Consider the following 115,343-nt stretch of genomic DNA (forward strand, 5'->3'; position numbering starts at 1 on the left):
ATCCTTTCTCATTAAAGTTAGAAAATTTATAAATCCATCGGTAAATACTAACACAAGGTATGTTGTGCAACATCGATAGTTGGCTAGCACTATACTTACCGGATTCAAAATCTTCGACGATCTGACGCTTAAAACTCTCAGAATAAACACGCCTCTTTTGGATGATTTGTACGTTGGATTTCATTGTTAATCACGTTTAAGTGGTCAACCTATATCAGGGACGTACAGAGTACGATTTGTTCATTGTAGATAGCCCTTAAATTTGAAATGAATTCATTCCACTGCTCAAAATCTGAGGTTTCAATTTTGGCATTCTTGATATTAAAGGATTTTTTATACACGATGCTATTTTCAAGTTTTTCAAAAGAAACCTGCACATCAAAGTTTTGTGATGAAACACTTAAATCCTGAGGAATATGTTCAACTAGATATTCAGACGGGATTTCGAGGATTGTCGTAGATTCTAAATTCTTTTTGTAGTCAAAGAGATAATCTGTTTTTCTTTCTTCCAGCAAAAAGTCTTTCAACTCTTTATTAATGTCCAAATCAATATATACCGAATTATCAAAGGAGGAGACCGCATTTTTGACATTGATCTTGTAGGCGATATTTAAGGTTGTTTCACGGTCAGAGAGGTCATTTGTTACGATATCATCCACAACAATATTATTGTCCCCATTCATTAAGTAATAACCTAGAAACTCATCTTTATTTTCCTTTTTAAAGGAATCAAAAAAATTAAGTAAACTGGTTCTACTTTCACCGTTAAAGACTTTGGTGGCGTCTCCAATTAGTTTATCATCTACGATTGTAAACGTATAATTTTGAATTTCTTTATTAAATGTTGAATTGATTGCAGGTACTTCCTTAAGAATGAAGTCTTCGTCATTTTCGATCAATGCCTGCTTACCCTGAATTCTAAATGCGTATTCTCCCAGGGGATTGAATTTTTCTGTACCGTCTAAAAAGATCATTTCACCATCTTTAAACAGTGTACAAATCATATGATTATCTACGCCTAAACTTGGGATAGAATAATCGTAAGCAATCCTATTTGTCCCTATCCAGGTAAGTCGTGCATCATAGCCCGCTTCAATTAACATTTGCTTAATCAAATTTGCCATTCCCTTACAATCGCCATATCTTTTTTCAAAAACATTTGAAGCCTCATCGGGTTTAAAACCTGCGATGCCATCTTCAAAAGCTATGTAGCGAATGTTGTCCTGTACCCAATAATAGATGTTTTTTATTTTTTCTTCATCAGTTACAGCAGCCTGAGTTAATTCGGCAACTTTTTCCTTTATTGAGGTGTTGTCGTTTTTAAGATCTTCGACAAGAATTTTGTACCACGCGTACAGGTCTTTTGTAGATTCAAACAATACTTGCTTTTGATTATCTCCATCCTGAAAAGATTTAGCAAGTACTAATATATGCGGGTAAATATGCGTCGGCCCCGGTGTACCTGATTCCCTATAAAAAGCAGGTACGTTTTCTAAGGTATAGATATAGGTAGTAGTTTTATTTTTTTCTCCCTGAATAACCTCTTTGGTAATTGAAAGATTATCAAAATTCATCTCTCTCAACTCTAATTCTAACCAGGAAGGCACCTCAAACCTTATTACCTTTTTTAAAATGGGATAATCATCATTAAAAAATACCTTAGTCAGGTATTTAATATCCTTATATTCTTTTTTGATATAACTGGTTGCCCTTGAGCCGATAACGGGAAAGTTAATATTGGCATATTTTACCCTGGCATCATTGTAAAACAGTTCATTACTTTTATAAGCTTCCTCTTTTACAGGAGTGTCGATGCGTCTACCTTTCAAATCCTTAATATCAAACCGATCAACGGAAGACTGGGAGTCATAAAAGCTATATTTTTGAATATCTGAACGTGGATCAATATTTATTAAAGATTCCTGAATTTCCTGAATAACCTCTACTTTATGAGTATTCCTATTTACGCCAAAAGCGAAAAAATCTTCACTTTGATCTAACACAACGGAAGCTTCGGGATATTGTTCTTTTAGGGATTTGGCGAAAATTACATCTTCGGTTGTGGGCTCGATATCAATTTGAGAATACGAATAAAGAGAGCTGAATACGGAAAGGAATAAGCAAGTAACTGGTTTAAACATAGCAGCTTTAAAAGCTACTAATATATATCATCAAATTATTTTAATAAATTTTTAAGTAAAAAAAAGAGTGTTTGTTTAGCTATTTAGAATGAAACTACTAAAAGCTTAGTTGCAATCTGCTTTGCATTTCAAAATGTTCAATCTTATTTCAATTCTGGTTGAAACCTGTATTGCAACCTTATAATTGGTTACTCAAAAGTCTTCAACAAAATCTCTAAAATCGAAATCGCGGCCTCACTGATTTTTGAACCGGGTCCAAAAACCGCCACTGCGCCGGCGTCAAACAGAAATTGATAATCCTTACGCGGAATCACGCCACCCACGATTACCATAATGTCTTCACGATCGAGTTTTTTGAGTTCTTCAATAACCTGTGGGACTAAAGTCTTATGGCCTGCCGCGAGGGAGGAAACGCCCAGGATGTGCACATCATTTTCTACCGCCTGGCGGGCGACTTCTTTTGGGGTTTGAAACAGCGGACCAATATCAACGTCAAAGCCTACATCAGCATAGCCGGTTGCGACTACTTTGGCTCCGCGGTCGTGGCCATCCTGGCCCATTTTGGCGATCATAATACGGGGCCGACGCCCCTCGAGTTTTGCAAAATGATCTGCCAGTTCCCGGGCTTTCACGAAAGCGGGATCTTTTTTAATTTCTTTACTGTACACGCCGCTAAAAGATTTGGTTTGTGCTTTATGTCTGCCGTAAACCTCCTCCAGTGCAGACGAAATTTCACCTAAAGAAGCACGTTTACGGGCTGCCGCTACTGCTAAAGTTAGCAAATTACCCTCGCCGGTCTCGGCACAGGTTGTTAAATCGGCCAGGGCTTTTTCAACAGCTTTAGAATCCCGGGTTGCTTTTAGGGTTTTAAGACGCTCTATTTGAGATTTGCGCACGGCATCGTTGTCAACCTCAAGGGTAACGATATCATCCTCGCTGTCCAGGCGGTATTTGTTGACGCCCACAATGATATCCTGACCACTATCTATACGGGCTTGTTTACGCGCAGCGGCTTCCTCAATACGCAGTTTGGGAATTCCCTTTTCAATGGCTTTGGTCATCCCGCCAAGCGCTTCAATCTCCTGAATGTGAGCCCAGGCTTTTTCGGCGATTTCGTGCGTCAGGTTTTCTACATAATAGCTTCCCGCCCAGGGATCTACCGTTCGGGTGATTTCGGTTTCTTTTTGTAAATAGATTTGCGTATTGCGGGCAATACGTGCCGAAAAGTCGGTAGGCAGGGCGATCGCCTCATCGAGCGCATTGGTGTGCAGGCTTTGTGTTCCGCCAAAAGCTGCAGCAGCCGCTTCTATGGTCGTTCGCGCCACGTTGTTAAACGGATCCTGCTCCGTAAGGCTCCAGCCACTGGTCTGGCAATGGGTGCGCAGGGAAAGCGACTTTTTATTTTTAGGATTGAATTGCTGCACGATTTTCGACCAGAGCATACGCGCCGCACGCATTTTGGCAATTTCCATAAAATGGTTCATCCCAATCGCCCAAAAGAACGACAGCCGGGGCGCAAAGTCGTCTACACTCATTCCGGCGGCAATACCGGTGCGTAGGTATTCGAGTCCGTCTGCTAGCGTATAAGCGAGTTCGATATCACAGGTTGCACCGGCTTCCTGCATATGGTAACCCGAAATGGAGATCGAATTGAATTTTGGCATCTCTTTGGCCGTAAATTCAAAAATGTCTGAAATGATGCGCATCGACGGGGCAGGAGGGTAGATGTAGGTGTTGCGCACCATAAACTCTTTTAAAATATCATTTTGTATGGTTCCCTGTAATTCTTCGGGTTTTACGCCCTGTTCTTCGGCAGCAACAATATAAAACGCCATAATGGGAAGCACTGCGCCGTTCATGGTCATCGAGACGCTCATCTCATCTAACGGAATCTGGTCAAAAAGGATTTTCATATCCTCAACGCTATCAATGGCAACACCGGCTTTACCCACATCACCTTCCACGCGTTCATGATCGCTGTCATAACCACGATGGGTGGCGAGGTCAAAAGCAACTGAAAGTCCTTTTTGCCCGGCTTTTAAATTGCGGCGGTAAAACGCATTGCTTTCTTCGGCGGTAGAAAAACCGGCATACTGACGTATCGTCCAGGGTCTACTCACATACATCGTGCTATACGGACCGCGCAAATAGGGCGGAATACCTGCTGCGAAATCCAGATGTTGCAGGTTCTCCAGATCCCGAGCGGTGTACTGTTTTTTAACCGTGATTTCTTCGGCAGTAAGCTGAGAATCGCTCGAAATGCTATCCGCTTGAAACGCTTTAATTTTAAGATGTTGCAGGTTTTTGCGCATAGTTTAAATTTTCATTCGGCGAATAAACGGATCAAAATCAGCTTCAAAAGGCGTGTTGAAAATAAACTGAAAGGTTTGATTATTCCGGGTACTTATAAGGTAAATATGCCTGTAATTAATTAGCGTTTCATCAAAATTGGAAAGTTTAAAAACAGCTTTAAAGATCTTTACATCATCTGTGGCACTGTACTTTGCGGTTTGCTTTTCGAAGAACAGATCAGGGCCCGACGCATCCTGTTGGTTTTTCCTGATCATCGCAAGCATATACTTGGCATCCTGCCTTTTAAAATCGAAGTAGGAAAGGCTATTGACTGCGCAAAACGAGTAATTTTCCTTATCGTAGAGCAGGTAGAAATTACCTTTTACATGATCTCGTAAATTGGTAAATAAAGTTATGAAAGGATCAGTAATACTATCATTAAGCTGCTTTGCTTCGTACTCATACTGACTAATCGTATATTTTTCAAAAGTATTGGGCAGGTAGATTGATACCGCGTCTTTATCGAGGCTAAAATAGCTGCCCTGATCAGCTATAAGCTCGGGTTGTTCAGGTGCTTTTGATAAGCTGGTCGCGGTTTGAACGACTTCTTTGCACGAAACAAGAAGTACGATTAACACAAAAAATAACAGTCTATTCATCGTTCAGGCGTTTTTGCTCCATCGCTTCCGAAAGACGTCTCACGATAATGGGTTGTATGAGCGTCTTGCGGGGTTTGACTTTAAGGAAAGGATATAACTCCAGCTCGTTTTTCATAAGATCATCTGTATTTTGGTATTTGTTTGTCCCTACCAGAATTTTTTCGCTCGTATCAAAAAGCGCCTGTTCCTTTTCAGCAGCTTCCTTTATTTTATTCTGAATTTTTCCTTCAATGAGTTGAGTCACGAGTCCGCCACCTGCTTCAATTTCTTTGAACAGGGTCAGCGCCTGCTCTGCCAGCTGTGTGGTCAATGCCTCAATATAATAAACGCCTTCTGCGGGATTTGTTACCTGATCAAAATAGCTTTCGTGCTTTAGAATGAGCAATTGATTGCGGGCTATTCGTTGGCCAAATTCGTTGGTCTTGTGGTAAATGGCATCATAAGCCAGACTACAAATCGCATTTGCCCCGCCCAAAACCGCACTCATGACTTCAGTCGTGGTGCGCAGTAAATTGGTATTGTAATCGTAAAGCGTTTTGTTGCGCAGGGCAGGAGTTGCAAGTACGTGACATGTTTCCGGTAGCTTGTATTCTGATGCCAGACTTGCGTAAAGCAGGCGCAGGGCACGAATTTTTGCAATTTCGAAAAAGTAATTAGAGCCCACGGCTACTTTAAACGTGAGTGTTTGATTTTTGAGTTGGTCGCCAAAATGATTGAGGTATTCATTGGCGTGAGCAAGAGTATAGGCCAATTGCTGAACAGCCGTGGCTCCCGAATTTTGATATCCCGTCGCATCAATACCTATAACGTTATCGTGCGCACTATTTAAAAAAAGGCGTTCCAGGCCTTTAAAATCGGTTTTTTGATCAGAAAACCAGTTTCCGGTAAAGGCCAGATTGCCCACCGGATCTATGTTGAGAAAAGATTTAAAGGGTTTTGACTTTAAATTTTCGCAAAGCGAAAGCATAAATTCAGGGTCGAAAAAACTCAGGTTAAAATACAGACTGAAGGATTCCGCCGGAAGCGCATTTAGTAATTTTTTACTGTCAAAAGGTTTATCTGCTTTTAGAACTAAACTTTCGGCACCCTTCTGAAGCACCTCACGTACAGTTCTGGTTGTTTGTTTTTCGTCAAGAACATAAATTTCTTCAGCGATCTGCCAGGATTGCGGCTGTCCGGGAATTGAAGTGACCGTTGTACTTTCCCGATGATAAAAAGGCTTTACGTGAATGCCTTCCGGGCTTTTCCAAACCAAGGAGTCGTTATAATCTTCGCCTTTAAGATCGTATTGAATCCGTTGCTTAAATCCTTTTTCGCTTACGGGATCAAATTCGGCAAACAGTCCGGTTCGTTTGTCTGGCACTTCCTGACTGGCTTCAAAAACCGCGTCAATGGCAGATTTAGTTTTTTTACTCGAATTTTCGTCCGGCTGGTTATTCATCTTCTTTGAGTTTAAGGCTGTCTTCATACTCGATGATGAAAATTTCTTCGCCTTCTTTTTTCATATGGTATTCTTCGCGGGCAAATCGCTCCAGTTCCTGACTGTCTTTAAGCTTATTGATTTGATTGCGATCCTGCTGAATTTGCTCTTTAAAATAAGCCCGGTTTCCCTCAAGCTTGTCTATCTCATCGTCCAGTTCGTCATGAATAAACCAGGAATTGGTGTCAAAAAAGACCATCCAAACGGTAAAAATCACTAGAAACAGCACGTACTTATTCCCTAAAATACGAAACCATTTTTTTTGACGAAGTTTTTTAAGGATTGACACAGTGTTCGTATTTAGTTTAGACCAGACGCTCGTTGATAATACTGCGAACGATATCTATTGCCACGGTATTGTAACGGTTATAAGGTATGATAATATCTGCATACTCTTTGGTAGGCTCTATAAACTGCTGGTGCATCGGTTTTAAAGTGGTCTGGTAGCGCGTAAGCACTTCTTCTAAATCCCGACCGCGTTCTGCAATATCCCGCTTCAGGCGACGTATAAGGCGCTCATCTGAATCTGCGTGAACGTAGATTTTTACATCAAAAAGATCCCGTATTTCAGGATGGGTCAAAATTAAAATACCCTCTACAATTACGACTTTTCGCGGATGCGTGATTACCTTATCGCTGGTGCGGTTGTGCTTTACAAACGAATAAACAGGTTGTTCTATGGTTTCACCCCTGCGCAATTGTTCGAGATGCTCACAAAGCAATTCAAAATCGATGCTTTTAGGATGATCAAAATTGATTTTTACGCGCTCGTCATAGCTCAAATGCGACGTGTCCCGGTAATACGAATCCTGCGAGATAACGGTCACCTCACCTTCGGGAAGTTCCTGTACAATTTGATTGACTACCGTTGTTTTACCGCTGCCGGTTCCCCCGGCGATACCAATAATGAGCATTTTTGTGACTTTAGGGGTAAAAATAGGAAACTTCGTGCATTAAAAAAGCCCCCGTTAAGGAGGCTTTATCAACATTAATACAAAATCAGAAAGGCTAGGGACCAATCTTAATTATCAATGCGGAAGCTTATTTCGTAACAAACCGTAAATAAAGGTACCCAGTAAGGCACCAAAAATTACAATAAGGATAGAAACGTAGCCTGCACCTGCAAGTACATACATAGGTCCGGGGCAGGCACCTGCCAATGCCCAGCCCAAACCAAAAAGAGTTCCGCCAATCGCATACCGGTAGAAGCTTTTATTTTTAGGCTTCAAATGCATGTCCTGACCTTTTAGTGTTTTTATGTCAAAACGTTTGATGAGTTGTATACCCAAAATACCTAAAATCAAAGCGGAGCCAATGATCCCATACATATGGAAGGAGCCAAATTCAAACATTTCGTAAATGCGAAACCACGAGGCGGCTTCAGACTTATACATCAGGATTCCGAAAAAAGTTCCTACAACTAAATAAAATAAAGTTTTCATTATAAGAATAGTAAGGGATAAATTAAATGAATCATCACCATGCCACCGGCAAAAAAACCAATCACGGCGATGAGGGAGGGGAGCTGTAAATTACTTAAACCTGAAATGGCGTGGCCCGAAGTACAACCGCCCGCATAACGTGCGCCAAAACCTACCAGAAAGCCACCAATGATAAGGATAAGGATGTTAGCCGGATCGCTCAGTGCTTCCAGGCTAAATATCTCGGTAGGCATATAGGCTTCATTAGCCGAATAAATACCGTAAGTCTCCAGTTTTTGAGCGACATCAGGATTGATTTCAACCGTATTGTTTGAAAGGTATTGCGAGGCAATAAAACCTCCCAAAGCAGCACCTACCATAACCAGTAGATTCCAGCGTTCTTTTTTCCAGTCAAATTTGAAAAAATCTGCGGCTTTACCGCCACCCGAAGCCGCACAGAGGTTTCGAAGATTAGACGACATGCCAAACTGTCTGCCGGCAAAAAGTAAAATAAACATGGTAAGCGCAATCAGGGGGCCTGACACATACCAGGGCCAGGGATCATAAATCCAATTCATGTACAGGGGGTTTTAAGGGGTTTCTTTTTCAATGCTTCATCTTAGTCTGGCAAAGAACCAAAAACTTGCATGAAGGTTACGTAACACGTGTTACACTTAGCGAAAAATACCTGCATCTGCTTTAAAAGGAATTGATTATCAAAGCCTTTTGGTATGAATTGTTTTTATAATCAGTTTAAACTTCTAAACTAGAAGAGTTTATAACCTAACATAAGACTCATTACTTTATAGTCGCTAGAGATACTCATAAGATTGGTTGTTAGATCACGAGTAGTGTTATATCTGAATTCTAATGAATAGCGTCCCCGGTATTTAAGACCGGCACCAAGGAAGAAACTTTGACTTGCCCTTATTTCAAGTGTGCCTTGTGTGGTATTACCTCGTGAGTTAATGATTTCATCATTTGAATCAAAATGATATTGCCAACCGATGTTATAAAAAGCTGCAAAATTTGAATTTAAAAATGAGTAATATCTAATACCAATTGGTACACTCAAGGATTGATAATCAATAGTGCTGAAAAAGTCACTTGAAGGCCCTGAATTTCCTTCTCTAAAATAATCTCCTTTATAGGATTCGTAATAGGGTTCTAATGTAATACCCCATTTGTTTTTATTGAATGGTAATAGCCACTCAGCTTCAAGCCCGAAACGAGCGTTTGTACTAGTTCCAAATTCAATATTTCGACTACTAGATACCGGATTTAAAACTACAAGGTCTGTGAAGTTAATACCCGCTCGTACAGATAGGTTAAAATCTGACTTTGTTCCTTTGATTTCATAATTTACAAATGGCACGTTCGAACATATGTTTTGTTCAAGAAAGTAGTCTGTTAAGTCGCTATTTGTGTAATCAAGATTTATCAATTGCTTTATGGTTTTTCCCTTGCAATTAACTTCATTAAATAATTGTTGCTGAAAAGTTTTGTTTTCCAGGGTTTTTCGGTTTTCAAAAAGATAAGTTTTATAAATCAGTTGTGATATTTCAGAATCCTTAACCCTAAAAAAATAGCGCGTTAATTGACCATCTTTATATTTATAGAGAGTGGCGCTTCCCTCGACCAATACTTCCAGAAAGAGTGTTTCTTTCTGAAATGCCGGATTTCTGTCCATGCTCATATTGGCAATATCATTGGCAGACCTATCGATGTCAACGGTAGCACGTATATATTTTGATACATTGTCAACACCAAATTCCTTTACTGTATTAATGTCCTTTGTTTGGGCTTTTGCAGAAGCATCTGTTTTGAATTCGAAGGCAGACGGATTATTTCCCCAATCATCGTTTTGAATGAGACCATTTACTTTTTGCCCCTGATCTGTAATATAATAACCCGGTTCGAAGGTTATCTGGGCACGTACCGTAAAAGAAAATGTAAAAAGTAGTGTTAAAAGCTTACATATCTGGTTATTCATAATGGCTTTGATATAGAGAATAGATTTAAAAATGGCGTCATTATTTCAGACTTTAATCCTGTTTTAATTAATGCTATTGGGATTTCATTAATTTTTTAATTTTCCGAGAAGGCTTAATACTATTCTCAGGCTTTGCGCAATAGGAAATGAGCAATTCTTCTGAACGGTCATAAATTTCCTTATTAGTTAAGACTATGTCAGGATTATCAAGAACTACCTTGGTCATAGCAGCCATATAAAGGCTTAGTAAATCAGAATTTCCTTTTGCTAAATCTGTTGCTTCACTGCTGATTTCAAATGTGTAATCTGGGGTACCCTGCATCCAGTTTATAATGTATCTTATGGCATTGACTCTTTTAAGTTCAGCTATATTTGAGGGGTTTTCGAATAAATAGTTTGCGGCTTCTAAAACCTTCGGTTCAGCAGTCTTGTAGGATTCTAGAGTTTCAAATTTAAAGTTTCCTAAATCGTTGTAGTCTTGAGTAAAGCCTTTTAAAGAATAGCAAAAAATAAATGCAATGATGAGCAGTTTTTTCATAATAAAACACTTTTGTGTTATCGGTTTGTTAAAAATACATCTAAGAATGGAAAGTTTATTACGGAAATCCATAAAAATGAAAATCATTTTTACTTAACCACCTGTTCTAAAATGTTTTCACTAAAATAGCAGACTCGTTTAAGACAATCCCAATAAATTGAAACGAGAACTTGAAGAAGCCAGAATTCTTTCTTAGATAGATGCTACTGGCAGGTAATGCACTAAAATGAAAAGGAATTTAGAGGTTGTGTCTCTAATTAAGTTCTATATCGGTTATGACCAGCGTGTACTGCGCATCGTAAGTCTCCAGTTCTTCAAATGTCCAAACCTCATTTTCTATGGGTTGCTGTTGATAGACTAAAACCAGTTCGCCGGCACTATCTTCAACGTATAATTGAATCTCATCAACAACAGAACCGGGAGCAACAAAGGTGTCAGAATTGGTATTCACAGCAATAAATTGGCTTTGACCTACAGGGATTACCACTTCACCGGCAGTTTCAGAAGTGTATACCAATTCTACTGATGAGCTGTTTTGAATGAAATATTCGGTTCTAAACAAGGGATCTTCATCATCGCATTGGGTTGCCATAAGAAGGGGAGCCATAAAAAGGAGAAGTAATTTTTTCACGATTATAGTGTTATTTATTGAATAACAAGATACTAAAACCTTGAAAAGGTTGCGTGAATCCTTTTTTTGGTTTACCAAAGGAGAATACCCACAAAAAGTTGCAGCGTTTACGAATTCCAGAAAAAACAATTTAAATAAACTTAATTCATAGTGCCTGAAGCAGCAGTAATTTCATAAATCAGTCATTTAATTTTAACGGGATTTTAGAGACGCTGTTAAAAATAAACCCCGAAGCTACTTACATCGGGGTTTAAATACCGGTTATTTAGTTAATACGGTTGATTTTTTTATCGATTACCAAGAGAACGTCTCACATCAGGCATCAAATCTTTGCCTTTAGCCATCACCAAACCGTTGTCTTTTGATGAATCGAGAACATAAAGAAAGCCGAGATCTTCTGCGATTTTAGTAACCAGTTCGCGGGCCTTAATGCGAATAGGACCGTAGAGGAGTTCTTTCTTTTCGGCGATTTGCTTTTCAATATTCTGTTGTGATTGTGCCAAATTGCGTTCCATCAGTTCCAATTCGCTTTTACGTTTAGCGTCTTCTTCAGGAGACAGGGTAGGGGCTTCATCCTCATACTTTACAAATCGAGCCTGATATTCGCGATAAGAGGTTTCAAAATTTTGTTGATACGCCTGTCGCAGACGGCTAAGCTCGAGTTCTGCCTGATCGTTTTCGGGCATTAGGGTATATAATTGTTCCATATCGATATGGGCAACGGTACCTTGCGCGTTTACAGAGAACTGACTCAAAAGCCCAACAAAAAGGGCAATAATAAACTGTTTCATATTGAGGTTTTAATCAGAGATCAAACTAATACCCGTAAAAATACAGCTATTAGTTTGATCTCTTTAATAGACTGTTTTAAATCTACAAGGTTTCATAAACTGTACCATTTAACAAAGTTTTCTTAAAAAGAACGACTTCGCATATGCATTTCGCAATTTTACAATCTAAACCCGGACATTATGAAATTAAGATTACATCTCTTAGGCTTTTTTGCTCTAATGGCAAGCTCGCTAACAGCACAGAAGCTGGAATCTAAAGGTTTTAAGGATTACTTTCCTATAGCCGAAAGACCCTTCCTCGCCGGAGGAAGTGGTAACAATGCGTATGAACGTATTTTGCTGGAAGCCAAGCCTGTCGTGTATTACAGTATTTATAATGACATTCGTAGTGCGCTTAACAGGGATACCATTACTAATGGTGATGCGGTTTACCTGAGCATACAGCCGCATTTGCGTATTTATGATGAAAATTCAAAACCGGTTAAGACACCCTCTTATAAGTTTTTCATCGGCTGGCAATCGATCATAAAGACCGAAAATGACAATTTTCTTACGGCTGCAATAGAATCAGGTCATTATTCTAATGGACAGAGTAAATCGGCCTTCAGTACACAGTTTGCAGATAATAGTCCGGAAAGCAGCGCATTGTATGACGATATTACCGATGATACCGATCTGTCGGCCCTGCTGAATCGCGAGTCCGGTAATTTTTCAACCAATCTTACCCGCCTGTCGCTCAATTACCGCATCAATACTTTTGACGCACGTAACTATATGCAAAAGTCCAGTTCGTTTACGCTTACTTATCAGCTCTATCACAATAGATTCTTAGGAGCTTTTAATTTCGGAGGATACAATCCTGAAGACATTGCTATTTATGGCAGGCATCAGGTTGAAGCAGGTTATGAATACACCGCACACTTTAATCAATGGAGGTATAGTGTAACCCAAAGACTTTACTGGCATCCTGATGTACATCCTTCTGCAGATCCATTTCGTTCAGAAACCAGCGTTTCGTTATATCCCTGGGATTCTGATTTTGGTTTGATGGCACGCTTTGCATTTGGTTATGATGATTATAACTACCGTTTTGTAGACAGTTATCCGCGATTTTCAGTAGGTCTCACCTGGGATTGGTTTACACCTTTTGTTATCAAACCAACAAAATTACAGGTTGAAGAAAAGTAAAATGCCTAAAATAAGAAAGCCCGCACTTGCGCGTGACAGGCTTACTTGACCAACTTAAAACTAAATAATTATGATTTGGGGTATCGTTTTATTCGTTTGAAGCTATAGAAGCTTTGGTTTCAAAAGTGCTGTTGTTAAAAGCGTAACCGTCAGTATCTTTTTCAAAATTATTGTCGGCTAAGGCAATGGTAGCTAAATTGGCCATAGCATCAAGACCTTGTGGAATAGCCCCGTACATTTCGTTATTAGATAAATTCAACTCTTTAAGATTTTGAAGTTTTAAAACTTCTACAGGAAGCTGACCACCAATGTTATTATCAAAAAGATTTAAAACCTGAAGGCTGGCAAGGTTTGAAAGTTTATCACTTAAAGCACCGCTCAGATTATTACTGGTAAGCATTAACTGCTCTAATTTATTCAATTGGTAAATAGACTCTGGTAACTCACCTTCTAAATGATTGCCATTTAAAACTAAAACTTTAAGGTTTTTAAGATTGCCTATTGAAGAAGGAATAGTACCCTGTAATTTATTGAAGAACATTTCAAGTGTTACAAGAGACTCCAGATTACCAAGAGACTCAGGTAGTTTTCCGTTAAGATTGTTCATACTAAGGTTAAGTCCTACAACAGTGTTATTTACAACACGCACACCATACCAGGTAGAAACATCTGCATTCAAATCCCAGGTTTTATTCCACTCGGCGCCATTTGTAGCATTGTATAAATCAATCAAAGCTTGCTTTTGAGAGCTATTAACCTCAGCAACAGCGTTTAAACTTAGAAAAGCAACTGCGATAAAAGTAATAATTGATTTCATATTGGACTTGTTTAATTGTTCTATGGCGTAAATATAATACCGTTTAACCTTTAAATGCAAATATATTCGTTGAAATACACAATCTGAGAACGATTTTTTCAATATAGTTAATTAGTACAAGTATAAAGATATTATTTTTTAGGTTTTTTTAGAAGTTCAGCTTTTCTAATAGCCGACGTACGACAACTATAAATAGATTAACGCGCTTTTTATTTAGGAAAAAACTTACAAAATATTTAAATTTTCTACTTAAAATAAGAATATTCTTACAATTTAAATTAAGCTAATCTATAAACGTACCTCTTGTGGATTGTTATTCGCAAAAAAAAAAGAGTCCGGCAACCACCCCGGACTCTTCAACCAACTAAAAACTAACACGAAACAAAAAAACTAATCTAGTACGAGGCCATTATAATCGCGTGAGATTTTTGCGGACGCTCATTAAGGAGTTTTTGAAATTCGCTTTGATTTTGAAAATTGTTATCAAAAAGAATAAGTGATTTTAAGTATGATGCTTCAGCCAGATCACCGGGTAAGCTTCCGGTAAAGTTATTGGCTGCTATATTCAGTTCCTGAAGTTCTTTTAAACGAAGCAGGGCAGCAGGAAAACTTCCGCTAAGGCAATTATCAAATACATTGAACACTCTGAGCTTTCTTAACTTAAGTATGTTGTTGCTTACCGTACCCGTAAAATGGTTACTGGCCAGTAATAAAACTTCAAGATTTGTCAGATCATATATATATGACGGAATTTTTCCGTCAAAATGATTTGCATTTAAAACAAGACGTCTCAAATTTTGAAGTCGATACAATGATTGAGGCAATGCGCCTTCAAGCTTGTTAAAATACAATTCGAGAAAAAACAGGTTTGACAGGTTACCCATGCTTTCCGGTAAGCTGCCTGTGAGGTTATTGCGGCTAAGATTGAGTCCGGTAACGTGATTATTTACAATACTAACTCCGTGCCATTGAGCAGGAGGTAAGGAAGTATCCCAGGTTATAAACCAGTTAGGGCCGTCAGTTGCATGGTAAAGATCTAGAAGTGCTGCGTGCTCAGATTTGGGAATTTGAGCAATCAGCTTTACAGACATAAAAAATGCCGTAAGCATAAGTAGGTATCGGTTCATTCAAGTTGGGTGGGTTTGTTATGTTCCTCTAAGATACGTGGATATATCTTTTATCTGCAAATAAAATCGACGAAACGCACAAACATTTAACTAAATCCCTGAATTCTAACTATTAGGGTATCTCTGAGTTAGTACCAATTTAAAAAGGAAACCGAATTATTTTTCAGCCCTGCCTGTTTCTTCAGCCAGTCTCTTAAGACTGTTTTCGTCAACCTCATGACCGCCGTCATAACGAATCACCCTGGGTTCTCGGCCAAAAATTTCACGTGCATACTCCATTTCCGATTTCAATCGATCTTCGGTAATGAGCGGATCTTTTGCTCCATATACCAGTACGGGAGTAGAAGTAACTAATTCTTTAAATGAATTTATATCAAAGGATCTGGGAATGCTGCCCGAATGTAAAATGATTTGATCACAATTCAGATTTCTGGAATGCAGACAGCGCATGGCCACGGAAACACCCTGAGAAAAACCCATAATAATCAGACGCCTGTTAACCTTAAGTTTAGGCTTTAACTCTTCTTCGTACAAAGCCTCAAGGTAGGCGTGGTTGTTGTTTATACCCTGCTCCAGATTTTCACGGGTAAGCCAGCAGGCGCCCACATATTTATAGCGTTTATCCTGGTAATATAGGGAGGTTGCCTGTGGTGCAATGATATAGTTTTCGGCAGGATTGAGCATTTCAAAATGCTTAATGAAGTAGCGGCTTAAATGTCCCAGACCGTGAAAAACCAACCAGATATTCTGTGTATCTGCTGTAAACGTGTTGCATGTCTCATAACTGTTGGTCGTCCTGTAGCTAACGGTTTTTTCTTCGCTCATCCTGTATGATTAAGTATCTTTACCTGCCTGCGCAAGTTACTAAAAACTGATTTTTGAGCGCCGCTTGTGTATAACCCCATAACTTTAAATTATTTATCTGCTTTATGAATAAGGATACCAAAGAATTGCTTTTAGAGAAGGCCAATGCCATTTGCCGAAATACGCTTATGGAAACCCTTGAAATTACTTTCGTAGATGCAGCTGAAGATTTTTTAGTTGCCCGAATGCCCGTAAATGCGCGTGTGCATCAGCCTGATGGGGTGTTGCACGGTGGTGCTTCGGTAGCTTTGGCAGAAAGTGTAGGCAGTGCTGCCAGTTTTATGTTTCTCGACGCCGAAAACTTTATGATAAGAGGTCTTGAGATTTCGGCTAATCACGTAAAAAGTATCAAAACAGGTTTTGTTTATGCTAAAGCTTCAATACTGCATAAGGGCCGTACGACACAACTCTGGCAAATACGTATTACCAATGAAGAAGATCAATTGATTTCTCTGGTAAAACTTACCACAATTGCTTTACCCAAATCCTGATATGAACATCACAGTGCTCTTCAGTCAATTGCAGGAAAACATTCTTGAGCAAAAGCCGTTTGTGGCATATCGCAAACCTTCAGATTCAAGTATCAAATACCTGTCTCAGGAAGGTGATCAGGTTCATTATACAGAAGATTTCACCGAAAGCGGTTTTGTCTTTGCTCCCTTTAATTCAAATGACAAGGCGGTATTGATTGCAGGGAATCCTGCTGCAATTGCTTTAGAAGATTTTGAAGAAAGCCTGCCGGAAATACCATTACCATTAAACTTTTCGCTTAAAGAACAGCAGCAGCATATAGGTATTGTGGAAGAAGCGGTGAAAAAAATACGTGAAACCGGTCTGCAAAAAGTAGTGTTGTCACGCAGGCAGAAGGCAACTGTTGCAGATACATCTCCGGTAACTTTGTTTAAAAGATTGCTTCAAAAATATCCCAATGCCTTTGTGTATTTATGGAGTCATCCCCAGGTAGGTACATGGCTTGGGGCTACGCCCGAAACTTTGGTATCTCTTAGCGGCTATCATTTTGAAACCATGGCGCTTGCCGGTACCCAGAAGTACGAGGGCGATCTTGATGTAAACTGGGGTTTTAAGGAGCAGGAAGAGCAGGAGCTGGTAACTCAGGATTTGGTTTCAAGACTGAACACATTTGATCTTAAGAAGATAGAAATCCGGGAGCGGGAAACCTATAGAGCCGGTAATCTTCTGCATTTAAGAACCTGCATATCCGGAAGCTTTAATCGTGCTGATTTCGATTTATCAAAACTCATAAAGGCTTTGCATCCCACCCCTGCAGTGTGCGGATTGCCCCGCGCTGATGCGCAAACTTTTATAGAGCACTATGAAGGTTACAACCGTTTATTTTACACGGGTTTTTTAGGGGAGTTAAATATCCTGAAAGACAAATCGAAGCCTCGTAACCGCCGTAATGTAGAAAATCTGGCTTATAAAACACTTACTCCCGAAACCCGACTTTTTGTGAATTTACGCTGTATGCAATATCAGGCTCCAGATAGCCTAATCTATGTGGGTGGAGGGATCACCAAAGATTCTGTAGCCGGGGATGAATGGCAGGAAACGGTAAATAAAGCACAAACCATTGCCAGTATTCTCTAGAGCTTTTGCTTTGTTGTAAATTTGTTACTGGTTTTCTGATTTTTTAAGAACGATCAGAAAATTCCTGTTGCCTTAAATTTTACCGGCAGATTAATCTGTTTATATGAATTACTCAAGTATACCTATCGCCCAGTCTGTAGTTTTGTTATGCCTTGAAAAAGGCGTAGACCATGTTGTGATCTCACCGGGTTCACGTAACGCGCCCCTAACCATTGGTTTCACGCAGCATCCCGACATTAAAACCTATAGTATCGTAGATGAGCGGGCTGCAGGCTTTTTTGCTTTGGGTCTGGCTCAGCAGTTACAAAAACCGGTAGCTGTGGTTTGTACTTCAGGAAGTGCGGTACTCAATTACTATCCTGCGGTTTCTGAAGCCTTTTACAGTGATATTCCGCTGGTGGTTATATCTGCAGACCGGCCTATTGAACGTATTGATATTGGCGATGGGCAAACCATACGCCAGCGCAATGTGTTTGAAAACCACATTTTATACTCAGCTAATTTGTATTCTGAATTTGTTGCCGAATTTACCATTGAGGACAGTAAATTCAATCAGAAGCAGCGCGAGGCGACCAAGCATAACCAGCAGGAAATCAATAAGGCACTTAATGAAGCTATTGTAAATCAGGGTCCTGTGCATATTAATGTTCCGTTTTATGAGCCTCTTTACAACACCACGACCAAACGTCTGGTAGATCCCATAATCGTTGATAAGGAAGTTAAGATCCAGGAGCTTACTACAGAGCAGTTAACTCCATTTGCCGAAAAATGGAATGCTGCAAAGCGAAAAATTGTTTTGGTTGGCGTTTTGCAACCCGATACTATTGAACAGCATTTTTTAGACCAACTAGGGTCTGATCCCAGCGTATTGGTATTCACCGAAACCACTTCAAATCTCGATCATCTCAACTTCTTTACCCGTATAGACAACATTATTGGTTCTCTGGATGCAACCGGTTTTAAGGCTTTACAACCCGATATTCTCGTAACCCTTGGAGGAATGGTGATTTCCAAAAAAGTAAAGGCTTTCCTGAGAAACTATCAGCCTAAAGAGCATTGGCACGTAGATCCTAAAAAAGCTTATGATACCTATTTTTGTTTGAATAAGCATTTTAAAGTGCCGGTAAATCATTTCTGGAAGCAGTTTTTGGCAAATACCCGGGTACAGACAGAAAATGAATACCAGCATTATTGGCTTAACATACGGGAGCGTCGGGATCTGATGCATAAAAAGTATATTAACGAGATGCCCTGGTGCGACTTTAAAGCCTTTGATCTTATATTATCGCGTTTGCGTCCTAAAAGTATGCTTCAGCTGGGAAATAGTTCTACAGTGCGTTATGTTCAGCTTTTTGATATTGATAAAAGCCTCAAGGTCTATTGTAACCGGGGTACCAGTGGTATTGACGGCAGTACTTCTACAGCCGTAGGAGCCGCCGTGGCAAGCTCATTACCTGCAACACTTATTACCGGCGATCTCAGTTTCTTTTACGATAGCAATGGCCTGTGGAATCAATATATCCCCAGAGATTTTAAAATAATACTCATCAACAACAGCGGGGGAGGAATTTTCAGGATTTTACCGGGAGACAAATCGTCTAATGCCTTTGAGACCTATTTTGAGACTACTCATGACCTTAATGCTTCGCATCTTTGCGCTATGTTTGGCTTTGAATATTTCCACGCAGACTCTGAGGTTTCTTTGGCTCAGGCTCAGGAGGCTTTTTACAGGGAGACTAATAAACCGGCTTTACTGGAGATAAAAACTCCGCGTACGGTAAATGATGAAGTGCTGTTAGGATATTTTGATTACATCAGATAAGTTTTGGATTAAGTTTCGATTTTTCTGTATATTTAAAATCTTTAAACTTAAATAATTAAAAACTTCACATTAGTATGAGCAAAAGAGATGAAATGATCGCAAAATATGCGGCTGATTTAAAAGAAAAACTAAATCACGATGCCGATATGGATTTGTTGACCAAAGTTACCATTGGTTGTGGTCCTTCAATTTACAATAAAGACTCTTCGACGATTTCAGCAGGTAGCGAAAGCGAGCTTGAAACAGTAAAGAATAACTTCCTCATTAAAAAGTTAGGATTGAGCGATGGTCCAAAATTGATGGAAGGTATTCATAAAGTTTTAGAGGACTACGGCAAATCAAACCGCAACAAATACCGCGCGGTAGTTTACTATCTTTTGACCAAGCATTTCGGTAAAGAAAGCGTTTATAACTAAGCCGCATTTCAACATATATAGGAAGCCGCCCTTTTTGGGCGGTTTTTTTATGACGGCTTCTCAGCATCATAATGCAGGGTGCCGGTCGTTAATCCTTCATTTTTTCCTAATTTTGACAACCTAAATAAAGAGTATGCTGGCACTGGGAGAATACCACACTATGATTATTGACCGCGATGTAAGTCCCGGATTATATTTACGCGATGCAGAAGGAAATGAGGTGCTGTTACCCGGTAAATATGCCCCCGAAGGTTTTGAACTTGAAGACGAGATCAATGTTTTTGTATATCTGGATAATGAAGAACGTCCTGTTGCAACAACCCTGCAGCCTTATATTCTAAAAAACGGATTTGCCTATCTGGAGTGTACTTCAGTAACTAAAATTGGCGCGTTTGTAGACTGGGGTCTTGACAAAGAACTTTTTGTACCCTTTTCCAATCAGGTAACTGAAATGCGGGAAGGCAGCTGGTACGTTATTTATATGTATCTCGATGAGCGAACAAACCGCCTGGTAGGTTCATCAAAATTCAATACGTATCTTAAGAATGAAGCTGTTGATGTGGCCAAATTTGATAAGGTAGATCTGATGGTTTCTCACTTTTCAGAATTTGGAGCCCACGTCATCATCAATGAAAAATACCAGGGTCTCGTTCATAAAAACACCATTTTCGAAGACATCAGGGTGGGAGACCGCCTGCCCGGTTATATAAAACGGGTTAGGGAAGATAATAAGATTGATGTTTTGCTTCAGCCCGAAGGCTACAAAAGCGTTGAGCCTAATGCACAGTTTATTTATGATGAACTTAAGCGCAACGGCGGGAGTCTGCCGGTTCACGACAAAAGCTCGCCAGAAGACATCAACGCCTACTTCGGTATCAGTAAAAAGCTATTTAAAAAAGCCATCGGCGCTTTGTATAAAGACAAGCAGATAGAACTTACCCCAACCGGAATCAAACTTACCGGAAACTCTCAAAACGATTAATTTTTTCGCTTTTGCGAAAACTAAAGCGCTATACGATCATGCAGCAACCCGATTGGAAAACCGTTAAAGAATACAGTGACATCACCTTTAAAAAGGCTGATGGTGTCGCCCGAATTGCATTTAACCGTCCGGAAGTGCGTAATGCATTTAGACCCAAAACCACTTCAGAACTGCTGGATGCTTTTCACATCGCACAGGAAGACATTTCTGTGGGGGTGATTCTGCTTTCTGCTGAAGGCCCTTCGCCCAAAGACGGCGTCTATAGTTTTTGCAGTGGAGGTGACCAGAAAGCACGTGGGGATCAGGGTTATGTAGGCGAAGATGGGTATCATCGTCTCAATATTCTTGATGTGCAACGTCTTATTCGTTTTATGCCCAAAGCGGTAATCGCAGTTGTTCCGGGTTGGGCAGTAGGAGGTGGGCACAGCCTGCACGTGGTTTGCGATTTAACCCTGGCCAGCAAAGAACACGCTATTTTTAAACAAACCGATGCCGATGTAACCAGTTTTGACGGGGGTTACGGATCTGCATATTTAGCCAAAATGGTAGGGCAGAAGCGGGCCCGGGAGATTTTCTTTTTAGGCCGCAATTATTCCGCTCAGGAAGCCTATGAAATGGGGATGGTCAATGCCGTGATACCTCACGACGAGCTGGAAGCTACCGCATACGAGTGGGCTCAGGAAATTTTGGCTAAATCGCCTACTTCCATCAAAATGCTCAAGTTTGCCATGAACCTTACCGATGACGGCATGGTTGGCCAACAGGTATTTGCCGGTGAAGCTACCCGACTTGCCTATATGACAGAGGAAGCTAAAGAAGGTCGCAATGCATTTCTTGAAAAAAGGAAGCCTAATTTTGATAAAAAATGGATTCCATAGGTAAGAAATTGGTTTGATTCGGGTATTTTTAAGAGATTAAATTCACTTTTACCCGATTACCGGGATTTCTAAAGTGTTTTCTTGTATCTAAAACTTGCTGTCAAATTGGTTTGGCAGCGGTTTGTCCTAAGACCATTTAACCTATGAATACCACCTTTACCAATACTCAAATTGATCTTGATAGCCTGCCTGATTATCAGGAGATACATTATACAGGAGTTTCTGTAAAGCGCTTTTACAAAGTACTTTGTATTCAACTTATTTTTTTTATTGCGGTGACGGTGGGCTTATTTTTCCTGCGTGAAGTGACCGATGTTCCTTATCTCATTCCGGGTCTGGGAGCAGGTATTATTTTGTTTTTTTTGTCTGCCGCCGGGTATCAATATAAATTACAGCAAACTTTAGGTTATGCAATACGCGAGCGGGATATTGCGTATCGCAGGGGGTTTATTTTTGAGAAAACAACGGTTATTCCTTTTAACCGTATTCAGCATATTTCAACATCTGCGAGTGCATTAGACCGAATTTTTAAAATTTCAAGCCTCAATATTTTTACCGCAGGAGGCTCGGGTAGCGATATTGACATCCCCGGGCTAACGCCGGAGCTTGCTGCCCGTCTAAAAGTTAAGGTCGCCAATCATATTATTGATGAAGATGATGCATAAGCCTTTTTCACAGCCGCAAACACAGTCAAAACTGGGTATTATTTTCATATTTCTGGGGCAGTCTGTAAAATTTGTACGCATTTTTGGTGCAGCGGTAATCTATTTCTTCTTAAAAGGTTTTGAAGCAAATTCAGAGCTTGTAAGCATTGCTTTAAGCGTTTTGATAGGTGTTCTGCTCCTGTTGTTGGGCTTTAGTTATTTGTCGTTTCAGCGATTCCGCTTTTATATAGATTATGATAACCGTGAGTTTATTCTGCAAAAAGGAGTTTTTAATACTGAAGTAATAAGTCTTCCCTTTTCAAAAATTCAACAGGTTTATTTTAGACGATCGCTTCTACAACGTTTGATAGGAGTGTACAGTGTTATTCTCGATACTGCCGGAAGCAGTGCACAGGAAATCAATATCAAAGCGCTCTCCGAATCTGAGGCTAAGGATTTACAACAAATTCTGATGGAAGAAGTAACTGCCCAAAAACAGCAGGAAACTAATGATGTTGAAACCACGGCAGATCAGGAATCAGGGGAGGATTCGGTTGCTGTTCATAAGCTTTCGGTACTCGCGTTACTCAAATTAGGTCTTACCAGCAACTACTTCAGAGGTGTCTGGCTCATCCTCATTTTTCTGGGATCACTTTATCAGCAGTTTGGGGAATTTGAGCTTATTGAAGAATCGCAGTATCGCGAGGGCATACGAGGATATTTTGAAGCCTACAGTAAACCCGTAGAACTACTGGTGCTTACCGCTCTTGTCTTTGTAGCCATGTTCATTTTGGGGATTTTTATATCGAGCATCGAGATCTTTATAAAGTATTTTGACCTGGCATTGAAGCAAACCAAAGATTCTCTGGAGCTTGAGATGGGTCTTAAGACCAATACCAAAGTAAGCTTAAAACCCAGAAGGGTGCAATTGATGCGCATAGTGACTAATCCCATGCAAAAGCGTCTCAACCTTAATGAGGCTCAGATTGCAATTGCAAGCAGTCGTGATGACCTTCAAAAATCTCAAATTAGTATTCCGGGAATGGAACGGATGCAACTGGAACGGGTTAAAAAGTTTCTGTTTACCTATCGCATGCGTCCCGGCCGGGTGTTTAAACCGGCTTATATTCTCTATTTACGACTTATAATTATAGCCGGTCTTCCACTGGTGCTTACGGCTATTGTAGGCTCTGTTGTAGTGCCTAATTATATGGTAGAAATAGGTCTGGTGCTTCTTGTGATTTATGCAGGACTCGTTTTACCCTATCAATTTTTTTGGTACAAAGCGCTTTCATTAGAAATCACACCTGAATTTGTAATTAAACGCAAAGGGGTATGGACGCAAAAAACCGAAATTCTGGAGTTGTATAAGTTGCAATCTGTAAGCGTAACCCAGCCCTTTTGGTACAAACGCAGAGGTTTGTATAACTATACCTTTCATACTGCCGGTGGCGATATTTCGTTTCCGGTTACCACTTCAAAAATGCAGCGCTATATCAATTATGCCTTATACAGGGTAGAAATTGATAAAAAGGCCTGGATGTAATTATCGAATTGCAGGATATTGCTGCGGATTTACCTCGCGCATAATCTCATAAACCTTTTCAAATATATCTTCTGTGGAAGGTTTAGAGAAATAATCTCCATCTGTTCCATAAGCCGGTCTGTGGGGTTTGGCGCTCAGCGTTTGCGGGGCACTATCCAGATATCGGAAGGCTTTTTGCTCATCAAGAATATGCTGCAACAGGTAAGCTGAAGCACCACCCGGCATATCTTCATCAACAACAAGAATACGATTGGTTTTAGCTATACTCTTAACGGTATCGTGATTGAGATCAAAGGGCAGGAGGGATTGTGCATCAATTACCTCACAGCTAATTCCCGAAGCCTGAAGCTCCTTCGCAGCCTGTTCTACCAAACGCAGGGTGCTTCCGTAAGAGAGAATGGTAATATCATTTCCTTCGCGTACTACTTCAACCTCACCTATAGGCGTAGTAAACTCTCCTACATTACTGGGCAATTTTTCCTTTAAACGATATCCGTTAAGGCACTCTATGATTACCGCAGGTTCGTCGCTTTTCATCAGCGCATTGTAAAATCCGGCTGCCTTAGTCATATTTCTGGGCGTTAGAATATAAACCCCTCTGAGCAGTCCTAACAAAGCACCCATTTGTGAGCCACTGTGCCAGATACCTTCCAGACGATGGCCGCGCGTACGCACGATAAGAGGAGCAGTCTGTTTACCATGGGTACGGTATCTTAAAGTTGCCAGATCGTCACTTAATGTGGCAATAGCATATAAAATATAGTCCAGATATTGTATTTCGGCAATTGGACGCAGTCCGCGAAGCGCCATACCTATTCCCTGTCCTACAATCGTAGTTTCGCGAATCCCGGCATCAGCTACCCGCAGGCTGCCAAATTTATTTTGTAAACCTTCTAATCCCTGATTAACATCTCCAATAGTACCGGTATCCTCTCCAAAGACCAGGCTCTCCGGATATTTGGTGAATAAGGCGTCAAAGTTGTCTCTGAGTATGATACGCGCATCAACAGTTTTGGCTTCGGCATCATAATGTGGTGCTACCGCTTCAATTTGCGTGGCTTTGTGCTCATATTCATTGTAGAGATGACTGCTGTAATTTTTTTGCTCTTTTGCAATGTAATTATTTACCCAGTCTTTGAGTGCGGTGATACTTTCGCTTTGCTCATGTGCTACAAAGCGCAGTGCTTTGCGCGCTGCGACCAGTACATCTGTTTTAAGAGCGTCTTTCTCGTCTACTAAAGTCTTTTTGATTGGATTTATAAACTGACCATTTGAGCTTTCTTCGATAAGATTGTCAAGGAGTTTAACTACTTTTTTCTTTTCGTCTTTCACCGGGTTAAGAAAAGCATCCCAGGCTTTGCGCTTGCCTTCACGCACGTTACGCTTAATTTGCTTTTCCAGTTCCTGTAACTCATCGTCTGTGGCGATCTGGTTATCAATCATCCATTCGCGCATCTTCACATTACAATCATGCTCGCGTTCCCATTGCAAACGGTCTTTGCTCTTATAGCGCTCGTGAGATCCTGAGGTGGAGTGTCCCTGAGGCTGGGTTAGTTCGGTAACGTGCAGGAGAACAGGTACGTGCTCTTCGCGAGCGATTTTACCGGCCTGTTCAAAAGCATCAACCAGTGCCGGATAATCCCAGCCTTTTACGCGAATGATTTCAAAACCGGCTTCATTTTCTGTTCGCTGAAAACCACTCAGGATTTCAGATATATTTTCTTTGGTAGTCTGGTGTTTTGCGTGTACCGAAATACCATAATCGTCATCCCAGATACTAATTACCATAGGGACCTGTAAAACTCCGGCTGCGTTTATGGTTTCAAAAAACATACCTTCAGAAGTACTGGCGTTACCTATGGTTCCCCAGGCAACTTCGTTTCCGCCTTGCGATAAGCCTTCCTGATTTATGCCTTCCACATTTCTAAAAATCTTGGAGGCCTGTGCTAACCCAAGCAATCTGGGCATTTGACCTGCAGTAGGAGAGATGTCCGCACTGCTGTTGTATTGCTCTAAGAGGTTTTTAAGTTTTCCGTTGTCGTCAAGGCTATGTGTTCCAAAATGACCACCCATTTGCTTACCTGCACTCATAGGATCGCAATTGATATCAGTATGAGCATAAAGACCTGCGAAGAAATTCTCTATGGTAAACTCATCTATCGCCATCATAAAGGTCTGGTCGCGGTAATAGCCCGAACGCCAGTCTCCTTTTTTAAAAGCCTTTGCCATGGCTAGCTGGGGCACTTCTTTACCATCGCCAAAGATCCCGAATTTAGCCTTACCCGTGAGTACTTCGCGACGTCCCAATAAACTACATTCCCTGCTGGTGACAGCAATCTTATAATCGTTTATTACAGTAGCTTTAAAGTCTTCAAAAGAAAGTTCTGAAATAGGCTCTGGCGTTGTTTGCATATGGATGATGTCGTTTTTGTAAAAGTACAGAAAAATCCCACTACATACAATTCAATAATTTTTTAATAAAATGATAATTTTTCAATAAAAACCAATTAAAATGATTTTTAATCAATATTAACAGGTTTGGGTAAGTTTTTAATGCGATAATGCAAATTAAGCGTCTGTCGCTAAACGGGGTAACAGGGGATTTAGAGCAGCTTCTAAAATAAGTGTATTAATACCACTTTCTGGTGAAAAGCTTTAGCATCGTGCGCAGATCGAGCGTTACAATAAAACGAATCTTTTGATCGTAGTCGGGCTGCGCGATTTCCCAACCCTTAGAAGAATAAACGGGAAAGAATAATTCAAAGTAATCTTCCACCAAAACTGTACGTATACCGCTATCGTATAAGAAACGGGCAGGATCACCCTCATTTTTAACCAAACCGAAGTCTACATAGCCGTGTATGAAATTCCAAAGGGTAGTACTGGCATTTACAGAAGTAATCCATTGGTTTCCAAACGGGGTATCGAGTTTTGATTTAAAACCACCTTCGGCGATAATAAGTTGCTGACTATAAATACCGGTATCCTCAGAGCGTCCGTAGTAATTGTAATTAAAGAGATAATCGGTAGGACGGTCCAAAGCAAAGCTGAAATAATCTCCCTGAGAGCGGGTATCATTGTAAAGAAAGGTTCCACCGAAAAATCGCAGATCCAGTTGGCGGTTGTTTAAAAATACCCTTCGGTATTTAGCCGTAACCGAGAATTTGCTAAACTTTTGAGACAGCTCAAAATCTGCATTGTAACTCAAAGAATTAATGATTCCCGGACTGCTGTTTGTATATTGAAAATTAAATACACTGTAGTTGGGATCGTCGTTCTGTATTACATTAGATTCGTCGCGATACACATTTATATTCCTTATCGTAAGGTATTGCCTGCGATCTGATCTGAAATCGGACTCCCGAAACGCAAAGGTCAAAAACGGACTTAAAGTCTTGTACAAGGCATCAGGAGCATAGGACGAAAGGGAGCCTCCCGCACCAAAACGAATGGCAAACAGATTACCTTCGTCCAGATTCTGAGTATAGCTGAAACCGGCACTACCGGTTAGCTGATTGGATTTAAGGCCATACTGGGGTTCTATTTTATAACTAAAAGGCTTCTGCAGGATGGTTTTGTTATACATCTTGGCTCCCAGCTTTATTCCGTCATAAAAGTTGTATTCTGCAACCGGCATAAAGAATACCTGGTTTTTAGCCGGGTCTTCAAGATCCTGAAAGAGCTTAAATTGAAAAGGCTTATTTATTCCTAAAAAGGGATTGACTTTTTTATAGTTATTCCGTCTGTTAAATTCAGGTATAAAACCTTCCTCATTTAAAACCACCCGATCTGCTCCTGGAGCATAGATCACAGTGTCTTTTTCTCCAACAAAAGGCTCAACCCAGGTCTTTGAGATGATACTGTCTTTATACATTGCATAAACCGGTACAGGAACTTTAGCCTTGGTTTTATTGCGCACCTCAATTGCGATGGAATCGCCCTGAGGTTTTACTTCGTTAAATTTAAAATCTATGGTTTTGCGTGTGCTTACAAAATCGTCGAAAAACCAATCCAGATTCTTTGGTGCTTTTTCACGCAGGATGGCTTCAAATGCTTTTGAAGAGGTAAGCCTGAGTTTATTTTGACTGTAAAACGCATCGATACTCTCTTCAACGATTTCATCAGACAGGTATTCTGATAGATAATTGAAGCCGCTTCCGGCCTTATAGGCGTTAGCAATATTCTTATTAAACTTGATGAGCGAGTCACTAGGGGTTGTCAAGGGCTGATCGAGATTCATACGTGCCATATGCAAATACAACAGGTTGAACTGCTCATTAAATTCCATCTCAGAAAGATGAAATTGTCTGGCGACCCAATACCGGTTTAAGGTACCCACTACTTTAAGATTGGGGTAGAAATGATCCATATACTGCATCATCGTGTACATCTTGATGGCATCGGAGATCCAGCGGTCTTTACGCGGATTGATGTAGAGCGTACGATCTATATAATTATCTACGGTCGTCTTTAAAATTTTGAGTTCGTACTTGAAATCTTCAGGAAACGGACTCAGAAAATCGGGAAGCTGATTGAGACCGTAAACCGGATTATCGCGATAGTCAATAACCGAAATTACCAGTTTGTCGAACGGATAGTCGCCCAGCTTTTCGGTCAAAAAGCCCGTAATCTTATCGATGATGATGGCTTCACGTTCCGGGATGACTTTTTTGTCTTTGATATTGGTAATTACCATAAACGCGTCGGTCTCGGTGATATCAAATTCTGATTTTTTCCGAAGGTAAATGGTGGTATTGTTGCGGTTGTCACCTTCCAGATGTACGGTTTTAAACTGGGTATTAGCCGAAAGCTCTTCGGGCTGGGTATCGAGTTCGTTGATTAATTGAAAGTCGCTCTGAAAGGAGAAGTCAATCGAAAAATCGGTAGGAGCCATATACAGGTCATCCAGGTTTTTATTGCTGTAGTACTGCCATTCCCCGTCGTAAACTGCAGGAGCTATAAACCAGTATTTTAAATTGTAATCTCCGTTGTTCAATGCACCATAACCTGTAAACCTGCTGTCCGGTACACGTATGTTATAGTGCATTTTGATTTTCTGAGACTCGCCGGGCAACAGCGGCTTATTCAGGTTTACTACCAGTATATCTTCAGCTTTAGGGAGTCTTTTGAATTCCAGATTTCTGAAATTTTCATCAATGATGTTGTTGATCTTTGATGAACCGCGGTCTTCCTCAGGGGCCAAATGAAATCTTCGGTCGTAATTCTCCTCAAAACGCACCCCAAGTTCGGAGCGCTTGGAAGCAAAACTGTTTGCCCAGTCATTAAAATAAATAACATCAAGGGTATCTGAAGAAGTATTGACAAAGCTTACATCTTGTTGGATGGTTAAAAGCCGATTCTCTTCATCAAGGCGCACCGCGATATTCAGTTTGTTCTGAGCTATCCCAAATTCGGGCAGCACAAGCAACACCAGTAATAACGTCAAAGAAAACGCATTAAAGGATTTTTGCATAGAACAGAAGTTTGGGGTTATCAGAATAACAATAGAGTTTCAGATTATGTATCAATTAGTATACCTAACGCAAAACGGGAGTCTTTGGTTTTAATTTTAAAAATTTGGACTCAATTTATACTCCTTGTAGAAATTATTGAGCACTTCAAGAACTTCGTCTTCCGTATCTACTAAATATAAAAGATCAACATCTCCCGGGCTTATGGTTTGAAAGGTATCAAGCAGTGTGTTTTTGATCCAGTCAAAAAGGCCCTGCCAGTATTCGGTGCCTACAAGAATGATTGGGAACCGGTCAATTTTGTGAGTTTGGATAAGTGTGATCGATTCAAACAATTCGTCAAGCGTACCAAAACCTCCCGGAAGCACCACAAATCCCTGTGAATACTTTACAAACATCACTTTACGCACAAAAAAGTAATCAAAATCGATACTCTTGTCGCTGTCGATATATGGGTTGTCGTGCTGCTCAAAAGGCAGATCTATGTTTAGTCCCACCGAAGTTCCTCCGGCTAAATGAGCTCCTTTATTACCGGCTTCCATAATACCGGGACCGCCGCCGGTGATTACGCCATAACCGTTTTCGACGATTTTTTCGGCGATAGCCACAGCCAGCTTATAATATTTTTCATCAGGTTTGGTACGTGCGCTACCAAAAATGGAAACACAAGGCCCTATACGGCTTAGTTTTTCAAATCCGCTTACAAACTCGCCCATAATTTTAAAAATGGCCCACGAGTCGTTTGTTTTTATTTCATTCCAGCCTTTTGGCTTACTTTCATTTCTCATAATACGATAATCTCAATTTTAAAGCGGCTCAATTTAATTCATTTCGAAGGAATTTTGCCGTGTAGCTCTTCTTATCTTTTGCGACTTCTTCAGGAGTACCGCTGGCGACGAGCTGTCCGCCGTTTTTTCCGCCCTCGTAACCAATATCGATGATGTGGTCTGCCATTTTTATCACATCCATATTGTGCTCGATGATAAGCATGGTATTGCCCTTATCGGTCAGTTTATTTAAAACATCCATCAGGATGCGTACATCTTCAAAATGCAGACCGGTTGTGGGTTCGTCGAGAATGTAAAAGGTATTTCCCGTATCGCGTTTAGACAATTCAGTTGCCAGTTTGATGCGCTGTGCCTCGCCACCCGAAAGCGTCGTAGACTGCTGTCCCAGCGAAATATATCCCAATCCCACATCCTGAATGGTTTTCAGTTTCCGGAAGATTTTCGGGATGTGTTCAAAAAACGGTACCGCCTCGTCAATGGTCATCTCCAGCACATCGGCAATACTTTTGCCTTTATACCGAATCTCTAGCGTCTCGCGATTGAAGCGTTTCCCCTGGCAGGTCTCACATTCCACATACACATCGGGCAAAAAGTTCATTTCAATTACGCGGAGTCCGCCACCTTTACAGGTTTCACAGCGTCCTCCAGCCACATTAAAGCTGAAACGTCCCGGTTTGTAACCACGTATTAGGGATTCCGGGATTTTAGCGAACAAATTGCGTATTTCACTAAATACACCGGTATAGGTCGCCGGGTTGGAACGCGGGGTTCTACCTATGGGTGACTGGTTGATGTCTATCACTTTGTCACACTCGTCAAGGCCTTTGATGCTTTTGTAGGGCTCCGGTTTTTTGACGCCGTTAAAGTAATGCGCATTCATAATAGGATAGAGGGTCTCATTGATGAGCGTAGACTTACCACTGCCCGAAACACCGGTTACCACGGTCATTTTGCCAAGCGGAAATTCAACATCTACCTTTTTAAGGTTGTTACCTGTAGCGCCTTTGAGTAAAATTTTCTTACCGTTACCTTTTCGTCTTTTTTCAGGAACGGCGATTTCTTTTTCGCCGTTTAAGTACTGTGCGGTAAGCGTATGCTGTTGTAAAAGTTGCTTTGGAGTGCCCTCGCTGATGATTTCCCCACCGTGTTTCCCCGCAAAAGGGCCAATGTCAATCACATAATCGGCACGCTCAATCATATCTTTATCGTGTTCTACTACGATAATGGAGTTACCTATGTCCCGAAGTGAAATCAACGAATTGATCAGCTTTTCATTATCGCGCTGATGCAAACCTATACTGGGCTCATCTAAAATATACAGCACCCCTACGAGCTGCGAACCAATTTGCGTCGCCAGGCGTATACGCTGCGCCTCACCGCCCGAAAGGGATTTGGAGCTTCGGTTTAGAGAAAGATACGTAAGGCCCACATCTACCAAAAACTGAATACGAGTATTGATTTCCTTTAAAATTTCAGTAGCGATTGCGGTTTGCTTTTCGCTTAAATGTTTGGGAAGTTCCAGAAACCAGTCTTTGAGCTCCAGAATATCCATATTTGCAAGCTCGGCTATATTTTTTTCGCGTACGCGGAAGTATAACGACTCTTTACGCAGTCGCGATCCTTCACACTCGGGGCAAACCACTTTTTCCATGTATTCTTTTGCCCAGCGTTTGAGGGATGCCGAATCATTCTTGTGATAGGTGCTTTCTATAAAATTTGCAACCCCTTCAAAATCAATTTTATAATTGCGGGTGACCCCCAGAGTTTTTGATTCTACGGTAAACTTTTCGTTTCCGCCATACAGAATCATATCCATCGCCTCTTTTGGGATGTCTTTTATGGGATCAGTCAATTTAAAGTTGAAGCGTTGTGCGATGATTTCCAGCTGTTTGAAAATCCAGTTGCTTTTTTGATTTCCGTGGGGTGCAAGACCGCCTCCTTTGATTGAAAGTTTAGGGTCCGGAATAATCTTATCTACATTTACCACGCGCAACGTACCTATGCCATTACATTTAGGGCAGGCACCTTTGGGTGAATTGAAGGAAAAATTATTCGGCTCGGGGTTGGGATAGGATATTCCGGAAGTAGGACACATCAGGCTACGGCTGAAATAGCGTGCTTCATTGGTATCGTGATCAAGCACCATCATCACATCTTCCCCGTGATACATCGCGGTATTGATGGTTTCCAGGATGCGCTTGTCAATATCCTGATTGTCTTCGATTTTTAAACGGTCAATTACAATCTCGATATCGTGCGTTTTGTAACGGTCAATTTTCATGCCCTTTACAATATCACGCACTTCACCGTCTACACGAACTTTCACAAAGCCCTGTTTGGCGATTTGCTCAAAAAGTTCGCGATAATGACCTTTACGACTGCGAATAACCGGTGCCAGCACATTGATGCGTTTGCCCTGATATTCGGTTTTGATAAGATCTTTTATTTGCTCATCGCTGTAGCTTACCATTTTTTCACCGGTCTCGTAACTGTACGCGTCACTGGCGCGCGAGTAGAGCAGGCGTAAAAAGTCGTAAATCTCTGTTATGGTACCTACGGTAGAGCGCGGACTTTTACTGGTTGTTTTTTGCTCAATCGCAATAACGGGGGAGAGCCCCTGAATTTTATCAACATCAGGTCGCTCGAGTCCACCCAAAAACTGGCGGGCGTATGCTGAGAATGTTTCGATATAGCGGCGTTGCCCTTCGGCATAGATGGTATCAAAAGCGAGCGAACTCTTTCCGCTGCCCGATAAACCGGTTATCACCACTAGTTTTTCCCGCGGAATCTGTACATCGATATTTTTAAGATTATGGGCGCGGGCACCATAAACCTCAATATATTCTTGTGTTTCTGCCATTTTCTTTTTCAAGTGTGCAAAGGTACTGTAATTGCGTGAAATTTAGTAGTCAACCCCAAACGGACTTAGTAGAAATCCGTGTTACGAATAGGTTAAAAATGTAGTTTAAATAGAAACCTCATAGTTGCTGAGCATTTCTGCAATAACCTGTTCGGTTTTGGAGAAATTCTTCCGGTTTCTGAGGGATTTGTCTTTGAGTTTGTCAAAATATTTGGTGATGCTTCCGTCCTGATAAGCTTCCGGAATTACCGGATGTACATAGTAGTCACGGCACACACTGCGGGTATTGCCTAATCCCTCTGCTGTGGCATCGTAAGCTGTGATCAGGTTTTTAGCGTTTTGCTTTTCATCCTCAACATAACCCAGATCCCTGAGCGATTCAAAAAAGATCTTGGTCGCTGCCCAGGTTCTGAAGTCTTTTGCTGAAAACAGGTCGCCGCTCAGCTCGTGAATGTACTCATTAACCATCCCGCTGTCGATGTGATCTTTGTTTCCGTTTTCGTCATAAAACTGAAACAAATCCCAGCCGGGTATATCCTCACATTGATTGACCAGCTCGATAAGCTGTTCGTCGGTAATGGCGATGTCGTGCTCTTTTCCTTTTTTGCCTACAAACTTAAAGCGCATACCGCTTTCGGTTGTTTTTACGTGCCGGGTGCGCAGGGTTGAAAGTCCGTAGGTCTCATTATGCTTGGCATAGTAGGCGTTTCCCACGCGTATATGTGTTTCTTCCATAAGCCGAATGACCAGTGCCAGAACTTTACGCCGTGTCATTTCAGGAGCATCAAGGTCTGCATCAACCTGTTTACGCAATTGGGGTAAAACATTGGCAAAAGCAGCGAGTTTTAAGAATTTGGTTTCGTTGCGCAACTTATTCCAGCTCTCATGATAGAGGTAGACTTTACGGTCTTTTTCGTCACGACCTACCGCCTGTAAATGTCCGTTTTCAGGTTCTGATATCAGCACATCCTGCCAGGCCGGCGGAATCACCAACTTTTTTATACGCTGCAATAGCGGCTTTGATTTTATAGTAATATCATTTTTGCAATAGCGAAAACCCTTGCCGTGCTTTTTACGGCAAATGGTAAGGTGCTCATCGGTCACGTAAATGAGATTGGCGAGTTTAGCAGCCTCTTGCGGGCTGTCGAGAATATCCTTAAGGGTATCTTGGGTAATGGTCATAATCCAAATATAGCATCAATTAGCACCTCGCGTTACTAACGAAATGATAATAAAACTGGCTCTTCTGCCAAGAAACTGTGAAATAACTTTCAGTAAAATTGAAAGTTGAGGCCCGGTCATTTTGGCTAAAAATGAAAATACCCAAAGCACGAGTTGTGACTTCGGGTATTAGCATTGATGGTTAGCGTAAGCCTAATTTAGTCAAAATAACTAAAACTCTGACCGTCTTTAATTTTAAGTACGCTTTCGTAAATCATTTTAATCACATTTTCCACATCATCGCGATGCACCATTTCTACAGTGGTATGCATATAACGAAGCGGTAAACTAATCAAAGCCGAAGGCACACCACCGTTGCTGTACGCAAAAGCATCGGTGTCTGTACCGGTGGCACGGCTACACGCAGCGCGTTGAAACGGAATATTTTTTTCCTCGGCTGTCTCAATAATTAAATCGCGCAGCTTCTGCTGAATTGCCGGTGCATAAGAAATAACAGGACCATCGCCTATAGCAGCGTGACCGTTAGTTTTCTTCTCGATCATTGGGGTAGTGGTATCGTGGGTCACATCGGTTACAATGGCTACGTTGGGTTTAATGGTCTGGGTAATCATTTCCGCTCCGCGAAGCCCAATTTCTTCCTGTACCGAGTTTACCACGTAGAGTCCGAAATCTAATTTCTTGCCGTTTTCTTTAATTAAACGGGCTACTTCAGCAATCATAAAGCCACCCATACGGTTATCAAGCGCGCGGCAAACAAATTTATTTTTATTGAGGATGGTGAAGGTATCCGGGTAGGTGATCACACAACCTACGTGAACGCCCAGTTCTTCTACTTCCTTTTTGGTTTTGCATCCGGTGTCGATGAAGATATTGTCCTGTTTTGGAGCTTTCTCATCACTTTTGTCGCGGGTGTGAATTGCCGGCCAGCCAAAAACGCCTTTTACGATTCCGTTTTTAGTGTGAATGTTAACCAGCTTTGATGGGGCAATCTGATGATCGCTACCGCCGTTACGTATTACGTAGATCAAACCATCATCTGTAATGTAGTTTACATACCAGGAGATTTCATCAGCATGACCTTCAATCACCACTTTGTATTTTGCGTCCGGGTTGATAACACCTACCGCAGTACCATAGTTATCGGTGATAAAAGTATCTACATACGGCTTAAGATAGTTCATCCATATTTTCTGGCCTTCCCACTCGTAACCTGTGGGGGCGGCGTTATTGAGATAGGATTCTAAAAAGTCGAGGGACTTATCGTTTAAAATGCTTTTTGACATAATTTCAATTTTGTACGAAAGTAAGAATATTCATGCCAAAAGCATAAAGCAATCTGAGCGATTGTGTACTTTTGGAATGGTTTTCGATCTAATTAGAGAAAAGGAAAATTTGAAGAATTCTGTATACATACTCTTTCTGCTTTTAGGCTTTGTGACACGAGCTCAGACCACTCCTCCCGAAGTTGAAACAGATACTGTAGAACCACTCTACTATTATGTGGAAGGTGACAGTATTGCACGCTCAGCGATCTTTCTGGATGATGTGGTGGTGCTGGCGCGTTTAAAATTCAATGATGATGATGCCCGCCGCAGGTATTTGATTCTGAGACGTAAAACCCGAAAAGTATGGCCCTATGCAAAACTGGCAGGTGAACGTCTGGTGGAGCTCAATGCCCGTCTTGATGCTATGAAATCCAAGCGCGACAAAAAGCGTTATACCAAGATTATTCAGCGGTATGTGGAAGATGAATTTAAGGAAGAACTCAAAAAACTTACCCGAACCGAAGGTCAGATTTTAGTGAAACTGATGTATCGTCAAACCGGTCAGACTACCTTTGAGCTGATCAAAAACTACAGAAGTGGTTTAAAAGCGTTTCTGCTAAATACCACGGCCAGTTTTTTTGATATTTCCCTGAAGGAAATTTACGATCCGGTTAATGTGGAAGAAGATTATCTGATAGAAGATATTTTACAGCGTAGTTTTCAGCAGAAAATACTGGAGCCTCAGGATCCTGCGATTGAATTGAATTTTCTGGAGTTAACTAATAAATGGTATAAATCGAAGCCGAAGCAAGGTATTGACTGATGATGCGTATCTTTAAAGAGAACTGGCTTTACATTGTTGCAGCACTCATCACCTTGATTGGCCTTGTAACCGGTAAGTATTTCTTCCTGTTTTTGGTAATTCCATTTGGGTTTAATTTCTTTAGAAGCGATAAAAAAGACGAAGATGTCTGAATTTAAAGTCTGAGCGCCATTTCTCACATTCCTTCTTTAAACTCGCCTAAGCGGTAAAATTTCAATAAAAAAATAAATACCTTTGCGCTTCCAAACACCGTTGACCGTACTATGAGCCAGAAAACGCTGCTTAACGCAAAAGATATCAATATCATTCTCAATCGTCTGGCCTGTCAACTCATTGAAAATCACAAAGATTTTAAACAAACCGTTCTTATTGGGATTCAACCCCGGGGAATTTATGTGGCTGAGCGCATCAAAAAGCTTTTGGAGGCCGAGTATAAGATCGAAAGCATCAAGCTGGGTTATCTGGATATTACTTTCTTTAGAGACGACTTTAGAAGAGGGGATAAACCTCTTGAAGCTAATAAAACCCGTATCGATTTTGTGGTTGAAGATAAAAACGTGGTCTTTATTGATGACGTTTTATACACCGGCCGAAGCATCAATGCTGCCTTAACAGCAGTACAAAGCTTTGGTAGACCCAAAAATGTAGAACTGCTTACCCTTATAGACCGGCGTTTTAGCAGGCACCTGCCCATTCAGCCTACTTACAGGGGGCGACAGGTTGACGCGATTAATGAGGAAAAGGTCCTGGTAAAATGGGTTGAAAATGGTGGCGAAGATGCGGTTTACCTGGTTAATAAATAATTTAAGCCTAAAGAGATAATTAAAAATGAGCGAGCTTAGTGTCAATCACTTACTGGGAATAAAGTACATCACAAAAGCAGATATTGATCTCATTTTTGAAACCGCAGATCATTTTAAAGAGGTGATAAATCGTCCTATTAAGAAAGTGCCTTCGCTTCGGGACATCACGATTGCCAACCTCTTTTTCGAAAACAGTACCCGTACCAAACTTTCTTTTGAACTTGCCGAAAAACGCCTTAGTGCAGATGTGATTAACTTTTCTGCAGGAGCTTCATCTGTGAAGAAGGGAGAAACACTTATAGATACCGTAAACAATATTTTGTCTATGAAAGTAGATATGGTTGTGATGCGGCATCCCAATCCCGGAGCTGGAGTGTTTCTGTCTAAAAATATTAAGGCCAGTATCGTAAACGCCGGCGATGGTGCACACGAGCATCCTACTCAGGCATTGCTTGATGCCTATTCCATAACTAAAAAACTGGGCGGGATTGCCGGTAAAAAAATCGTCATTGTAGGCGATATTTTACACAGTAGGGTTGCGCTTTCCAATATTTTTGCCTTGAAACATCTAGGAGCAGAAGTGAAGGTGTGCGGTCCTAAAACGCTAATGCCTAAATACATTGAGTCTCTTGGGGTTAAAGTAGAATTAAACCTGATAAAGGCCTTAGAGTGGTGTGACGTGGCCAATATGCTTCGTGTTCAGAATGAACGAATGGATATCAGCTACTTTCCGTCAACCCGCGAATATACCCAGCAGTACGGTTTAGATAAAGAATTGCTTGACTCACTCAACAAGGAGATCGTAGTAATGCACCCGGGACCCATTAACCGTGGTGTTGAGATTACCAGTGATGTGGCAGACAGCAGCCAGTCTATTATTCTCAATCAGGTTGAAAATGGTGTGGCGATACGTATGGCCGTTATCTACCTGTTGGCTTCAAAAATTAAACAACAATGATTGTAACCAAAAAAGACACATATACCATTCTGGGCGATGAGGAAGACGGGATCAAAAGCTTCGCTTCCTTCCTGAAATTTATTATACCTAAAGCCTACGCTTCAGAAAATCTGGTGATTGACTTACTCAAGTATGAAAAACTAAGTCTGGAAGATTTATTATTGTTTTTACCTGTTTCTAATCAACAGCGTGCTGATAATAAGTCTTTTGTGATTGTAAATAAGGCAGTACATATTGACCGGGTTCCCGAAGAAATTATGGTTGTGCCTACTTTGGGCGAAGCCAAAGACGTTATTGAGCTTGAAGAAATACAGCGCGATCTGGGATTCTAAGCCACAAGAGGAAATACGATTTTTTTGTAAGAGAACTCGTGATGCCTTAACTTACCTAAAAACAAGTGCTAATTTTAAATGAAGCTTACCATTCTAGGTTGCTATGCAGCCACTCCACGTACGTTTACTAATCCTACTTCTCAGGTCCTGCAAATACGCAATCATCTTTTTTTGATTGATTGTGGTGAAGGCACTCAGGTAGAACTGCGTCGGAATAAGGTGAAGTTTTCTAAAATCAAACATATTTTTATTTCCCACTTACACGGCGACCATTTCTTTGGTTTAGTGGGCCTGATCAGTACTTTCAGACTGTTGAATCGTGAAAACGAATTGCATGTTTACGGCCCAAAAGGCATCAAAGAAGCTATAACGCTTCAGTTAAAGTTGGCCAATTCCTGGACCAATTATCCACTTTATTTTCACGAACTCGATAGCAAGGAGCCTCAATTGTTGTTTGAGGACGAGAAAGTTTCGGTAGAAACCATTCCTTTAAAACACCGAATCTATGCTAATGGATTTCTGTTTAAAGAAAAGCCGGGAGAACGTAAATTGAATATGAGTGCCGTCTTGAAGCGTAAAATAGATGTGGTGTATTACAAAAAGCTCAAACGCGGAATGGATATGACCCTCGAAGACGGAACGGTTATACCTAATGAAGAACTTACTTTTGATCCCGAACCGCCACGCAGCTACGCTTTTTGCAGCGACACGATTTATAAGCCAGATAATCTGCCTCAACTACAAGGGGTAACCGTGCTGTATCACGAGTCAACTTTTCTGGAAGCTCACGCCAAACTGGCTTTGCCTACCGGTCATTCTACAGCTATTGAAGCCGGAAAAATGGCCCGCGATGCCGGAGCTCAATATCTTATTTTAGGTCATTACAGTACCCGCTATCCTGATTTAACCTTGTTTGCCAATGAGGCTAAAACGGTATTTGATAACGTGCTTACGGCAGATGACGGGAAGGTTTTTGATTTTGACGAAGACTAAAAATTCTTTGCTTTTATACTTTACAGGTGCATTTTTGATTAGTTTTTTAATCACTTTTAGGAATACTTGTAATTTTCACGTAAAAGATTCCGTTCTGCTTTATAACTTTAGTGCATTCATGTAAATTGCTGGAAAATCCTGATATGGCCGAAGATTTAAGCGACTATAGAAAATCGTATGAATATAGCGAGTTAACGCGCGAACAGAGCGAATCAAATCCGTTTGATCAATTTAAAAAGTGGTTTGAAGAAGTAGAGCAGCGGGAGGGCGTTGATGAGGTCAATGCTATGACCATTTCCACAATTGGTCTCGATGGCTTTCCTAAGAACCGGGTGGTACTCCTGAAGAGTTATGACAAGGACGGCTTTATTTTTTACACCAATTACGACAGTGAAAAGGGCAGGGCACTAGCCGCAAATCCTAACATTTGTTTGTCTTTTTTCTGGCCCAATCTGGAGCGTCAGGTTATAATAAAAGGTACTGCCACACGTGTTGATGAAGAGACGTCAACACAGTATTTTCATAGCAGACCAAAAGGCAGCCAGCTGGGCGCCTGGGTTTCTCCTCAGAGTGCAATAATACCCAATAGGACCTTTCTGGAGGAGCGTCAGGAAAAATATGAAGAAGAGTTTAAAAATCAGGAGATACCCAGGCCTCCGCATTGGGGTGGGTATCGGGTAGCTCCCCAGTCTTTTGAATTTTGGCAGGGTAGGCCAAACCGCCTTCACGACCGGTTGCTGTACACGCGCCGGGACTCAGATTGGGACTGCAATCGCCTGGCTCCTTAAATTGACTAATTATGAAAACCATCTATCTGGTACGTCATGCCAAATCATCGTGGGAATATGAACTTGAGGATCATCAACGTCCTTTAAATGACAGAGGATTGCACGATGCTCCGCTTATGGGAGCTTATATACGGGAACGGATTGAGCTTCCTCAGCTCGTTCTAAGCAGTGATGCGGTACGTGCAAAAACAACGGCTATGTTGTATTTAAAGGAACTGGGTATTCCCGAAGAAGAGCTGAAGTTAGATAACCGTTTGTATGATTTTGGAGGTACAAGGCTGGACAAAGTGATTAAATCCTGTGATGATGGTGTAGATCGTTTGATGGTTTTTGGTCATAATAATGCCTTAACCTACTGGGTAAACCGATATGGGGATCTGGAAATCGAAAACGTTTCAACCGCCGCCTTTACCGCAATTCAATTCAAAGCAAAAAGCTGGTCTGATATAAGTAATGGTAAAACCATTTTGTATGTCAAACCCAAGCAACTTAAATAATGGATAACCGAATCAATATGTCAAGTCTTGAAGCAGATGAATCCCGATATATCAACCGTGAAATCAGCTGGCTACAGTTTAATGCCCGCGTTTTACAAGAAGCTGCAGACGAGACTGTACCGCTCATTGAGCGCTTACGTTTTGTAGGGATTTTCTCTAATAATCTGGATGAGTTTTTTAAAGTACGATATGCAACCGTAAAACGCATTGTTGAAGCCGGAAAAAAGGGGCGAAGAGCCCTGGGCGTTTATGCGGCAGATGAGTTGCTGGAGAAAATCACTAAAATAGTTATTAAACAGCAGGAAGAAAGCCTTAATATACTAGATGATATCCACCAGCGACTGAAGGATGAAGGCATCTATGTTATTAAAGAAAACGAAGTGCATTTTCCCGAACACTCTGAATACATCAAAAACTTTTTTACCGAAAAAGTAAGCCCTGCTCTGGTGACGATTGTGCTTCGCGACGATCTGGAGTTACCGCGTATTCAGGATCTTGAAGCCTATCTTACCATCAAAATGCGTAAAAAGGGTATGCGAAAACCCATCTATGCTCTGGTAGAAATACCCAGTGAATTAGACCGTTTTGTGGTGCTTCCACAGGTAGATGGTACAGATTATATTATGCTGCTTGATGATTTAATTCGGTATAATCTGGATTCGGTTTTCAGCATATTTGAGTACGACGACATTTCGGCTCATATGATTAAAATCACGCGTGATGCGGAGCTCGATTTAGAGTCTGATTTGGGTAAAAGTTTTATCGAGAAACTTTCAAAAAGTGTAAAAGGCAGGGAAGATGCAGAGCCGGTACGCTTTGTTTACGATCAGACCATAGACGATGCAACCCTTCAGTTTTTGTTGACCAAACTGGGAATCGAACAGTCAGACAGTATCATTCCCGGGGGACGCTACCACAACCGCAAGGATTATATGGATTTTCCCAGTCTGGGCAGAACCGATTTGCTTTATGCCAAACAAAAACCCCTGCTCATAAACGGAATCAGTCTTAACGACAGCATGTTTAAACGGGTTGCCGAAAAGGACTTTTTACAGTACACGCCTTATCATACCTTTGCCTACGTTATTAAATTTCTTCGGGAAGCTGCGCTTGACCCCAAGGTAAAAACCATTAAAATAACCATTTACCGTTTGGCAAAACTGAGCCATGTAGCCAGTGCGCTTATCAATGCAGCCAAGAACGGAAAAGAAGTAACGGTACAAATAGAATTGCGTGCGCGTTTTGACGAGGAGTCCAATATGCGCTACGCGAAACAAATGCAGGATGAAGGTGTGAAACTCATTTTTGGGGTTCCCGGACTCAAAGTTCACAGTAAGGTTTGTGTGATTGAGCGTCTTGAAGGTGCCCGACTCAAGCGCTACGGCTTCATCAGTACCGGAAACTTTAATGGGATGACCGCGCGTATTTACACAGATTACACCTTGTTTACAGCCAATAAGCAAATACTTAAAGACCTGTCTAAACTCTTCAATTTCTTCGATACCAATTATATCGTAAACACCTATCAACATCTTATTATCTCTCCGCATTACGCCCGCAACAGCTTTTATAAACTAATTGATAATGAGATTAGAAAAGTTAAAAGCGGCGGCAAAGGTTATATTAGGCTGAAGCTTAACAGCATGTCTAATTATGCAATCATAGATCGTTTGTACGCTGCCAGCCAGGCGGGTGTAAAGATCGATCTTATCGTGCGTGGCGTTTGTTGTTTGATTCCCGGCGTAAAGGGGATGAGCGAAAATATAGAGCTCATCAGTATCGTTGATAAATTTTTGGAACATCCACGCGTGATGATTTTTGGAGAAGAAGGCGATGAGAAGGTTTTTATTTCATCTTCCGACTGGATGACGCGTAACCTCGATAACCGTGTAGAAGTAACCTGCCCCATTTATGATGAGGATATTAAACAGGAAACTATTGAGACCTACACCATTTGCTGGAATGATAATGTGAAGGCAAGACAAATAACCGCGGCTCAGGATAATGCCTACCGTAAGAATGATGAAGTGCCGCTTCGGTCACAGTTTGCTACTTATGATTACTACCTAAATAAACTTAATTAGTACATGCTCCAATTAAAAAAATACGGCGCCATTGACATTGGTTCAAACGCAATTCGCCTGCTGGTGGCAAATGTTGTAGAATCTGATGGCAATGACCCTGTCTTTCGTAAAAACTCCTTGGTACGGGTGCCCATACGTCTGGGAGCTGATGTTTTTAAAGAAAAACGTATTTCCGAAGAAAACATCACGAGAATGATAGACACTATGGAAGCTTTTAAGCTTTTGATGCGATCACACCGTGTAAGTGAATACAGAGCTTGCGCTACCAGTGCAATGCGGGAAGCTGAAAATGGAGATGAAGTAGTCAAAATCATTAAAAAGAAAACCGGTGTAACCATCAAGATCATTAACGGTAACGATGAGGCAGCTATCATAGCCAATACTGACCTGCAATCGCTGATAACCTCAGACCGGTCGTATCTCTATGTGGATGTAGGAGGAGGAAGTACCGAATTTACGCTGTACAGCGGAGGAGAGGTAACCGCTTCGCGCTCCTTTAAACTTGGAACTGTGCGTATTTTAGAAGGTCTTGTAGGTCATACCATTTGGGAAGAGGTGGAGAACTGGATCAAGGAAGTGACCAAAGGACATACTAAAATTGACCTTATAGGCTCTGGTGGAAACATCAATAAAATCTTTAAGTTAAGCGGTAAGAAAGAGGGCAAGCCACTTACGTATTTTTATATGGTAAGCTTCTATGAATTCCTACAATCGTACACCTACGAAGAGCGTGTAATCGAGTTGGGGCTAAATCTCGACCGGGCTGACGTAATCGTCCCGGCTACAAGGATTTACCTATCGGCTATGAAATGGAGCAGGGCCAAAAATATTCACGTTCCAAAGATAGGATTGTCAGATGGCATTATAAAATCGCTCTACAACGATAAAAGACAGGTTGTTTAGTAAGAAACTAAAAATTATACTAATATTGTTTCGCCCAACTTATTGAATTTCAATAAACTTAAAACTTTAATTATGAAAAGACTTTTACTTGGGATTGCACTCCTTTTTGCCGTAGGTTCGTTTGCACAGAGCGTAAGATACGGGGTGAAAGCGGGAATTAATTTTTCTACCTTACAAGGTGATGATTTTGATAACGCCTCCGGAAGGTATGGTTTTGCTGCCGGTTTCTTTGCTCAAATACCATTAAGTGAGTCGCTTAAATTTCAGCCTGAACTTTTGTATTCAGGTCAGGGAATCAAGCCAAACTCCTTACCAGGTAGTGTGTATGCAGAGCGCGCAGAGCTAGATTATTTACAATTGCCATTACTGCTTAGCTTTAACGCAGGAAAAGTTTATTTTCAGGTAGGTCCACAGGTTGGATTGGGAATCTGGAATTCTTTCAATAATGAAACCTATAAGAACTACGACATTTCAGGACTGGGAGGTATTGGTTACCAAATAATGGATGGCTTATCAATTGAAGCGCGTTACAGTATGGGCTTTATGGATGTGGTTAACGGGCCTGCTGAAGGAAAGAACAGCTACTTTGCAATTATGGCTGCTTACCGTCTGTAAAAACAGAATTTATCTTTATAAAACAAAAAGGAGCTATTTAATAGCTCCTTTTTGTTTTATGAGATTTACCCGTGTATGGTTTGATCCTTACCAAGATCTTTCATAATCTCGGCTTCATAAGAGAGTAAGTCGTGCCACTTGGCGTTGACTTCTTCTTCGTCACCGTATTTACGCGCAAATTTTAAAAACATGGTATAGTGATTGGCTTCGCTTACCATTAAATTATGATAAAACGTACGCAGCTCAGGATCTTCCAGTTCTTTAGATAAAAGTCTGAAACGTTCGCAGCTGCGGGCTTCGATGAGGGCAGCATACAATAAACGATTTACCAGTTGGGTTGTTCTGCTTCCGCCTTTGGGAAAAAACTGAAGCAACTTATTTACATATAAATCTTTACGATCATAACCCAAAGTGTTGCCACGAGATATAATCTTATCGTGCACCAATTTAAAGTGGCTTATTTCTTCTTTTACCAAAGCGATCATTTCCTGCACAAGCTCTGTATATTCGGGAAACGAAACGATAAGTGAAATAGCGGTAGAGGCTGCCTTTTGCTCACAAAAAGCGTGGTCTGAGAGAATATCATCGATATTCATTTCGACAATATTGACCCATCTGGGGTCTGTGGGTAGTTTTAGTCCTAACATCAGATATCTAGATCAAAAGTTTTACGTAACAATTCAAGGTCGGGGTTTTTACCTTTCAGCTTCTCATATTTTTCGCGGGTGGTGTAGGCATATTTGCGTTCTGCAGTTTCATTGACCGTTATTTCAATAACGATATCATAATTGCGAAGTCTTCTTTTTAAAAACTCAAGTAAACCACCTTGTGCCCGTTCCAGTTCAATTTTCATCGTCTCATTTGGAAATTCCAGATGAATGGTGGTTCCTTCAAGTGTTGGAGTGTCTGTTTCCAGATTGGAGGCGAGTATTTTTTCGCCTTTCTTTTGCAAGCGGGCCACATAGTCTTTCCAGGCTGCCTGCATGGCAATTTCGGTAAAAGGTTCCCGGGGCAATTTACTTATATCAACTTCTTCAGCCGTTTGCTTCTCAAGTATTTCTTTCTTGCGTTTTAAACCTTTAAGCGAAAGGCCCGATACGGGTTTCTTTGCTAAAATGGGTGCAGAAGCCGTATTAACGGGTTCAGTTGGCTGCGTTTGTTCAGCACTGCTTGCAACCTTTTCTTCTATTGGTGCTGAAGCAGCTACGGTTTCTTGAGCTTGTTTTTCAGGTCTGGTTGCGGCTTCGGCCTTCTGTGTGTTTGCCGGACGCACCGGAACGGCGTTCTTAAAATAACTCGCAGGAATTATGAAATCAGAGGCTTTTTTTTTTCTCCATCAAAAGTGATAGAGGCCATTTGCATCAAACATAACTCAACCAGCAGGCGGGGATTGCGGCTGGTTCGATATTTTAAGTCGCAGTCATTTGCTTTATCGAGTGCCTGCATAAGAAAGCCTGAACTGGTTTTTTCGGCTTGTTCTTTGTACTTTTTTTTAGTTCCTTCACCTACCTCAAGCAAGGCAATCGTATCAGGATTTTTACAAACCATCAGATCCCTGAAGTGAGAAGCCAGACCGGCTATGAAATGATGCCCATCAAAGCCGCGGGATAAAATTTCATTAAAGTTTAAAAGCAGCTGCGGGATATTATTTTCTACCAATAAATCGGTAATCTCAAAATAGGTGTCATAATCCAGAACATTGAGATTTTCGGTAACTGCTGCTCGTGTAAGATTATCTCCGCAAAAACTCACAACACGGTCAAAGGTTGATAGCGCATCTCGCAAAGCCCCGTCTGCTTTTTGAGCAATAATGTGTAAGGCTTCTTCTTCGGCGGTGATACCTTCCTGTTTTGCGATATCCACAAGATGCTCCCGAATATCTTTAACGGTTATTCGTTTGAAATCAAATATTTGACAACGCGATAAAATCGTTGGAATTATCTTGTGTTTTTCGGTAGTTGCCAGGATAAAAATGGCGTGTTTCGGAGGTTCTTCCAGCGTTTTTAAGAAAGCATTAAAAGCTGCCGATGACAGCATATGAACCTCATCTATGATATAAACCTTGTAGTTACCTACCTGAGGAGCGATACGTACCTGGTCTATAAGGTTACGTATATCATCAACCGAGTTGTTTGAAGCAGCATCGAGCTCAAAAATATTGAAGGCATAGTCTTCGTGCTCGTCAACCTCCTCATCAGCTTCCTGATTTATTTTTTTTGCTAAAATACGTGCGCAGGTGGTTTTGCCTACTCCTCGCGGACCTGTAAAAAGCAATGCCTGAGCGAGGTGATTATTTTTTATGGCATTCTCCAGCGTATTTGTAATAGCCTGTTGTCCTACCACGTCTTTAAACGTCGCAGGTCTGTATTTTCGGGCTGATACGATAAATTGTTCCACAAATGCTTTTTTAGAGAATGAAGACCTTTTTTAGGTCTGTAAGCAAAGATAAAGATACCAATACCAAAATGCATAGGTACACGGTATTTTTGCGAACGTCTTATCAACAATTCAATTTAAAACTACAGCGATAAGCAGCAGGGTATTCTATAGAAAGCGTACTTTTACCGCAAGCAGACCGCCTTATCGCTTTAGATCTGTAAACAGCTCTAAGGAGGAAAGTCCGGACACCACAGGGAGGCATAGCGGCTAACGGCCGTCGGGCTTAGTTTAAGTCAAGGACCAGTGCAACAGAAAGGATGTACAGGTAATGCTGTAGTGAAATCAGGTAAACTCTATGCGGTGCAATGTCATGTAAACCGGCAATTAAGTGCGTCCCGTGCGATGCCGGAGGGTAGACAGATAGAGCTTTTGAGCAATCAAAAGTCCAGATAAATGATAAGGTATTACTTCGGTAAGAACAGAATCCGGCTTACAGGTCTGCTTTTTATTTATGCTACTGTTTTTTCGGCCCAGTCGATAGCTTCCTTCAGCGTTGCAAAAATCTGAACATTTTTGGTCATAAAGTTTTTCTCAAACTGTGCAGTTTTCAATTTTGATTCAGTCTCAGTTACCAACGCCACCGCAATCATATTGTCATTACTGATGCAGTTTAAATAGTCTATGGGATTAACGTTGTAGTCTGTCTTACGATTGGAGATGTAGACAAATTTTTGGTTTGAACCGTAGTGTTCTTCTATTAGAACGAGAGCTTCCATAAAAAGTTCCCGAGTTACATAGCTTCCTTCCTTAACTTCAGAAATGACATACTTGTCAAAGAAACTGAGTATACAAAAACTTAAATCGTATTTCTTTGCTTCGGTATTCATAAATAGTAAGACTTAAAAAACGGGATTTAGTGTTGAAAGAAGCTAAATGCACTACCTCCATACTTACGGAGTTCTTTAAAGTTACGAATATTCTGTAGATCAGTGTGTTTACTGTGTTCTAAAATTAAGGAACCTTCAGCCTTCAGCAAATTATGGTCAAAAACCAATTCTACAATTTTTATGAATTGAGCGTCCTCAAAATCATAAGGAGGATCAGCAAAAATAAGATCGTAGGCTGCTGTCTCACGACCTAAAAAATCATATACATCAGACTTAAGCGTCTCAATGGGCATTTCTAAAGTTGATGCAGTCTCATTTATATATTTTACACAGCCGGAATGTGCATCTACAGCTGTAATGGCTTCTGCACCTCTGGAGGCAAATTCATAACTGATATTGCCTGTACCGGCAAAAAGGTCGAGTACTTTAAGGCTACTAAACTGATAACGGTTTCTGAGAATATTAAAAAGCGATTCTTTGGCCATATCTGTTGTAGGTCTTACCGGTAGTTTTTTTGGTGCGATAAGACGTCTTCCTTTGTGAATTCCGCTAATGATTCTCATAATTTAGGTGTATTGCAGGTAGGTGTTTTTAAGTGCAGTAGATCGGGTGTTGGCTTGCTCTATGCGCACGTTTCTGATGTAATCATAAATCAGGTTATAGATCGCATCGTTCTCGCTGACTATTCCGTGCAGGACTATTGGATTTACTTCGGGATCTAACTGTAATTGCTCATAACAATATAGAATATAATACACACAATCTGCTGCATTCTCATAGTTAAACCTATTATTGAGAAGGAGTTGGTCATTTTTGTGCGCGATTACAGCAATTGAAGTTTCAGATATATGCACATGAACTTGTTTTATCCCGTCGTTTTGGTCTTTGCTGCTTAAAATGGAGCTCAAAAATACCGTTTGGCTATGAAAAAAAGTGAAGGTGCCAAAATGATCAAAAAAGAAATTATTGATGTTAGAAAACGGGATGTAAACATTTATGAGTTTAAAATCATCCAGTTCATCAAAGACTGTAAAGTCGGTTTTTAAAATTTTGGTATTGAATTTTAGATAGTCGGCAAGGTTGTTTTGATCAAAAAGGCTTTCGGGTACCAGAGTAAAAAGCTCGTTGTCGTAAATCACCACAACCTCTTTAAATGTGTTGTTGAGCAATGGTAGCGCTGCGAAAATTTCTTTGATTTTGATCAAAGCCTGCTCGGGAGCCTGTATGTGGTCAAATTGAAACGAGTCTGATTCAACACACGTGGAGTCTGAATCATTTTTGACATAAAAAGAAAATCCATCCAAGCTAACTTGGATGGATAGTATGTGATTTTCAGGATCTTGAATGTTTTTATTCATCCGCATCCCCGTAACTCTTAGGCCAGTTACCGGCTGTTTTAACTTCGGTCATTGAACCTACAGTAAGATAGGCACCATTTACACCTTCTACAGAAACAACCTGCTTCTCTTTAGCTACATAATCTTTTGGCTGATCTGCAAGAAGAATATCTTTTGAAACTTTAGCTTCAAAAACAGGAATTGGCACATCACTCTTAAGAATGGTACCTGCATCCATTTCGAATTTTGCATCAGCAACAGGACCGGGAACATTCATCATGGTCTTGTAACGATCTGTACCTTGAAAAAGTGAATCTTTTACAGAGCGGAAACCTAAAGTATCGATAATGGTGATTTCTTTGTTTGTGTCTACTCGGTATCTTCTGGTTAGTTCTTCATCTAATACCAAGGTGTCGCGGCGTTCAGTTAGAACAAATTCTGCAGTATCAATAAATTCAATTAATTGATTGAAATCTTTGGCGAATTTACCGGTTAGCTGTCTGTAGGCTAATTGAGATTTCTGAATATCTTTAAGCTTATTTACTGCTTTTTGGTAGCGAACGACTTTAAGATCGTTAAACTTTACTTCTCCATAAACAGAGTTAAAAAGTAAATATCCTAATACCCCGATAATTACCCAAAGTACTAACTGAAATACTATTTTCATTCGATGTGTGGTTTTTGATTTTAATAAAGGTTATAAGCAAATCTACAATTTTTTTTTAATCGTTAAAGGATATCCCCCTAAATTTCCTTAGTATCTTTACCCTCAAGATAACCAGACATGAAGCTAGACGAGCACGTATTTTATAAGCTTTTACTTCAGGATTTTCCCTTTCAGCCTACCGAAAAACAGAACCTTTTGCTAATGCAACTGAGTAGTTTTTTGTTTGATGCTAAAAAAGATAATCTATTTGTACTTAAGGGATATGCGGGTACCGGAAAAACCACACTCATAGGTACTTTGGTGAAAAATCTGTGGAAAATTAAAATGTCTTCGGTACAAATGGCACCTACGGGACGTGCTGCAAAAGTGATCTCCAGCTACAGTGATAAACCTGCACAGACCATACACCGTAAGATTTATTATCCAAAAAAAGAACGGGGAGGGGGTGTTTCATTCACTTTGCAGCGCAACAAGCATCGCGATACTTTATTTATCGTTGATGAGGCATCCATGATATCAGACAATGCTTCTGAGTCAAAGCTTTTTGAAAACGGCTCATTGCTAGATGATCTTATGCTTTATGTATATAGTGGTCATAACTGCAAACTTTTGCTGATAGGAGATGAAGCCCAGCTACCACCGGTTAAAATGGAACTTAGCCCGGCTCTCGACACCAAAAGTCTTGGACTTCAGTATAATAAAACCATTCAGACGATAGAGCTTGATGAAGTTATGCGGCAGGCAGAAACCAGCGGGATTTTAAAAAATGCCACACGCATACGGGAGTTTATGAATGATGCACTATATGAAGATTTCAGGTTTGACCTAAGTGGTCAAAGCGATGTTGTGCGTCTTATTGACGGACACGAAATTTTAGATGCCCTTAGTGACTCTTATCGCGAGTACGGTAATGAAGGTACCGCAATCATAGTGCGGTCAAACAAGCGGGCAAATTTGTACAACCAGCAGATTCGGTCTCGTATTTTGTTTAAAGAAGAAGAGGTGAGTGCGGGCGATTATTTTATGGTGGTCAAAAACAATTATTTTTGGCTTGATACCAAAAGTGATGCGGGTTTTATTGCAAATGGTGATATTATCGAAATCCTCGAAATTTACAGTATCAAAGAATTGTATGGTTTTCGCTTTGCGGAAGTCACCGTAAAAATGACCGATTATCCCAATTTACCTGCCTTTGAAACCGTATTGCTTCTTGATACGCTTACCTCAGAAACCCCATCATTGCCTTATGAAGACTCAAACAGGCTCTATCAGGAAGTGATGAAAGATTATGAGGACGAAACCTCCAAGTACAAGAAGTTTATGAAAGTAAAAAACAATAAATACTTCAATGCCTTGCAGGTTAAATTTTCTTACGCCATAACCTGCCATAAATCACAGGGTGGGCAGTGGGATACCATTATGATCGAACAGCCCTATTTGCGAGACGGGATGAACAAAGATTACCTGCGCTGGCTTTATACTGCCGTTACCCGTGCTCAGAAAAAACTGTATCTTATAGGTTTTAAAGATGAAATGTTTTTAGACCTCTGATTTATGGATGTACTACTTAGTGTTTGTCTGGGAATAGGTTTGGCTGCGGCTGCGGGTTTCCGAATATTTTTACCCTTGCTGGCCTTGAGTGTCGCAGCTTATTTAGGCTGGGTTGATTTAAACGAAAATTGGCTTTGGCTGGGGGGATGGCAAACTTTAATACTTTTGGGTTTAGCTACAGTACTTGAACTCCTGGCTTATTACATTCCCTGGTTTGACAATGCGCTAGATACCATTGCAGTACCTTTGGCAACAGTCGCCGGAACCATTTTATTTTTTGTCACTTTGGGAAATTTTGATCCCTGGGTTTCATGGGCTCTTGCCATTATTGGAGGAGGTGGCACAGCGGGGCTTATCGCCGGTTCTACAGCTACTGCAAGAGCGGCATCAACCACAACAACAATGGGGTTTGCAAATCCCGTATTTGCTACACTAGAAGCTGTTTTTTCTACTTTTTTATCTATACTGGCCCTTATATTTCCTATTCTTGCGCTCATTCTGGTGATTTACATAATTTACCGTTTGGTACGCTTTTTTAGAAAGCGAAAAAGAAATTCAGACACAAAGCTTTAGATTTTATGATTAAAAAACTGAGAACGATTGCTATGATTCCGGCGCGCTATGAAGCGAGCAGATTTCCCGGGAAGCTTATGAAAGATCTGGAAGGTAAACCGGTAATCGTACGCACTTACGAAGCTGCTGTGGCTACAGGGCTGTTTGACCAGGTATATGTAGTAACTGATAGTGAAGATATCAGGCAGGCTGTTGAGCAGGTATCCGGAAAAGTAATTATGAGTATTGCAGAGCACAGTTGTGGCAGTGACCGCATTGCTGAAGCCGTTGCAAATCTGGATATTGATATCGTTGTAAATGTGCAGGGGGATGAGCCCTTTACCAATGAAGATGATTTGCGTAACGTATTGCAGGTTTTTTACGAGGAAGGAGCAGATACCATAGATCTGGCGTCTTTAATGACTCCTATGAACATACAGAGCGAGATAGAAAATCCAAACAATGTAAAAGTAATAGTCGATCAGGACAATTTCGCCTTATATTTTTCGAGGGCTCCAATACCCTATCCCCGTGATCAGGATATTGAGGTGACTTACTATAAACATAAGGGTATTTATGCTTTTAGAAAGCAGGCGGTTCTTGATTTTGCAAAACTGCCCATGCGCAATCTGGAAGCTTCAGAAAAGATTGAAGCGATACGCTATCTTGAGTATGGCAAACGCATTAAGATGGTATACTCAGAGACCCCGGCAATTGGTATTGATACCCCTCAGGATCTGGAGGAAGCGCGTGCTATTTTGAAGCAACGTGCCAGTTAATGGGATTCCTGGCAAAAACCATTTACCGATCATTGGGGTGGAAAATCAAAGGCCGATTCCCGAAGGAGGTTCAGAAAATGGTTGTAATAGCGGCACCACATACCAGCTGGCACGACTTTTATATGGCGCTGCTTTTTAGGAATTGTATTGGCGTTAAAATCAATTTTCTGGGTAAAAAAGAATTGTTTAAACCGCCTTTTGGCTGGTATTTTAGAAGAGTGGGAGGGACGCCGCTAGACCGAACACCCGGTCAAAACAAGGTGGCTTATATCGCTTCGCTCTTTAAACAAAAGGAGACCTTTAGACTTGCGCTTTCCCCTGAAGGTACACGTAAAAAAGTAGTAGAATGGAAAACCGGGTTTTACTACATTGCTTTGGAAGCAGGAGTACCTATTCTTCCTATAACTATGGACTTTGGTCACAAACAACATCATATAGGAGAACTTTTTTATCCTACAGGAGCTGTTGAAGCTGATATTAAAAAATTGCGTCAGTTTTTTGAGGGAGTTGAGGGTAAAATACCGGAAAACAGTTAGATACGCTATTTTAAGAGCTTCAAATCCGGACTTCAATAATCTTCAATAAAGCTAAAATTCCGTTAAAAACTAACTTGTAGAAAACCGCAATCCGCGCCGTGTACGTAGATATTCAAAATTAAATGTTTAACAAACACCAATTAATTATGAATACTAAAAACATAGTAGCTTTAGGCCTAATAGGAATTTTCACATTGTCTTCTTGCAGTGATGACGATTCAAATGACATGATGCAGGAAAATGCTTCAGCAAATTTGTATGCCACAAGTCATGCTAACGGAAATGTAACCCGGTATAATCTTACTACAAATTCGGTAACTACATTTAATACTTCGGCATCAGATTCAGAAGGTATTTATTACGATCCTGAGAGTGACAGTTTTACTATTGCTACACGAGGTATGACACAAACCTCATTACAAACCTATGTAGGCATTAGTGATATGATTACCGCAACGATTAATCTATCAGTAGATTTTTCGAGCCAGGCTATTTTACAAAACCCCAGAGACCTTGCTGTAAGTGGAGATTTTTATGTAGTTGCAGACAGCCAAAACGCCAATGCAGGTCGGTTTTTTGTCTTTGAAAAATCAAATGGCTCTATGACACTAAGCAGAACCATTACCACAGATTTTTCGGTTTGGGGTATTGAGTTTGTAGGTAACGATCTTTATGCCGTTGTTGATAATACAAATGAACTGGCTGTTTTTACTAATTTTCTAAGCAGCAACCCTGCAAATGCAACCGTTAGCGCTTCAAAACGCATCGCTATCGAAGGTATTGTAAGAACGCACGGAATTGCTTTTGACGGAGGTACGCTGATAATGAGTGATATCGCAGCTGCATCAGGAACGGGAGCAGATACAGATGGCGGCTTTCACGTAATAACCAATTTCCTGTCAAAATTTAATGCTACAGCTAATGGCGGAACTTTAGCCGTGGGTCAGCAAATACGCTACGCCGGTTCTGCCACACTTATGGGTAACCCTGTAAATGTAGAATATGATGCAGAGTCAGACACCGTTTATGTCGCTGAATTAGCAAATGGTGCTGGCCGTGTGTTGGCATTCGGTAATGTGTCTACCGCCGGTGGTGGTAACGCAAGCCCGGCACTTAATAACAGTCTGGCAGGAGTTTCTTCACTATACTTTTATAAAGGATAAGCGTTTTTTAAAACAGAATTATTAAAGCGGTCTTAGGGCCGCTTTTTTATTTTATAAACTGAATATAATCAGATTTCAGGATCAAATTTGTAAAACCAAAATGACTTCTGATGTATGCTAAAGCTTCTGTTGTATAAAAAAAGCTGTGTGTAAAGTCATTTTTATACCACCAGTCTTTAAAATTGATGTCTGGTGTTAACAGGTTGGTTTTGCAGTACAAACTACCACCAGGCTTAAGAAGATCGAAGAGTTCCCTGAAGGATTCTGCGGGCTTGTGAAAATGCTCGATCACCTCACAACACAGTACATAATCATAGCTTTGCTGCAATGCATCGGGATTTTTACTGAAAAACAGATCATAGGCTGTTACCACAAAACCCCGGTTTTTAAGCAAATTAGTAAGCACGGGATTAGGACCCGAGCCATAGTCTAAACCGGTTTCTGTCTTGCTGTGATTTTTGGTAACCACGGTAATAAGCGGACTTAAAAAATCAATATATCCGCTGTTTGATGTAGAATTCTGATGTTGTTGATAGCGCTTTTCTTCCCGCGAAGCGGAAGGCAAATCGATGGAATCCAAAAAAACCGATGCACAATACGTACATCGGTTGTAGTTTCTGTTTTGAAAATTTCCAAAATGAACAGCGGGATGTTTACACAGGGTGCAAACCATAGCCAGATTAATTAGTAAAGAGATTTTAGTTTTTTAAGCTTGGCTTTCCAGATTTCAAGTGTTTTTTTGTGCTCAGCTATGTTTTTGTGCACCTCTTTTACCATCGGGTTATCGTCAGGCACATGCTGAAAAAAGCCGAGATTATTTTCAAGCTGGTTAATTTCAGCCTTGACTTCATCTATCTTTTTCGTTATAAAATAGCGTTCTTTATTTAAGGCCTGATCACCATCTTCATCTGCAATTGCGGCTACGCGATTGTCGTATTTGATGAGTTCAGACTCTTTTCGGCTTAAATCGAGCTTTTTAAAGAGCCCATCAAGTACTTTATTAAATTCCTGTTCGATGTTTTTCTTAGAATGGGGTACACGGCCGGTGTCTTTCCATTCTTTAATAACCGCTTTTATCGTTTTAAGGTCTTCCTGAGGTTCACCGCTTAACTTGAGTTCTTTTACTTTTTCAAGCAGGGCGTTTTTATCGTCGAGATTGTTTTTCTCTTCTTCCAGTATTTCTTTCTTCTCTGCGTGTAATTTATCAAAGAAGTGATTGCAGGCTTTTTTGAAGCGTTTCCAGATCTTATCACTATCCTTGCGCGGTACGTGTCCTATCTTTTTCCAGTCAGACTGAATTTTTTTCATAAGATCGATGGTCGCCTTAATATCGTCGCTGTCTTTGTGTTCTTCAGCAATTTTTATGAGCTCCATCTTTTTTTCCAGATTAGCATATTGCTCTTTTTTCTGGTCTTTGTAAAAGCCATTTTTACCGCGGTTAAACTCGCGGGTCACTTTCTTAAAGGCTTTCCAGGTTGGCTCATTATCTTTTCGGGGGACTTTTCCTATTTTAAAGAAATCCTCACGCAGATCGTTTACCGTCTTCATCTGCTTTTGCCACTCTTTGTGGTTTGTTGCAGGATTTGCTACCAGTTTTTCAATAGCTGCAATAACTTCCTGTTTTTTCTCCAGGTTTTGTTCGTAAATCTTATCAATATTCCTGAAGTATTCCTGGCGGGCATCATGAATTTTTCGCGTAGCGGCGCTAAATTTTTCCCAGATTTCTTCACGGTATTCGCGCGAAACAGGGCCAACTTCTTCTTTCCAGATTTTATGAAGCATCTGAAGCTCTTTAAAGGCACGGTTTACGTCCTGTTCCTGAGTAAGCTCTTCGGCCTGCTCAATCAGCTTCAATTTTTTATCAAGATTCTCTTTAAAATCCTTATCTCTGAATTCCCGGTTTAGGTGCAGAAAATCGTAAAAGTTCTCAATGTGGTGATGGTAATTATTCCAGATCAGATTATAACGATCCCGTGGAATATTACCTGCATTGCGCCAGCGCTCCTGAATGTCTTTAAACTTTTCAAAAGTGGTGTTAATACTCTCTTCACCACCCAATTCGTTTTTGAGTTCTTTGAGTTCTTCGATTAACGCAGTGCGCGTATCGAGGTTTGCGCTCAGGTCTTTACGCAGATTCTGGTAATACTGGTTGCGTTTATCCCGGTACTCGAAGTAAAGCGAATTAAATTCTTTTTTAAGCGGACTGTAGTATCTGAAGTCAATAATATTACCGCCATCTTCAAGAAAACGATCTTTAGCCTCTTCCTGCTCGTCTTCAAATTTAGATATAAAAGCAGCTCTAAGTTCAGACACGTGTTCTTTAATGGCCTGAATTTTATGGTTGTTGAGCAGGTATTTAAATTCTTTGATGAGCTGTTCCTTGCTCATCTTTTCGTAATCTTTTTTGGGAATGCTGTGACGCTCGGCAACAGATTCATCCTCGCTTTCTTCACTTAAAACCTCGTCCAGGTCTTCTGCGGTACCTTCTTCACTGTCATCTTCTGCCAGAAACTCCTCGTCCTCCTCATTCCCGGTATCAGCAGGTTTTGCATGCTCAACAGTTTTTACAGAATCGGTTACTAGAGCTGTATCTTCAGGCTTTTCCTGTTCATCAGATGCTTCTGTTCTAGCAGAAGACTCCAGGGCTTCGGCTTCCTGCAGAGCGGCATCATCTGTATCTTCTTTTAGGGTCTCAGGCTCTTCTACATCTTTGGCATCCTCGATTACCTCTACAGATTCGGTAACCAGTTGCTCATCTACGCCTGTTTGATCCTGCTCTTCTACAGATTGAGCTTCAGGCATTTCAGAATGCGCTTCCTGTTTTTTATTATTTTCCGGCTCTTTGGCCTTGGTATCCTGGGTATTATTCTTCTCTTCAGACATCTGTTTCAATGTTAAGGTTCATTTTGGTTTAAGTAAAGCCAAATTGATTAGTAAAGCATCAATTTTTCGGTCTTGTAAGCCCATTTCGCTAAATAACAAGCGGAAACGGTCTTAAGCTGCCGGGACGCTAAAGATACCATTAACTGTGCAAACGACAAGTAATTCTATAATCTAAAACCCGCAGCCCTCTATCTTTTAAAGACTAACGTAAATTGCTGAGGCATGTTATACTAGTGGAGGTTATTTCCAGATTCTCCAGGCAGCTTCGGCCTGTAAACGCAGCATATTGTAACCGTTTGTGGTCATCGCACCCTGAGCTTTTCCATTTTTTAAAAACTGCGTTTCTTCGGGATTGTAAACCAAATCGTAGAGCAGATGTTTTGAACTGATTTGACGGTAAGATATTTTAGGACATTCAGTTACGTTAGGAAATGTCCCTAACGGGGTGGTATTTATAATTAAGGTGTACTTATTGATCATCGCCGGAGTCAGGTCTTCATAGGCCAGTTGTCCCTTTTTAGGATTCCGGGAAACGTACTTGAATGAAATGTCTTCCAATTCCAGGGTATAGGCCACAGCCTTTGAAGCACCACCGGTGCCTAAAATGAGGGCACACTTGTGATTCTGTTTGTCTAGAAAGGGTTTAAGCGATTTCCTAAAGCCTATATAGTCTGTATTATATCCCTTAAGTCTGCCGTTGTTGAGACGTTTGATAACATTAACCGCGCCGATAGCGCTCGCGTGTTTATTCATCTCATCGAGATAGGGAATGATGGCCTGCTTGTAAGGAATGGTAACATTATAGCCCAGATGATCTTCATCTTTTTGCTGAAGTACTGTTCTTACATCCTGAAGACTTTGGCAATCAAAGTTGACATAAGAAGCGTCAATATCGTTTTTTTCAAATTTTTCGGAGAAATATTTCCTTGAAAAAGAATACTCAATGTTTTTACCAATGAGACCGAATTTTAGCATAAGGGTTTGGGGTTGTTCTAAGTGCATTGCGAAAATATTAAAATATTTACGTAAAACTCAGAAATTTTAAGAAATCATACACGGGTGTTTTCCCCGTATTTGCTCAATGCGATCACACTTATTATTCCTAAAAATATAAATAGTATTGCAGTAATATTATTTAAAGATAACTCATCGGGGATAAAGCGATCGTAATTTTTAAGTATAGGATCTCCTACGCGGTCGTATTGGATAACACCCAGTACATCCCGCTCAAAAATGGGAGTCTTCCAGGGCCATACAACTCCGAGTGAACCGGTAATAAAACCAATTATCCCGGCATTGGTTTCATTTTTAAAATGTTTAAGCAGGTAGCCCAAAAAATTAGAAAGCGTAACAAGCCCCACTACAGACCCTAGTGTAAACATGGTAAGAACCTTTAGAAGGCGTACACGATGAGGGTCATTTATAAACGAGAAATCGGCTTGTACAAGATCTGTCAAAGTATCGTAAAGCGCATTTACCGAGTCCACCAGGAGCAGCACATAATTTCCAAGAAGAATAAGGATAAATGAGCCTGAAAGCCCAGGAAGGGTCATCCCTGAAACACCAATGATTCCGCAGAAAAACACAAAAATAAGGTTGTCATTTTGGGTAGCCGGTTCCAGAAGACTTATGGCGACACCCGTTATTACCCCCAGAGACAGGATTAGAATATTCCGTTTTGACCAGTCGTCAAAATCTTTAGCAATGAAATAAATACTGCCTATAATCATCCCAAAAAACGCGCTCCACACCTGTAATGGGAAGTTTTCTATAGCCAGATCAAGCACTTTAGAGACGCTAAAATAACTGATGACCATTCCAAATACTAACAAAACAAGGAATCGTCCATTGGTATATCTTACAAAGCTTCGAAAACGACCGCCTAAAAGAAGTTTAAAGGCATTTTTATTAATGCGTTGCAGGGAATAAATAAATTCTTCATAAAAACCGGCAACATAAGCAACCACACCTCCTGAAACACCGGGCACTTTATTGGCTGCGCCCATGGCGAGACCTTTGAGCACCAGCCAGATTTTATCAGAAAGGGAGCGGTGTTTAAATTCCATGCTCGTTTTTCGCTTTTGCAAATCGTTCAAGCAGAAAAATAGTCAAAAACCCGACAATCATGAGCACTATGACTAAAATTACCTGAGGATTACCGTCATAATAGTTGGGCAGTATACTCTTTTCAATAAGAGGAACTTCGTGTCCTTCTGAGTTGACGCGGTAGGATAGTACTTCTTTCCAGGGCCATACTTTGTTAAGGGCCCCAATCATAAAACCGGTTAACAAGGCAAGGGTAAGATCCTGAAAGTTTTTGAACAAATAGGTAAGAACCCTTGAGAATGCCTTAAGGCCAACCACACAACCCAGGACAAACAAAAGCAGTTTGATTACTGCATCTTTAAGAGCAGCAAAATCAAAACTGATCAGGGCGTCCAGGAAATTACGCACCGTACCCAAAACAATAGAGTAAGAACCCAGAAGTAATAAGATGAAAGATCCTGAAATACCGGGAAGAATCATTGCGATAATAGCCACAAATCCCGAAAGAAAAATAAACCAGTAACTGGCCTGAGTACTCAGGGGTTCGGCAATGGTTATATAATAGGAAACCGCTATGCCTATAATTCCTGCAATCACAACTCCCGCACTGTAGGTATTGATTTGTTTGCCGATATAAACAATGCTGGCTACGATTAATCCGAAAAAGAAGCCCCAAAGGAGTAAAGGATGATGATCCAGAAGGTAAGTAATGAGTTTTGCCAGAGAGAGTATGCTTATGAGTACTCCTAAAAACAGGGCTGCTAAAAATTTTAAGTTGTAAACTTCAATAACTTTTGAAAAGCCTTCCTTTTTCCAGACCTTAAAAATGCCGAGGTCTAGATTATCAATAGTCGTTATAAGTTCCTCGTAGATGCCCGCAATAAAGGCAATGGTACCACCTGAGACACCGGGAACAACATCTGCTGCTCCCATGGCCAGACCTTTTAGGGTAATAACTGCATAATTGAGCAGTGATCTGTTTTGAGACATGAATTCATTGGTTAGGTCTCAAATGTACTAAACAAATCTATAACAGGCAGGCTATACTTGTTGTAAGTGCGCGTATGAAAAGAAGCTATGAGACGTAGTAAAATCTATTTGCCTGAGGTTTTGTTCCTTGCTTTTTTGATTTTGTCCAGCACCGATTTCTTTGCATAAACAAACGGAAACAATTCTTCTAAAATGATATCGTAATCCGCCTCAAGTTTAAGCGCATTTTCTAAATGGAAATGCCCTTTATGATCGTCGTTTGTTGAAAAATACAGACCGGCAAGACGAAATTCTACCTGCGCGGAGTCCGGATAAAATTCGACGGCTTCAAGCAAATTTGTGATGGCTGCTTCAGGTTCCCCGAGATTTATGAGAATATCACACCGGGTAAGCCAGGTTTCGAGCTCATAATTGCCAAGCTCGAGAGTTTTACGATAGCCCCGTTCGGCTTCTTCATAGAATTTAAGACGGGCATTGATCTTGGCATAGCGCTTCCAGTACAGCACATTATCCCCGTCAATATTTATCGCTTTGTTGATGTAATACAACGCATTCTGATAATCCATTTTACGGGTGTAAAAATCGGTAATGGCTATCCAGCCTTTATCCAAAAGCGGATCTTCTTTTACCGTTTTCAGGAAATACTTAATGGCAAGATCGTCGCAAGCCAGTTTTTGATAGCATTTACCCATTCTTAAATAGGCAAATGAAGTGGGATCATCCAGACTTAAGGTGATCTGGTAGTTTTCAATGGCTTCGTTGTATCTGCCCAGTTTTTCGAGAACCTTACCTTTTTCAAAATAGGCACCGATAAAAGTGTCGTCGCTTATAATTGCAAACTCATAGGCAGCGAGGGCTTTCTCATATTCCTTTAAATCAAAATACTGTTTGCCTACCTGATGCCAGGCAACTTCGCAATACGGATTTTTATCCAGAAACATATTGAGGTAATCTATAGCTTCCTCATGCTGCTCCAGAAAGTCGAAGCAATAAATCACATTGTAAAGGGCAGAATAATCCTCATCATCAACTTCAAGACACTTCATAAAGTTGAATTTGGCATTCTGAAAATCATCCAAAAACAGGTATTCCATCCCGATCAGAGAATAGATGTCGGCATCGTCTTCGGTAATTTCGAGAGCCATTTCAAGCAGCTCAATGGCTTTCTTATGATCGTCTCTTTTGGAGTAAATATTTGCTTTCTGAATAAATACCTCTTCATTCTGTGGCTCCAGCTCATAGAGCGCTGCGAGCATACGATCTGCCTCATCGAGTTTGTTTTCAAAAATGAGAATTTCAATTTTAAACAACTTGAGATTTGAGGAGGAAGGATGCTGATCCAGACCCAATTTTACAGCTTTTTTAGCCAAAGCAATTTTCCCATTCTCGAGATAATGGTTTACAATATTCTCAAATTCATCCGAATCGAAAAAAAGAACATGATTGGTCTTTAACATAGATTCAAAACGGGTGAGCGGGAAATTGTCTTCTTCGTGTTCTTGATTAAACTTCATACACGTTGCTTTTTAAATTTCTGCCTTTATAAATTTAACAAGGATAGCAGGCAGACCTTGTAGGCTTAGATATTGTTGTTAACAAATTAATCAACAATCAGGCCTAAACTCTACTTTCAGGATAGCTTAGACGCTATTTTATCTAAAACCTGAATTAAGGTACGACAACCTTTTTCAATTTCTTCATTAGAAATTGTTAATGGTGGTGTAATGCGTATTGCACGGCTTTCAAACAACAGCCAAAATAAGATGAGCCCCTCGTCCTGAGCCTGTAATATGGCTTGAGAGGTGATTTCAGCAGAGGGCGTCATTGCAGCAAGCATCAAACCTTTACCGCGTACTTCTTCAATTAATGGGTGTATTAGCAGACTTCTCATGAGCTTTTCCTTTTCTAAAGCCTGCTCCATAAGTTTTTCGTCCAGAATAGTTTGCACGGTCGCCAGGGCAGCTGCCGCAATGACAGGATGACCGCCAAAGGTGGTAATATGACCCAGTTTAGGATTGTTTGATAACAGTTGCATGTGAGCCGTTGAGGCGGTAAAGGCGCCAATAGGCATACCGCCGCCCATACCTTTACCCATCACGACAATATCGGGTATCACGTTATAATTCTCAAAACCGAAAAATGTTCCCGTACGACCAAAACCCGGTTGTATTTCATCAAGTATCAACAGGGCGCCCACCTCTTCACAGCGTTTTTTTACTGCTGAAAGCCAGCCTTCCACGGGCTGTATAAATCCTGCTCCGCCCTGAATGGTCTCGAGCACAACACCGGCAGTTTGAGAAGTTATTTGCTCTAAATGCTCAAAACTGTTGTAATCAATATGTCTTATACCACCCACTAATGGCCTAAAAGGCGCAACACGTTCCTCATAATTCATCAGGCTTAGCGCTCCAAAGGTATTGCCGTGATAAGCCTGATTTGCAGAAATAATCTCCTTTCTGCCGGTTACACGTCTGGCAAGCTTCATCGCGCCATCTATAGCTTCAGTCCCGCTGTTTACCAGATAGGTCTGCTCCAGTGGAGCGGGGAGAAGCTCGGCTAGCAGGCGGGTTAATTGTACGGCTGGGCTTTGCGCATACTCGCCATATACCATAACGTGCAGGTACTTTTCGCTTTGCTCACGAAGTGCTTTTAATACATTGGGATGCCCGTGACCCACGCTGGTTGCAGAAACTCCTGCTACAAAATCAAGATAGGCTTTGCCGCTCGTATCGTAAATGTAGGATCCCTTTGCGTGAGATACCTCCATTGCGAGCGGATGCGGTGTGGTCTGTGCCTGATATTTTAAAAAATCAGCCTTCATTAGTGCCATTTAGGGAGTCCTTTACTTTTTCCTGAGGTAATTCGTGCAGTTGTGGAGTACCGGTATTGTCGTTCTCCTCGTCATTTGCGCCGGGCTGTAAAGTTGCTTTGTCGTTTACAGGAATACCTATGCCGGGCGCATCTTCTTCCCGGTTTTTAAAGTCAGAAGGTTTAAGGCGTGAAGCACCGGGTATATCAAGTTCGTTATCGGGAATACTGTTATCAAAAAAGTCTTCTTCAATTTGAGGAAGCGGGATTCCCTGAATCTTTGTAAGCGTAAAAGGAGCTTCGCCTTTAAAAATATCTTCCTTGGTGAGCAGGCGTTCTGCTCCGCGCCAGTTGAGTCCCGGAAACTCTCGTTGATCTTTCGGGAATTTGGTTAACGGAAAAACTTCACCATCTACCTGCCGCCATTTGGTGACTTCAACAAGTGCATTTTCTTCTAAAATTGCGGTAATAGATGCCGATTTACTTTTGTCAATCCCCTGAAGAACCCCGTCTTCACCACGCATATAATTTATACTTTCTGCATTTTTCACAATGTCGATCTGGTGCAGGGCATTGTCTTTAAAGGTGCCAAAAAGCGTCACTCCCTTTACCTGATTATACCCCAATTTATCGGGTTGATCATACAGGGGGATGGTGTCCTGTTGAGCCAAAAAGGCATTCTCAAAAACCCGAAGCGAGTCGAGTTGCTCGGTTTTGGTATCGCTTTTTAAATGAATGCTGTCGCCGGTCATCTGGCTGAGACCACTCCATAAAACAGGTTTTCCAATCATTTGGGTAAGCCCGCTTTCCTGATTGATGTGAATAGAATCGCATTTTCCGCTCAGGTCGCTTTTAAACAAACGCACGTTGTAATACCCGCGAACGATTCGTTTATCGGGAACTCCCGTTACTACTAGACGGTCGCCGTGTACGTAGATGGAGTCCTGATCCTGAACCGTAATAGCCACCGCTCTTTTAGTTATAAAAACAGAATCTTTAGCCTTATAAACTTCGGCATAATGCCCTTTAATAATGCTGTTGTTTGCCGTGTCTATTACCCTAATGTTGTTTGTAGCCGAAGCAAAATTGGTAGGACGGTCAAAATACAGACTGTCTCCAAAAACGGTGCGGTTGTCATAATCTATGCGGGAATTTTTTACAAAATACCCGTTGTCATTGCGGGTGTCATAATAGCCCCGTTCGCAATAAACCGTACTGGTTTCACTGGTAATGGTTGACGGACCGTATAAATAGGCGATTTTGCTTTTTGAATAATAGTCCAGTTGCTCACTATCGATCACGTATTCCGGGTTGGTAACCTTTACGTTTTGAATAAAAGAATATTTATCCTGATCCAGAAAATAGCGGCCTATTTTACTGGTTATTACACTTGCGGTGTCTCTTAAAGTCCCGTTGTTGCGGTAATATGCCTGTTGCTTTATACGGTCAAAATAAAGGGTGTCTGTATCGAGTGTGGCTGTAGGCGTCTGTAGATTTACCTTGCCCGAAGCCCAGGCAAATTGGGTATTACCGTTGTACTCGGCATAATTACTACGCATACTTATAGTATCACCCTGGTTCATACGCACATTACCTATAGCACGTACAAAATTTTCATTCTTATAATGAAAGGCCAGATCACACCACATCTCAATACCCTTGTGTACAATATAAACCTGATTGGTGTTTTTATACATTACCAGAGCCCCGGGATATTTAGCCTCGTCGATTTGTGAAATGTCTGAAGTGATATCGAGTTCATTTCCTTCCTGGGCGAAAACCGAAAACGAAAGAAGAAGACCTGCGAGTAAAAAGAAGTGTTTTAAAAAACCGGGCATAGCGTATTTTGATGCAAATATAACGGAAAAACCTCCGCTTAAAGTATAGCTTCCGTTCAAAATTAGACCAGAGAATTTTATCTCAAATCAGGATTTTCCTGCCTTTGCTTCTTTGATCATTTCGATATAGAAATCTTCCGTAAGTTGTGCTTTCGAAATTTGAAGTTCGGCAAGAAGGCCGTAAAGAATGTCAAAGAGGGCATCGGTTTTTGCCTTTTGAGCGGTCTGGGTTTCAATCTCAATAAACGAGTCTTCTAATTCGTCAAAGCGCACCAGAGCTATTTCAATATCTATCTCTTTATAATGCAGATTGAAAATTTCACAATGTTTGGTATAATGAGCCGTTTTTTTGTATCCCAGCTTAAAAAGAATTTGCTCGGTATTGCTGTGATCGGTTACCAGAGTCTCGTATTCCGGTTTTGAACGGGTGAGTTTTTCAAAGGCTGTATCTTTAAAAGTAAGGTAATGCGCTGCTTCGCCGGTATCCAGATTGGTTTTGGTGCGTAATCTAAATTCCTGATCTGCTTCCGTAAGCAAGTTGTTTTGATCGTAATATCGGTCATCATAATCCAGCCGTTTCTGAGATTCAATATCAAATTGAAGGATTTGATTTCGTGTTTCCTGATAATTCTTAAGACGGGCTGTAAGTTCTACTTCATACATAAGGACTGCTTTAATGACTAAAGTTAATGTTTTCGCCGCCGGGCAAAAACATTAATCAAGCACCAGGCGGTGAATAAAATCCAGTTTTTTGATTACAGGTTCTGAAATCACAAAAGGATACAGATCCGGGGCACCCATACTTCGACTGAGGGAATTTACGACGTAGGTGAGTGGCAGATAGTGTTTGATGATTTTGCGCATAGACGCACCCTCATAGGGATCAAAATCACAACTGACATCGAGGTTGTTGTTTTTTTTGAGTTCGGGATCAATTTCCATCCCAAAGTGGTACGCGGTTTCAAGCATATCCATAAGGTGTAAATAATGCGCCCAGGTTTCTGCCCAATCTTCCCATGGGTGCATAGTGGCGTACGAACTGATGTAATTTTTACGCCAATTTTGAGGCGGGCCTTCTTTATAGTGTCTTTCTAAAGCCTCGCCATAATCGAGGCTGTCATCGCCAAATAGTGCCCTAAATTCCTGAAGCACCTTAGGATTGGGTTTGACAAGCGCATCCCAGTAAAAATGACCGACCTCGTGTCTAAAATGTCCCAAAAGGGTACGGTATCTTTCTGAAAGCTGCTCTTTAATATATTCCCGATGCACGGCATCGGCTTCATTGATGTTTAAGGTTATTCTGCCATTTGCGTGGCCGGTTTTGACCGACCCCGGATTATTAGGGTCTGAGGCTAAAAAATCAAAACTCAGTTCGAGATTTTGGTCTGCCAGCTCAAAGGAAACAGGCAGACTAAGCTTTTTGAGACTGTAAAACAGTCTTCGTTTTGCTGCTTCGATCTTTTGCCAGTCGAGTTTGTTTTCCTGAAAACTGAGATCGGGAATCATATTATTAGTAGCACAGGCTTCACAAAAGGTGTCTGTTCCTTCAGCCGGTACCAGCCAGTTGCAGGCGTGAAATTGCTGGTTTGAACAATAGGTATAACTCTTGCCGGAAGCCTGAGTTGTTAGTTGGTGTTTTTCAGTATAGGGAAATGAAAGCATTTCTTCTTCCTTGAATAGATAGCCAAGTTGATTACCGCATTTTTCGCAGCTGGTGTTTTCAAAATAAACAGGATTCTTGCAATGGGTACACTGAAATATTTTCATAATAGGTTGATTAGGATATAGTAAATGTAGCGGTATCTGTGTTAGCTTACTGCCAAAATGCTCTCAAAATCAAGCCAAAAAAAAGCCTGAACTTCGCGAGTTCAGGCTTTAGATTTACAGGTCTTGACGATCTATCTGTGAATTGTTTGGGTACGATCGGGTCCTACCGAAACGATTTTAATAGGCACATTGAGCTCTTTTTCCAGAAAATCTATATAATCATTAAGCTCTTTCGGAAGTTCGCCATCTTTCTGCATTTTAGTAAGATCTTCTGCCCAGCCTTTCATTTCAGTATAGATAGGCTCTACGTTTTCGGGCTCAATATTGTAAGGCAGGTGATCAATTACCTGACCTTTGTATTTGTATTGGGTACAGATTTTAAGGGTATCAAAACCGCTTAAAACGTCGCCTTTCATCATCATTAATTGGGTAACGCCATTAACGCGTACGGCATATTTGAGGGCAACCAGGTCTAACCAGCCGCAACGACGTGGTCTTCCTGTTGTGGCGCCAAACTCATTACCTACGCGACCCATTGTAGCGCCTACCTCGTCAAAAAGCTCAGTAGGGAAGGGGCCAGATCCCACTCGAGTGGTATAGGCTTTAAAAATCCCGAAAACTTCAGCAATTTGCCCGGGAGCAATGCCCAGACCTGTGCAGGCTCCTGCAGCGGTGGTATTGGACGAAGTTACGTAAGGATAGGTACCAAAGTCGATATCGAGTAATGAACCCTGTGCACCTTCAGCCAAAATTGATTTTCCGGCTTGTTGTGCCTGATACAGGTATTCTTCAGAGTCAATAAAAGTAAGAGACTTCAATACTTCTACAGCTTTAAAGAATTCGGTTTCCAGTTCGTCCAGATTATATTCAATCTTGGCGTCGTAAAAATCGATCATATCAATATGCTTGTCGCGCAAAGCGGAATAACGATCTTTCCAGTCGTCAAGCTCCAGATCCCCTACGCGAATACCGTTACGACCGGTTTTATCCATATAGGTAGGTCCAATCCCTTTGAGGGTAGAGCCTATTTTTGCTTTGCCTTTTGAAGCTTCGGAAGCTGCATCAAGCAAGCGGTGCGTGGGTAGAATAAGGTGTGCCTTACGCGAAATAAGCAGTTTATCCTTTATGTTTAGTTTGAACTTGGATAGGTTGTCAAGTTCTTTTTTAAAAATAACGGGGTCTATCACCACGCCATTTCCTACCAGATTGATCGCATTTTCGTGAAAAATCCCTGAGGGTATGGTGTGTAAAACGTGCTTAATGCCGTCAAATTCTAAAGTGTGTCCTGCATTGGGACCTCCCTGAAAACGGGCGATGATATCGTAATTTTTAGTAAGTACGTCAACTATTTTGCCTTTTCCTTCATCTCCCCATTGGAGACCCAGAAGTAAATCTACTGCCATCTATGAATTGTTGTCTTCGGTTGTGTTTTTTGTTGAATCCTCCGGTTTGCGGTTACCGTAAAAATAAAGGGAGTGTTTGTTTATCTGAATATTAAAAACCTCTTCGATAGTTTTCTTAATAGACTGAATACGCGGATCACAGAACTCAATCACTTCACCGGTATCGGTTAAAATCACGTGATCGTGCTGTTTATCAAAATACGATTTTTCGTATTGTGACTGGTTTTGACCAAACTGATGTTTGCGCACCAAACCGCATGAAAGCAATAATTCTATCGTATTGTACAGCGTAGCGCGGCTCACCCGATATTTTTTATTTTTCATGCTGATGTACAGCGTTTCAATGTCAAAATGGTCTTTGTAATTGTAAATCTCCTGAAGAATTGCATATCGCTCCGGAGTTTTACGATGCCCATTTTCTTCCAGAAACTTGGTGAAGACGTTTTTTACGACTTCCTGATCTTTATTTATTGTTGCTTTAGGTACCATAATAGAGGGTGCAAATTTACGCAATTACAAACGTATGACTTTGTCGATACCGTTTATTTTTTTCAAGTTTTCTATAAGTCTGCGTAAATGCTCTTTGTTTTTAACGATAACCGTGATTTTTCCGTTAAACACACCGTCATTTGTGGTAAAATTAAGGTTGCGCATATTCACATGCATGTGTTCTGAAATCTCACGGGTAACGTGATTTACAAGACCCAGGGTATCGATTCCGGTGAGTTCAAGCTCCGCCTGAAAGTCCTGCGCCGACGAGTCTATCCATTTTGCCGGAATGATGCGATAGGCATAATTACTCTGCAGGGATAATGCGTTAGGGCAGTTTTGCTTGTGAACCCGTATTCCTTCGGAGACAGTGGTAAAACCAAATACTTTATCTCCCGGAATGGGATTACAACACGGAGCAAGTGTATAATCGAGCTTTTGCTCATCCCGGCCAAAAACGAGCAAGTCGTATTTATCGGTGATTTCATCTTTATCAACATGTTCTGCAACAGGTGGCTTGCGAATCTTGTTTTTAAAGAAACTCACAAAGGCATTGCTGCGTGAGGCAGCATAGTCCTTGATCATTTTATTATCTATGGTACCTATACCCACCCGGTAAAACAAATCGAGGCTGGTTTTCAGTTTAAAATAGATCACCATCTCGTTGATCACTCCCTCATCAAGTGTGATTTTTTGAGAGCGCAGTTTACGGGTAAGAATCACTTTACCGTCTTCGGCAATGGTTTTCTTCTCGTCTTTAAGCGAAGATTTAATTTTTGCCCGCGCACGAGCAGTGGTGGCATAGTCAAGCCAGTTATTGTTAGGTCTTGCATGCTCGCTCGTGATGATCTCTACCTGATCTCCGCTTTTGAGTTCGTGGCTCAGTGGAACCAGCTTGCCATTTACCCGTGCGCCGCGCGTATGCATTCCTATTTCGGTATGTATACTGAAAGCGAAATCAAGTGGCGTGGCAGCTTTAGGCAGGGATTTTAAATCTCCCTGAGGCGTAAATACAAAAATTTCTTTGTTGTACAGATTCAGTTTGAATTGCTCAACAAACTCAATGGCATTGGTTTCATTACCTTCAAGAGCTTCCTGAAGACGGTTTAACCACTGGTCGAGTGTGCGGTCTTCTTCGCTTTCTTCTGTGGTGCCCTGCTTGTATTTGTAATGCGCGGCATAACCCTTTTCGGCGATCTCATTCATCCGGTCAGACCGAATTTGAACTTCAACCCAACGCCCTTTCAGCCCCATAACGGTAATGTGCAAAGCTTCGTAACCCGTTGATTTGGGAGACGAGATCCAGTCCCGTAGTCGGGTAGGATTGGGCCTGAAGTGATCGGTTATGATGGAATAAATCTTCCAAGCGAGGAATTTCTCGTTTTCGGGAGTTGATTTATAAATGATACGAATGGCAAACTTGTCGTAAACCTGATCAAAGGGTATGTTTTGCTTCAGCATTTTACGACGTATGCTGTAAATAGATTTAGGTCTCCCTTTTATATCATAATCTAGAGCCTCTTTGTCAAGCGATTGCTTAACGGCATTGGTAAACTCTTCAATGTATTGATCCTGCTGCTCTTTGGTCTCCTTCATCTTACGCGAAATGTCTTTAAACACTTCGGGCTCGGTGTATTTGAGGCCCAGATCTTCCAGTTCGGTCTTGATGTTATAAAGGCCTATACGATGCGCGAGCGGAGCATAGATATACAGGGTTTCGCTGGCAATTTTTACCTGCTTATCCTGCCGCATAGAATCCATGGTCTGCATATTGTGCAGGCGGTCTGCAATCTTGATGATGATTACCCTAACATCGTCGTTTATGGTAAGCAGCATTTTTCTGAAATTCTCTGCCTGTAACGAAACATCGCGATGTTTTTTCAGGTTAGAGATTTTGGTAAGACCATCAACAATTCGGGCGACGGTGGGGCCAAATAAATCTTCCAGATCATCCAGAGTATAGGAAGTGTCCTCAACGACATCGTGAAGGAGCGCCGCAGCAATAGAAGTGGCGTCCATACCAATTTCGCTGGCGACAATACGAGCCACGGCAAGCGGGTGAAAAACATAAGCCTCCCCCGATTTACGGCGTTGATCTTTATGCGCATCTACCGCAACCTCAAAGGCTTTTCTGATCATTTTTTTATCGTCATCAGAAAGGGTGCGATAACTTATGCGCAGCAGCTCCTTGTATTGCCGGGTGAGCTCTTTATTTTCTTCTTCTAATTCAACAGCAGTCATATTCTAAAAGTACAATTATATCCCAAAAAAGCAAATGCAATCAGGTCATCTCTTAGTCGAAAGATAAGCGGTTTTTTACAAACTAGGCTTTTAGATTTTTATAACGCTGAAGCAGGGTAGGATGCGAGTAATGCAGTTTTACATATAACGGATGTGGGGTAAGGTTGCTCAAACTGTTGCGGGATAATTTTTTTAAAGAGGTAATGAGCGGTTGTGCTGCATAGGTTTCTTTTGCATAATTGTCTGCCTGATACTCAAATTTGCGCGAGAGGACGCTCATTAAAAAATCGGTAATCCCAGAAATAGGTGCGTATAAAATGCCGAAAGCGATAAGACCCGCGTGAAAGCTGGGCTGGTCAACCCCAATGGCAAGTGCAAAGACCTCCTGACTAATAAATAATCCCAAAAGCCAAAGGGTAAACCCGGTAAGCAACAGGGAAACGAACAAGTTGATGATAATATGATTTTTGCGGTAATGCCCCACTTCGTGAGCTAACACAGCCACAATCTCTTCATCTTCGAGATCGTTGATTAAGGTATCGTAAAGGGTAATACGTTTTTCAGAACCAAAACCCGAAAAATACGCATTGGCCTTGGTACTGCGTTTCGAGCCGTCTATCACAAAAATATTTTTTAGTTTGAAGCCTACTGAGTTGGCATAACTTTCAATTTTAGTGCGCAGATCGCCTTCGCTCAAGGGCGTTTGTTTGTTAAAAAGCGGTACAATAAGCCGTGCGTAGAACATATTGGTAACCACAGCAAATACAGCAAAAAGCACCCAGGCATAAAGCCAAAAGAGATCACCACTTATTTGGTAAAACCAAATGACCAGAGCCAGTAAACCACCGCCTACGATAATGGTCATAAGCCAGCCTTTTAATTTATCCATAAAAAACAGGGCAGGAGTAGATTTATTAAAACCGAAGCGTTCTTCAATCACAAAGGTTTTATAGTAACTAAAAGGAGTCGTCAAAATATCGGTTCCCAGAATAATGATTCCGAAAAAGAGAAGTCCGGCAACAATCTCGTTGTTGCTAAGGCTACGTGCCAGTTGATCTGCAAAACCAAAGCCATCTGCAAAAAAGAAAAGTAGGGTCACAACCAGCATAAAAGAGGAAGTGAGTGCCGAAAACCGGGCATTTGCTTTTTTATAATCCTGAGATTTACGGTAGGTGTCTGCATCGTAAACATCACTAAGTTCTTTTGGAATAGGATCGTCAAAATGTTTGGCATTGAGCCAGTCGAGAATTTGATCTATGGCAAAGCTTAGAATTATAAAAGCGATAATGATGTAAAAAACGAGTTGTGGGGTCATAGTTCTAAGAATTTGGGGTAAAACCGCGTTGTCTTCGGGCTTCAAAAATGAGTATTGCAGCTGCTACCGAAACGTTCATCGAGTCGAGACTGCCCTGCATGGGGATGATGATATTCTGTTTTGATTCGGTACGCCAGATCTCCGAAAGCCCGTCTGCTTCAGTACCTACAACAATTGCTGAGGCTTCTGTAAAATTTTGTTTCTCATAGGAAATCGCTTCCTGTAAAATAGCTGCAAAAATGTGGATGTTCTTGTTTTTCAGAAAGTCAATGATTTCTGAAGTACTTCCTGTTGCGACCGGAACAGTAAAAACACCACCCACACTAGATCGTATGATGTTTGGGTTGTAAAGATCGGTAAGCGGATTGGCCAAAATAAAAGCATCAACGCCCGCGGCATCTGCGGTACGCAATAAAGCGCCAATATTTCCCGGTTTTTCGGGAGCTTCGGCAATTAAAATTAAAGGTGTTTCAGGTAATTGCAGATCAGTTAATGCGTGGGGTTTCGCTTTCGCGGAAGCGATAACGCCTTCGGTTCCGGAGCGGTAGGCGATTTTACGGTACACTTCCTCAGTCAGTTCAATTACTTCGGCTTTGCCAGAAAGTGTGTCGAGTAAATCTTCAAGAAGCTGCGTTTCGACAATAGTTTTACAAAAAAACACGTGTTGAAAATCGTAACCTGCATTAAGTGCCAGATTGATTTCACGTACCCCTTCAATCAAGAATAGACCGCTCTTGCGGCGCTCGCGGGACTTTTCCTGCAGGGCGACAAGCTTCTTTATCGTAGGATTTTGGGTGCTGCTGATGAGTTTATACATAGGTGCAAAGATAGAAAACCAGACTTGAGCCCAACTAGTTATCTGAGGTAGGCTTAATTAGGGTATAATGCCCTTCTAAAACTTCTAATAGGTCTTCCCGGGAATAGCCTTCATCGGTCTTGCTGTAAAGCTTCAGGTCGAGGCGGTCATTATCGCGTACCTGTATTGAATCTTTCGTATAAAAGTGATCTATCAGGTTTTGAAGTTCATAGTTTTGAGCTTCGAGACACAGTAAATTTCCGTTAGGAGCACTGTCGTAAACCATACGGGTTGAACGCTCTACTTCAAAAGCGATGCCGGTGGTTTCTATAGAAACCTGCTCATTATCTACCAGAGGTCTTTCCACATTGTGAAAAGCTAAAAAGGAAAGCATAATCAGACTGAAATTATGCAGAAAATGTCCCAGAAGTGCCCAAACAAATCCCAGTTTCAGTCTTAGAAAACTGAAAATTACGCCTGCTGCCAGTTGCGGACCTGTAATAATGGGAGCCAAAACAAAAAAGATCCAGTCAACATTTTCATAATTACTCAGGTGAACCAGTCCAAACACGCTCGAAAACAGGTAAACGATTACACGCAGATGTTTTCTCCAGAATACTGAAAAATCGGTTTTAAACAAATAGGCCAGTCCGCGCAGCAGATAATTGCGTTTGTATTTAAGCGGAAATCTGAAGATCGTTTCCTCAATTAACGGAGGTAATATGGTCATGTAGAGAATGGCCTGCCAGAAGGGGTATAAATCCTTGTTGAGCAGGTTTTCATACTCGGCAGTGAGCGGTTCGAGAAAAGTAAGCAGCACGACAAAGCCTATAGCTATTGCCATATCGTAAACTATACTACTGAAGAGAAATTTTATTTTTTGCCAGAATGAAAGGGGTAGAACCCGGTCGTCAGGCCTTTTAATAAACTCGTTTATTATGCCTACCCGTGAAGCAAAACTCATAGGCCTGGGGTTCTATTTCTTAAAAATGGGCAGCAGATAACTTATTGAATAACCATAACCTGCGCCATACACATTATCAAAGGTTACCTTGTTGAATCCCGGAGCGTAAATGTTAGTGAAATCATCGGGCGCTTTTTGAGAAAGCATCCGCTTCAGCTGCACGTTCATCCCTAAATACAGATTGTTAAGCACCTCTACCTGAATCCCCATTTGCAGTTCTCCCCAGATCGCATTGAGGCCCGAATATTCGCGAGATACCACCCGGGTATCGGGCTCAAAGAAGGTATTGGGGTTGTAGATGGTATAGCTGTTTAAATCGGTTTTAAAGCTGGCTACGCCTATATGCAACCCTACGTATATAAGGTTTGACATACCGGCCCAGTTGCTATAGGCGTTATAATTGATCCCGCCTTTTAGGTAGCTTCCCTGAGTTTTAGTGTCAAATACGCCTTCTTCAAAGCTTTTGGATTCACGGCCTACTTCTGCTGCTATATAGTAGCGGTCTTTGATTCTGAAATCGCCTACTATCGCGGCACCCTCATAGTTCTCTTCGAGAAAGCTTCGCAAAATTTTGCTCAAATCTATCCCGGCACGTAAACCGTATTTTTCGGCAGGTTTTTTATCTGCCAGGGTATCTGAAGCCCGGGTTTCAAGCGGCTCTTCAACTACAATCCCCTGATTATCCTGAGCGATTGCTGAAACGAAGCCGAATGTGCACAGACTAATGACTAATATATACCTGCGTAGTATCTTCATTTTCTACAGTTCTCAAGTTAATGTTGATATCGTCAATCCAGCGGGTAGCACCGGGCCGGGGTCGAATTTCCAGATTGGTAAAAATAACTTTGTAGCCGCACGCCCTGCTGATAAATACCTCCTGAGGCGTGTAATTGATGATTAGCGTGTCTATATCTTCAGGGTCTTCATTAGCATCGGGGTTTCCCGGGTTTTTCTCAAAAAGAAAAACCGTTGTGGTAGTATCGGTGCGTAATGGAATGCTAATACTGGAAGCATTTCTAAATTGAATAACTTTTGTACGGTCTATATTATACACGTCTAAATTGAGCGGTTTGGCCTCCAGCGTGTTTTCATTGCTTCTAAAGCCTATAGTAAGACCGGGAGTGGTGGGGGTGCTGGCTGCACAGATATCATCACGCTCACATGAGTAGGTGGTGAGTACAATAAGCAAAATAAGGATAATACCGTTTCTGAGCATTAGCGGAGTTCTAATAAAACAACATTTTCTACGTGGTGTGTCTGCGGAAACATATCTACAGGCTGCACCTTTTTAATCTTATAGTACGGGTCGAGCAAAGCTAAATCACGGGCTTGTGTTGCACTGTTACAACTTACATAAACAATACGGGGAGCCTTAATCTTGATTAGTTGTTCGACCACATCTTTATGCATACCATCGCGCGGAGGGTCGGTTATTACCACATCGGGCTTACCGTGTTTCGCTACAAAAGCTTCGTTAAAGACATTTTTCATATCGCCTACATAAAACTCAACGTTTTCAATGCCGTTTAATTGCGCGTTTTCACGTGCGGCAATAATAGCGTCTGGGACAGCTTCAACTCCAATCACTTTTCCGGCATTTTTTGCGACAAATTGAGCGATGGTTCCTGTGCCGGTATATAGGTCAAATACAGTATCAGATCCCTGAAGGTCTGCAAAATCACGCGTTATTTTATACAGTTGGTAAGCCTGTTCAGAATTGGTCTGGTAGAAGGATTTGGCATTGATTTTAAACTTCAGGCCTTCCATTTCTTCAAAGATGTGATCTCTTCCGTTGTAGCAGATCACTTCCTGATCGTAAATGGTATCGTTTCCTTTCTCATTAATCACATAAAGCAATGATGTTATTTCCGGAAAGTTTTCTTTTAAATAATCAAGCACCAACTCACGTGGCTCTTTTTCGTCAGCAAAAAACTGAACCAATACCATAAGTTCACCCGTACTGCTGGTACGTATCATTAAGGTTCTTAAAAGTCCTTCCTGATTACGGGTATTAAAAAACGGAATGTTGTTTTTGGTAGCAAACTCCTTGACCCCGTTGCGTATGGCATTACTGGGATCACGCTGCAACCAGCACTTGTCTATGTCCAGAATTTTGTCCCACATTCCGGGAATGTGAAAGCCCAGGGCATTGCGGTCTTCAATAATCGCATCGCTTTTGATCTGCTTTAGGGTAAGCCATTTGCTGTCGCTAAAACTGAATTCCATTTTATTGCGGTAAAAATATTGCTCCTTACTGCCGGAAATGGGTGTCATGGCAGGAAGCTCAAGTTTCCCCAGACGTTTCAGGTTATTTTCAACCTCGCGCTGCTTGTATTCAAGCTGGGCTTCATACTGCATATTTTGCCATTTGCAACCGCCACAGGTGCCGAAGTGTTTACAAACGGGCTGAGTACGCTTTGGCGATTCCTCGTGAATCTGTATGGCAGTACCCTCGTAGTAGGCTTTGCGCTGCTTGTTGGTTTGTACGTCTACAACATCGCCGGGAACGGCATTATTGATGAAAATAACACGCCCGTCAGGAGCTTTTGCGATGGCTTTTCCTTTTGCACCGGCGTCTGTCACCGTTACTTTTGAAAAGACTTTTCTGGTTTTCTTTTTTCTTGACACGCGGCAAAAATAGTATAAATATGATGATCTGCATCAAGCTTAAGCCCCGCATTTAAGTAAGCTTTAGGACTAAGTAGGCTAAGGAGTTATGGATTTTTTAATAAATTGCAATTTCTTAAACAGGATGATTTCTCTCCTTTTAAGAATGCTTCTTTACACTGGAATTACTTCTGAATCTTTACAGAAACCAAAAGAAGACATTGCCAAGCAGGAATCATAGAGTGCTTACCCTAAAATTTTTTACAACATGATTACTGAAGATCAACTTACTTCACAGGAGGCTATTGCCCTCGAAGACAAACACGGCGCGCACAATTATCATCCGTTGCCTGTGGTTTTGAACCGCGGTGAAGGTGTTTATGTGTGGGATGTAGAAGGTAAAAAGTATTTTGACTTTTTATCTGCCTATTCTGCCGTAAACCAGGGGCATTGCCATCCTGCAATCGTTGATGCGATGAACAAACAGGCTCAAACCCTCACACTTACATCAAGAGCATTTCACAACGATATGCTCGGCAGGTATGAAGCCTTTGCTACAGATTATTTTAAGTTTGACAAGCTCCTGCCTATGAACACCGGTGCAGAGGCTGTAGAAACTGCGATTAAGATAGCCCGCAAGTGGGCTTATGAAAAAAAGGGACTTAAAGAACAGGATGCTCAAATCATTGTTTGTGAAAATAATTTTCATGGACGAACCACAACGATCATTTCGTTTTCTAACGATGAGGGTGCCCGCAAAAACTTTGGTCCCTACACTCCCGGATTTATCAAAATACCTTACGATGATCCAAAGGCACTGGAGCGTGCCCTTCAGGAAAATGACAATGTAGCCGGATTCCTGGTAGAACCTATTCAGGGAGAAGCAGGAGTGTATACGCCATCAGATGATTTTATGAAACAGGCCAAGGCCTTATGTAATGAACACAATGTTTTATTTATAGCCGATGAAATTCAGACCGGAATAGCCCGTACCGGTGCTTTGCTGGCCGTATGTGGAAACTGTACCTGCGAAGGTCACTGCGAGCGTCAGGAAACGTATAGCAGACCGGATATTCTGATCCTGGGAAAAGCCCTTTCCGGAGGAGCCTACCCGGTATCTGCGGTATTGGCTGACGACGCTGTAATGAATGTAATCAAACCCGGACAGCACGGTTCTACCTTTGGGGGTAATCCTGTGGCAGGGGCCGTAGCTATGGCTGCTTTGAATGTGGTCAAAGACGAAAACTTAGCGCAAAATGCCCGTAAACTGGGAACGTTATTCCGTAACAAACTGAATGACTATATCAAAGGAAGTACGATTGTAAAGCTGGTGCGTGGTCGTGGATTGCTCAATGCAATTGTGATTAACGATAGCGAAGACAGCAGCACGGCCTGGGATATTTGTATGGCGTTAAAAGAAAACGGACTTCTGGCTAAACCTACTCACGGTAATATCATTCGCTTTGCTCCTCCATTGGTTATGACCGAAGAGCAATTGCTCGAGTGCGTTGCAATTATTACAAAAACGCTTAAAGCTTTTGAAAAGTAAGTGTTACGCTTATATATAACTAAAAACAGCGCCACGATGGCGCTGTTTTTTTTGTTTTAAATATCAATTCTCCTGTAACTTAATCTACAATCTCGAGAAGCTCCACATCAAAAATTAGAGCAGTATTTGGTGGAATTCCTCCCTGCGAACCATAGACCCCATAGCCTAATCTTGCTGGTAGAAATAAAGTTGCTTTTCCTCCGGTCTTCATCAATCTGATGCCTTCGCTGAAACCGGTAATGACATTGCTTAAATTAAAATCTGCGGTTGTGGTCGGGTTAAATACCGTTTTATTTAAAAAATATCCTTTGAATTTAACTTTAACCGTAGCGTTAGCAGCAGGAGATTCACCTGTTCCTTCTTCAGTTATCGTATAATGTAATCCACTGCTGGTAGTTTGTGCAATAATGGCATTTGCTTCCAGATAAGCTTCAATTTCTTCCTGATTACGGGCAAATGCTTCGGCTTCTGTTTCTGTAGGTAGTGTAGGCCCGGTATCATCACTCATTGAGCAGGAAACAAATAAGCTGATAAAAAGTAATCCTAAAAATGGTTTCATAAATATATTTAGTTTTTAAAATAGGTTGAATAGTATTCCGTCAAAATTGGAATAACTAACCTCTAGATACCCGAAGTTTAAAATGGTTGCTTTGATTTGAAAATTTTTTAAAAACGGTAGCCTACCTGTATGCCTCCTCTAAAGTAAATATCAACAGAACTGAAATTGTCATCATCTTTAGTATTACCGAATAAATTACGTCCTACACCTAAAGAAGGTTCGATTACAAATCCATTGTTGCTTGCCCATTTATAACCCACTGCAAAACCTGCCCCAAAAGCAGTATTGTCTTGCTCAACGTAACGTTCATTAATGATAAAATCAGTATCTGGGTCGTAAGTATACTCGTAGTAATTATCTTCAAAACTACCCAGATTTAAATGTCCTTCTGCAAAAAGTCCCTGAGCTCTTTTTTCCTGACGGTTAAAGAAATACTGTCTGTAAAAAGGAGTTATTGCCCACTTTAGAATATCATCACTGCTTTCGCCGCCATCAATACTAACCGAAACTCCGGCTCCGGAATACTTGCTGATGAGGTATTCATAGGTAATTTCAATATTTGCCACGGCAATAAGCTCTATAGCGTCAATTTTGATTTCGTGTTTTTTGCTGAAAAACGCGTTTGAATCTTCTTGTGCGAAAATCGCTGTTGAAAGGAAGAGCCCCAGCAATCCCGTTTTTAGTTTTAAATGCATCTTTTTTTGATTGATTAATTTGCTGTAAAGATGCTCAACTAAGGGGTAGGTTGCTCTTATTTAGTCAGTTAAAAAAGACAATTTATTGTTGAGGTTAGTTAACTTCTTGATTATCTGTTAAATAATCAAGAAGTTTAGTTGATATCTGCTTTTGTGTAGTCTGAATTATTTTGCAGCCAATTCGGCTATTTTGATAATAACTTCGGTTGCTTTTAGCATACTTTCAACCGGTACATACTCAAATCTTCCGTGAAAATTGTGGCCTCCGGCAAAAATATTGGGACAGGGAAGGCCCATAAATGAAAGTTGAGAACCGTCTGTGCCACCGCGAATGGGTTTTATGATGGGTTCGACTCCTGCGGCGATCATCGCTTCTTCAGCCAGATCTACAATATGCATGACCGGTTCAATCTTTTCGCGCATATTAAAATACTGATCTTTTATTTCAAGCGAAATCAATTCTAGACCATACTGACTGTTAATTTCTGTGGCAAGATTATTTAAAACTTCTTTGCGGGCTTCAAAATGCTCTCGATCATGGTCTCTAATGATGTATTCGAGAACGGTCTCTTCCACATCGCCTTTGATTCCGTTTAAATGAAAAAAACCTTCGCGGTCTGAGGTATGCTCCGGTGTTTCGAGTCTGGGCAAGGAGTTGATAAAGTCCTGTGCAATGTATATGCTGTTAATCATTTTGCCTTTAGCATAACCCGGATGCACACTTTTCCCTTTTACAAATACTTTTACGCCTGCAGCATTAAAATTTTCAAATTCCAGTTCACCAATCTCACTTCCATCCATCGTGTAAGCCCAGTCAGCACCAAATTGCTTTACGTCAAATTTATGAGCGCCACGACCTATTTCTTCATCAGGTGTAAACCCAATACGAATAGTACCGTGTTCGATTTCAGGATGGGCTTTCAGGTATTTTACAGCCTCCATAATTTCGGTAATTCCGGCTTTATCATCGGCGCCCAGCAAGGTGGTTCCATCTGTAGTGATGAGGGTTTGTCCCTTGTAATTTTCGAGTTCCTCAAAATCATCCGGACTCAAGACAATATTTTGATCTTCATTCAGAATAATGTCTTTGCCGTTATAATTTTCTATAAGTTTTGGTTTTACGTTAGTCCCTGTAAAATCGGGGGTGGTGTCGTAATGTGAAATAAACCCAATTACGGGAAGCTTTTTTGAACTGGTAGCCGGTAAGGTGGCCATAATGTAACCGTTACCGTCAATACGTGCATCGCTAAGGCCCATATCTAAAAGTTCCTGATGCAGTTTACGGGCCAGATTCCATTGTTTTTCGGTGCTTGGCGTTGCAGAACTTTCGGGGTCGCTTTGCGTGTCTATAGTTACATAACTGATAAAACGATTAATGAGTGGTTGTTTGTCTATTATAAATGTATTTTTCACACCAAATTTTATTTTTTAACTTACTTTAATATGTGATTGTGTTAAAAGAGTAACTATTCCTTAATTTTTTTAAGAAATAGATTAACTTGATTCTACTCTATTTTAAACTAACACAAAATTATGATTATGCAAAGAAACTACACGTTTACAATTCTCTTTTCTTGCTTTATTTTAATTACAGGATTTGCGCAGGAAATTCAAGTCTCCGGGACGGTGATTGATGATCAATCTACTCCCTTGCCCGGTGTATCTGTTCAGGTTGAAGGCACAGATAAAGGAACCATCACCGACTTTGACGGAAACTACAGCCTCGATGTAACCAGCGGGGTTAATCTGGTGTTTTCCTATGTGGGTTTTGAGACTCAGGTCCTTCGTGTAACCGGGCCGGTTCTCAATGTAACGCTGACCTCCGGGGTGGCTCTTGACCAGGTTGTACTTATTGGTACCCGTAATCCCAGCCGAACAGCAGTAAACTCGGCAGTACCGGTAGATGTACTGAGTGTTTCAGAAATTGCGGAAAGTTCGCCGCAGATTACGGTAACCGAAATATTGAACTACGACGCACCTTCCTTTTCATCAAACCCACAAACCATTTCTGATGGTACAGATCACATTGCTCCGGCTTCATTACGGGGTTTGGGACCTGATCAGGTTTTGGTATTAATCAACGGAAAGCGACGTCACAAAACGGCATTGGTAAATACAAACGGTACTTTTGGCCGGGGTTCAGTAGGTACAGATTTATCTGCGATACCAACCAATGCTATTGAACGTATCGAAATCTTAAGAGACGGTGCAGCTGCCCAGTATGGTTCAGATGCCATTGCAGGGGTGATCAATATTGTGCTTAAAAAAGCGACCAATCAGCTTGCTATAGATATGACCACCGGTGCAAACTTCACCAGTGAAAATTATGACGATAGTGTTGATGGCGAAAAAATCAATATTGGCGCTAATTATGGTTTGCCTATCGGCGAAAAAGGCGGATTTGTAAACTTTACGGGTAACTTCAACTTTAGAGGCGCAACAAACCGGATGCGTTCTTATGAAGGTCAAATATTTAACAGATACAGTTCGATTGAGCGTGTTGCAAATAATGAAGGCTTTGATTTATTGGCACTTCAGGATGATATACCTGCTATAAAGAATTTTGCACAGGATGCCGGTTTTCCCTCAGATGTACTTACTCAAATAAATGCAGCTAATTCAATCCCTGAACTTAGAGACATCTTACTTTTTGATAACACTAACGAGGAGTTAGCATTTCGTGGTCTTGATCGCAGCGATTTTAATATGCGTGTGGGTAATTCCCAGTTGCGCGGAGGTCAGTTTTTCGGAAATCTTGAAATCCCTTTGGGAGGAGAAGGAGATTTTAAATTGTACTCATTGGGGGATTAGGCTTTAAAAATGGTAATGCTGCCGGTTTTTACCGTCTTCCGTTTCAGTCCCGTAACGTGACTTCGGTTTATTTAAACGGGTTTTTACCGGAAATTAACTCAAATATCAAGGATAAAGCAGTTGCAGTAGGAATACGCGGTAAAGTAGGAGAGTGGAATGTTGATTTAAGCAACAATACCGGTATTAATGAATTTACCTACCGTATTAGCAATTCGCTTAATGCTTCCTTGCTCAATTCAACACCCTTTGAAGCAGATGCGGGAGGTTACAGCTATCAGGAAAACACTTCAAACCTGGACGTAAGCCGTTTCTATGAAGATGTGATGTCTGGTTTAAGTATAGCGTTTGGTGCTGAATACCGTGTGGAAAATTATGACATCATCCCCGGTAAGGAGGTTTCTTATGCCCGTTATGATACCCAGGGAAATGTTTACGATCCTACTGATCCAACTTCAATAATTGCAGAGGCTAATTTTAGCAGTTCAAGTCAGCCAAACAGACAGCGTCCCGGCGGGATTCAGGTGTTTCCCGGTTTTGCGCCGAACAACGTGGTAGATGCCTATCGAAACTCAGTTGCGGGGTATCTGGATGTGGAAGCAGATTTTACCGATACCTTTCGTATGACCGGTGCTTTGCGTTATGAGAATTTCTCTGATTTTGGCGGAACCTTAAATTTTAAATCTTCCTTTTTGTGGAAGCTTAATGAAACTTTCAACCTTAGAGGTTCGGTCCAGTCGGGCTTTAGAGCTCCGTCGCTGCACCAGATTTATTACAATTCCACATCTACCTTATTTGTAGATGGGGTGCCTCAGGAAGTTGGTATTTTCTCCAATACCTCCCGAGTTGCCCGTGTGCTCAACATAGCAGAGCTAAAAGAAGAAACCTCTCTGGGCTACACTGCCGGATTTACGGCAAAAATACCTGATGCAAATCTTTCCTTTACAGTAGATGGATACTTGATCAATATTGATGATCGCGTGGTTTTAACCGGTCAATTCGGTCCCAATGGAGACCCGGAATTGCAACGTTTATTCAGTCAGGCAAACGCCACACAGGCAGCCTTCTTCGTGAATTCGGTAGATACACAAACCAGGGGAATTGATTTTGTCGCAGACCATAGTGCCGATATCGGAACCGATCTGAGACTTAAGAGTACCCTTTCTTTCACCCTGTCAAAAACAAGCATAGAGAACATCAATATTCCCGGCCCGGTGCGTGATGCAGATCTTGCAGAGACCTATTTTGACCGAACCAGTGAGTTGTATATTGAAGCTGCGGTACCGCGTACAAAAGGTAGTTTAACAAACAGTCTCTTTATTGGTGAAAAGTGGAATGTGTTTTTACGCAACACCTACTTTGGAGAGGTTGAAGAGGCCACAAATAATGTGGAAGAAGGTATCGACCGTATTTATTCAGGGAAGGTGGTGACCGATTTAAGTGCAAGCTATAGATTTTCTAAAGCTTTGCGCATTACCGTTGGCTCAAACAACCTGCTTGATGTGTATCCCGATATGGCAGATCCGGCTTTTCAGTCTGAAGGACGTTTTCTGTATTCGCGCAGATCTACGCAGTTTGGTATAGACGGGCGCTATTTGTTTGCACGTTTAAATATTGTTTTAGACTAAGATTTTAATTTTGATATCATTTTTGAAAGGCTCCCTTCAGGGAGCCTTTTTTATGTGTGTATTTCTTTTTGATTCTAGTCGCGGCACTGTATTTTTGGAGCAGTTTTAGCCGATACCTATGTACAAATCACTCATTCGCCCCCTGCTTTTTAAATTTGACCCCGAAGCGGTTCATCATTTTAGTTTTAAGAGCATTGGGTTGATGCACAAGCTGGGAATTACCAAAATCTTTAAAAATCAGTTTCAGCTTAATGATCCGCGATTAGAACGGGAGGTTTTCGGTCTAAAATTTAAAAATCCCGTGGGTCTTGCAGCGGGTTTTGATAAAGATGCTAAACGCTATAGGGAGCTTGATGGCCTTGGTTTTGGTTTTATTGAAATAGGTACGCTGACTCCAAAACCCCAACCCGGTAATCCGAAAAAGCGATTATTCCGCCTAAAAGAAGATAGCGCGATCATAAACCGAATGGGTTTTAATAATGACGGTGTCGAAGCTGCTGTAGCGCGTTTAAAATCGAATACACATGTTTTGATAGGGGGCAATATCGGCAAGAATAAAGCAACTCCCAATGCCGAAGCTTTTGAAGATTATAAAATCTGTTTTGAAGCCCTTTATGATTATGTAGATTACTTCGTGGTTAATGTAAGCTCGCCCAATACGCCGAATCTACGCGAATTACAGGACAAAGAACCGCTAACGCAATTACTGAGCGGACTTCAGGCCCTAAATACGGCAAAGCCAAAGCAAAAACCCATTCTGCTCAAAATTGCCCCAGACCTTACAGACTCTCAGTTGCTCGATATAATTGATATTGTAAAAGAGACCAAAATCGCCGGGGTAATAGCAACCAATACGACCATAAGCCGTGAAGGGCTTCAATCTGAAGCAAAATCTGAAATGGGAGGTCTGAGTGGGAAACCCCTTAGACAGCGTTCTACCGAAGTCATTCGGTTTTTGTCTGAAAAAAGCGGGAAAGCATTCCCAATAATCGGGGTGGGAGGTATACATTCTCCACAGGATGCCATTGATAAACTGGAGGCGGGTGCAAGCCTTATTCAGCTTTATACCGGCTTTGTTTATGAGGGTCCGTCGCTTATTAAACGTATTAATCGTAAAATAGTAGAGAAACTATAATCACAGTTGTTGAAATTCATCTAAATTTAAAACAGCGTAAAGCGACCCCTTTCATATTTAAAATTACGTGAATTTCAATTGTAACGCATATCACAGGATTGCTAAAGGGAAGATATTTCTTTTTTTTACACTTGTTTTATGTCTGTCTGTTTCCGGACAGCAACGTCCCATAGATTCACTCTTACAGAAATTATCACAAACCAAATCAGACTCGAGCCGGGTTCATATTCTCGAGCGTCTGGGTTATGAGTATCTGTATTACAAGCCCGACTCTGCATTGTTCTACATCGATGAGGCGCTCGAACTTTCTAAAAAAAATGAATACGAGCTTGGCCTTGCAAAAGCACACAACCGCAAAGGAACCTATTATATCGTAAAATCACAGTATTCCCAGGCAATTGAAGAATTTCAAAAGGCTTTACCCTTTTATAAAAAAATCGGAGACAGTACCGGGATAAGTGAAAGTTTAGGAAATCTTGGTATTCTTGATTTTTATTTGAGGGATTATGACGAGGCACTTGAAAATTTTCAGCAGGCGATTACCTATCTCGACACGGTGGGTCAGTTTGAAACGTACACCAAGTATTTGGCCAATTTAAGCGGGGTACACCGCGAGAAAAAACAATTAGACAGTGCCCTGTATTATGCGCGGCGTTCTTTAGACTATTCCCAAAAGCTTGACGATAAACGCCTGTCGTCTGTTTCGTATTTTAATTTGGGTACCGTCTATTATTTTTTAGAGGATTATGACAAGGCTATCGCTAATCTGAATAAGGCCCTGGAACTTGATCGTATTCCGGTTCAGTTTTCCATTTTAGCAAAATCCTACAAGTCTCTTAGTTATACTGTTCTTGGAAACAAGGAACTGGCGGCAGCCGCATTGGAGGGGCTTGAGCAACAGGCTCTGGCAATAAATGATCAATACGTTACGCTGAGGTTATATGAAGCAAAACAAAAGTATTTAGAGTCTGAGGGGCGCATAGCGGAAGCTTTTGAATATGCTCAGAAGTACATTAAATTAAATGATGAGATTCACAATCGGGAGCAAATCACAATTTTTCAGAATATTAAAGTAAAATATGCAACCGAGGAGCGTATTCTTGAAAACAGACTCCTACATCAGGAAGCTAATCTGCAAAGCCTGCAATTGCAAAACCAGCGTTATGCCATCTGGGCGGTAGCTATTCTGGTGTTTTTGTTCCTCATTATGTTTTTGATTATATACCATATGTACAGCTATAAATCGGAAGCAAATAAAATGCTGAAAGAGAAGCAGGAGATTTTGAATAGAAATAACCGCAGTCTGGAGCTTATCAATACGCAGAAGGATAATTTGTTTTCAATTGTTGCTCACGATGTACGCAGCCCTATCGCTTCCATATTGAGCAGTACCCAGTTTTTAAACAAGCATTTTAATGAGTTTAGCGTCGATGAATTTAAACAACTTTTAGGGCAGCTCGAAGATCAGGCCGAAACGCTCAACAATTTAATTCTTGGAGTTTTAGTCTGGGCAAAATCTCAGATGAACGGTTTCAATTTTCACATTCAGGAAATAAAGCTGAATACGTTTCTTACTGATACCCTAAAAACCGAAGAATCTGCGATAAAGCGTAAAAATCTTCAAATTGTTAGGGAAATCGAAGAGGATCAAATCATTAAAACCGATTATCAGGTTTTGCAGGTTATTGTGCGCAATTTCCTGAGTAATGCCATCAAGTTTACACCGGCAGGCGGAAAGATCAGTTTTGGTCTCAAAGAAGAAAAATCCTTTTACCATATTAGCGTTACAGACACGGGTAGAGGTATGACTTCGGAAGAAATTAGAAAAGTGCTTGTTGATCAAAAGCGCTTTTCAGTTAAAGGCACCGAAGACGAGCCCGGCAATGGGATTGGGCTTATTTTGTGCCAGGAAATCGCAGCACAAACTGGAGGCCGCATCGAGATTGAAAGCACTCCGGGCGTGGGCTCAACCTTTGTTTTTGTCTTTCCTAAACCAGAACAGGCCGGGAAGATTTAGCTGGCTGTATGCTCACATTTTTTTAATTGTATCTTTAACTCCTGTTTTTCCGAAAATCGGGAATACAGTTGCTGAGGCTTGCCTCAAATTAAAAAACAGTTTTAAAAACCTTAAGGCATTGTTCAGGGTAATTTGTATTTAATGAGTTCAAAAATCAAAATCATAGAATGTCCGCGGGATGCGATGCAGGGGATCAAAGCTTTTATCCCTACAGCGCAAAAAGCGCAATACATACAGTCACTCTTGCGCTGTGGTTTTGACACCATAGATTTTGGGAGTTTTGTATCGCCTAAAGCTATTCCGCAAATGGTAGATACGGCAGCGGTTTTAGACCTTTTAGATTTGTCGCGTACACAAACCAAACTATTAGCCATCATCGCCAATCTGCGCGGGGCCGAAGATGCAGTTAAGCACGACCAAATAGATTATCTGGGTTATCCTTTCAGTATTTCGGAGAACTTTCAGATGCGGAATACGCATAAAACCATAGCAGAATCTGTTGGCTTGCTTCAGGATATTCTTGACCTGGCATACAAACACAATAAACAGGTGGTTACCTATATTTCCATGGGTTTTGGAAATCCTTATGGTGATCCGTGGAGTGTGGAGATTGTAGGGGAGTGGACCGAAAAATTGGCAGCAATGGGTGTTTCCATCCTGTCGCTTTCAGATACTGTGGGAACTTCAGATGCTGAAACTATTGATTATCTGTTCAGCAATCTGATTCCTAAATATCCGCATATCGAGTTTGGAGCGCATTTACACACCACGCCCAATAAGTGGTTTGAAAAAGTAGATGCAGCTTATAAAGCGGGCTGTCGCAGGTTTGACGGTGCCATACAGGGGTTTGGAGGTTGCCCGATGGCTAAAGACGAACTCACCGGCAATATGCCTACCGAAAAGATGCTTTCCTATTTCAATACGGTTAAGGAAGATAGTGGCATACGCCCTATGAGCTTTGAGTCGGCGCACAACGAGGCTTCAAAAATCTTCCACAACTACCATTAATTGGCACCGCCAAAAGGCATTATTTCTCAAGGCATTTCTCGAAATTCATAATTTATTTAAACGAAAGCCTCCCGGGCTTGCCCCAAGGTTAACTATTACAATTTAAACTGAAGGGTCGCGTACCAGGTTCTGGGCTGACTCGGGATGATACCGGGACCCGGATAGCCGGTTGCTCTGCGCACAAAATACGAGTTGTCTAACAGGTTGTTGATACCGGTTTCTAAACGGAATTTCTTGTAGGTATACGACAGCGAAAGATCCAGAATATCGTAAGCCGGGATTTCTCCTATAATTCCTGAGGTATTGCTAAAATCACGTTCTGAGTTGGTAGCATCAGTAAATTGTTTGCTGAGGTAGGTGTACTGAAGGCTTCCCAGGAGGTTTTTAAAGCCAAAATTAATTCCGGTTTTTAGGTTTACATCCGGTATAAACTCCACCTGTTTGCCTGTAACATTGTTTTTTTCGGAAGCAGTGTATTCTGATTGGGTGAGTGCCAAATTTCCAAACAGTCTAAGGCTAAAATCTTTATTCCTGCTAAAGCTGTCCCAGATGTTGTAATCTGCAAACGTTTCGATCCCATAAATGGAAGCATCCCCAATGTTTCCCCTTCTTTGAACGACAAGTATATCACTCTCTTCCTCCAGAACTATACCCAGTCTGTCCTGATAGCGTAAAAAGAAAGCGCCTACATCGTAGCTGAGTAAAGAGCCTATTCTTCCTCGTGCACCCAGATCAAAAGTATAACCATCTTCATCAGTAATACCTTCATCTATCTGAAATGTAGGGTTTACAATACGAATATCATCAAAAGTAACTGACCGGTAATTTTGACTGATATTACCGTAAAATTCCAGAGCTTTTGATGGTTTATAACTCATACCCACACCGAGTAGAACAAATGTGCGTTCAAAATTTCTATCCTCTTCAATATCCTCATCCAGAATCACATTTCCGGCGTTATCGGTATTTATACGTTTAAAACTACCTTGTGCACGTGTATTTATATATTCTAGTCTGGCACCCGGAGTTACACTGAATTTTTCGCTCAGGTTGATTATGGTCTCGCTAAATGCCGCAAGATTGAGGTTCGGAAACGTATAGTCTGACTGACGCTCGTAGTTTGGGAAATCTGCCGTGGCAAAGTTGAAATCAGCATCACTTGCCGTTGTTCCGGGACCTTGCTGACTTTCGTTTCGGGATTGATAATATTTACTACCTACTAAAAACGTATGCTCTTTGCCAAACAGGTTGTATCGCGTAAGAAATCGGGCTTCGGCGCCCCAGTTTTTAAAATCGCCCACAATCAAATCGCGGGGCTCATCAAAATCATCAGCTTGATTCACTCGATTTACCCGGAAACCGACTGTTTTCCGCGAAGCGTCAAGGGCAAATAACTGCAGGCTAAAATCAGTTTTTTTAGAAAAGGCATGTTCCAGACGCAGGGCAAAAAGCTTCCAGTCTACGGCAAACCAGTTACGGCTGCGGTTGCTAAAGGTGGGGTCTTCTTCAAACTGCGCGTCGGTGAGTCCGCCTGCCTGCTGCGCCAGGTAATACAGGTAACTACCTTCAAAAATTAGCTTGGTTTTATCGCCGATTTTTTGATCGAGATGCAAATAGGCATTATAGGAATCAAAACCGGAGTTGGGTCGAAAACCATCTCCTTTTTTGTAATTGAAATAGGCGTAGTAGCCGGTGTTGTCTACCGTGCCGCTCAGGCTGTTAAACGAAGTAAACAGATTATAACTACCTAAGGTTTGCCTTGAAGTCCACTCCAGTTTTTTGTCGGGGTTGGGTTGCTTCAGTTTAAAATTGATGAGTCCGCCAAACTGCGTACCGTATTGCAGAGAGGCAGCACCACGCACCACTTCTATACTTTCTAAAGCCTCGGCGGGTGGTGTGTAATAACTCTCGGGATAGCCCAAAACATCTGCCGAAATATCGTAACCATTTTGACGCGTATTAAAATTCGCCGAACGGTTGGGATCCAGACCACGCCCGCCGATGTTGAGCTGCAGGCCGGCGTCGTTATTTTCGTAAATATTAAGACCTACCACCTGTGCGTAAATCTGCCGGGCAGTTCCGGACGATAAATTGGCAGTCAGGTTTTCTACCTGTACCACCTCACTTTTCTTCCCCGCGTAAATGGCGGTGCCTTCAACGGGTTTGAGTTGTCGCAAAGCGAAAATTTTCCGTTTGCGGGCAGTGATCATAACCTCGTTCAGGTTTTCGCCCAAAGGATCGAGCGCAAAATCAAGGCGCGCATCTGCCGAAAGCGTGATACTTTTTTCAGCCAGTTCAAAAGCGAGTGCAAAGACGCTTAGGGTATAACTTCCTTCAGACAATCCGTTAAAGGTGTACGTACCGCGTGCATCGGTTTCGACCTTTCGGCCAATTTCAAGACAAAATACTTCGGCATTGGAGATAGGCTCTCCCGTAGTTGCGGCAGTCAGGGTGCCGGTAAGATTGTACTGCGTTTGTTGCGCCTGTGTAGTTTTCGCGAAGGCGAAAAAAACAATAAGCAAAGCGAAAAATTTAAAGTCCTTGTATGGTATCATCAAAAGGGAGTATAAACGTTTTGGGCTTAAACGAGCGCGGCTCATCAAGCAAATTTACATTAGGGTCTATAAATGGCTGACTCAGTCTGCCGTTAAGTGCAACATAACTTTCTACATACACCGCCAGGTTTTTATGACCCTGAGCTGAAAAATGCGCTGCAAGATACTGCGCGTATTCGAGAATAAAGTCGGGCTGGGTGCTCATTTGTTTTTCCTGAAAGGGCGTCAAAAAATCACTGTTATCCACGTAAAAATTCTTGCCCGTTTGCTCATCAACCACTTTGAACTGAGCGTAACCGGCTTTTTCCATCAGCATTACCCGCCACGAAAAGCGATAGCCTTCTTCGGTCCAGAAGAGTTCGCCGGGATAGGCGAGGTACCGCCAGGGCAGCAGGAGCTGTATTACAAAAAATACCCCAACTGCCATTAGCGCTGGTTTTGAACTCATTTTTGAAACCCGTTCTGTCGTTGCAAGAGTTTTTAGGCGGAAGGATTTTCGCAGGAAATGGATGATTTTTTGATGGAAACCGGCGTCAAAGAAAATAAGCGCGCTTACAATCATGATGTACGGAAACATCCCAATGGGGAACAGTACCCGGGTAAGCACGTGGAAAATGACTACCAGCACAAAGCCCAGTTTACGTGTGGGTTTGTACAGCAATAAAAACGGAATGCTGAGATCGTAGATCGCGCCAAACCAACTAAAGCTATAATGTACCCATTCCTGCTGCATCAGGTTTCCTAAAAGCGGTAAATCGTATTTGGAAGGCAACCAGATCTTAAGTGGCATTGCCCGTAGAAGCCAGTCGCTGTTCAGTTTTGCAAGGCCGGCATAAAAATAAACGATACCCAGCAGCAGTTTGATGCTGTCTATATTCCACTTCGGGATGTGGGTAAATGTTTGTTTTCTGCGATACGAGTCCAGAGAAAAATAAGCGCCACCTTCTAAAAACAACATTAAAAATGCCAGACAGCTGATGAAATAATAATGGTTGAGGTAGGTGGTTTTATCCATCAGCTCAATGTAGGTAAAGCTCAGAAAGAACAGGAGTACAGACCATTTGTAGCGATAGCCTAGCGCAATACCCAGAGCAGCAAGGGCACAAATGCCAAAAATCACGTAGGTAAAGTTGCCTAAAGGCTGTACCCAGCTAAAGCCGTAATAGGTAAAGTGAAAATCGGGCTCGAGGTAGAGTTTTTGAATCCAGCCGTTGCTCCAAAAACGGATTATGCTCAACAGCATCATCACACCAAACAAAATACGAAAGACCGCTAATGGAGCGGCCTCTGTATTTTTAGTAAGATATTTGGAGATTGACTTTTGCATTAATCACCGTCTGCATCTACGTAATCGACATTGATGTCAAGTGCCTGCAACATATCGATCTTCATTAAAATCGTATTGCGCTGCAGCTCGTTGTAGGTCTCCAACAGGGCATTATTGTTGGTCTCAATCTGTACCACAAAGCTGCTGTTTAACGCGTTGGCTTTCGCCCGTGCGGCGTCAAACTGGGCATTTATAAGACTACTAAGGTCACTGCCGTTTTTAATGGTATTTAGATAATCGAGATAGGCTTTGAAAGAAGCTCCGGTGGCCGAACCCTTGTAGGCTTTCCCGTTGAAGAAATTCTGGGTTGCATTTAGAGCTTCAAGCAATAACGCTTTAGATAAATCTTCTTTATAGTAGGCCTCTACCGTTTGTGGTAATACTTCATTTGAAAAAATTCCGGCAGGGATTCCCACTTTTCCGGCTCTTAAAAGCTTTTCGTAATAAAAAATGTAATCGTTAGCCAGTTTATCAACAGAACCAGAAGCCGAGGACGATGTATTGCTCACAAAGCTTCCGCGGAAACTGTTTTTCCAATCGGCCAGTACCGTCGCGGTTAACTGTTCGATACTCCCTGTTACATCGCTTAGGTACTTCTTATAATTTTCAGCGTTTACATCTGTGGTATAAAAAGCAAGAACTTCAGCGTCGCTATCTCCCAATCCAAAAAGCAAGTAATCAAGCGCCGGGAAACCCTGTGCATCAACTGCAGAAGGTAGCGCCAGGTCGTAATTTCCACTTTCTACAGCCGAAGTGATTTCGGTAGCGTTGGTAGGGTAGGTGTTTAGCCTGTAACTGTAACGAAGTTCTTCGGCTTTGCCTATATCAAACAGTTCAACATTTTGAAACGAAAAATAAGCAGATTCCCAGGCTGTGCGCAGTGTACCAAGTGTACTGGCATCCGGAGTCGCAACAAAAGCGGCTGCAGCAGCATTCAACGCTTTAGCTTCAACATCAAAGCCCTCGTAAGACGGAATGATGATATTATCGGCCCAGTTCACGAGCATCGCAGAACGGTCAAACTGATCGGTTTGTCCCTGTCCGGAATCATCTGTGCTATCTGAGGTACAACTCATAAAGCTGACCAGAGCAATTAAGGTAAAAACGGAAATAATTTTTTTCATCTTTTCTTTTTCTAATCTATGCCCATTTATGGACTTTCATTTTTTTTTGAATGCAAAGATACTTTAAAGCGTGTAAATCACTAGTCTACACTTGCAGCCTGAGCTACGGTAAAATCAAATTCTGCAGCAATACTTTCTGAAATGGCGTCAATGGTTTCTGTGGTAAGATCCCATAAACCGTTAGCTCCATCGCCCATAAGCTGGTCTAACAAGCCGGTTACTTCAGCAGCACTTAAATAAGGAGCGTCAGTTTGTGGATTACGGGTAAATTGTAAGCTGTATATAAATCCGTAAGCTTCAGACAGACCGTGGAACGCTCCGGTTTGATTGCCCGCTGCGATTTTTGTTTTGGCTTGTTGCAGGTAGTAGATGCCGCGTACTGCGATGGCTTTAGATACTTCGGCGCGAATGATTGCAGCCTGCTCGTCACGGGTTACATAGTCACCGGCCACGATAGCAGCACGACCGGTTTTAAAGGCGTTAAAAATAGTTTCGGCAATGGTATTAAAATCGGCATCGTCATTTACACGGCCCACGTATTCATTTAAAAAGCCGTCATCCTCACCAATAGTGGCATTGGGGTTTGCGGGATCCTGAGAAGCACCGTAGATGTAACCGTAAGCCTCATCCCATTTATGCTCCATCGTGGTGTAGTTTGAACCTTCTTCGGTAATACCTGCCGTGTTATTTGCACGGTTGTCACCTTCATCAAGGACAGCTACACTCAGGTAGTTGTTTAGCATTTGATCGGTCATCAGGGCTCCAAGAATTCCTTTGGCAAAAGCCTGATTGTATTCTAATCCGGTAGCCGAAACATAACGGGTACGTGTTCCGTCTGCGATTTGACCCGCAGTTCCGGCAATTGCTACGATGTTTTGGTTGGGAAATACTTCAGAAATTTGTTTGGCGATATAATCGTCAAAAGTGCTTTTTATGGCCTGGCTTTGCACCGCGTTGGTGTTAAAATAATCTACAGATGCAGCCACCTTGCTTCTTACATTTTTGTCGGAAGCGTTAAGTGCAGCATCTTCAAAATCTGGATCCCCGGCTGTGTGCGTAAATTGCGCCATTACCGAAGCTTCGGTAGCATTGTCAAAGTCGAGCAGACTTGACGAGATGGCTTCGGCCATAGCTATTCGTGTCGTTTGTCCGTTGAAATCAACTGTGGAGCTCCCTTCGCGGCTGAAGGTGTAATTTTCCGGTACTTCAAGAGTAGGATTTGTGTTACCTGCATCGTCGTCTGAGGAACAAGAACTCAAAATTACGGTTGCGGTTAGTAAGATAGAAAGTGGTTTGAACATTATTAATCTTATTTAGACTGAATATCGATAATTTTACTCCGGCAAAAATAACTGCCAGAGTCAAACCTTCCAAATTTATTTAGACTTATTTCAAATAAAAACAGCGAACTAGGAATCAATTTTTATTAAGTGCCCACAGTGCTTGAGGTTTGAGAATTTAGCAGTATATTTGCACGCAATTAAATCTTAATTGCAATGACTGCTCACGAAACAAAAATCTTAGGAGAAGGTCTTACCTACGACGACGTACTCCTGGTCCCTGCTTACTCTGAAGTGCTTCCCCGCGAAGTCAGTATTCAGTCAAAATTTTCCCGAAACATCACTTTAAATGTGCCTATTGTATCTGCTGCTATGGATACGGTAACCGAGTCGCGTATGGCTATTGCCATTGCCCGGGAAGGCGGCATAGGTGTGTTGCATAAAAATATGACGATCGAGCAACAGGCAGTTAAGGTGCGCCGCGTTAAGCGTGCTGAAAGCGGGATGATCATAGACCCCGTTACCTTGAAGCGCGATGCTTTTGTTAAGGATGCCAAGCGTCTTATGGCCGAACACAGCATAGGCGGTATCCCTATTGTAGATGACGAAGGTCGTCTGGTAGGAATTGTTACCAATCGTGATTTGCGTTTTGAAAAAGACAATCAGCGTCCTATTGTAGAGGTCATGACTTCCGAAAATCTTGTAACCACGGCTGAAGGAACTTCTTTAGGACAGGCCGAAGTTATTCTACAGGAAAGCAAAATTGAAAAATTGCCGGTGGTAACCGATGATAACAAACTCATCGGGTTGATCACCTTTAGAGATATTACCAAGCTTACCCAAAAGCCTATTGCAAATAAGGATACTTACGGCAGATTGCGCGTAGCGGCTGCGGTAGGCGTGACCGCTGATGCTGTTGAACGTGTAGAGGCTCTAGTAAATGCCGGGGTTGATGCTGTGGTAATTGATACGGCACATGGGCATACTCAGGGTGTTGTTAAAGTTTTAAAGGCAGTGAAGGATAAATTTCCAAAACTCGATGTGGTTGTGGGTAATATCGCGACCGCAGAGGCTGCAAGATATTTGGTTGAAGCCGGTGCAGATGCCGTCAAGGTGGGTATTGGCCCCGGATCAATCTGTACCACACGTGTGGTTGCCGGTGTGGGTTTCCCACAGTTTAGCGCAGTGCTTGAAGTAGGGGCTGCCTTAAAAGGTACCGGAGTGCCGGTGATTGCAGATGGTGGTATACGTTATACCGGTGATATTCCCAAGGCGATTGCGGCAGGTGCAGATTGCGTAATGCTGGGTTCCCTGCTTGCAGGAACTAAAGAATCTCCCGGAGAAACCATAATTTATGAAGGTCGAAAATATAAAACCTATCGCGGTATGGGTTCTGTTGAAGCTATGAAAACCGGTTCTAAAGACCGCTATTTTCAGGATGTGGAAGACGATATTAAAAAGCTGGTACCGGAAGGTATTGTAGGGCGTGTACCGTATAAAGGCGAACTTTATGAAAGTGTTCACCAGTTTATCGGAGGACTCAGAGCCGGAATGGGATATTGCGGGGCGAAAGACATCGCAACCCTCAAAGAAACCGGTCGCTTTGTTAAGATAACCGCCAGTGGTATTCATGAGAGCCATCCGCACGATGTGACTATTACTAAAGAATCTCCTAATTACAGCAGATAATTAATCTGATTCTATAAAATAAAAAATCCGCCTCCTTATCATCAGAGGCGGATTTTTTATTTGGGTTGAATCTGAATACCAAGCCAAAAAAAAGACCGCAACCGCGGTCTTTTAGCTTTTTAGAATATCGGAAAAACTACTGTCCTCCGTTTTCTTCACCTGCTTTAAGGGTAACTCCAAGTTTTTTGGCTACATCATCTGTAATATCCAGTGCAGGGTCAAAATAAGCAACTCCGGCGTTAAGCGTAAGCACCTGAGTGTAGTTTTGCTCGCGTGCAACAGCGTCAAGTGCCTGACCAACTTTTTGGTAAAGCGGCTGCATCAATTCGTTTTGCTTAATTTGAATCAGGCCCTGAGAATTTTGTCTGAAACGCTGAATATCCTGTTCCATTTCCACAATCTCTTCCTGCTTTTTGCCTTTGTCTTCTTCTGTAGCTGTTGCTTCAGCATCCTGATAGGCTTTAACCGCATTTTGATATTTGGTTACCAGTTCTTTAAATTGTCTGTCAAGATCGGCTCCATAAGCCTCAAGATCTTTTTGTACCTGTGCCACTTCATCAAGACTGGCGATAACCAAATCACTGTCTATAGTACCTACTTTAGACTGAGCCATTGCGCTCAAACTCACAAAAAATACTACCAGAGGTAAAATAAATTTTTTCATTCTTCTGTTTTTTTGCCTTTAAAGGCGTTTTTGTTTCTAATTATCAGGGCTTTTTCAAAAACCACGCGCAAAGATAAAAAAGGAGCTTACCTATCAAAGTTTTTTTTCGGTAGAATCGAAAAAACGGAATGAGCCTTTCTAATTGAGCCTTTTAGGAAAATCCCCGTTCTAATCTATAAATTCGCCGCGGTGCGGTCGCAAAGCGTCACGCACTGCCGGCATATTTTGTTTTTCTATTACAAAAAATGCCAAACTATACAAAGGACTCCTTTTTTCAACTCCTGTTGCATGTTCATTCAGGCCATTTGCAGCAGCATATTCCTGAAGATGTTTTACATGGTGTTCAGCGATTTGATGCGCATCTGCGCCTCTAAAATCCCAAATAAGTTTTATTTTTTCCATAGTTAAGGGGTTGGATTACCTTCTGCAAAAGCTTTAAAGGCTTTCATATATTTTAAAGATTGCTTCTCGAAGCTTTTGGGAAACAAAAGACCTACCAGTTTCATCCCCAATCCTTCAAACTTAAAGGTGCTATCAGACTCCCAGATTGTTTTGCCGTCATCGGTAGCTTTAAAGCGGTTGTGTTGCTCATTGTAGACGCCTTTTGTGGTGTAAGAAGCTACAAGCTCGTGGGGCATATTGGTTTTAATGATGGTCTCTAGGAGTGTCATTTTACGGGAACCAAAATCGTATTTAAGGCGTGTTTTGGCGCCCTCTTCTCCAAATTTACCCGAGATCACGGTGGTCTCAACCAGACCATCCTGCCATTTTTTTAGGTTTTCGAGACTATCCATTTTTGCAATGGTTTGTTTCAGGGGAAGGTCTATAAGTATAGAATGTGTATACTGCATAATTTGATTTTTGGAGTTGCAAAGGTAAGTCTTACCTGTGGCTTGCTCTAGCAGATTTTGCTTTTAACAGCAGTTTTAGAATTCGTTTCATTTTAAGTAATGATCTAGCAATCAGAGTGCTAATGAAGATCTGTTCTAACCTGGGATTGAAGAATACTGCCAGATTTGCTTTAGTGACGCTAACTTGCAGATATTGCTTAATTTTGGCAATTCAAAAAAATTGTGCAACAGCTGATTTTCTTAAAAGTCTTTTAGTGAAAATCAGAATTGCCGGGACAGTCTGGGTTTGCTCTATATTTATGATACATCGTTTTAGACCAGGTATTTTCGTATTGATGATCGCAGGTTTGCTAACTTCCTGCGAGTACTTCAAGACCACAAATCCTACGGGTGAACCTGTGGCACGTGTGGGAGACGAGTATTTATACAAAACCGATGTTGAAGAGTTGGTCGTGCCGGGTATGAGTGCTGAAGACAGCATGCTGGTAGTTTCTAGCTTTATTACGCGCTGGGCCACACAAAAACTCCTAATGAAAGGTGCAAAACTCAACATTCCCGTGGAGGAACAGCAACGGCTTGAAGATCTTGTAGCGCAATACAAATCAGATTTATACGCACAGGCCTACAAAGATGCATTGGTGGCCCGCAATATGGACAGTACGGTTACCGACGCAGAGGCAAAAGCCTTTTATGATAACAATCCCGGGAATTTTAAGCTGAATGAGGAATTACTCAAATTGCGTTACATTCATCTCAGCGAAAATGATTACAATATAGAGACCATCAAAAGCAGGTTTATTCGCTTTAATAAGGAAGACAGGCGCTATCTCGATTCTGTTGCGGTACAGTTTAAGGCACATTATTTGAACGATTCTACCTGGATACGTCTCGATAAAGTAGTGGCTACTATTCCCGCAGTCAATCTTGAAAACAGCGACCGTGTTTTAAATAAAACTGATTTTATTCAGCTGCGTGATTCATTAGGGCTATATTTGATCGCGGTAAATGACCGCCTTAAGCGTAATCAGGAAGCGCCCTTAGAGTACGTAAAACCTACAGTTAAGCAAATTTTACTCAACCGTAGAAAGCTCGAACTGATTAAAGATTTAGAAAAAAATATTACTAAAGATGCAATTAAAAATAAACAATTTGAAGTCTATAATTAACCTATCGTTTAGTCTCCTTGTTTTCCTTACTGCAGGCTCCTTGAGCGCTCAGGAAATCATCAATACCCAGGCTCAGGAAGAAATCGCGCAGGCTGCAGATAAGCCACTTACCACGGGAACCACTTTTAAAGTAGATGGTGTTGCCGCAGTTGTGGGGGAGTATGTTATTTTGGAAAGTGACATTGATCAGGCCATAGAGTCTCTAAAGCAGCAAAAGGTAGAAACTCAGGATTTATCAAACTGTAAAGTGCTTGATAAGCTGATGGAAGATAAACTCTATGCTCATCATGCGGTAGTAGACAGTGTGAGCATTTCAGAAGATCAGGTGCGTTCGTACACCCAGCAACAAATCGATTACTTCATCAATCAGTTGGGATCGGAAGAAAAAGTGCTTCAGTTTTACCGAAAAGAAAAAATGTCTGATCTGCGCAAAGATTTGTTTGAACTTAACCGCAATCAGGAATTGGCTAAAGCCATGCAGCAAAAAATCGTAGAAGAAATTGAAGTTACTCCAGAAGAAATACGGGAATACTACAAGCAGCTTGAGAAAGATGGTTTGCCGCAGTTTGGCGTAGAGCTCGAGATTTCTAAAATTCAAATCATTCCGGAAGTTCCTCAGGAAGAAAAGCAAAAAGTGATAGACCAGCTTAATGGCTATCGTGAAGATATAGTTGAAAATGGAAGCAGTTTTGCTACTAAAGCCGTGTTATGGTCTGAAGATGAGTCAACCCGTGGTGATGGTGGTCTTATACGCGATGTAGACCGAAAGTCTCAGTTTGTAAAAGAATTTAGAGATGTGGCGTTCAGTCTTCAGGAAGGTGAAGTAAGTAAGCCTTTTGAGACCGAGTTTGGCTATCATATAATAAAAGTTGAAAAAATACGCGGTCAGAAAATTGATTTAAGACACATTCTGCGTATTCCGAAAGTGACGGCACAGGCAGAGGCTGATGCTAAGGAAAAAATAGATAAAATTAAGGCGCGTATTGAAGCTGGCGAAATCACTTTTGAAGAGGCTGCCAGAGAGTTTTCAGATGAAAAGGAGACGGCTAGCGACGGCGGTATCATGATCAATCCGGTTACTCAGGATCGTATGTTTGAGTTGAAAAACCTGCCTACAGAATTGTATCCCAAAGTGCAAAACCTTAAAGAAGGGGAAGTTTCCATTCCTTTTAATAATCCTACCCGTACCGGTAAAACCCGTTACGAGATTTATACCGTATCTGACCGTATTGATGAGCACGAGGCCGATTTTGTTATTGATTATGTGAAAATCAAAAACTTTGCATTGCAGGCCAAACAAATCAAAGCGATTGAGAAATGGCAAAATGAAAAAATCGCCGAAACCTATATTAAATTAAACGGCGATTACAGAACGTGTGAATACAGCAGTAACTGGTTAAAAAATTAATTTTATGTCTGATGCCAAGGCTATTGATGCCCTTGTAAACCGTTTTAACGACCTAAAAAAAGAGATTGGCCGGGTAGTCATTGGTCAGGAAACGGTTGTTGAGCAAATAATCATCTCTATATTTTCGGGTGGTCACGCACTGTTGATTGGGGTTCCCGGTCTGGCAAAGACCTTGATGGTCAATACAATTGCTCAGGCCCTTGGGCTCGATTTTAAGCGTATTCAGTTTACTCCGGACCTCATGCCCAGCGATATAGTGGGATCAGAGATTTTAGATGAAAACCGAACCTTTAAATTTTTAAAAGGTCCTGTATTTTCAAATATCATCCTTGCAGACGAGATTAACCGTACACCTCCCAAAACTCAGGCGGCCCTGCTCGAGGCGATGCAGGAAAAAGCAGTGACAGTAGCCGGTAAGCAATACAAACTGGATGCTCCGTATTTTGTTTTGGCAACGCAAAACCCCATTGAGCAGGAGGGAACCTACCCCTTGCCCGAGGCGCAGCTGGATCGCTTTATGTTTGCCATAAACCTGAAATACCCGTCCTATGAGGAGGAAGTTGCCATTGTTAAGGCCACTACAACAGATCAAAACAACTCCATACGTGCGTTGTTTAACGCTTCAGAAATAATGGACTATCAGCAATTGATACGCCGTGTACCGGTGGCAGACAATGTGGTTGAATATGCCGTGAAGCTGGTGGGTAAGACCAGACCTCATGCAGCAGGAGCTCCTCAAATCGTAAAAGATTATATAGACTGGGGAGCTGGACCACGGGCTTCTCAAAATTTAATTCTTGCGGCAAAGACCCACGCCGCTATGCGCGGAAAATACTCTCCGGATATCGAAAACGTTCAGGCCGTGGCTCAGGGTGTTTTAGGACACCGTCTGATTAAAAATTATAAGGCAGAGGCTGAAGGTTTGACGCTTGAAGACATCATTAAGGCACTTCTGTAATTAATATAGAGTCACTCTAAATAGATGTGTTTTTCAGACTTGGTGAGAACTTAATCGTCTCATTGACAAATACTGAAAATCAATTAACGAAATCGATATATTTTTCAGTAAATCGAAAGGATTAGGCACATTTGATTAAAAACGGGTTATCTGCTTGCGGGTTTCCTATTTTGAGGGGTTTTTCGTAATTTTCCCGCGCTTTCGGGCATACATTAATTTCAATTTTTATTAAACTAAACTTTAGATATGGCATTTGATATCGATATGATCAAATCGGTTTACAGTAAGATTGCTGAGCGCGTTGATGCAGCCCGCGAAGTTACTGGCAAACCTTTAACTCTGGCAGAAAAAATATTGTATTCTCACTTATGGGATGGTAAAACAGATAAAGCCTTTGTAAGAGGTAAAGACTATGTAGATTTTGCTCCAGATCGTATCGCTTGTCAGGATGCGACTGCCCAGATGGCTCTTTTGCAATTTATGCAGGCGGGTAAAAAAACGGTAGCGGTACCTACTACCGTGCATTGTGATCACCTGATCCAGGCAAAACAAGGTGCGGCAAAAGATTTAAAACGTGCAAACGAGACCAGTAATGAAGTTTTTGACTTTCTGGAATCTGTTTCAAATAAATACGGTATTGGTTTCTGGAAACCGGGAGCCGGGATTATTCACCAGGTTGTTTTAGAAAACTACGCATTCCCCGGTGGTATGATGATAGGTACAGACAGTCACACGGTAAATGCCGGTGGTCTGGGAATGGTAGCAATCGGAGTAGGTGGTGCCGATGCGGTAGACGTTATGGCCGGTATGCCATGGGAACTTAAGTTTCCTAAACTGATCGGAGTTAAATTAACCGGAGAGCTTAACGGCTGGACGGCTTCAAAAGACGTTATTCTTAAAGTAGCCGGTATTCTTACCGTAAAAGGAGGAACCGGAGCGATTGTAGAATATTTTGGACCGGGTGCGCGTAATCTTTCTGCAACCGGTAAAGGAACCATTTGTAATATGGGGGCCGAGATTGGTGCTACCACTTCTACTTTCGGTTACGATGAGTCTATGGAGCGTTTCCTTAGAGCTACAGACCGTTCCGATGTTGCTGATGCAGCAAACGAAATCAAAGAATACCTAACCGGTGATGACGAGGTATATGCTAATCCTGAGCAGTACTTTGATCAGGTGATCGAAATCAACCTTTCAGAATTACGTCCACACCTTAACGGTCCCTTTACTCCGGATTTAGCGACCCCTGTAGGAGAATTGGGCAAGAAAGCTAAAGAAAACGATTGGCCTTTAAAAGTTGACTGGGGTTTAATCGGTTCATGTACCAACTCTTCTTATGAAGATTTATCACGTGCAGCTTCAATTGCACAACAGGCCATTGACAAAAAATTAAAGCCAAAGTCAGACTTCGGTATCAATCCGGGTTCTGAGCAAATACGTTTTACAGCAGAGCGCGATGGTTTGCTGGAAGTTTTTGAAAATCTGGGAGCTACTATATTTACAAACGCCTGCGGACCGTGTATTGGTCAGTGGGATCGTAGCGACCGTAAAGGGGATGAGAAAAACACTATTGTACACTCCTTTAACCGGAACTTCTCCAAGCGTGCAGACGGTAACCCAAATACCCACGCATTTGTAGGTTCTCCCGAAATGGTTGCGGCAATTGCAATTTCAGGACGTTTGGATTTTGACCCAATGAACGATACCTTATTAAATGAGGACGGTCAGGAAGTGAAACTCGATGTACCGGTAGGATTAGAACTTCCGCCTGAAGGGTTTGCAGTTGATGAAAACGGCTATTTGGCACCTACCGAAGATGGTAGCTCTGTTGAAGTTAAAGTAGCTTCAGATAGTGAGCGTCTTCAATTATTGACTCCATTTGAGCCAATACAGGATAGCGAACTTAAAAATGTGAAGTTGTTGATCAAAGCTTTCGGTAAATGTACAACAGACCACATTTCTATGGCCGGACCATGGTTGCGTTACCGCGGTCACCTCGATAACATTTCTAACAACTGTTTGATAGGGGCTGTAAATGCATACAATAAGAAAACAAATTTTGTAAAGAATCAGCTTACCGGTGAGTATGGCGGAGTGCCCGATACACAGCGGGAATATAAAGCCAAAGGAATCAAAACTATTGTTGTGGGAGATCATAACTATGGCGAAGGTTCTTCACGTGAGCACGCGGCAATGGAGCCCAGATTCTTAGGTGTAGCGGCAGTACTGGTAAAATCTTTTGCTCGTATTCACGAAACAAACCTGAAGAAGCAGGGTATGCTGGCACTGACCTTTGCAAATGAAAATGATTACGACCTGATTCAGGAAGATGATACCTTCAATTTTGTAGATATCGAAAACTTTGCGCCGGATACGCCGTTAACTATTGAAGTTACACACGCAGACGGAAGTAAAGACACCATCAAGGCTAATCATACCTATAACGATGCACAGATTACCTGGTATCGTGAAGGTTCTGCATTAAATCTGATCAAGAAGCAGAACGCCTAGTCATTTTGCTAAATCTTTATTAAAACCAGACTACTTTCGGGTAGTTTGGTTTTTTTATTGAAATTTTTAAGCGCTCTTTGCGTTAACAAACACAACAATTTAAATTAAAAACTACTTATGAAAAAATTGAACTTAATCGCTTTATGCGCAGCCGGCCTGCTGGCAGCCTGTTCAGGAAGCGATGATACTATTGATCGTACTACTGTTACTTTGGAGTCTGTTACCCGTCTTGAGCAATTACCGGCAGGAGCCGAATATCAGGTTTGGCTGGTTTCGGGAGGGGAAAATATTTCTCTTGGGCGTTTTAGAAACCTGAGTAATGGACAGCAATTTTCAGCATTAACCGGTCAGGTTGATAACGCATCCGGAATCAAAATAAGCATTGAGCCGGGTAATGACCCATCTCCTGAAATAAGCAATACAGTTATCCTATCAGGCAACTTTAATGGTAATTCAGCAGATTTATCTATTGAAGGATCTCTTGGAAGTTTTTCAAATGCATCAGGAGTGTTTACCTTATGGACGCCAGCTGATAACAATACCTCCAACAATCAGAATGGGGTTTATTTTCTCCGTCCAAATAGTGGTAATCCGCAAGCAGGTTTAAATTTACCCAATTTGCCATCCGGATGGCGCTATGAAGGTTGGGCAATGGTTAAAAATTCATCGAACCAAGATGTAATGTTAAGCACCGGTAGATTTAACTCCCCTAATGGACAGGACGAATCTGCAGCCTATACTACTCAATTAAATACGATTCCAGCTTATCCTGGAGAGGATTTTACAAATATGACAATCTTGTCACAGATTGGATTTAATTCTCCGCCAGATTTAAGATTGAAGCAGATTTTCGTATCGGTAGAGCCAGAGCCCGATTTTGATTATGCAAAGCCTTTTGTAATTCAACCATTAATCAACCCTACAGCTGGGAATGGTTTGTATCCAGAAACACAAAATTTGCAACTGAACACGCTCTCTTTTCCTAGAGCGGTTGTTTCCAGACAATAACGTAAAATAACAAAGCATAAAAAAACCCGGCAGCTTGCCGGGTTTTTTATTGGATTAAAATCGAAGTATTAAACAATTTTATTGATTTTTTCAATAAGCTTACTCATATCGCTTTGCAGCTTATCTACCTGACTTTCCAGGTGTTTCACGCGGTTGTTGGCATCCATATCAATCACGTTCAGCGAACTGGTGATTTTACCGCGAACGATAAGGATCTCCAGGATATTCTCGAGTTGGTAAGAAATACTTTCGTATTTACTGTTGTCGCTTATGAGAATAAGTGCATCGTTAGGAAGGTCTTTTTTAATACGTTTGGTAAGTACCGATTTTGGAGTTACAATCACAGCAACAGATCCGTCAAGGATTTCGCTAAGATCGTCAACATGTTGCGTAATCAGGATGTCTCCGTGCATCAGCGTGGGCATCATACTGTCGCCTTCAACCTCAAATAATTTTTGACCTTCAACAGGTTCGTACCCGGGTAATTTAAACATAGCAAGGGTAGAGAGCCATTGCTCATTGTCTCTGTTCTCAATAAAGCCTGCTCGGGCTTCAACATCAATTAGCGGAACAAAACCGTTTGAAATATTAATCATCACCGAATTGTGTGAACCCTTTAGAATACGATCTGTAGGAACACTATACAGGCGGCTTAAGGTAAGCAGGTGATCTGTGGTAATAGAATTCTGACCGTTTTCGATTAGGGAGTATGCTCCCTGGGTGATACCCAGTTCAGCAGCCACTTTCTTCTGTGATAGTGCGGCTTGTTCCCGGAGGGATTTAAGTTGTTTGGAAATAGACATTTAAGTTAGCTTAGGGACTGTTAGTTTATATCTTAACAAATATAGTTTTTTTAACCGGTTATATTGTTTATAATTATATTTTTAGCTGTTTATTCCTATTAAATGAAAAAAACAAAGATACTTTTGCGTATTTAATGGCTTTTTGTTTAAAAACCGATAATTATTCAGTATTTCACGGATAAATACGATAATGCAATATGTTTTTTAAACCTCATTCAGGATTTTATAATCCTGTGCCAGGCCGAATGAAGGTTTTTATCTTCTGAAAATCTGTTGTTTGGCTTATTTGTACGATAAATTGCAGGGAGGTCGTTGATTAAACATGTCTTCGTTTTGACACTAAGAGACAAACCAAACCAGACATTTTGTGGAAATATTATTGAAAATTTGACGGCATTTTCAGACTTTCAGATTAGATAGAAATACTATTTTTGCCTATGCAAAATAACGTACTCATTCTAGACTTTGGTTCGCAGTACACCCAATTGATCGCAAGGCGCATCAGGGAACTCAACATCTTCTGCGAAATTAAACCCTACAACAAATTACCCGAAGATTTAAGCAGCTACAAGGCTGTTATACTTTCGGGATCACCCAGTTCTGTAAGAGCAGAAGACGCTCCACATCCAGACTTATCTCAGATACGCGGTAAAAAGCCGATGCTTGGGGTTTGCTATGGTGCACAATATCTGGCCCATTTTCACGGAGGTGAAGTAGGGCAATCCAATACCCGCGAATATGGCCGGGCTAACCTCTCTATGGTTAAGGAAGATGAAGCCTTTTTTGAAGGCGTTGAAGCGGGTAGCCAGGTTTGGATGAGCCATAGTGATACCATAAAAAAATTACCAACCGGAGCGGTAAAACTGGCCAGTACCCACGATGTGGAATACGCGGCTTACCGCATTGAAGGTGAGCAAACCTATGCCATTCAGTTTCACCCCGAGGTATATCATTCTACAGACGGTAAACGTATACTTGAAAATTTTCTGGTTAACATTGCCGGGGTTGCGCAAAGCTGGACACCAGATAGTTTTGTAGACACTACCGTAGATCAGTTAAAAAAGAAGCTGGGTGACGACAAGGTTATTCTGGGACTTTCTGGAGGCGTAGACAGCTCGGTTGCCGCTATGCTGCTGCACAAGGCAATTGGTAAAAACCTGCACTGTATTTTTGTAAATAACGGCTTACTCCGTAAAAACGAATTTTCAGAAGTACTTAAACAATATGAAGGAATGGGGCTTAACGTTAAGGGCGTTGATGCTTCCAAACGTTTCCTCGATGCCCTTGCCGGCAAGAGTGATCCTGAAGAAAAACGCAAAACCATTGGTCGTGTGTTTATCGAGGTCTTTGACGATGAAGCCCATCAGGTAGAAAATGCAAAATGGCTCGCTCAGGGTACCATTTATCCCGATGTTATTGAATCGGTCTCTGCAACCGGCGGCCCTTCAGCAACCATAAAATCACACCACAATGTAGGAGGTTTACCCAATTTTATGAAGTTGCAGGTCGTAGAGCCCTTGCGTATGCTGTTTAAAGACGAAGTACGCCGTGTGGGCGCCAGTATGGATATGAATCCAACGTTGCTAGGGAGACATCCGTTTCCTGGTCCCGGCCTTGCCATTAGAATTCTGGGAGATATCACCGCAGAGAAAGTGCGTATCCTGCAGGAAGTTGATGCGATATTCATCAATGGCCTTCGCGACTGGGGTCTTTACGATCAGGTCTGGCAGGCAGGTGCCATGCTTTTACCGGTAGATTCGGTAGGGGTGATGGGAGATGAGCGTACCTATGAGAAATGTGTAGCCTTGCGGGCTGTTGAAAGTACAGACGGAATGACTGCAGACTGGGTGAATCTGCCTTATAACTTCCTCCAAAAAGTATCAAATGATATAATAAATAAAGTAAAGGGCGTTAATAGAGTAGTCTATGACATCAGTTCAAAACCGCCTGCTACAATAGAATGGGAATAAGAACCGGCAGAAAGCCTTAGTTTACTTCCTCCAAACACAATTGGGTATGGTATTGGTATTGATTTTTAGAAATAATTTAAAAATAATGAGAAACCTAAGTGTTCTATTTCTATTCCTTTTTATGGTATTCAGTTGCTCCAGTATCGGTCAGCAGACCTACTCGAGTCACCGGGTGCAGGACGGGGAAACCATTTCGGCTATTGCCAATAAATACAATGTTACGGTTTACGAGATTTATCGCCTGAATCCGGAAGCTAAAAACCGAATTTATCCCGGTCTTGTTCTTATTTTACCCGGCGGTCAGTCTGATCCCGGAAACTCAGAACTAAGTGCAGACGGTAAGTTTATCCTGCATACTATTGCTAAAGGTGAAACCTTGTATAAGCTTTCCAAAAAATACGAGGTGTCTGAAACCGATATCAAACGCTATAACACGCATTTGTATACTGCCGAACTGCGAAGCGGCGAGGTGGTTAAAGTACCGAATACCAAAACCCGGACCGAGGTTTCTGAAGATACCGGCAAACCTGCGGTTACAAACCGAAAACACATCGTCAAGCCTAAAGAAACCAAGTATGGTCTGGCCGCGATGTATGGGATTACGATTCAGGAGCTTGAGTCTATGAATCCTGAAATCAAAAACGGACTTCAGATAGGCGCAATTCTCAATGTACCCGATAAATCGTACTCTAACGATGCGGTTCTTGAAGATGGAACCTATGCGTTTTATGAGGTAAAGCCACAGGAAACGCTTTTCAGTCTTACCCGCAGATGGGATATGAGTGAAGAGCAGCTGGTACGACTCAATCCTGCCTTGAAGGAAGGTCTTAAAAACGGAATGATTCTAAAATTGCCCAAGGGCAAGCTTTCTGAAGAGGTAAGTCTTGATGTTAGCGGCGGGGCAGTAAAACTTTCAGATAACCTCACTAATCTCAGTACAAAAAATGTAGCGGTGATGCTGCCTTTTAATTTGGGCAAAACCAAAACCGATACCAGTGATATCGCGCGCCAGGTTTTAAAACGGGACCGGGTGATGAATATCGCTTTAGATTTTTACAGCGGCGTCCTTATGGCTGCAGATTCGGCAAAAGCATTAGGTATATCAACCAATCTGCACGTTTTTGACACGCAGTATGATCGCAATGATGGCCAGGCTGCCAATGATCGTAAAATAGAAAGCATTTTGCGGGGTAATGACTTTGCAAAAATGAATGTGGTAATTGGTCCGTTGTTAACCAGCAATGTAGAAAAAACCAGTCGTTTGTTAAGAGATCGTGCCATCCCGGTAGTATCGCCTATTGTTCCCGAAGTTGAAATGCAGGCCAATTTGTTTCAGTCCAGACCGGCCGATAAAATTTTGAAAGAACAGATGTTGCGTTACATCAAACAGGAGGGAAGAGGTAAGAATATAGTGATTGTTGCAGACGGTAAAAATCAGGCTACCAAAAATCAGCTGTTGGCCTTGTATCCCGATGCTAAGGTCGTTTTTCCTAAAGGTGAAAATGGCGCAGGTTACGTGAGTGCCTCAAACCTCGCGTCAAAATTGTCTTCGACTATTGAGAACTGGGTGATCTTAGAAAGTAATGATGTGGCTCTTATCAGTAATGTGACTACCAGCCTTTCCACGCAACTGGGAGGTAAGCGCATCACCCTGCTCACTACCGATAAAGGTTCGGCTTACGAAAGCGATGATGTTTCAAACATAACCCTGATGAAGCTTAATTTTCACTTTCCGTCTGTTGACCGCGCGTATACCGAAAAGCAGCTTTCATTTATCAATGCCTACAAAGCGAAATACGGTTATGAGCCCAGCAGCTATGCAGTAAGAGGTTATGATCTTACTTTTGATACCCTGCTTAGACTGGCAGCAGCTGAAAGTTTATATGAGGCCGCAGAAGCCGGTTACAGTACGCAGTACGTAGAGAATAAGTTTCATTATATACAGGATCCGGTTTCTTCGGGATATTATAACAATTCGGCTTATATTCTAAAGTTTGGAGAAGATTTGCAGGAGATCGTGGTAGAAATTCCGGAAACGGCTACCAGTACTTATTTAAAAGACTAAAAATGACCAGTAAAGTAGTTTATCTTGGTGAATTGCGCACTTCTTGTGAGCATGTACAATCGGGCAATACCTTTATCACCGATGCTCCTGTTGATAATAACGGCAAGGGTGAGGCATTCTCACCTACAGACACGGTTGCTACGGCTTTAGCCAGTTGTATGCTTACGGTAATGGGAATTAAGGCAAATCAAATGGGCGCACCAGACCTTAAAGGATCGATTGCCGAAGTCACCAAAATTATGGCAGCAGAGCCACGCAGAATCTCTAACATTGAGGTAAAGCTTACGTTGTATGGCATAGCCGAAGAAAAGACGCGTAAGATTCTTGAGAATACCGCGCGCACCTGTCCGGTGCTGCAAAGCTTACACCCCGATATGGAAAAAGCGGTTTTCTTTGATTGGAAATAAAACTGAATCCATACCAATTCAAGCTAAGCTGTAATTGTTCAGTAAAGGAGCAGTTATTTCATTAGTCGCTAGTCTGGCTTTCAAATAGTTCAGCTTTTAGCGCAACCAATAAAAAACCCGGTCGATTGACCGGGTTTTTTGTTCTAAGCGGAGTATTGTTAATTAATTAGGCGTTAGCCCTATTTTACTTTATTTACGATTGCTTCAAAAGCTTCCGGGTGATTCATTGCTAAATCTGCAAGTACCTTACGGTTAAGTTCGATGTTTGCAGCTTTAACTTTACCCATAAACTGAGAATAAGACAAACCGTGCATACGGGCACCTGCATTAATACGGGCAATCCATAACGAACGGAAGTTTCTCTTCTTTTGACGACGGTCGCGGTATGCATAAAGCATAGCCTTTTCAACCGCATTTTTAGCAACGGTGTAGACGTTTTTACGTCTTCCAAAGTAACCTTTGGCCTGCTTCATTACCTTTTTTCTACGGGCTCTTGAAGCAACTGAATTTACTGATCTTGGCATAATTTAATTGTTTTTGTAGCAGGCGAACCTTACGGTCACTTTCAAAACGTATTACCGTTTTGCCCAACTCCAGGGTTTATAAAATAATTTGAACCGGTTACGGTCTTATTTAAGACGTAACATAATTTTTACGTTATTCTCGTCTGCTTTGTGTACCAAAGTATCGTGAGTTAACGCAAGCTTACGTTTCTTAGACTTTTTTGTCAAGATGTGACTCTTAAACGCATGCTTTCTTTTGATTTTACCAGTACCTGTAAGCTTGAAACGCTTTTTAGCACTGCCTTTTGTTTTCATTTTAGGCATAATTCCTAGTTTATTTAATTATTCCGCTTATTGTCTTTGATTTTGAAGCAAAGCGAATTTACTATCAAAATCAATCCCGGCCTTTAAAAAAGGACGGGATTTAAATTTATAAATTGCCGTTAGGCTATTTTGTCTTTTTAGGAGCCATAAACATAATCATACGTTTACCCTCTAACTTAGGCATCTGCTCAACTTTGCCAAAATCCTCAAGATCCTGAGCTAATCTTAATAGCAAAATCTGACCCTGATCTTTATATATGATTGATCGTCCTTTAAAGAATACATAGGCTTTTAATTTTGCTCCTTCTTCAAGGAATTTCTGAGCGTGCTTCTTTTTAAACTCATAATCGTGATCATCGGTATTTGGACCAAAACGAATTTCTTTAACGACAACTTTAGAAGCTTTTGCCTTAATGGCTTTTTCACGCTTCTTCTGCTCGTAAACGAATTTCTTGTAATCCATCACCTTACAAACAGGTGGTTCGGCATTTGGTGATATTTCAACCAAATCTAATTCCTGTTCATTAGCGATTTCTAATGCCTTACTGGTAGGATAAACCCCCATTTCTACATTATCTCCAACAAGCCGTACCTCACGGGCACGTATTTTTTGGTTGATGTTGTGCTGGTCTTGTTTCTGGACTCTTGCGGGCCCTTTTGATCTTTTTCTACGTATTGCTATGGCTATAAAATTTTAATTAAACTTCAAACTTTTTTAAGGTCTTGCTGATTTCGGTTTCAATCACGCCTGCAAAATCTGCTACTGACATCGTGCCTAAATCCTCACCCCCATGTCTACGTACAGAAACCGTACCATCTTTGGCTTCTTTCTCACCAATGATCAACATATAGGGTAATTTTTGCATTTCGGCCTCCCGAATCTTACGACCCATTGTTTCTCCACGGTCGTCAATGGTAGCGCGAATTTCGTGATTTTCTAATAATTCTAAAACATTTTGAGCGTATTTCTCATAATTCTCGCTGAGCGTGAGTACGATGGCCTGCTGAGGCATAAGCCACAGCGGAAAGTTCCCCCCTGTATGCTCCAGTAAAATGGCTACAAAGCGTTCCATACTGCCAAAGGGCGCACGGTGTATCATAACCGGGCGGTGTTCTTCATTGTCACTGCCTTTATAGCTGAGTTCAAAACGTTCGGGCAGATTATAATCTACCTGAATAGTACCTAACTGCCAGCTTCTTCCCAATGCATCTTTCACCATAAAGTCAAGCTTTGGCCCATAGAATGCGGCTTCACCGGTTTCTATAACGTAATTAAGGCCTTTGGTTTTGGCAGCATTGATAATTGCAGTTTCAGCCTTCTCCCAGTTGGCATCAGAGCCGATGTATTTTTCTTTATTCTCGGGATCGCGTAAAGATACCTGCGCAGTAAAGTTTTCAAAGCCAAGAGAGCCAAATACGTACAGTACCAGATCAATCACTTTCATAAACTCTTCATCCAGCTGGTCTGGAGTACAGAATATGTGTGCATCATCCTGAGTAAAGCCACGTACACGGGTAAGACCGTGCAGTTCACCACTTTGCTCATAGCGGTACACGGTACCAAATTCAGCAAAACGTTTGGGTAAATCGCGGTAGCTCCACTGTTGCGAATTGTAAATCTCGCAGTGATGTGGGCAGTTCATAGGTTTTAGCAGGAATTCTTCCCCTTCAGCAGGAGTTTTAATGGGCTGAAAGCTGTCTTCCCCGTATTTGGCATAGTGCCCGGAGGTGACATACAATTCTTTCTGACCGATGTGTGGAGAAACCACCATTTCGTAACCTGCTTTTTTTTGAGCAGCTTTTAAAAAGTTTTCCAGACGCTCCCGCAAAGCGGCACCTTTAGGCAGCCATAATGGCAGTCCCTGACCCACTTTCTGCGAAAACGTGAAAAGCTGAAGTTCTTTCCCCAGTTTGCGATGGTCTCGTTTTTTAGCTTCTTCAAGCAATTCGAGGTATTCTTTAAGGTCTTTCTGCTTGGGGAAGGAGATACCGTACACGCGGGTAAGCTGCGGTTTGTTCTCATCACCACGCCAGTAGGCACCGGCAACACTCATCAATTTAACCGCCTTTACAAAAGCCGTGTTGGGCAGGTGACCACCCCGGCACAAATCGGTAAAGGTATCGTGATCGCAAAAAGTGATGCTTCCGTCTTCCAGGTTTTCAATCAATTCAACCTTATACGGGTTATTCTGTTTTTTGTAAAACTCAAGTGCATCTGCTTTAGAAACACTGCGCATGCTAAACTCGTGCTTGCCGCGTGCGATTTCAAGCATTTTGTCTTCGATCTTTTTAAAGTCGTTTTCGCTTAGCGAACGATCTCCCAGATCAACATCATAGTAAAAACCTTTTTCAATGGCGGGACCAATGGTTAGCTTAACTCCCGGATACAATTCTTCAAGCGCCTGCGCGAGAATGTGTGCCGAAGAGTGCCAAAAGGCTTTTTTTCCTTCCTCATCGTTCCAGGTAAAAAGAACCAGCGCACCATCTGTGGTAAGGGGAGTGGTGATTTCAACGGTTTGCCCGTTGTATTTGGCAGAAATCACGTTGCGCGCGAGCCCTGCACTGATGCTGTTTGCCACGTCAAAAGGAGTGACGCCGCTTTCAAATTCTTTTACACTGCCGTCTGGCAAAGTAACCTGGATCATAGTACAAAATTTAAGGCAGCAAAGATAAGGGCTTTCGGGCGAAAAACGGATGCCTGTTTTTAAAAATTAAAATGGAGCCCTAACTACAGGCAACGAACCTCAATTCCCATCAAAAATCAGCTTCTCAGATGATTGAAATTAGCAATTGGATTTTTATGAAATATACAGGTGCTTCATCGTGATTACTTTCCGGATATGCTCCTGACAAATCTGGAATAGGCCTGCCTTAAGACCCGGTGAACACCGAAACCTGTTTACTGTAGTTAAGCATTATAAGTTCGGAATAACCAAGAGTATCATCACTAAGGTCAGGTGCTCTGATTGACTGGTTTTAGGGAGTTTAGAGCTGCGTAATTTAGAAGAGTCGGGTTAAGCAGGTTTACTCTCTTAATTTATCTTACTTAGCCTAAGCTTTTCATAAAAGGAGTCCCAAAAAGCCGGGTTATAGTTAACACGATTTAGAAGGCTTTGATCTTTTTGTTTCCACTCAAATTCTATAGTTTCCACATCATTCAATTCAAAATCGAATAAATACGAGTCTAATTCCAATATTCTATGACTTCTTTTGTTTTCGGTATTTAAGAATTCACTGTATTTCCTGTTAAAATAACGGGTGGCGTAGTATTTACCATCGTCACTAATAGGGGAATACGTACACACGTTTTCCTCCTTGATGGTGGTTTGCTGTATATCATCATAACCGGGATAGCCTTTGTAATAGATTTTTATTTCATCCCGGTTGAGGGTCGTTTCCCAGTTTTCCACAACCTTTACTATAGCAAAGCTTTGTTTATCAATATAAACCCTCCCGGAATAGCTGGTGGGATAACCTCGATTGGTATAATTCCATTTGTTTCTTTCAGTCTGAAAGGCAATAATAAAGGTATTCTCGTCTTCGGGCTGATTGGATTTGATAAAATTCAATTCAAACTTTTTATATTTTCTTTTATGCAGGATATTGGAATATCTTATTGCATTTTGTCTGTATGAAAAGAACTGACCTGTATTTTGGTACTTTTCAGGATTTCGATTGGTATTCCATTTAATTTGTTCCACTTTTTGAGTGATAACGTAAGGGGATAAATAACCCCTATCGTAATCCTTGGTTACTACCTCGAAGTCCAGTTCATTAGTGTCATTGGTATTTAAGATCACCTTGCCGTACCGTTGAAAATTGAAAGGATCTACAGGATGATTGGTTTTCTTTTTGGAGATCGCTTTTTTAAGAACCGCAAGTGGAGAAAGGTAACCCGTTATCACAACTTCGTTTAATTCTTCAAATTTGGGTTCCAGATAAACTTGTTCGTTTAGATCCTTAAGCGCAATTTTTCGGGTTTCAAAACCCAGAGAAGAGAGTTCTAATAGAGCAGTCTGCATCGCCTCTTTTTTAACAGGGAGTTCAAAATACCCCTCTTCATCGGCGACCCGGTATACTTCTTCGCTTTTGAGAATCAGGGTTGCAAAGGGCACAGGCTTTCCACTTTTAGTATCCAAAATCTGTCCTTTAAGGATAAGATTTTCGCCATTCTTAAGTGGGTTTATTTTCTTGGTATTAACCAAAGGCCCTTTCGGAATATTGACGGTATCCTTTGGCGTTTCACCGATAGGTAATTTCGCATTTTTGAGGAATACATAGCCGTCGTAAAGCTCATCCAATCGTGCTTCTGTAAAATCGATAAAGTTGAGCAGGCGCGTATCCCGGGTTCTGTGCAAGGCCTCCTGATTTGAGGTAATAAACAGATACGGATGGGTAAAGGAACTTAGTTCGTACTCAAAAGAACCTCTTTTAACAGGCGTAGCTTCCCATTTTTTGGTTCCCAGATCAAAAAGGGAATCATTGGCATGAAGTGTGGCCAGGCTGTATGCCTTTTCGCGTAAAGCCTTATGAATGTAGGAACCCATAGGAAGAAATTCCTTTACGACCGGCTTTTTAATGCTTGTCATATCATTAATGATATGAATGTTGTCTGCCCAAACCAGGATCTTTTCATCAGGATTACGACCTAAGTAGCTCAACAGATTATCTGCCATTTGGGCATCGCGTATATTGTAGTTTTTATTGGCGAAATCTGTAGTCAGGATTTCTTCGGTATTGTAATAAGCGTCCCGGGAGCAGGCCAGAAGGTTTTTTACAAATTGATTCCAATAAAAGTTGGTTTCATCAGATTCTGATTTTTCCAGTTCGCGAAGGATTCGTTTGAGCTCATTTTCATAGAGATTAAAATTTATATCATCCTCATCAAAAGTCCCATTATCTAAAACCCCTTCGATGATGATACCCATATCATCTTCATCCAGTTTCAATTCAAGTTCCCGATTTTCAAGGAAATCAAAAAAGTCTTCTATAAATTGCTGGGTATTCATTATCTGCGTGTCAAAACCTATTACTTTTAGATCATTATCTTTTATGTAGTTGACCAGTCGCTGAAACTCTGTTGTGTTTGACCAAACGCCCCAGACTGCATCATTCAATTTTTTTGAATCAAAA

General features: G+C 41.4%; 102 protein-coding genes, 1 other RNA gene and 1 pseudogene (1 of these 104 running past the window's edge). 41 read left to right on the plus strand and 63 right to left on the minus strand.

Annotated features, from left to right (window positions below; genetic code table 11):
- From LLW17_RS11270 to LLW17_RS11330, 13 genes are all read right to left on the minus strand, one after another.
- Positions 1–184: transposase (locus tag LLW17_RS11270; protein ID WP_228228726.1), on the minus strand; the 184-nt coding region annotated here is incomplete at its 3' end.
- A 25-nt stretch (positions 185–209) separates the two neighbouring features.
- Positions 210–2,141 carry a transglutaminase-like domain-containing protein gene (locus tag LLW17_RS11275; RefSeq protein ID WP_228230368.1) on the minus strand — a complete coding sequence of 644 codons (1,932 nt, stop codon included), beginning with the start codon at positions 2,139–2,141 and terminating at the stop codon, positions 210–212.
- Positions 2,142–2,329: 188 nt separating this feature from the next.
- On the minus strand, positions 2,330–4,453 hold the full coding sequence (scpA, locus tag LLW17_RS11280; RefSeq protein ID WP_228230369.1) for a methylmalonyl-CoA mutase: 2,124 nt from the start codon (positions 4,451–4,453) through the stop codon (positions 2,330–2,332).
- A 3-nt stretch (positions 4,454–4,456) separates the two neighbouring features.
- On the minus strand, positions 4,457–5,092 hold the full coding sequence (locus LLW17_RS11285) for a hypothetical protein (RefSeq protein WP_228230370.1): 636 nt from the start codon (positions 5,090–5,092) through the stop codon (positions 4,457–4,459).
- The gene (locus tag LLW17_RS11290; protein WP_228230371.1) at positions 5,085–6,533 is read right to left on the minus strand and encodes a methylmalonyl-CoA mutase subunit beta; all 1,449 of its coding nucleotides are present in this window, start codon (positions 6,531–6,533) and stop codon (positions 5,085–5,087) included. The genes LLW17_RS11285 and LLW17_RS11290 overlap by 8 nt, the downstream gene beginning before the upstream one ends.
- Positions 6,526–6,861, minus strand: a complete 336-nt coding sequence (locus LLW17_RS11295; protein ID WP_228230372.1) for an FtsB family cell division protein — start codon at positions 6,859–6,861, stop codon at positions 6,526–6,528. The genes LLW17_RS11290 and LLW17_RS11295 overlap by 8 nt, the downstream gene beginning before the upstream one ends.
- Positions 6,862–6,877: 16 nt before the next feature.
- Positions 6,878–7,486 carry a uridine kinase gene (gene udk / locus LLW17_RS11300; RefSeq protein WP_228230373.1) on the minus strand — a complete coding sequence of 203 codons (609 nt, stop codon included), beginning with the start codon at positions 7,484–7,486 and terminating at the stop codon, positions 6,878–6,880.
- A gap of 114 nt (positions 7,487–7,600) precedes the next feature.
- Positions 7,601–8,014 carry a DUF6691 family protein gene (locus tag LLW17_RS11305; protein WP_228230374.1) on the minus strand — a complete coding sequence of 138 codons (414 nt, stop codon included), beginning with the start codon at positions 8,012–8,014 and terminating at the stop codon, positions 7,601–7,603.
- Positions 8,014–8,571: a YeeE/YedE family protein gene (locus LLW17_RS11310; RefSeq protein ID WP_228230375.1), complete on the minus strand. Its 558-nt coding sequence runs from the start codon at positions 8,569–8,571 to the stop codon at positions 8,014–8,016. The genes LLW17_RS11305 and LLW17_RS11310 overlap by 1 nt, the downstream gene beginning before the upstream one ends.
- 188 nt (positions 8,572–8,759) lie before the next feature.
- Positions 8,760–9,986, minus strand: a complete 1,227-nt coding sequence (locus LLW17_RS11315; RefSeq protein WP_228230376.1) for a porin family protein — start codon at positions 9,984–9,986, stop codon at positions 8,760–8,762.
- Between the two features lie 73 nt (positions 9,987–10,059).
- Positions 10,060–10,524 (minus strand): hypothetical protein, encoded by a 465-nt coding sequence (locus LLW17_RS11320; protein WP_228230377.1) that lies wholly within the window; start codon positions 10,522–10,524, stop codon positions 10,060–10,062.
- A 253-nt stretch (positions 10,525–10,777) separates the two neighbouring features.
- Entirely contained in the window at positions 10,778–11,155 is a 378-nt protein-coding gene (locus LLW17_RS11325; RefSeq protein ID WP_228230378.1) for a hypothetical protein, read from the minus strand.
- 287 nt (positions 11,156–11,442) lie between these two features.
- Positions 11,443–11,946, minus strand: a complete 504-nt coding sequence (locus LLW17_RS11330) for an OmpH/Skp family outer membrane protein (RefSeq protein ID WP_228230379.1) — start codon at positions 11,944–11,946, stop codon at positions 11,443–11,445.
- 180 nt (positions 11,947–12,126) lie between these two features.
- Between LLW17_RS11330 and LLW17_RS11335 the strand changes: the two genes are divergently transcribed.
- Positions 12,127–13,134: a hypothetical protein gene (locus tag LLW17_RS11335; protein WP_228230380.1), complete on the plus strand. Its 1,008-nt coding sequence runs from the start codon at positions 12,127–12,129 to the stop codon at positions 13,132–13,134.
- Between the two features lie 88 nt (positions 13,135–13,222).
- On the opposite strand, the gene LLW17_RS11340 is transcribed toward LLW17_RS11335, so the two are convergent.
- The 3 genes from LLW17_RS11340 to LLW17_RS11350 all read right to left on the minus strand — a co-directional run bounded on the left by LLW17_RS11340 (position 13,223) and on the right by LLW17_RS11350 (position 15,903).
- The gene (locus LLW17_RS11340) at positions 13,223–13,951 is read right to left on the minus strand and encodes a Two component regulator three Y domain protein (RefSeq protein ID WP_228230381.1); all 729 of its coding nucleotides are present in this window, start codon (positions 13,949–13,951) and stop codon (positions 13,223–13,225) included.
- 395 nt (positions 13,952–14,346) lie between these two features.
- Positions 14,347–15,078, minus strand: coding sequence for a leucine-rich repeat domain-containing protein (locus LLW17_RS11345; protein WP_228230382.1), 732 nt, complete (start codon positions 15,076–15,078; stop codon positions 14,347–14,349).
- 156 nt (positions 15,079–15,234) lie between these two features.
- The gene (locus tag LLW17_RS11350; protein ID WP_228230383.1) at positions 15,235–15,903 is read right to left on the minus strand and encodes an alpha/beta hydrolase; all 669 of its coding nucleotides are present in this window, start codon (positions 15,901–15,903) and stop codon (positions 15,235–15,237) included.
- A 104-nt stretch (positions 15,904–16,007) separates the two neighbouring features.
- Here LLW17_RS11350 and LLW17_RS11355 point away from each other — a divergent pair, with 104 nt between their 5' ends.
- The 8 genes from LLW17_RS11355 to LLW17_RS11390 all read left to right on the plus strand — a co-directional run bounded on the left by LLW17_RS11355 (position 16,008) and on the right by LLW17_RS11390 (position 23,838).
- A complete protein-coding gene (locus tag LLW17_RS11355) occupies positions 16,008–16,433 on the plus strand; it encodes a PaaI family thioesterase (protein WP_228230384.1) in 426 nt (141 codons plus the stop codon).
- Position 16,434: 1 nt separating this feature from the next.
- Entirely contained in the window at positions 16,435–17,550 is a 1,116-nt protein-coding gene (locus tag LLW17_RS11360) for a chorismate-binding protein (protein WP_228230385.1), read from the plus strand.
- Positions 17,551–17,653: 103 nt separating this feature from the next.
- Positions 17,654–19,372 (plus strand): 2-succinyl-5-enolpyruvyl-6-hydroxy-3-cyclohexene-1-carboxylic-acid synthase, encoded by a 1,719-nt coding sequence (gene menD, locus LLW17_RS11365; RefSeq protein ID WP_228230386.1) that lies wholly within the window; start codon positions 17,654–17,656, stop codon positions 19,370–19,372.
- Positions 19,373–19,446: 74 nt separating this feature from the next.
- Entirely contained in the window at positions 19,447–19,788 is a 342-nt protein-coding gene (locus LLW17_RS11370) for a DUF2853 family protein (protein WP_228230387.1), read from the plus strand.
- 133 nt (positions 19,789–19,921) lie between these two features.
- Positions 19,922–20,770 (plus strand): CvfB family protein, encoded by an 849-nt coding sequence (locus LLW17_RS11375; RefSeq protein ID WP_228230388.1) that lies wholly within the window; start codon positions 19,922–19,924, stop codon positions 20,768–20,770.
- A gap of 38 nt (positions 20,771–20,808) precedes the next feature.
- The gene (locus LLW17_RS11380) at positions 20,809–21,648 is read left to right on the plus strand and encodes a 1,4-dihydroxy-2-naphthoyl-CoA synthase (RefSeq protein ID WP_228230468.1); all 840 of its coding nucleotides are present in this window, start codon (positions 20,809–20,811) and stop codon (positions 21,646–21,648) included.
- Between the two features lie 143 nt (positions 21,649–21,791).
- Positions 21,792–22,313 (plus strand): PH domain-containing protein, encoded by a 522-nt coding sequence (locus tag LLW17_RS11385; RefSeq protein WP_228230389.1) that lies wholly within the window; start codon positions 21,792–21,794, stop codon positions 22,311–22,313.
- On the plus strand, positions 22,297–23,838 hold the full coding sequence (locus LLW17_RS11390) for a PH domain-containing protein (protein WP_228230390.1): 1,542 nt from the start codon (positions 22,297–22,299) through the stop codon (positions 23,836–23,838). The genes LLW17_RS11385 and LLW17_RS11390 overlap by 17 nt, the downstream gene beginning before the upstream one ends.
- On the opposite strand, the gene LLW17_RS11395 is transcribed toward LLW17_RS11390, so the two are convergent.
- The 6 genes from LLW17_RS11395 to LLW17_RS11420 all read right to left on the minus strand — a co-directional run bounded on the left by LLW17_RS11395 (position 23,839) and on the right by LLW17_RS11420 (position 35,422).
- Positions 23,839–26,250, minus strand: a complete 2,412-nt coding sequence (locus LLW17_RS11395; protein WP_228230391.1) for an alpha-ketoacid dehydrogenase subunit alpha/beta — start codon at positions 26,248–26,250, stop codon at positions 23,839–23,841.
- A 217-nt stretch (positions 26,251–26,467) separates the two neighbouring features.
- Positions 26,468–29,311, minus strand: a complete 2,844-nt coding sequence (locus LLW17_RS11400) for a gluzincin family metallopeptidase (RefSeq protein WP_228230392.1) — start codon at positions 29,309–29,311, stop codon at positions 26,468–26,470.
- A 96-nt stretch (positions 29,312–29,407) separates the two neighbouring features.
- Positions 29,408–30,097 carry an LOG family protein gene (locus LLW17_RS11405; protein ID WP_228230393.1) on the minus strand — a complete coding sequence of 230 codons (690 nt, stop codon included), beginning with the start codon at positions 30,095–30,097 and terminating at the stop codon, positions 29,408–29,410.
- A 28-nt stretch (positions 30,098–30,125) separates the two neighbouring features.
- Positions 30,126–32,957 carry an excinuclease ABC subunit UvrA gene (uvrA, locus tag LLW17_RS11410; RefSeq protein ID WP_228230394.1) on the minus strand — a complete coding sequence of 944 codons (2,832 nt, stop codon included), beginning with the start codon at positions 32,955–32,957 and terminating at the stop codon, positions 30,126–30,128.
- A 105-nt stretch (positions 32,958–33,062) separates the two neighbouring features.
- The gene (locus LLW17_RS11415; protein ID WP_228230395.1) at positions 33,063–34,139 is read right to left on the minus strand and encodes a DNA topoisomerase IB; all 1,077 of its coding nucleotides are present in this window, start codon (positions 34,137–34,139) and stop codon (positions 33,063–33,065) included.
- A 197-nt stretch (positions 34,140–34,336) separates the two neighbouring features.
- Positions 34,337–35,422 carry a M42 family metallopeptidase gene (locus tag LLW17_RS11420; protein ID WP_262908984.1) on the minus strand — a complete coding sequence of 362 codons (1,086 nt, stop codon included), beginning with the start codon at positions 35,420–35,422 and terminating at the stop codon, positions 34,337–34,339.
- A gap of 109 nt (positions 35,423–35,531) precedes the next feature.
- Between LLW17_RS11420 and LLW17_RS11425 the strand changes: the two genes are divergently transcribed.
- From LLW17_RS11425 to LLW17_RS11475, 11 genes are all read left to right on the plus strand, one after another.
- On the plus strand, positions 35,532–36,227 hold the full coding sequence (locus LLW17_RS11425) for a DUF4294 domain-containing protein (protein WP_228230396.1): 696 nt from the start codon (positions 35,532–35,534) through the stop codon (positions 36,225–36,227).
- Entirely contained in the window at positions 36,227–36,379 is a 153-nt protein-coding gene (locus LLW17_RS11430; protein ID WP_228230397.1) for a hypothetical protein, read from the plus strand. The genes LLW17_RS11425 and LLW17_RS11430 overlap by 1 nt, the downstream gene beginning before the upstream one ends.
- Before the next feature lie 111 nt (positions 36,380–36,490).
- Positions 36,491–37,030: a bifunctional pyr operon transcriptional regulator/uracil phosphoribosyltransferase PyrR gene (pyrR, locus tag LLW17_RS11435; protein WP_228230398.1), complete on the plus strand. Its 540-nt coding sequence runs from the start codon at positions 36,491–36,493 to the stop codon at positions 37,028–37,030.
- A 25-nt stretch (positions 37,031–37,055) separates the two neighbouring features.
- A complete protein-coding gene (locus tag LLW17_RS11440) occupies positions 37,056–37,988 on the plus strand; it encodes an aspartate carbamoyltransferase catalytic subunit (protein ID WP_228230399.1) in 933 nt (310 codons plus the stop codon).
- Positions 37,985–38,320: a ribonuclease Z gene (locus LLW17_RS11445; RefSeq protein WP_228230400.1), complete on the plus strand. Its 336-nt coding sequence runs from the start codon at positions 37,985–37,987 to the stop codon at positions 38,318–38,320. The genes LLW17_RS11440 and LLW17_RS11445 overlap by 4 nt, the downstream gene beginning before the upstream one ends.
- Before the next feature lie 78 nt (positions 38,321–38,398).
- Entirely contained in the window at positions 38,399–39,313 is a 915-nt protein-coding gene (locus tag LLW17_RS11450; protein WP_228230401.1) for a ribonuclease Z, read from the plus strand.
- 143 nt (positions 39,314–39,456) lie between these two features.
- Positions 39,457–40,101: a pyridoxamine 5'-phosphate oxidase gene (pdxH, locus tag LLW17_RS11455; protein WP_228230402.1), complete on the plus strand. Its 645-nt coding sequence runs from the start codon at positions 39,457–39,459 to the stop codon at positions 40,099–40,101.
- 11 nt (positions 40,102–40,112) lie between these two features.
- A complete protein-coding gene (locus LLW17_RS11460) occupies positions 40,113–40,598 on the plus strand; it encodes a SixA phosphatase family protein (protein ID WP_228230403.1) in 486 nt (161 codons plus the stop codon).
- Between the two features lie 17 nt (positions 40,599–40,615).
- The gene (ppk1, locus tag LLW17_RS11465; RefSeq protein ID WP_228230404.1) at positions 40,616–42,682 is read left to right on the plus strand and encodes a polyphosphate kinase 1; all 2,067 of its coding nucleotides are present in this window, start codon (positions 40,616–40,618) and stop codon (positions 42,680–42,682) included.
- A 3-nt stretch (positions 42,683–42,685) separates the two neighbouring features.
- Positions 42,686–43,585 carry a Ppx/GppA phosphatase family protein gene (locus tag LLW17_RS11470; protein ID WP_228230405.1) on the plus strand — a complete coding sequence of 300 codons (900 nt, stop codon included), beginning with the start codon at positions 42,686–42,688 and terminating at the stop codon, positions 43,583–43,585.
- 72 nt (positions 43,586–43,657) lie between these two features.
- Complete coding sequence (locus LLW17_RS11475; RefSeq protein WP_228230406.1) at positions 43,658–44,200, plus strand: porin family protein; 543 nt, start codon at positions 43,658–43,660, stop codon at positions 44,198–44,200.
- A 65-nt stretch (positions 44,201–44,265) separates the two neighbouring features.
- Here LLW17_RS11475 and LLW17_RS11480 read toward each other — a convergent pair whose 3' ends face one another.
- Positions 44,266–44,847 carry a MiaE family protein gene (locus tag LLW17_RS11480; protein WP_228230407.1) on the minus strand — a complete coding sequence of 194 codons (582 nt, stop codon included), beginning with the start codon at positions 44,845–44,847 and terminating at the stop codon, positions 44,266–44,268.
- Positions 44,847–46,597, minus strand: a pseudogene (locus LLW17_RS11485) (DNA polymerase III subunit gamma/tau). Before LLW17_RS11485 ends, LLW17_RS11480 begins: the two are co-directional and overlap by 1 nt.
- Positions 46,598–46,767: 170 nt before the next feature.
- On the opposite strand from LLW17_RS11485, the gene rnpB reads away from it, so the two are divergent.
- An RNA gene (rnpB, locus tag LLW17_RS11490) (RNase P RNA component class A) lies at positions 46,768–47,088 on the plus strand.
- On the opposite strand, the gene LLW17_RS11495 is transcribed toward rnpB, so the two are convergent.
- The 4 genes from LLW17_RS11495 to LLW17_RS11510 are packed head-to-tail and all read right to left on the minus strand — an operon-like array spanning position 47,089 to position 49,470.
- Entirely contained in the window at positions 47,089–47,466 is a 378-nt protein-coding gene (locus LLW17_RS11495; RefSeq protein ID WP_228230408.1) for a hypothetical protein, read from the minus strand. It abuts the RNA gene before it with no gap.
- A gap of 26 nt (positions 47,467–47,492) precedes the next feature.
- A complete protein-coding gene (gene rsmD / locus LLW17_RS11500; RefSeq protein ID WP_228230409.1) occupies positions 47,493–48,029 on the minus strand; it encodes a 16S rRNA (guanine(966)-N(2))-methyltransferase RsmD in 537 nt (178 codons plus the stop codon).
- Positions 48,030–48,032: 3 nt separating this feature from the next.
- Positions 48,033–48,824 (minus strand): DUF3822 family protein, encoded by a 792-nt coding sequence (locus LLW17_RS11505; RefSeq protein ID WP_228230410.1) that lies wholly within the window; start codon positions 48,822–48,824, stop codon positions 48,033–48,035.
- Positions 48,817–49,470: a hypothetical protein gene (locus LLW17_RS11510; RefSeq protein ID WP_228230411.1), complete on the minus strand. Its 654-nt coding sequence runs from the start codon at positions 49,468–49,470 to the stop codon at positions 48,817–48,819. Before LLW17_RS11510 ends, LLW17_RS11505 begins: the two co-directional genes overlap by 8 nt.
- A 117-nt stretch (positions 49,471–49,587) precedes the next feature.
- Here LLW17_RS11510 and LLW17_RS11515 point away from each other — a divergent pair, with 117 nt between their 5' ends.
- The 5 genes from LLW17_RS11515 (at position 49,588) to LLW17_RS11535 (ending at position 54,051) form a co-directional block, all read left to right on the plus strand.
- Positions 49,588–51,021: an ATP-dependent DNA helicase gene (locus LLW17_RS11515; protein WP_228230412.1), complete on the plus strand. Its 1,434-nt coding sequence runs from the start codon at positions 49,588–49,590 to the stop codon at positions 51,019–51,021.
- Between the two features lie 3 nt (positions 51,022–51,024).
- Positions 51,025–51,594, plus strand: coding sequence for a DUF4126 domain-containing protein (locus LLW17_RS11520; RefSeq protein ID WP_228230413.1), 570 nt, complete (start codon positions 51,025–51,027; stop codon positions 51,592–51,594).
- A 5-nt stretch (positions 51,595–51,599) separates the two neighbouring features.
- Positions 51,600–52,352 carry a 3-deoxy-manno-octulosonate cytidylyltransferase gene (gene kdsB / locus LLW17_RS11525; protein ID WP_228230414.1) on the plus strand — a complete coding sequence of 251 codons (753 nt, stop codon included), beginning with the start codon at positions 51,600–51,602 and terminating at the stop codon, positions 52,350–52,352.
- The gene (locus LLW17_RS11530; RefSeq protein WP_228230415.1) at positions 52,352–52,888 is read left to right on the plus strand and encodes a 1-acyl-sn-glycerol-3-phosphate acyltransferase; all 537 of its coding nucleotides are present in this window, start codon (positions 52,352–52,354) and stop codon (positions 52,886–52,888) included. Before kdsB ends, LLW17_RS11530 begins: the two co-directional genes overlap by 1 nt.
- Before the next feature lie 146 nt (positions 52,889–53,034).
- Positions 53,035–54,051, plus strand: coding sequence for a hypothetical protein (locus LLW17_RS11535; RefSeq protein WP_228230416.1), 1,017 nt, complete (start codon positions 53,035–53,037; stop codon positions 54,049–54,051).
- Between the two features lie 46 nt (positions 54,052–54,097).
- On the opposite strand, the gene LLW17_RS11540 is transcribed toward LLW17_RS11535, so the two are convergent.
- The 19 genes from LLW17_RS11540 to rlmD all read right to left on the minus strand — a co-directional run bounded on the left by LLW17_RS11540 (position 54,098) and on the right by rlmD (position 76,219).
- A complete protein-coding gene (locus LLW17_RS11540) occupies positions 54,098–54,631 on the minus strand; it encodes a class I SAM-dependent methyltransferase (RefSeq protein WP_228230417.1) in 534 nt (177 codons plus the stop codon).
- 104 nt (positions 54,632–54,735) lie between these two features.
- Positions 54,736–56,934: a DUF349 domain-containing protein gene (locus LLW17_RS11545; protein ID WP_228230418.1), complete on the minus strand. Its 2,199-nt coding sequence runs from the start codon at positions 56,932–56,934 to the stop codon at positions 54,736–54,738.
- Between the two features lie 240 nt (positions 56,935–57,174).
- On the minus strand, positions 57,175–57,909 hold the full coding sequence (locus tag LLW17_RS11550; RefSeq protein ID WP_434084781.1) for a shikimate dehydrogenase family protein: 735 nt from the start codon (positions 57,907–57,909) through the stop codon (positions 57,175–57,177).
- A gap of 74 nt (positions 57,910–57,983) precedes the next feature.
- Complete coding sequence (locus LLW17_RS11555; protein WP_228230420.1) at positions 57,984–59,000, minus strand: DUF368 domain-containing protein; 1,017 nt, start codon at positions 58,998–59,000, stop codon at positions 57,984–57,986.
- Positions 58,990–59,970, minus strand: a complete 981-nt coding sequence (locus LLW17_RS11560) for a DUF368 domain-containing protein (RefSeq protein ID WP_228230421.1) — start codon at positions 59,968–59,970, stop codon at positions 58,990–58,992. Before LLW17_RS11560 ends, LLW17_RS11555 begins: the two co-directional genes overlap by 11 nt.
- A 104-nt stretch (positions 59,971–60,074) precedes the next feature.
- Complete coding sequence (locus LLW17_RS11565) at positions 60,075–61,484, minus strand: tetratricopeptide repeat protein (RefSeq protein ID WP_228230422.1); 1,410 nt, start codon at positions 61,482–61,484, stop codon at positions 60,075–60,077.
- Positions 61,485–61,600: 116 nt separating this feature from the next.
- Positions 61,601–62,791: an aspartate aminotransferase family protein gene (locus LLW17_RS11570; protein WP_228230423.1), complete on the minus strand. Its 1,191-nt coding sequence runs from the start codon at positions 62,789–62,791 to the stop codon at positions 61,601–61,603.
- Positions 62,781–64,676, minus strand: coding sequence for an OstA-like protein (locus LLW17_RS11575; RefSeq protein WP_228230424.1), 1,896 nt, complete (start codon positions 64,674–64,676; stop codon positions 62,781–62,783). The genes LLW17_RS11570 and LLW17_RS11575 overlap by 11 nt, the downstream gene beginning before the upstream one ends.
- A 27-nt stretch (positions 64,677–64,703) precedes the next feature.
- Positions 64,704–65,279, minus strand: coding sequence for a CYTH domain-containing protein (locus LLW17_RS11580; RefSeq protein WP_228230425.1), 576 nt, complete (start codon positions 65,277–65,279; stop codon positions 64,704–64,706).
- A 51-nt stretch (positions 65,280–65,330) separates the two neighbouring features.
- The gene (locus LLW17_RS11585) at positions 65,331–66,383 is read right to left on the minus strand and encodes a zinc-binding metallopeptidase family protein (protein ID WP_228230426.1); all 1,053 of its coding nucleotides are present in this window, start codon (positions 66,381–66,383) and stop codon (positions 65,331–65,333) included.
- Positions 66,384–66,514: 131 nt separating this feature from the next.
- Positions 66,515–67,786: an adenylosuccinate synthase gene (locus tag LLW17_RS11590; RefSeq protein WP_228230427.1), complete on the minus strand. Its 1,272-nt coding sequence runs from the start codon at positions 67,784–67,786 to the stop codon at positions 66,515–66,517.
- Positions 67,787–68,275 carry a Fur family transcriptional regulator gene (locus LLW17_RS11595; RefSeq protein ID WP_228230428.1) on the minus strand — a complete coding sequence of 163 codons (489 nt, stop codon included), beginning with the start codon at positions 68,273–68,275 and terminating at the stop codon, positions 67,787–67,789.
- Positions 68,276–68,299: 24 nt separating this feature from the next.
- Positions 68,300–70,516 (minus strand): RelA/SpoT family protein, encoded by a 2,217-nt coding sequence (locus tag LLW17_RS11600; protein WP_228230429.1) that lies wholly within the window; start codon positions 70,514–70,516, stop codon positions 68,300–68,302.
- 82 nt (positions 70,517–70,598) lie between these two features.
- Positions 70,599–71,831: a M48 family metallopeptidase gene (locus tag LLW17_RS11605; RefSeq protein ID WP_228230430.1), complete on the minus strand. Its 1,233-nt coding sequence runs from the start codon at positions 71,829–71,831 to the stop codon at positions 70,599–70,601.
- 4 nt (positions 71,832–71,835) lie between these two features.
- Positions 71,836–72,648: a TrmH family RNA methyltransferase gene (locus LLW17_RS11610; protein ID WP_228230431.1), complete on the minus strand. Its 813-nt coding sequence runs from the start codon at positions 72,646–72,648 to the stop codon at positions 71,836–71,838.
- Between the two features lie 34 nt (positions 72,649–72,682).
- Complete coding sequence (locus LLW17_RS11615) at positions 72,683–73,591, minus strand: CPBP family intramembrane glutamic endopeptidase (RefSeq protein WP_228230432.1); 909 nt, start codon at positions 73,589–73,591, stop codon at positions 72,683–72,685.
- Between the two features lie 12 nt (positions 73,592–73,603).
- Positions 73,604–74,347, minus strand: a complete 744-nt coding sequence (locus LLW17_RS11620) for a DUF6048 family protein (RefSeq protein WP_228230433.1) — start codon at positions 74,345–74,347, stop codon at positions 73,604–73,606.
- The gene (locus LLW17_RS11625) at positions 74,313–74,807 is read right to left on the minus strand and encodes a DUF6452 family protein (protein WP_228230434.1); all 495 of its coding nucleotides are present in this window, start codon (positions 74,805–74,807) and stop codon (positions 74,313–74,315) included. Before LLW17_RS11625 ends, LLW17_RS11620 begins: the two co-directional genes overlap by 35 nt.
- The gene (rlmD, locus tag LLW17_RS11630) at positions 74,807–76,219 is read right to left on the minus strand and encodes a 23S rRNA (uracil(1939)-C(5))-methyltransferase RlmD (RefSeq protein ID WP_228230435.1); all 1,413 of its coding nucleotides are present in this window, start codon (positions 76,217–76,219) and stop codon (positions 74,807–74,809) included. The genes LLW17_RS11625 and rlmD overlap by 1 nt, the downstream gene beginning before the upstream one ends.
- A gap of 247 nt (positions 76,220–76,466) precedes the next feature.
- Between rlmD and rocD the strand changes: the two genes are divergently transcribed.
- Positions 76,467–77,747: an ornithine--oxo-acid transaminase gene (rocD, locus tag LLW17_RS11635; protein ID WP_228230436.1), complete on the plus strand. Its 1,281-nt coding sequence runs from the start codon at positions 76,467–76,469 to the stop codon at positions 77,745–77,747.
- A gap of 79 nt (positions 77,748–77,826) precedes the next feature.
- Here rocD and LLW17_RS11640 read toward each other — a convergent pair whose 3' ends face one another.
- The 3 genes from LLW17_RS11640 to pepT form a co-directional block, all read right to left on the minus strand.
- Positions 77,827–78,306: an FKBP-type peptidyl-prolyl cis-trans isomerase gene (locus LLW17_RS11640; protein ID WP_228230437.1), complete on the minus strand. Its 480-nt coding sequence runs from the start codon at positions 78,304–78,306 to the stop codon at positions 77,827–77,829.
- Positions 78,307–78,413: 107 nt separating this feature from the next.
- The gene (locus LLW17_RS11645) at positions 78,414–79,001 is read right to left on the minus strand and encodes a DUF3575 domain-containing protein (RefSeq protein WP_228230438.1); all 588 of its coding nucleotides are present in this window, start codon (positions 78,999–79,001) and stop codon (positions 78,414–78,416) included.
- A 165-nt stretch (positions 79,002–79,166) separates the two neighbouring features.
- Positions 79,167–80,399, minus strand: a complete 1,233-nt coding sequence (pepT, locus tag LLW17_RS11650; protein WP_228230471.1) for a peptidase T — start codon at positions 80,397–80,399, stop codon at positions 79,167–79,169.
- A gap of 141 nt (positions 80,400–80,540) precedes the next feature.
- On the opposite strand from pepT, the gene LLW17_RS19000 reads away from it, so the two are divergent.
- From LLW17_RS19000 to LLW17_RS11670, 5 genes are all read left to right on the plus strand, one after another.
- Positions 80,541–81,812 carry a TonB-dependent receptor gene (locus LLW17_RS19000; RefSeq protein WP_350355207.1) on the plus strand — a complete coding sequence of 424 codons (1,272 nt, stop codon included), beginning with the start codon at positions 80,541–80,543 and terminating at the stop codon, positions 81,810–81,812.
- A 56-nt stretch (positions 81,813–81,868) separates the two neighbouring features.
- Positions 81,869–83,437, plus strand: coding sequence for a TonB-dependent receptor plug domain-containing protein (locus LLW17_RS19005; protein WP_350355208.1), 1,569 nt, complete (start codon positions 81,869–81,871; stop codon positions 83,435–83,437).
- Positions 83,438–83,555: 118 nt separating this feature from the next.
- A complete protein-coding gene (locus tag LLW17_RS11660; RefSeq protein WP_228230439.1) occupies positions 83,556–84,572 on the plus strand; it encodes a quinone-dependent dihydroorotate dehydrogenase in 1,017 nt (338 codons plus the stop codon).
- 67 nt (positions 84,573–84,639) lie between these two features.
- On the plus strand, positions 84,640–86,589 hold the full coding sequence (locus tag LLW17_RS11665; RefSeq protein WP_228230440.1) for a tetratricopeptide repeat-containing sensor histidine kinase: 1,950 nt from the start codon (positions 84,640–84,642) through the stop codon (positions 86,587–86,589).
- Between the two features lie 141 nt (positions 86,590–86,730).
- Positions 86,731–87,597, plus strand: coding sequence for a hydroxymethylglutaryl-CoA lyase (locus tag LLW17_RS11670; protein ID WP_228230441.1), 867 nt, complete (start codon positions 86,731–86,733; stop codon positions 87,595–87,597).
- Positions 87,598–87,692: 95 nt separating this feature from the next.
- Here LLW17_RS11670 and LLW17_RS11675 read toward each other — a convergent pair whose 3' ends face one another.
- From LLW17_RS11675 to LLW17_RS11690, 4 genes are all read right to left on the minus strand, one after another.
- Positions 87,693–90,152 (minus strand): TonB-dependent receptor domain-containing protein, encoded by a 2,460-nt coding sequence (locus tag LLW17_RS11675; protein WP_228230442.1) that lies wholly within the window; start codon positions 90,150–90,152, stop codon positions 87,693–87,695.
- Entirely contained in the window at positions 90,130–91,479 is a 1,350-nt protein-coding gene (locus LLW17_RS11680) for an HTTM domain-containing protein (protein ID WP_228230443.1), read from the minus strand. Before LLW17_RS11680 ends, LLW17_RS11675 begins: the two co-directional genes overlap by 23 nt.
- Complete coding sequence (locus tag LLW17_RS11685) at positions 91,479–92,603, minus strand: imelysin family protein (protein ID WP_228230444.1); 1,125 nt, start codon at positions 92,601–92,603, stop codon at positions 91,479–91,481. Before LLW17_RS11685 ends, LLW17_RS11680 begins: the two co-directional genes overlap by 1 nt.
- Positions 92,604–92,683: 80 nt before the next feature.
- A complete protein-coding gene (locus LLW17_RS11690) occupies positions 92,684–93,904 on the minus strand; it encodes a DUF4856 domain-containing protein (protein ID WP_228230445.1) in 1,221 nt (406 codons plus the stop codon).
- Between the two features lie 195 nt (positions 93,905–94,099).
- On the opposite strand from LLW17_RS11690, the gene guaB reads away from it, so the two are divergent.
- Positions 94,100–95,572, plus strand: a complete 1,473-nt coding sequence (guaB, locus tag LLW17_RS11695) for an IMP dehydrogenase (protein WP_228230446.1) — start codon at positions 94,100–94,102, stop codon at positions 95,570–95,572.
- A gap of 136 nt (positions 95,573–95,708) precedes the next feature.
- Here guaB and LLW17_RS11700 read toward each other — a convergent pair whose 3' ends face one another.
- The 3 genes from LLW17_RS11700 to LLW17_RS11710 all read right to left on the minus strand — a co-directional run bounded on the left by LLW17_RS11700 (position 95,709) and on the right by LLW17_RS11710 (position 97,087).
- Positions 95,709–96,236, minus strand: a complete 528-nt coding sequence (locus LLW17_RS11700; RefSeq protein ID WP_228230447.1) for an OmpH/Skp family outer membrane protein — start codon at positions 96,234–96,236, stop codon at positions 95,709–95,711.
- 168 nt (positions 96,237–96,404) lie between these two features.
- Positions 96,405–96,638 (minus strand): hypothetical protein, encoded by a 234-nt coding sequence (locus tag LLW17_RS11705; protein ID WP_228230448.1) that lies wholly within the window; start codon positions 96,636–96,638, stop codon positions 96,405–96,407.
- A gap of 2 nt (positions 96,639–96,640) precedes the next feature.
- Positions 96,641–97,087: an SRPBCC family protein gene (locus tag LLW17_RS11710; protein WP_228230449.1), complete on the minus strand. Its 447-nt coding sequence runs from the start codon at positions 97,085–97,087 to the stop codon at positions 96,641–96,643.
- A gap of 254 nt (positions 97,088–97,341) precedes the next feature.
- Between LLW17_RS11710 and LLW17_RS11715 the strand changes: the two genes are divergently transcribed.
- The 5 genes from LLW17_RS11715 to LLW17_RS11735 all read left to right on the plus strand — a co-directional run bounded on the left by LLW17_RS11715 (position 97,342) and on the right by LLW17_RS11735 (position 104,138).
- Positions 97,342–98,253, plus strand: coding sequence for a peptidyl-prolyl cis-trans isomerase (locus LLW17_RS11715; protein WP_228230450.1), 912 nt, complete (start codon positions 97,342–97,344; stop codon positions 98,251–98,253).
- Positions 98,237–99,661 carry a peptidylprolyl isomerase gene (locus tag LLW17_RS11720; protein WP_350355209.1) on the plus strand — a complete coding sequence of 475 codons (1,425 nt, stop codon included), beginning with the start codon at positions 98,237–98,239 and terminating at the stop codon, positions 99,659–99,661. The genes LLW17_RS11715 and LLW17_RS11720 overlap by 17 nt, the downstream gene beginning before the upstream one ends.
- 4 nt (positions 99,662–99,665) lie before the next feature.
- Complete coding sequence (locus tag LLW17_RS11725) at positions 99,666–100,619, plus strand: AAA family ATPase (protein WP_228230452.1); 954 nt, start codon at positions 99,666–99,668, stop codon at positions 100,617–100,619.
- 246 nt (positions 100,620–100,865) lie between these two features.
- Entirely contained in the window at positions 100,866–103,130 is a 2,265-nt protein-coding gene (locus LLW17_RS11730) for an aconitate hydratase (RefSeq protein ID WP_228230453.1), read from the plus strand.
- 117 nt (positions 103,131–103,247) lie between these two features.
- Positions 103,248–104,138 carry an anti-sigma factor gene (locus LLW17_RS11735; protein ID WP_228230454.1) on the plus strand — a complete coding sequence of 297 codons (891 nt, stop codon included), beginning with the start codon at positions 103,248–103,250 and terminating at the stop codon, positions 104,136–104,138.
- A 68-nt stretch (positions 104,139–104,206) separates the two neighbouring features.
- Here LLW17_RS11735 and LLW17_RS11740 read toward each other — a convergent pair whose 3' ends face one another.
- A complete protein-coding gene (locus LLW17_RS11740) occupies positions 104,207–104,941 on the minus strand; it encodes an XRE family transcriptional regulator (RefSeq protein ID WP_228230456.1) in 735 nt (244 codons plus the stop codon).
- A 437-nt stretch (positions 104,942–105,378) separates the two neighbouring features.
- Between LLW17_RS11740 and guaA the strand changes: the two genes are divergently transcribed.
- From guaA to LLW17_RS11755, 3 genes are all read left to right on the plus strand, one after another.
- Positions 105,379–106,911: a glutamine-hydrolyzing GMP synthase gene (gene guaA / locus LLW17_RS11745; protein WP_228230457.1), complete on the plus strand. Its 1,533-nt coding sequence runs from the start codon at positions 105,379–105,381 to the stop codon at positions 106,909–106,911.
- Positions 106,912–106,996: 85 nt separating this feature from the next.
- The gene (locus LLW17_RS11750) at positions 106,997–108,976 is read left to right on the plus strand and encodes a LysM peptidoglycan-binding domain-containing protein (RefSeq protein ID WP_228230459.1); all 1,980 of its coding nucleotides are present in this window, start codon (positions 106,997–106,999) and stop codon (positions 108,974–108,976) included.
- A gap of 2 nt (positions 108,977–108,978) precedes the next feature.
- Positions 108,979–109,383, plus strand: coding sequence for an OsmC family protein (locus tag LLW17_RS11755; protein WP_228230460.1), 405 nt, complete (start codon positions 108,979–108,981; stop codon positions 109,381–109,383).
- 179 nt (positions 109,384–109,562) lie between these two features.
- Here the strand turns inward: LLW17_RS11755 and rplT are convergent, their stop codons facing one another.
- The 5 genes from rplT to LLW17_RS11780 form a co-directional block, all read right to left on the minus strand.
- Positions 109,563–109,907 carry a 50S ribosomal protein L20 gene (gene rplT / locus LLW17_RS11760; protein ID WP_228230461.1) on the minus strand — a complete coding sequence of 115 codons (345 nt, stop codon included), beginning with the start codon at positions 109,905–109,907 and terminating at the stop codon, positions 109,563–109,565.
- A gap of 105 nt (positions 109,908–110,012) precedes the next feature.
- A complete protein-coding gene (rpmI, locus tag LLW17_RS11765; protein WP_009780460.1) occupies positions 110,013–110,210 on the minus strand; it encodes a 50S ribosomal protein L35 in 198 nt (65 codons plus the stop codon).
- A gap of 124 nt (positions 110,211–110,334) precedes the next feature.
- Positions 110,335–110,886 (minus strand): translation initiation factor IF-3, encoded by a 552-nt coding sequence (gene infC / locus LLW17_RS11770; RefSeq protein ID WP_350355210.1) that lies wholly within the window; start codon positions 110,884–110,886, stop codon positions 110,335–110,337.
- A gap of 22 nt (positions 110,887–110,908) precedes the next feature.
- On the minus strand, positions 110,909–112,855 hold the full coding sequence (gene thrS, locus LLW17_RS11775) for a threonine--tRNA ligase (RefSeq protein WP_228230462.1): 1,947 nt from the start codon (positions 112,853–112,855) through the stop codon (positions 110,909–110,911).
- Between the two features lie 387 nt (positions 112,856–113,242).
- Positions 113,243–115,343, minus strand: the 3' portion of a protein-coding gene (locus tag LLW17_RS11780; RefSeq protein WP_228230463.1) for an erythromycin esterase family protein. Its footprint extends 233 nt past the window's final position; the window shows 2,101 of its 2,334 coding nt (coding positions 234–2,334); its start codon lies off the right edge, out of view; the stop codon is at positions 113,243–113,245.

The sequence above is a fragment of the Leeuwenhoekiella parthenopeia genome (assembly GCF_020782115.1).
GTDB lineage: Bacteria > Bacteroidota > Bacteroidia > Flavobacteriales > Flavobacteriaceae > Leeuwenhoekiella > Leeuwenhoekiella parthenopeia.

Coding starts and splice junctions, on each gene's coding strand:
- LLW17_RS11275 (WP_228230368.1), bottom strand. CDS start 2,141: ATGTTTAAACCAGTTACTTGCTTATTCCTTTCCGTATTCAGCTCTCTT.
- scpA (WP_228230369.1), bottom strand. CDS start 4,453: ATGCGCAAAAACCTGCAACATCTTAAAATTAAAGCGTTTCAAGCGGAT.
- LLW17_RS11285 (WP_228230370.1), bottom strand. CDS start 5,092: ATGAATAGACTGTTATTTTTTGTGTTAATCGTACTTCTTGTTTCGTGC.
- LLW17_RS11290 (WP_228230371.1), bottom strand. CDS start 6,533: ATGAATAACCAGCCGGACGAAAATTCGAGTAAAAAAACTAAATCTGCC.
- udk (WP_228230373.1), bottom strand. CDS start 7,486: ATGCTCATTATTGGTATCGCCGGGGGAACCGGCAGCGGTAAAACAACG.
- LLW17_RS11305 (WP_228230374.1), bottom strand. CDS start 8,014: ATGAAAACTTTATTTTATTTAGTTGTAGGAACTTTTTTCGGAATCCTG.
- LLW17_RS11310 (WP_228230375.1), bottom strand. CDS start 8,571: ATGAATTGGATTTATGATCCCTGGCCCTGGTATGTGTCAGGCCCCCTG.
- LLW17_RS11315 (WP_228230376.1), bottom strand. CDS start 9,986: ATGAATAACCAGATATGTAAGCTTTTAACACTACTTTTTACATTTTCT.
- LLW17_RS11320 (WP_228230377.1), bottom strand. CDS start 10,524: ATGAAAAAACTGCTCATCATTGCATTTATTTTTTGCTATTCTTTAAAA.
- LLW17_RS11330 (WP_228230379.1), bottom strand. CDS start 11,946: ATGAAACAGTTTATTATTGCCCTTTTTGTTGGGCTTTTGAGTCAGTTC.
- LLW17_RS11335 (WP_228230380.1), top strand. CDS start 12,127: ATGAAATTAAGATTACATCTCTTAGGCTTTTTTGCTCTAATGGCAAGC.
- LLW17_RS11340 (WP_228230381.1), bottom strand. CDS start 13,951: ATGAAATCAATTATTACTTTTATCGCAGTTGCTTTTCTAAGTTTAAAC.
- LLW17_RS11345 (WP_228230382.1), bottom strand. CDS start 15,078: ATGAACCGATACCTACTTATGCTTACGGCATTTTTTATGTCTGTAAAG.
- LLW17_RS11350 (WP_228230383.1), bottom strand. CDS start 15,903: ATGAGCGAAGAAAAAACCGTTAGCTACAGGACGACCAACAGTTATGAG.
- LLW17_RS11355 (WP_228230384.1), top strand. CDS start 16,008: ATGAATAAGGATACCAAAGAATTGCTTTTAGAGAAGGCCAATGCCATT.
- LLW17_RS11360 (WP_228230385.1), top strand. CDS start 16,435: ATGAACATCACAGTGCTCTTCAGTCAATTGCAGGAAAACATTCTTGAG.
- menD (WP_228230386.1), top strand. CDS start 17,654: ATGAATTACTCAAGTATACCTATCGCCCAGTCTGTAGTTTTGTTATGC.
- LLW17_RS11370 (WP_228230387.1), top strand. CDS start 19,447: ATGAGCAAAAGAGATGAAATGATCGCAAAATATGCGGCTGATTTAAAA.
- LLW17_RS11375 (WP_228230388.1), top strand. CDS start 19,922: ATGCTGGCACTGGGAGAATACCACACTATGATTATTGACCGCGATGTA.
- LLW17_RS11380 (WP_228230468.1), top strand. CDS start 20,809: ATGCAGCAACCCGATTGGAAAACCGTTAAAGAATACAGTGACATCACC.
- LLW17_RS11385 (WP_228230389.1), top strand. CDS start 21,792: ATGAATACCACCTTTACCAATACTCAAATTGATCTTGATAGCCTGCCT.
- LLW17_RS11390 (WP_228230390.1), top strand. CDS start 22,297: ATGAAGATGATGCATAAGCCTTTTTCACAGCCGCAAACACAGTCAAAA.
- LLW17_RS11395 (WP_228230391.1), bottom strand. CDS start 26,250: ATGCAAACAACGCCAGAGCCTATTTCAGAACTTTCTTTTGAAGACTTT.
- LLW17_RS11400 (WP_228230392.1), bottom strand. CDS start 29,311: ATGCAAAAATCCTTTAATGCGTTTTCTTTGACGTTATTACTGGTGTTG.
- LLW17_RS11405 (WP_228230393.1), bottom strand. CDS start 30,097: ATGAGAAATGAAAGTAAGCCAAAAGGCTGGAATGAAATAAAAACAAAC.
- uvrA (WP_228230394.1), bottom strand. CDS start 32,957: ATGGCAGAAACACAAGAATATATTGAGGTTTATGGTGCCCGCGCCCAT.
- LLW17_RS11415 (WP_228230395.1), bottom strand. CDS start 34,139: ATGACCATTACCCAAGATACCCTTAAGGATATTCTCGACAGCCCGCAA.
- LLW17_RS11420 (WP_262908984.1), bottom strand. CDS start 35,422: ATGTCAAAAAGCATTTTAAACGATAAGTCCCTCGACTTTTTAGAATCC.
- LLW17_RS11430 (WP_228230397.1), top strand. CDS start 36,227: ATGATGCGTATCTTTAAAGAGAACTGGCTTTACATTGTTGCAGCACTC.
- pyrR (WP_228230398.1), top strand. CDS start 36,491: ATGAGCCAGAAAACGCTGCTTAACGCAAAAGATATCAATATCATTCTC.
- LLW17_RS11440 (WP_228230399.1), top strand. CDS start 37,056: ATGAGCGAGCTTAGTGTCAATCACTTACTGGGAATAAAGTACATCACA.
- LLW17_RS11445 (WP_228230400.1), top strand. CDS start 37,985: ATGATTGTAACCAAAAAAGACACATATACCATTCTGGGCGATGAGGAA.
- LLW17_RS11450 (WP_228230401.1), top strand. CDS start 38,399: ATGAAGCTTACCATTCTAGGTTGCTATGCAGCCACTCCACGTACGTTT.
- pdxH (WP_228230402.1), top strand. CDS start 39,457: ATGGCCGAAGATTTAAGCGACTATAGAAAATCGTATGAATATAGCGAG.
- LLW17_RS11460 (WP_228230403.1), top strand. CDS start 40,113: ATGAAAACCATCTATCTGGTACGTCATGCCAAATCATCGTGGGAATAT.
- ppk1 (WP_228230404.1), top strand. CDS start 40,616: ATGTCAAGTCTTGAAGCAGATGAATCCCGATATATCAACCGTGAAATC.
- LLW17_RS11470 (WP_228230405.1), top strand. CDS start 42,686: ATGCTCCAATTAAAAAAATACGGCGCCATTGACATTGGTTCAAACGCA.
- LLW17_RS11475 (WP_228230406.1), top strand. CDS start 43,658: ATGAAAAGACTTTTACTTGGGATTGCACTCCTTTTTGCCGTAGGTTCG.
- LLW17_RS11480 (WP_228230407.1), bottom strand. CDS start 44,847: ATGTTAGGACTAAAACTACCCACAGACCCCAGATGGGTCAATATTGTC.
- LLW17_RS11495 (WP_228230408.1), bottom strand. CDS start 47,466: ATGAATACCGAAGCAAAGAAATACGATTTAAGTTTTTGTATACTCAGT.
- rsmD (WP_228230409.1), bottom strand. CDS start 48,029: ATGAGAATCATTAGCGGAATTCACAAAGGAAGACGTCTTATCGCACCA.
- LLW17_RS11505 (WP_228230410.1), bottom strand. CDS start 48,824: ATGAATAAAAACATTCAAGATCCTGAAAATCACATACTATCCATCCAA.
- LLW17_RS11510 (WP_228230411.1), bottom strand. CDS start 49,470: ATGAAAATAGTATTTCAGTTAGTACTTTGGGTAATTATCGGGGTATTA.
- LLW17_RS11515 (WP_228230412.1), top strand. CDS start 49,588: ATGAAGCTAGACGAGCACGTATTTTATAAGCTTTTACTTCAGGATTTT.
- LLW17_RS11520 (WP_228230413.1), top strand. CDS start 51,025: ATGGATGTACTACTTAGTGTTTGTCTGGGAATAGGTTTGGCTGCGGCT.
- kdsB (WP_228230414.1), top strand. CDS start 51,600: ATGATTAAAAAACTGAGAACGATTGCTATGATTCCGGCGCGCTATGAA.
- LLW17_RS11530 (WP_228230415.1), top strand. CDS start 52,352: ATGGGATTCCTGGCAAAAACCATTTACCGATCATTGGGGTGGAAAATC.
- LLW17_RS11535 (WP_228230416.1), top strand. CDS start 53,035: ATGAATACTAAAAACATAGTAGCTTTAGGCCTAATAGGAATTTTCACA.
- LLW17_RS11545 (WP_228230418.1), bottom strand. CDS start 56,934: ATGTCTGAAGAGAAGAATAATACCCAGGATACCAAGGCCAAAGAGCCG.
- LLW17_RS11550 (WP_434084781.1), bottom strand. CDS start 57,909: ATGCTAAAATTCGGTCTCATTGGTAAAAACATTGAGTATTCTTTTTCA.
- LLW17_RS11555 (WP_228230420.1), bottom strand. CDS start 59,000: ATGGAATTTAAACACCGCTCCCTTTCTGATAAAATCTGGCTGGTGCTC.
- LLW17_RS11560 (WP_228230421.1), bottom strand. CDS start 59,970: ATGTCTCAAAACAGATCACTGCTCAATTATGCAGTTATTACCCTAAAA.
- LLW17_RS11565 (WP_228230422.1), bottom strand. CDS start 61,484: ATGAAGTTTAATCAAGAACACGAAGAAGACAATTTCCCGCTCACCCGT.
- LLW17_RS11570 (WP_228230423.1), bottom strand. CDS start 62,791: ATGAAGGCTGATTTTTTAAAATATCAGGCACAGACCACACCGCATCCG.
- LLW17_RS11580 (WP_228230425.1), bottom strand. CDS start 65,279: ATGTATGAAGTAGAACTTACAGCCCGTCTTAAGAATTATCAGGAAACA.
- LLW17_RS11585 (WP_228230426.1), bottom strand. CDS start 66,383: ATGAAAATATTTCAGTGTACCCATTGCAAGAATCCTGTTTATTTTGAA.
- LLW17_RS11590 (WP_228230427.1), bottom strand. CDS start 67,786: ATGGCAGTAGATTTACTTCTGGGTCTCCAATGGGGAGATGAAGGAAAA.
- LLW17_RS11595 (WP_228230428.1), bottom strand. CDS start 68,275: ATGGTACCTAAAGCAACAATAAATAAAGATCAGGAAGTCGTAAAAAAC.
- LLW17_RS11600 (WP_228230429.1), bottom strand. CDS start 70,516: ATGACTGCTGTTGAATTAGAAGAAGAAAATAAAGAGCTCACCCGGCAA.
- LLW17_RS11605 (WP_228230430.1), bottom strand. CDS start 71,831: ATGACCCCACAACTCGTTTTTTACATCATTATCGCTTTTATAATTCTA.
- LLW17_RS11610 (WP_228230431.1), bottom strand. CDS start 72,648: ATGTATAAACTCATCAGCAGCACCCAAAATCCTACGATAAAGAAGCTT.
- LLW17_RS11615 (WP_228230432.1), bottom strand. CDS start 73,591: ATGAGTTTTGCTTCACGGGTAGGCATAATAAACGAGTTTATTAAAAGG.
- LLW17_RS11620 (WP_228230433.1), bottom strand. CDS start 74,347: ATGAAGATACTACGCAGGTATATATTAGTCATTAGTCTGTGCACATTC.
- LLW17_RS11625 (WP_228230434.1), bottom strand. CDS start 74,807: ATGCTCAGAAACGGTATTATCCTTATTTTGCTTATTGTACTCACCACC.
- rocD (WP_228230436.1), top strand. CDS start 76,467: ATGATTACTGAAGATCAACTTACTTCACAGGAGGCTATTGCCCTCGAA.
- LLW17_RS11640 (WP_228230437.1), bottom strand. CDS start 78,306: ATGAAACCATTTTTAGGATTACTTTTTATCAGCTTATTTGTTTCCTGC.
- LLW17_RS11645 (WP_228230438.1), bottom strand. CDS start 79,001: ATGCATTTAAAACTAAAAACGGGATTGCTGGGGCTCTTCCTTTCAACA.
- LLW17_RS19000 (WP_350355207.1), top strand. CDS start 80,541: ATGCAAAGAAACTACACGTTTACAATTCTCTTTTCTTGCTTTATTTTA.
- LLW17_RS11660 (WP_228230439.1), top strand. CDS start 83,556: ATGTACAAATCACTCATTCGCCCCCTGCTTTTTAAATTTGACCCCGAA.
- LLW17_RS11670 (WP_228230441.1), top strand. CDS start 86,731: ATGAGTTCAAAAATCAAAATCATAGAATGTCCGCGGGATGCGATGCAG.
- LLW17_RS11675 (WP_228230442.1), bottom strand. CDS start 90,152: ATGATACCATACAAGGACTTTAAATTTTTCGCTTTGCTTATTGTTTTT.
- LLW17_RS11680 (WP_228230443.1), bottom strand. CDS start 91,479: ATGCAAAAGTCAATCTCCAAATATCTTACTAAAAATACAGAGGCCGCT.
- LLW17_RS11685 (WP_228230444.1), bottom strand. CDS start 92,603: ATGAAAAAAATTATTTCCGTTTTTACCTTAATTGCTCTGGTCAGCTTT.
- LLW17_RS11690 (WP_228230445.1), bottom strand. CDS start 93,904: ATGTTCAAACCACTTTCTATCTTACTAACCGCAACCGTAATTTTGAGT.
- guaB (WP_228230446.1), top strand. CDS start 94,100: ATGACTGCTCACGAAACAAAAATCTTAGGAGAAGGTCTTACCTACGAC.
- LLW17_RS11700 (WP_228230447.1), bottom strand. CDS start 96,236: ATGAAAAAATTTATTTTACCTCTGGTAGTATTTTTTGTGAGTTTGAGC.
- LLW17_RS11705 (WP_228230448.1), bottom strand. CDS start 96,638: ATGGAAAAAATAAAACTTATTTGGGATTTTAGAGGCGCAGATGCGCAT.
- LLW17_RS11710 (WP_228230449.1), bottom strand. CDS start 97,087: ATGCAGTATACACATTCTATACTTATAGACCTTCCCCTGAAACAAACC.
- LLW17_RS11725 (WP_228230452.1), top strand. CDS start 99,666: ATGTCTGATGCCAAGGCTATTGATGCCCTTGTAAACCGTTTTAACGAC.
- LLW17_RS11730 (WP_228230453.1), top strand. CDS start 100,866: ATGGCATTTGATATCGATATGATCAAATCGGTTTACAGTAAGATTGCT.
- LLW17_RS11735 (WP_228230454.1), top strand. CDS start 103,248: ATGAAAAAATTGAACTTAATCGCTTTATGCGCAGCCGGCCTGCTGGCA.
- LLW17_RS11740 (WP_228230456.1), bottom strand. CDS start 104,941: ATGTCTATTTCCAAACAACTTAAATCCCTCCGGGAACAAGCCGCACTA.
- guaA (WP_228230457.1), top strand. CDS start 105,379: ATGCAAAATAACGTACTCATTCTAGACTTTGGTTCGCAGTACACCCAA.
- LLW17_RS11750 (WP_228230459.1), top strand. CDS start 106,997: ATGAGAAACCTAAGTGTTCTATTTCTATTCCTTTTTATGGTATTCAGT.
- LLW17_RS11755 (WP_228230460.1), top strand. CDS start 108,979: ATGACCAGTAAAGTAGTTTATCTTGGTGAATTGCGCACTTCTTGTGAG.
- rplT (WP_228230461.1), bottom strand. CDS start 109,907: ATGCCAAGATCAGTAAATTCAGTTGCTTCAAGAGCCCGTAGAAAAAAG.
- rpmI (WP_009780460.1), bottom strand. CDS start 110,210: ATGCCTAAAATGAAAACAAAAGGCAGTGCTAAAAAGCGTTTCAAGCTT.
- thrS (WP_228230462.1), bottom strand. CDS start 112,855: ATGATCCAGGTTACTTTGCCAGACGGCAGTGTAAAAGAATTTGAAAGC.